We start from the raw sequence: 99,538 nt of genomic DNA on the forward strand, positions 1-99,538 counted from the left end.
GGTGGGCGCAGGAGGATTCGAACCTCCGACCGCTCGGTTCGTAGCCGAGTACTCTATCCAGCTGAGCTATGCACCCATACTTTAAAACTTTACAAAACACGCCATTAAAAGAAATGGTGGAGAGGGAGGGATTCGAACCCTCGATAGAGCTACAAACTCTATACTCCCTTAGCAGGGGAGCTCCTTCGGCCACTCGGACACCTCTCCGTCTTGTGGGGCGTATAATAAAGATTTCAGAAAATATGTCAAACACTTTTCTACCAAAAACGACTATATGGTTACAGATTGCACATATGCTTGGTTTAAAAGTGTAATTAGTTTGAAATTTAAGCGGGTTACGTATTTTTATTTGAAGGATTAACACCTAGCACAGGAACTAAGTCATCCGTTAACTGAGCCAAATACTGTTCTTGGTAACCTAATTGTTGAAATTCGGCAATACAAGCACGGTAGTAAGCATCTCGTTCTTGCTCTGTTGTGCATTCTTCTGATAAATCATCTACTCGTTTATCTTTCATACTATTATTCTAAGTCCTTTAAGAATCTATATTAACTGCTAAATACTAAGCAGTTTAAATTTCGTGCGTATTTTAGCTAAAACCTTTACATTAATACAACATATGTTTAAAAAACAATCATACTAAAAAGTTATAGCACTGTTAGTTTTAATATTGAAACTGCCAATAACAATAAATTAGCGAAGCTGAATTGCACATTAACCAGCACTAATAACTACATTTAATTTTTAGTGTAGTACTTATTAACTAAAATAACAAAAGCCGATTTAAAAAACAAAAAAACGCCGCTATTAAGCGGCGTTTATTAACTTACTTTGTTCTACCAAAAGCTTAGTCAGCTTGCGGACGCATATGCGGGAACAAAATAACGTCTTTAATTGTTGATGAGTCAGTAAACAACATTACTAAACGGTCAATACCAATACCTTCACCTGCAGTTGGCGGTAAGCCGTACTCAAGTGCGCGTATGTAGTCTTCATCGTAATGCATTGCTTCATCATCGCCTGCGTCTTTCTCTTCAACTTGGCGAGTAAAGCGCTCAGCTTGATCTTGTGCATCGTTAAGCTCAGAGAAACCATTTGCAAGCTCACGACCGCCAACAAAAAATTCAAAACGGTCTGTAACAAATGCATTGTCGTCGTTACGGCGTGCAAGTGGCGATACTTCCCACGGGTAGCCAGTAATAAACGTAGGTTGAATAAGCATGTGCTCTGCTGTTTCTTCAAATATTTCACACAAGAACTTACCAGGCCCCCAAACGCAGTTTTCTGGAATTTTAACGTGCACTTGTTTAGCGTACGCTTTTAATTCGTCAAAGTGGTTTTCTGGGTCATTAAATACCGCAGCATCAAACTCAGGGTTATATTTTAAGATAGCATCTGCCATGCTTAAACGTGTAAACGGTTGGCCAAAGTCGTACTCTACTGAGTCAATCACTTCGCCGTTTTCGTCTTTAGTTGTATTAACTACAACTGCACTACCAAGTACGTTTTCTGCAACTGTACGTAGCATGTCTTCGGTGATGTTCATCAGGTCGATGTAATCAGCGTATGCTTGGTAAAATTCAATCATTGTGAATTCTGGATTGTGACGCGTAGATAACCCTTCGTTACGGAAGTTACGGTTAATTTCGAATACACGGTCAAAACCACCTACCACTAAGCGCTTTAAGTAAAGCTCAGGCGCTATACGTAAGTACATGTCGATATCAAGCGCGTTATGGTGAGTTACAAACGGACGCGCAGATGCACCGCCAGGTATAACCTGTAGCATAGGTGTTTCTACTTCCATAAAGTCACGGTCTGCTAAAAAGCGACGAATGCCTTCAACTACTTGCGAGCGAATACGGAATGTTTCGCGCGTTGCTTCGTTGGTAATTAAATCAACGTAACGTTGGCGGTACTTTGTTTCTTGATCTGATAAGCCATGGAATTTTTCAGGCAACGGACGAAGTGACTTAGTTAATAATTGATACTCAGTCATTTCTACGTATAAATCGCCTTTACCCGATTTATTTAGCGCACCTTTAACACCAATAATATCGCCAGTGTCTAGTTGACCATATTTTTCTTTAAGATCTTTTTGAACATCTTTAGATGCATACGCTTGTACGCGACCTTTCATGTCTTGAATTACAAAAAACGGTCCACGCTTTGCTAAAATACGGCCAGCGATAGACACAACTTCTTGCATCTCTACTAATTCTTCTTTGCTCTTATCACCAAACTGGGCTTGCAAATCAGCCGTGTAATGCTCACGACGGAATTGGTTTGGATGACCGTTGGCTGGGCAATTTTCGCGTATAGCGTCTAACTTGCCGCGACGCTCAGCGATTAACTTGTTTTCGTCTTGGATTTTATCAGTCATTTTTTAGCTCTTTATTAGCTTGGTGGTTATAAGCCAGATTTAAGGCTGGCTTCAATAAATTTATCTAAGTTACCGTCAAGTACCGATTGGGTATTACGGTTTTCAACGCCTGTGCGTAAATCTTTAATGCGTGCGTCATCAAGTACGTATGAACGAATTTGACTACCCCAACCAATATCAGATTTAGCATCTTCTTGCGTTTGTTTTTCAGCATTTTGCTGTTGTAGCTCAAGCTCAAATAATTTAGCTTTTAGCTGCTTCATCGCTTGGGCTTTATTTTTATGCTGTGAACGCTCGTTTTGACACTGCACTACGGTATTTGTTGGTACGTGAGTAATACGAACCGCCGATTCGGTGGTGTTAACGTGCTGACCACCCGCGCCCGAGGCACGGTAAACGTCTATACGTAGGTCTGACGGATTCATATCAATTTCAATATTATCGTCAACTTCTGGGTATACAAACGCAGAAGCAAATGAAGTATGACGACGACCACTAGAGTCAAATGGACTTTTACGTACTAAGCGATGTACGCCTGTTTCTGTACGTAACCAACCGTAAGCGTATTCGCCAACAAAACGAACTGTTGCGCCTTTAATACCGGCTACATCACCGTCGGTCGCTTCAACTAGCTCAACTTTAAAGCCTTTAGCTTCGCCCCAACGTAAATACATACGAAGTAAAATATTACACCAGTCTTGGGCTTCAGTACCGCCAGAACCCGATTGTAAATCAAGGTAAGCATCGTTTGAGTCATGAGGACCTGAAAACATACGACGAAACTCTAAACCTTCTAATTGCTCGTTTAGATCAGTTAATTCGCTTTGCGCTTCGTCAAAGGTATCTTGGTCTTCGGCTTCTACTGCTAGCTCAAGTAAACCTTCAACATCATCAGTACCGGCTACAAGGTTGTCGATTGTTTCAACAACAGCTTCTAATGCAGATTTTTCACGGCCAAGCGCTTGTGCGCGTTCAGGCTCATTCCATACGGCTGAATCTTCAAGTTCGGCGTTAACTTCTTCTAGGCGTTCTTGTTTAAGAGCGTAGTCAAAGGTACCCCCGAAGCAATTCAGTACGTTCGCGAATTTCCTTGATTTGGTTAATCACAGGATTCACTTCAAACATGTACATCACTCCAAAATGGCTAGGTAATTGCGCCCCTTTAAATGGGATTTTCGCAATAAATTATCGTCAAATGATAAAAACGCCCGATTTTAACAAAAAACCGCGCGCTTTATTAGCATTTTATGCATGATATTACATATTTTTTAGTGCACTTTTTCAAGCTCTCTAACTATTAGCTGTAGCGTAAATTTACCTCTAAACTCATTTATATCTAGCTGATACGCTACTTTTACAAACTTAGCCTCAGTATCTGGCCATTCTTTTACATCAATACCAAAAGCAATGGCATCAACTAATCGACCTGATTGATGCTTTAACACGAGCTTTAAATGCTTTTCGCCTACTATGCGCTGCTGTATTAGTTCAAATGTATGCTCAAACACCGGCTCAGGAAATTGCTGCCCCCACGGGCCCGATTGCTTTAATAGCTGGGCAAATTCCATCGTAAAGCAGTCGTTTGGCAGCTCACCGTCGGTAAATACAATACAGCGTTTACTTTCTTCACTCAGTTGCGCGCTAACTGCGGCATCAAACGCTTTTTTAAAGTCGTTAAAGTGTTGCTCGTTAATACTTAAGCCGGCTGCCATGGCATGGCCACCAAATTTATTAATCAAGTGTGGGTCGGCTGTATTAAGCCCTTCGAGTAAATCGCGCATGTGTAGCCCTTCAATAGAGCGGCACGAGCCTTTAATTTCACCGTTTTCGCCACCAGCGAATATAACGGTTGGGCGGTGGTATTTTTCTTTTAAGCGACCAGCCAAAATACCAATAACACCTTGATGCCAATCGTCTTGAAACAAACAAATAGCATCAGGAATGTTATCGTCGCTAAATGCGAGCCTATCAAGCACGGCTTGCGCCTCGGCTTGCATGCCTTGTTCTATTTCGCGCCTTGCAAAGTTTAAGCTATCGAGCTCGCCGGCTATACTACGCGCTTGGTTTATATCGGTGCTAAGCAAGCACGCTATACCCAAACTCATGTCATCCAATCGCCCAGCTGCATTTAAACGCGGCGCAAGTGAAAAGCCAAAGTCGCTTGCGCTTAAGCGGGCAGCATTGCGGTTAGCCACTTCAATAAGCGCGGTAATGCCTGGGCGTGTTTTACCACTGCGAATACGTGCTAAACCTTGGTGTACTAAGGTACGGTTATTTGCATCAAGTGCCACTACATCGGCAACCGTTCCAAGCGCTACAATGTCGAGCAAGTTAGCTAAATTAGGCGGCGGTTGCTGCTCAAAATAACCTAAATCTCGCATTACGCTTCTCAGCGCTATTAATAAGTAAAAAGCAACGCCAACGCCTGCAATAGATTTAGACGGAAAATCACATTCATGTCTATTTGGATTTACTATTGCATCGGCATTTGGCAGCTGTTCACCTTGTAAGTGGTGATCTGTTACCAGCACTTTTATGCCAACCGCTTTTAAAATATCAATACCGGCAATACACGATATGCCGTTATCTACTGTGATCACTAAATCAGGTTTTATTTGTACTATTTGCTCAGCAAGCGCGGGGCTTAAGCCATATCCTAAGCTAAACCTGTCAGGAATTAAGTAATCTAAATGCTTAAAGCCAAACATCTCAAGGCCTTGCATTAATGTTGCAGTGCTTGTTGCGCCATCGGCATCAAAGTCGCCAACTATTAATATTTGGCTTTGCGCTTTTAATGCTTCAATTAATAAGTCGCTGGCTTTGTCGATGTCTTTAAACAATTTGAAGTCGTGAAGCGTAGCTACGCTGTTATTTAGCTCTTCGGCATTGAATACATTGCGGTTAGCATAAATTTGTTTAATTACAGGGTGTAAATTACTCGGCAGATGCGAGTCGTCAACGTTTTCACGCGCAATGATTAGTTTTTTCATGCAGGGTTTTAACTTATTGAGTCGTATTAAAAAGACAAAAAAAGGCCATTAAGGCCTTTTTAATAATAACTAAGCGTTTAATTACGACGCTTTGTTAGCTTCTAATGCTGCTTTTAGTGCTGCTGCTGGCTGGTAACCAGGGATCATAGTACCATCTTCTAAAATAATAGCGGGTGTGCCGCTAATACCAAAGCTTTGACCTAATTGGTAATGCTCTGCAACCGGTGCGCTACAGCCTGCAACTACTTTAGTGCTTGTGCCCGATTTAGCTTCTGTTAGTGCTTCTTGCTGATCGCGTGCACACCATACGTTCATTAAATCTGCGTAACCTGAACCTTGTAAGCCACCACGTGGAAACGCAAGGTACTTAACGGTAATACCCGCATCAAGTAAATCGTCTAACTCGCGGTGTAATTTACGACAGTAACCACAGCTAATGTCGGTAAATACAGTAATGCTGTGTTTTTCGTTTGGCGCTTTGTACACAATCATCGATTCTTCGTATTCTTTAAGACCTTCAACACGCACGCCATTTAATGCTTGCTCTGTTAGGTTATTACGATTATTTAAATCAATTAACGTACCTTGCATTAAATATTGACCGTCTGGACTTGCGTAAAGCACGCCCTTATTAGTGATTAATTCTTTTAAACCCGTTACTGGACTTGGATTAATTTGCTTTACAGTTACACCAAGCTCGGCAAATTTAGTAATAATAGGATCATTAGCATCTGGTGTTACAGCAACGCCATTTGCAAATGCACTAATACTTGTGCACAACATGGCACCTGCTAACATTAATTTTTTCATAACTTCTCTCTATCCTAAAAATACTTAATATATTGACCGGCTTAATGATATTTACTTTCAAACTTACGCACGCGGATGATGCTCTGCGTGTACCGACTTTAACCGTTCATTGGCAACATGGGTATAAATTTGCGTAGTTGATAAATCGCTATGGCCCAACATCATTTGTACCACACGTAAATCTGCCCCATGATTTAATAAGTGCGTAGCAAAAGCATGACGCATAGTATGGGGCGATAATGGAGACTCAACTGCTGCCAAAATAGCATAGTGTTTAATTCTATGCCAAAAGGTTTGTCGCGTCATGCCTACACCGCGTTTAGAGGGGAACACAAAATCGGTGGCATGTTTTATCATTTGCGCACGCCCACCCTTTAAAAATTGCTCAAGCCAATACATGGCTTCTTCACCCAGTGGAACTAGGCGCTCTTTATTACCTTTACCTTTTACAAACACCACTGCTTGCCGCAAATTAATTTGCTCCATGCGTAGTCCAACAAGCTCACTTACACGCAAACCCGTTGCATAAAGTAGCTCTAGCATGGCTTTATCGCGCAGTCCCATCGCTTCTTCGGTATTAGGCGCATTTAATAATGCCTCAACTTCGGCCTCTGAGAGTGTTTTAGGTAACGACTGCCCTGCTTTTGGCTGAGAAATATTTAGCATGGGAGTGTCGCTAATTAGTTTTTCGCGCACAAAGTACTGATAAAAACGCTTAAGCGCACTAATACTACGTGCAGTACTGCGTGGTTTTAAACCTAAATCAACTCGGTGAGCTAAGTAACTTTCTACATCAAGCCCGGTTACCGTCATTAAATTTTCGCCTTTTAAAAATAGGCAAAACTTATCTAAATCACTGCGATAAGCACTTAATGTGTTTTCGCTTACGCCTTGTTCTAAGTACAGGCTATCTAAAAAGGTTTCTAGGTAGTCGCTATTACTGCTCATACTGCTGTTATTTTCAAAAGAATCGTCAGATAGCGTTGTCACATTATGCTCTCATGCTTTGCTAAGGTATCAATTAAAAATACCTTACGGTAAACTTGAGCCTATCATATCAGGCAATTACACAGTGATAAATACGATGCAAATTGGTTTATTTTTTGGTTCGACTACGTGCTACACCGAAATGGCAGCAGAAAAGATTCGCGACATTATTGGTGCCGATATAGTTACCCTGCACAATATTAAAGACGAGCCACTAAAAAATGCAGAGCAGTATGACTTTATCATCTTTGGTATTTCAACATGGGATTTTGGTGAAATACAAGAAGACTGGGAGTCAAAGTGGGACGACATAGCCGACGTAAACCTAAATGGTAAAACCATTGCTTTATTTGGCATGGGCGATCAGCAAGGTTACGGGCAGTGGTTCCAAGATGCGCTAGGCATGCTTCACGACGAAATAAATACACAAACATTCACCCAACTTGGTTTTTGGCCAAACGACAGTAGCTATGAGTTTGAAGCTTCAAAAGCACTTTATAACGATGGTAAACAGTTTGTAGGACTCGCACTCGACGAAGACAGTCAATACGAGCTAAGCGACGACCGCATTGCAACATGGGTTGAACAGGTAATGACTGAATACGGCGAAATGCTTTAATTCACTTATCAATACTGACAAATAAAAAGTAAAAAGCCCGCAACTAGTTTAGTTGCGGGCTTTTTAATTAGGGCGTGTTGATCTTTGGTGGGTGAATTTGCAGCAGTATGTTTGGTTTTTAGGCAAGGCAGAGCCTATGTAGTGTGGTTATTCCCCATAAATAGGCGATAACGCAGCATAAATGCCAAACATGCACTGCCCTCTGGGTTCTTTTTAGGGGCGATCAACTCTTTGTTGCTCGGTTTTTACTTAGCCCACTAGGTTACAAACCTCGCGCCGCGATTTAATAGCCCCTAGATTGAACAAATTTCAATCCACAAAGATCAACACGCCCTAGCAATATGAGTAATTTATTGAAACGTCATAACATTGGTTGTTTGTGGGTAGTACCCATCGGCCATAACAATGTACGGTAGTAAATTACTTAACCATTTTTGCTGTACGCTTTCGCTATAGTTTAAGTAAAGCTTACCTTCGTGAATATAAAATGCTTCTGGGTCTATACCTACAGCGTTACCTTCATCAGCCATTGCATAAGCACACCAACCACCGTATTGCGGTGCATAACGCTTTGGATTTTCTGCAAATGTCGTTTTGTTTTCTTCACTCGAAAAGTGCCAGTTGGCACCTAAATAACTAAACGTGTATTTGTCGCTGCCTTTAACGGCTTTATTTTGCGTAAAATAAGCAACGCTGTCGTACCCTTTAATAGCCGTGTTATTAAACCAACCCGTATTTACAGCATCATCCTTTGCATTTGCCCCACCGCTTATTAACAGTGCGCTAAGCATTATTAAAGCAACTATGTACTTAATCATCTTTTTTCCTTTATTATTTACTCAAAATTGAATGCCAATTAAATATAGCTGGCTTAGTGAGTAAGAAAGGCAAAGCGCAAAAATGATTTCAGTTAATACTTAATTATTTAACGCCCAGTGATTAAATAAGTAGTAAAACTTACTCTACTTTTAGCCAATATTGGTTTCGGTAAAAAAAGCCAATGTAGCCGCGTACTTCAAGCTTTTTACCTTCCTCTTGCGGGGTTAGTTGTAAAGTATAAGTTTTGCCATTTGTTGGGTCGAGTATTTCACCGTCTCCCCAGATGCCATCATCCTGTGCTTTTACATCTTTAATAATAGTCATGCCTAAAATAGGCTGGTCTTTTAATTCATCATCGCATTTACTGCATATATCGTTTTGTTTTGCAGGATCAATGATTTTGTCAACGGTACCGCTTAATACACCGTTGGTTTGAGTAATACGTACATACGACTTAGCTTGGTTTGTATCTTCATCAATGGTTTTCCAAAGGCCTACTGGCGTAATAGCAGCAAACACACCTTGGCTTGCAAAAATGGTGGCTGTTAACGTGCTAAGTAATACTGATTTATTTAACTTTTTCATTGTGTTGCCTTTTAAATTAAGTGGCCAATGGCTAAATCATATCAGGTGATTTATAAACACACTATTAAAGCGCTGTACCTAAAACAATAACAAACCTAAACTAATAATCATTAGTTTAGGTTTAAGGATCTGTAGCATAAAAAACAAAGCAACGTATTACCTTACTTTAAAAACAACATCCCCTATTTTTAGATTTGAATATTCAGGCTCAACTAAAGATAATTCGTTATTATCAATCATATTTTTAAGATATCTAATCTCTTCAGGATTTTCGACATTCATATATCTTGAGCGCCACTTACCCATGTCGAATAACCAAAAATATGCGGTCGTATTTCCATTATTTTCGTCTATCACTATAAAATCTAGCTCATCATCATTGTTTAAATCCATGCCAATGAAATAGTAAGTATGTTCTTTTAAAGAGTTACGATCGTAAAAATGTTGATCAGAAAATACAGCCTCTATTAAATCTTGAGGTATTAGCGCTCGTGAAGGCCAAAATACACTGCGCTCAATAAAATCATCGACTGTGTGTTCAAGCGTTAAAGCAAACTCATTATTTACATACATCCTATCGATAATAGCGTATTGCTCTGGGTGACTCGTTTCAATTTTCTGTTTTAATAACTGCATAGCTAAATAACCTTGGCGACCTAAGCTGTGCTCAAAATAGTAATAGTCAAACTTTTCTATTGTTACTTTATCTGCATCTAAACGCGCTATTTGGCTGTTTGTAGATAAGCTTTGAAAATTTAATAAAGGGGAGTTAACAGCAAGCATACTAACGAGCACCACCCACCCCATCACAATATTTATTTTGCTAAGCGGCTCTAGCCAATTGTCTCGCTTTGTTATAATTCCAACAAGATAACTAAACGAAAAACACGCCAATAAAAACCAAATTAAAATACCCCAACAACGATCTACTGTTAGCCCATGCTGCTCTACCCGTAAGTAAATTCCATAGGCAGAAATAACACTATAAACTGGAAGTAACGCAACGCTTATAAAAACGAGTCGGTGCAAGAGCATGTGATAAGGGCGAACTGATGAGTCATCTTTATAAACAGTGTTAACAAAAAACAACGTGAGCACCTGCAGCCACATTACTAATAAACTGCCACTTCCGGTCTCCCATAATTTATTGAGTCCGGTAAAAGGAAGTGTTGCTAAAAAACCGAGAGAAATAACTGATAAAACAGGCAATAAAAACTTAATTAAAGTTTGTAGTAAAAAAGCGATATTATCTTCAATGTTCAAAAGCTTTCTAAATATGACACTCGCAAAGGCAAATGCGAGCGTTAAGGTTGGGATCCAAAACCATTCATTTCTTAGTAGCTCAGAGAAAAATTTTATATCTAAAATATCAAATAAAGCCGCACCTAAATTTAGAATTCCCCAAAAAATAAGTACAAACAGCCAGCATTCTCCAAATATTATAAAATTACGCCAAGAGAGCTTAAACAAACGACTGTAACTAACATTTTCTGAGCTACCAAATTGTTGTATGTACATAAGGCCTTTAAAGCCAGCTATTAAACTAGTAAAAATAAAAACTGACATTAAAGTGTTATTACTTACGTACTCTTGAGGCTCTTGCTGAAAGCCAGCATACGCCCCCAATAAAGATAACAACAAGGAAAAAGGAAGGATTAAAAGCAACGACGTTTTTATATTATTTTTATTAACGGTCATTAGCATTAATAAAGGAAAGCTCATAGAAAATGTAATAAGTGAGACTAACCATGTAGGGCTTGTTGCTGGCCACACATTATTTTCTATACTGCTATACAAAAGGGTAAGAGCAATAGCCTGTAGTACGGCAAGTATAATTATAAAAGATTTTGGTAACTGACTATCCATATCTGTTCTCAACAATAGGTTTTAGTCAGTTTGCGTTATTCGTTCCTATTTTACAATTGCTTCACATTTTCAAATAAAATGCTTTGCATAGGGCTATATAATCAGCAGTGTAGGTATTATCTAAGTTTCTAATACACAGGATTGATGATTCTATATCGCTTTTTACGTAGCTAAATGTCATTAAACTGCGGCTAATATCTTTATTGGGCGTGGCTTTTACTTGGCAATGAGTATTTAAATAAAGCCCATTTTGAGTAGCAAGCTCAATAAATAATGCGCCTTCAACGCTTGGGAGTATTAAGCTAAAGCGGGAACCACTATGGCTTAAATGTTTAAACGCATTAATTAACTCTTCAAAACTTAGGCCGTCGGTATGGCGTGCGGTATTACGCGCAACATTATCGCCTTTTAAACTGTGATTAAAATACGGTGGATTAGAGATAACCACGTCAAATTTAACTTCACTACTAAAGCGTTGAATAGTTTGGTGCGTAATACTTATAGTTGGCCACGGGCTATTAGCTACATTTTGTAATGCTTGGGTATAGGCGCTTTCGTCAATTTCTACCGCAGTTATATCAAGCTCATTACTGCGCTGCTTACACATTAGTGCTAGTAAGCCGGTGCCGGTGCCTATATCAAGTAACGACTTTGCACCGCTTAAATTAGCCCATGCGCCAAGCAAAATGCCATCGGTAGAAACTTTCATTGCACAGTGGTCGTGTTCAACTTTAAATTGTTTAAATACAAAACCAGACATTTTTTCACCTTTTCATTCACCAAGCGCAGCATAGCGCGTATAATCAGGGTAATTGTCCCTTATTTTAGACACTCTATGCAATTTTCTGAATTTGATCTTGATAACAAGCTACTCGATGCCATTAATAAAATGGGCTACGAGACGCCAACCAGCATTCAACAACAAGCTATTCCTGAAGCACTACAGGGGCGCGATATTTTAGCATCTGCGCCTACTGGTACAGGTAAAACAGCGGCATTTTTAATTCCGGCTATTCAGTACTTACTGGATTTCCCACGTCGTGACCCTGGTTTTGCGCGCGTACTCGTTATGACCCCGACTCGTGAGTTAGCTTATCAAATTCATGAACAATGTGAACTGCTAGCTAAACGCACACACCTAAAAATTGGTGTAGTAACAGGCGGTATTAACTACGGCACACATAAAGAAATTTTTGAAAAAAATAACGATATTTTAATCGCCACACCAGGTCGATTAATGGAATATCTTGAAACCGAAAATTTTCATGCTGAACACGTAGAAATGCTTATTATTGATGAAGCAGATCGCATGTTAGACATGGGTTTCAAAAAAGAAATGAGCCGTATTTGTGACGAAGCTAAAAATCGTCGCCAATGTTTTTTATTCTCAGCAACACTTGAAGGTGACAGCGTAGAAAGGTTTGCTGAAAAAACATTAAACGACCCAGCTCTATTAGAAGCCGAATCGTCACGTAAAGAAAAAGCTAAAATTCACCAATGGGTACATTTAGCCGACGATTATCATCACAAACTTGAATTATTAGTTAATACGCTAAAAAACCCTGACGTAACTAAAGCGATTGTGTTTGTTAAAACTCGCGAACGCTTAGAAACATTGATTGGCGAACTTACCACTAATGATGTAAAAGCTGCCTGGTTACGCGGCGAAATGCCACAAGACAAACGTATGAAAGCCATGGAAAACTTCCACAGTGGCAAAACAAGCATATTAGTTGCTACCGACGTAGCTGCACGTGGTATTGATGTATCTGACATCAGCCACGTTATTAACTTTGATATGCCGCGTACTGCCGACGTATATGTACACCGTATTGGTCGTACTGGCCGTGCTGGTAAAAAAGGGATAGCAATATCGCTAGTTGAAGCACACGATATTGGTATTTTATATAAAGTAGAGCGCTACGTTGAACAAAAATTAAAACGCCGTGTAATTAGAGGTGTTGAGCCACAGCATAAAGAAGCTAAGCCACCTGCTAAAAAACGTAAAGATCCAGTAAAAATGAAAGCCAAGAAAAAGGCTAAGGTTAAAAAGAAAAAGTAACCTAAAACATTTTTATACTAAGCCGACTTTTGTCGGCTTTTTAATGCAAGCCTTGCAGGCTCTGCTGTTTGTATCTGTTACATATGTAACCCAAGCATGTAACTCATACTCATTTAAATGTAATTTTTGCCCACCTGAATTCCCAATTAATAAAATTCCCTTATATTTCATAGCGTTAATATTGGCACCGAAATTGTAACTACAAAGATAACCTAGCCGATGGAATTTCCATATTGTGGCTGCACTATTCACCGTAATGTAAGGATTAAGTTATGAACCGCTTCAAGTTAACTATCGCTTTAGTATCATTTTGTTGTTTATTTTTATTAGCTTGCGCTACAAAAGTAAGTGCAGCAACCAACATGGCCGTAGTAAGCAGTGTAGCCACTCAACCTAACTTACAACAAGCTATCACCAACACCCTACGAACTAATCCTAACCTAGCGTTAAGTGATATTCGCGTGCAGGTAAAAAATGGTGAAGTAGATTTATACGGTGAAGCACAAACTGGTTTTCAGCGCGCACTGGCTCAAAAGTTTTTAGAAAATATGGATGGGGTTAAAATCATTCGTAACAAAATTAGCGTTATTTAATACGCACCACATAAACTTATTTGTATAACTAATTCATAAGCGCGGCTTGTTACTCCAACACAAGCTGCGCTTTTTTATGTTTATTTTTTGTAGTTATTTCAATTTATCTAGTTGTTGAATAACATCACTTAATTTAAAACTACTTTTTTGTGAATTAAAACTTTCAACAAAAACTTCTTTAAAACTGCTTACCGTAGAATCTTCATTTAGCTCAAAAGGAAAACCCTTAAGTTCCTTTGTTTTTGGGTTAAACTTATAAACAAAATTGTCACCACTTAAACCCGCTGAAAAAACGTAATGATGATTATCAACCCATCCTGCCGCGCCATGAAATAGAGCAATATTTATTTTATCGTTTTGAGTATGTACGCCGACTTTAACTACATTATTTTTATTGAATGCGGCTTTTGTTATCTCTTTACTGGGGATAAACCAAAACCCTTTTGTATTACCCACAAACACAGCTAAATATTCATTATCAGGTGACCAAGTGATAACGTTACTTTCATAACTTTTTCTAGGGCATAAAACATCATCTGAGCTACAAAACTCTCGTAACTTCTCTTTTTCAATATATGCCGCTTTATTTGGTAAGATTAATGTAGAGGTAAGGTTTTTGTTTTTATCGAGAAAAAGTATTTCAGCGGTATTGTTATCTATATTTAATTTATAACTCACATCATATTTAGCATTATATTCGTTACCTACTGAAATAAAGCTAATAACTAGGCTTGAAAATAAAATTATTTTTGTAAACCATTTAATCCTTAACTTCATTTGTTTGTAACCCTAATATCTAAAAAAAATACACCTTGTATAACCAATAATTGCATAATAAATAGATAAAAGGGAAACTTACCTTATAAAAAATACGTTACAAAATCTGCTGGAGAAAATAATTAATGAATAAAGAAAAGTGACTTGAACTAATTAAAAAGCGCATTTTTTACTCTGTAAAAATGCGCTGTTGGTAAGTAACTATTTCCCAATGCTTTTGCCTAATGAGCTTTAACTAAATTACTCACTTTGGTTAGAGTCAGTACCGTCGCTACTGTCTTTATTTGATGACTGCTGGCTTATTTTGTCGCTTATCATGGCATCGAGTTTTTCGCCGCCTTTAATACCAAAATCTAAAGTACGAATTGGGAATGGAATACTAATGTCAGCCTCATCGAGTGCCTGCTTAACGGCAACAACACCTTTATGGCGTACCGTCATAAAGTCAGGCTCGCCTGGGTATTTAATCCAAAACCACACCAGTAAGTTAATGCTGCTGTCGCCAAAACCTTCGGCGTATACAGCGGTTTCGTCTTTACGTATTACGAAGTCAAATTCATTTATTTTTTCGACGATGACGTCCTTTGCTTTTTCTATGTCGTCGCCGTACGAAATACCTACGGGTACTTCTATGCGCCTAACACCTAGCGTGGTGTAATTTTTTAGTACGTTTCTAAATAATACTTTGTTTGGTACCAGTATTAACTGCCCATAAAAGCTCTCTATTAGCGTGTTACGTAGGTTTATAGAATGTATCGAACCAAACACATCATCGGTTTCTATTACATCACCTGTTTTAAATGGCTTACGTACACCCATTGCTATACCTGCAATTAGGTTTTCGGTCATGTCTTGAAACGCAAAACCAATGGCTAAACCCACAATACCCGCACCAGCAAGTAGCGAAGTAACGGTGCCTTTTAAGCCAACAAAATCGAGCGCTATAAATAAACCTATGCACAACACAATAACTTTAAAAATTGACGCCATTAAGTCGGCAATTTGTTTTGAGTCGAGTGAGCGGCGTAATACGTTTTTCATCAGCTTGCCAGCAAAGCGTGCCAATATTGAAAACACAATTGCGATCAGTATCGCAACTATAAAATTAGGGATATGACTTATTACAACATCAAACCACCCTCCGAGCTTTTCTTCTATTAGTTTTTCGGCTTCGTCAATTGACGGAATGCTGATCATTTTATTTGCACCTATTTAATTAGTGTTCTCATTAATATTAGATGAGATTGCAAATATAACGCCAACATCAAAAAAGCCATGCAATGCATGGCTTTTAAATTTTTTATTTAAGCTTATGACCTAATTTTGTTCGTCGCGCATAAATACCGGCTCAAGCTCTTTAACTGTTGCCTCTGGGCTAAAGTAATAACCTGCTACCGTAAACTCTTTAAGTTGGCTTAACTGCGTTACTTTATTTTCGATAATGTAGCGCGCCATCATGCCGCGTGCTTTTTTAGCGTAAAAGCTAATTACTTTGTATTGGCCGTTTTTACAATCTTTAAAGTGTGGGGTAATAATTTGTGCATTAAGCGCTTTTTTATCTACCGCTTTAAAGTATTCGTTTGAAGCAAGGTTAACTAAATATTGTGCGTCTTGCGCTTTTAATACGTCGTTTAGTTTATTCGCTATTACGCTGCCCCAAAACTCGTATAAGTTTTTGCCACGTGAATTTTCGAGCTTGGTGCCCATTTCAAGACGGTAAGCTTGCATTAAATCAAGTGGTTTTAATAAGCCGTATAAACCTGAAAGTATACGTAAATGGTTTTGTGCGTAATCAAGCTCACTAGTTTTAAGTGTACTTGCATCTAAACCACCGTATACATCACCATTAAAGGCAAGTGCGGCTTGTTTAGCATTACTTTGTGTAAACGGCTGCGCCCACTCACTAAAGCGTGCTGCGTTAAGCCCAGATAGCTTGTCGCTAATTTTCATTAAACTGCCAATTTGCGCTGGTGTTAGTTCACGGCATACTTTCATGAGCTCTTCGCTGTGCTCTAGTAATTCAGGCTGAGTGAACTTGTCTGTTGCGGGTGGCGTTTCGTAATCAAGATTTTTTGCAGGTGAAATAACAGTGATCATAGTTAGCTATTGACTTGTAATTTATTTAGTGTCAATTTCAACATTAAATGAAACGAAAAGCACGTTTTGTTTAAATAAATCCTCTCTTAATAACCCATGCATTGCCGTTTTTCTATTGATAAGGACATAAGACCTATCAAGCATTGTCACACTGTTGCAGTATGGATTATATATATTAAGAGTGATTAGATTTTTCTTTTAACTTGCTTGGAATGAGGAAAGCAAATGACTTCAGCTCTACAAAGGCTAAAACAACATTCATCTATTGTGGCCGACACTGGTGATATTGAAGCTATTAAAAAGCATCAACCAGAAGATGCAACTACAAACCCGTCGCTTTTATTAAAAGCGAGCGAGATTGAAGCATATAAGCCTTACTTAGATAAAGCTTGGAGCTACGCAAAAGAAACCGAGCAAGAGCCTGCTAAACAACTTGAACTAGCATGTGATTACTTTGCCGTATTACTAGGTAAAGAAATTAGCGCTATTGTACCTGGTTATATTTCGACTGAAGTAGATGCACGCCTTTCGTTTAATACGCAAGCTACGATTGATAAAGCACATACCCTACTTAGCCTTTACGAAAAAGAAGGTGTAAGCAAAGACAAAATTTTAATTAAAGTAGCGTCTACATGGGAAGGTATTAAAGCCGCTGAGCAACTAGAAAAAGAAGGGACTAAATGTAACCTTACTTTATTATTTAGCGATGCCCAAGCTCGCGCGTGTGCCGATGCAAACGTATTTCTAATTTCGCCATTTGTTGGCCGTATTTTAGATTGGCACGTTGCTAACGGTATGGAAAAACCAACCGATCCGCTACAAGATCCAGGTGTTCAGTCTGTACGCAGCATTTTTGAATTTTACAAACGTCATGACTACAAAACAGTTGTGATGGGTGCAAGTTTCCGTAATACAGGCGAAATTATTGCACTTACAGGTTGTGACAAGCTAACTATTAGCCCTAATCTTTTAGAAGATTTAGGTAACCTTGAAGGCGCACAAGAATATTTGCTTGAAAGCGATGTTCCACAAGAGCCAAAACCAGAGCCATTAACAGAAGCACAGTTCCGTTGGTTACATAACCAAGATGCTATGGCTACTGAAAAACTAGCTGAAGGTATTCGCTCTTTTGCTGATGCACAAGAACAACTAGAGGCGCGCTTTAAAGCAATGTAATTTGCTATAATCGTGTTTTAAAAACGTCGCAATAGCGGCGTTTTTTTATGCCTAAAATACGCTATCCCTCTATATAATCTTCATATCGACTTCATATAATCTTCGTATAAACCTTCATCAATTAATCACACTTATGTAACATAACTGTCACTTTTTTATTCTATTTTAACTAGGCCTGTGGTATAGGTATTCTTGAGGTCAATAAAATCAATAGGAGAAGTTCATGGATAGCCTAAACGATATATTAGAGATATTAGAAGGACCAGATACAACAAGGAAAACCTCTCAGAAAAATAAAAAAAGAAAATGGCGTGAAATAGAAGCAATAAAAGACAAACAGCGCCTACGTAAAGAACTACAAGAACTAGACTACTTTACAGACAGTATTGCAATTGAAGAGCTCGATTTTTAATTCAATACGCCCCAACTAAACAAAAAGGCTTCCGATATATGGAGGCCTTTTTTAATGCACTGAAAATAGCTGCATGAGATAAATTTATTATTCAGAGCTCAGGTTATTTACACCTGCCAGTTAATCGGTTTTTCACCTTGGGCTTGTAATAGCTCATTCGTTTTTGAAAAATGCTGACAGCCAAAAAAGCCTCTATGCGCCGAAAGCGGTGATGGGTGCGGCCCTTTTAAAACATGATGGCGAGCGCTATCTATGCCTTTACCTTTTTTTTGTGCGTGTGCACCCCATAAAATAAATACCACACCTTCGCAGTGTTTATTAATATGCGCTATTACATTATCGGTAAATTGCTCCCATCCTAAATGCTTGTGAGAATGCGCTTGCCCTTGCTCAACGGTCAATACTGTATTGAGTAAAAACACGCCCTGATCAGCCCAGCTTTGCAGGTACCCGTGTTCAGGAACAGCAAAACCGCTGATATCGGTAGCTAACTCTTTGTACATATTTTTAAGCGACGGCGGCAGCTTTTTTACATCAGGCAATACCGAAAAACACAAGCCATGCGCTTGCCCTTCTCCGTGGTATGGGTCTTGTCCTAAAATTACAACGCGGATGTCATTTAGTGCTGTGGCATCAAAAGCACTAAATACTTGAGCTTCAGGCGGATAAACAGCAACACCTTCATTGCGGCGATTAGCCACATACTCTAACGTTTCCTGCATGTAAGGTTGCTGTAATTCACTTTCTAAAAATGTAGCCCAATCGCTCATTGTGTACTCTTAATCTGTTTACGTGATGCGTCTATTTTATCACACATATCCGCGAGTCCATCTAGCATGCGCGGAGTAAAACGATGTAATAAATCGGCATTTACGCTAATAAATTGATCATTTTTAACGGCGGGCACTTCTGGCCACTTTTGCCAATTAACAACCGGCTGTGGCGTTTTTGATTTTTCATCAGGGATAATAATAACTTGTGGCTTAGTAACAATGACATTTTCGATACTAATTTGCGGGTAATCTGTAACGCTCTGTGCAAATACATTACTTACATGGCATGTTTCAATCAGTTGGCTTATCCATGTATTTTTACTTACTGTCATCATGGGCTCAGCCCATAACTGATAAAACCCGGTAATATTTTTTTTATCTTGCTGGCTTTTAACAATACCATTTAGCTTATGTTTAAATGCATTTGCCGCTTGCTGGCTTTGCTTAATGTTCCCTGTAAATTCACCAAAAGTAAGTAATTCATCAGCTACACCAGCGATTGTGGTGGGGTTACTTAAATATACTTTTATGCCCAGGCGCTCTATTTGGGCTAAATCTTCGCTTTGATTTCCACTTTTCCACGCAATGACTAAATCAGGTTTAAGCGCCAACACTTTTTCAAGTGAGATACCGTAATAACCGCCTATGCGCTCAATACTTTGGGCTTCAGCAGGGTAGTCGGCGTAATCAACTGTGCCCACAATATTATCGCCCGCCCCTATGGCAAATAGGTTTTCGACTATATGTGGTGCAAGCGCGATTATTCGCAGTTTTTTAGAATCATTAGCCTGCTCTGCAAGTGCACTGCCCGATACACTAAAAAGCAGCAGCCCAATAAAAAACGCTTTAAACATTAGTAATCAAACCCTTCAAGCGCTTTTATGCCTGAATCGAATGCGTGTTTTACATTACGCACTTCGCTTACCGTGTCGGCAAGGTCGGTTAAAGTACGATGCGCTGCACGCCCTGTAATAATAACTGACTGCATTGGCGGGCGGTTATTAAGCGCTGTTACTACTTCATCTAAATCTACGTAGCCGTAAGTCACCATATACGTAAGCTCATCAAGTAATACTAAATCAATACTGCTATCAGCAAGCATACGTTTTGACTCTTGCCATGTTGCCTGCGCGGCTGCAGTATCGGCTTCTTTATTTTGCGTATCCCAAGTAAAACCGGTGTTCATTACAACAAACTCAACACCTGCACCTTGTAATAAATTACGCTCGCCACACTCCCACGTACCTTTAATATATTGGCAAACAGCTGCTTTTTTACCATGCCCTACGCAACGTGCTACAACGCCAAAACCCGAGGTTGATTTACCTTTACCATTACCGGTAATTACCTGAAAAATACCTTTTACATCTTGTGCGGCGGCAACACGTGCGTCCACTTGTTCTTTTACTTTTTGTTGGCGCTGCTTGTGCTTATCATTGTTTTGTTCAGTCATTATTGTGCCCTTCATAAATCGAGATAATTTGCTGTATGTTTAAATGCGTTTCGCACATGGTTGCTAATCGTTCTAACTGCTGCTCGCGGTGAGCGGCAATACTAATTGGGTTAATTGAGGCGCTTGGTTTTACCCATTTTAAAATTTGCGATGTAGCATCGGCTTCATCAAATAAGCCATGTAAATAAGTGCCCGCAATGGCGTTATCATCGCTAATAAAGCCATCGAACATAAAACCATGTGGGTGGTTTTCATCAAAGGTTAAAAATGGCTTATTAAGCGCTGCACCTTGGCTAATCCCTGCATGTATTTCGTAACCACTACAGGGTGTTGATTGGTTATTTAAAAGCAGTGTAGCGGTTATTTTAGTTAATACTTTTTGTGCTGTCAGCGTGGTTTCAAAGTCGCATAGAGCAAGCCCATTCACTTGTTTTAATGACGATTCAATACCATCGGGATCGTTGATTGTATTGCCCAGCATTTGCATGCCGCCACAAATACCAAGTACTTTGCCACCATAGCGTAAGTGGCGCTTAATTTGAGTGTCCCAGCCTTCATTTTTCAAAAAATTTAAATCGCCCAGCACATTTTTACTGCCTGGGAGAATTATCAGATCAACGTCTGGGATCGTTTGCGTATGGCGCACGTAATTTATATTAATGTTTGGGTGCAAACGCAGTGCATCAAAATCGGTGTGGTTACTAATGTGGGGAACAAGTAGCACTGCAATATTAATTGTGGCGTTGGTTACGTTATTATCAATTGCGACGGCGTCTTCGGCATCAAGCGCAAGATCGTGCAAATAAGGTAATACGCCAAGTACGGGTTTGTTTGTATATTCTTCAAGCCAATCAAGCCCGCCTTGCAGCAAACCTATATCGCCTCTAAAGCGGTTTATAACAAAGCCTTTTACGCGCGCCTGTTCTGACTCGCTTAACAACGCAAGCGTACCTACCAAATGTGCAAACACACCGCCTTTATCTATATCGGCAATAATAATGACAGGGCAATCTACCTCTTCGGCGTAACCCATATTGGCAATATCGTTTTCACGCAGGTTTATTTCAGCAGGACTACCCGCCCCTTCAACAAGGAGTAAATCAAAGCGTTTAGCTAAGCGGTTATGTGAGGTAATTACTGCATCCATCGCCACTTTTTTATAGTCGTGATATTTGCTCGCTTCCATATTAGTAATGGCTTTTCCGTGAATAATTACTTGTGCGCCCGTGTCGCTATTAGGTTTAAGCAATACGGGATTAAAATCTATTTCGGGCTCTACTTTAGCCGCTATTGCTTGCAAAGCTTGCGCACGACCAATTTCGCCACCATCTTTTGTTACTGCGCTATTAAGTGCCATATTTTGTGGTTTAAAAGGCGCAACTCTTACCCCACGCTTAGCAAACACTCTGCAAAGGGCTGCAACTAGGGTACTTTTACCTGCGTCGGAAGTAGTGCCTTGCACCATTAAGGTTTTCATAGAATTACACCCTTCGCTTTCTAAAAAACAATAAACTTAAAAAGAACACACTACCAATAGCAGCGGTTATAACACCTACAGGTAACTCTTGGTTTTTTAGCAAGGAGCGCGAAAGTACATCAACCCACACCATAAATGTACCGCCCACTAAGCTGGTTACTAGCAATCCCGCGATGGTGCCTTGGGAGATAAAAAAGCGCACAATGTGCGGTACCATTAATCCTACAAACCCAATACCACCACACATAGCCACCAGCACAGCGGTAATTAATGAGCTCAAAACTAGCATAAGTATTCTAAAGCGCTGGACCCTAACACCTAATGTAATTGCGCTTTCATCGCCTAGTAACATGGCATTGAGTTGCCTTCTAAAGCTTAGCATTACAAACGTACACAATGTAATTACCAACAAAGGCAACCAAAGCGTAGCCCACTGCGCACGCGCAAAGCTGCCCAGTGTCCAAAATAAAATAGCGGCTACCGCCTGTGGGTCGCTCCAATAAAGCAACAAACTGGTAAACGCACTAAATAAAAATGACAGAGCAACACCAGCTAATAACATTGATTCTACCTGTGCACTTTGCTGCCTACCTGCAATAAGTATTAATAAACTCATAGCGAGTAAGCTGCCCAGCAGTGCTGCTGCAGATAGCATAAAGCCTGCGCTAATACCTGCTAGCGCCATAAGTAACACCACACCAAATGAGGCACCCGACGATATACCAAATAAGTAAGGATCGGCTAAAGGGTTGCGCGTTACCGTTTGTAAAATAAGCCCCGCAATTGCTAAGCCAGAGCCTGCTAAAAAGGCGAGTAATGTGCGTGGCATTCTTAGTTCAAAAATAATACGCGTATTAAAAGACGCATCATTTGAGAGTAAAAAGCTATTAAATACATCTTGAAGTGAGGTATCTGCTGCGCCAAAACTAAGTGCTGCAAATAAGCTAAATAAAGCAGCTGAAGCACTTATAAATAGCGCAAATGAGTGGCGAGTATTAACTGCGCTCATATTATTTGTAACCATAAAAGTAAGTGATATGAGGGATGCTATTTCCCGACTTCGATATTTGCGGGTGGTTATTTACTTGAGCGCAGACACCAAAAACGTCGCCTAGCATGCTTTCGGTTAATACTATCCTTGGCGCGCCTGTATGTGTAATTTCACCGTTTTTAATAACCACTAGTTCATCGCACATTGCAGAGGCTAAGTTTAAATCATGAAACGATGCAAACACCGTTACACCCAACGATTTAGCAAGCTCCATTACCTGTATTTGGTATTTAACATCTAAATGGCTGGTTGGCTCGTCCATTATTAACAGTTGAGGTTGCTGAACTATGGCGCGGGCTATCAAGGCACGTTGCTTTTCACCGCCTGAGAGCGATTCAAAGCTTTGATCACTATGCTCTGCTAATCCTACGGTATTGATAGCTTGAATAATTTTTTGTTTATCGATGTTAGTTATTGAGCTGAATAGCGATTTATGAGGCGTTAGCCCAAGCGCAATAACATCAAATACGCTTAAGTTAAATTGCGACGGGGTTTCTTGTAAAACAACCGCTACTTTTTTTGCGTACTCATCGCTTTTTAGCTGCCAAATGTCGGTGTTGTTAAACTCTACAACGCCATCACTTGGTTTATTAAAACGATATAAACAACGCAATAAGCTCGATTTACCTGCGCCATTAGGTCCAATTAAACCAACAAATTTACCTGTGGTTATTTTAAGGTTTATTTTTTTGAGAATCGTTTTATTGCCAATACCCCATGATACGTTTTTAACGTTTAGTAATGGTTTATTTAATGGCGTTTGAGTGTGCAATAGTCAGTCCTAGGCTAGGGTCTGTTGATCTTTCAAGGTTAAATTTGCAACAGTCTGTTTGGTATTTAGGCAAGGCAGAGCCTATGTAGTGTGGTTATTCCCCATAAATGGGCGATAACGTCGCATTAATGCCAAACAGGCGCTGCCCAAAGGGTTCTTCCTAGGGGCTATTTACTCTTTGTTGCTCGGTTTTTACTTAGCCCACTAGGTTACAAACCTCGCGCCGCGATTAAATAGCCCCTAGTTTGAACAAATTTTAATCCGCAAAGATCAACAGACCCTAGGTTAAACTCACTAAAAATGCGATAAAAATACTAATGCACTACAAGAAAAAATGAGTAAACCCGCTCGTTAAAAGAATTCATACCAATTGCATTAAATTAGTGATTTATTATAGCGACAAATAAATAGCTTAATAACAAGGCGGAAATTATGACATATAGTTGTTCTATATAAATAATTTTTAACGAAGTTAGTAAGTTATTTAATTCGCTAGAAAGATCATGTTTTTAATAAAATTGGTATTATACCATTTGTATCTGACTTAAAGCTTTGCGCTAATTACAGTTGCGGGAACAGTCGAGGACTCGCACCTCATTCCAAATGAAGCTCTATTATGGGCGGCTAAGTAAATAATTTAAAGCAAAAAAACCGCACTCAAAAGAGCGCGGTTAAAAAGGGAGTGTTTTAACTAATCGTTAAAACTTGTATTCCATACCTAAGCCTACGTAGTCTTGGTCAACGTTGTTGTCCATATCGAAGCTTGAGTAAAAACCAAATACTTTAATATTTTTATTTAATTTGTGATCAAGACCAACTGAAATTGCTGACTTATCGTCGCTATCGTCAAAGTCCATATCTTGGTATTGCACTTTAAATGTGTTGTTACCCATACTGTAAGCAGCATTTAGCAAGTAACCATCCGCTTCTGCGCTGCCATCTACTGCTTCTTGTGTTTGGTACATTGCGCCCAATTTAAAGTTTTCGATTTTACCTTGGATTGATGCACGTACTACATCGTAGCCATTTACTTCACTATCGGCTGCAATCGAGGCATATACAGCGCTCTTTTTAAGTGCCACGTCGCCGTATGTCACCGCCATTGAGTAACCGTTATCAGCGTCTACATCATCTTCAGCTACAAAAGTAGCTAGTACTTTAAAACCTTCGTATGAGTTTGATGAATAACTAACTGTATTTCCTAAGCGGTTTTCACCTTTAAATACATTTTTAATGTCGCCTTCAAGATCGTTAAATAAATCTAACTTACCTTGAGATTGCTTAAGCGCAGTATCGTTACGACCAATTACAACCTGACCAAACGCACCTTTTAAACCAACATATTGGTTACGCGCAGAAATATTGTCGTCGTTATCGCCTTTTGAATCAGCATCAGACACATCAACTTGAAACTCAAACTTATATACCGCTTCTAAACTATCATTTATTTTTTCAGAACCTTTAACACCAAGACGAGATGCATTACTTTTTATCTCGGTAAAAGACCCTTCGCCATCATCAGATGATTGCACTGTTACATTCGCTTTACCGTAAATGTCTGCGTCGGCAAGTGCATTAAAAGATAAACCACTTAATAGTGCTAAGCATAAGCTCGATTTTACAAATTTCATGTTATTTCCTTGGATAATCACAAAAGACTAATTTTCAAAACTGCTGCATTTTGTCATTCCTAAATGACAGTAATATTACAACGGAAATATTAATGTCTTTTTTTGTTAATAAAAATGCATTAAATGTGAAATCAAAATAACATGAAAGCCTAGTAGATGGTCGTACTTACTTATCTTGCTTTAATGACAAGCTTGGCGTCATTTGCGAAAGTAAATTAACTAAGGTTTCTATTAGCTCTTTTTGCTCGTTGTCTCTGTGATACGCAATAAATACGTCTCTTGAGGTGTTTTCTACCCCTTTAACATGAAACAACTCACCTTTTTCTAAATGCCCTTCAACCAATACTTGAGGTATAAATGCACTACCACCACATTGCAGTATTAAATCAAGTGCAATACGCCCCGTGCTGGTTCTAAAGTAAGGGGGTGTTTTTCCTGTAAACTGACGCGCATGCCAAAGAGAAAAAGTAGTTCCCCAATCAACATACACATATTGATTATCAAAAAAGTTTTCGTTCGTTGCGGTGTCGTATCCGCTTACTGGAATGATTGGCAACTCACAAATTCGCTCTACCACTAATTCATCTACTTTTGGTGGATCAAATAATATTGCCAAATCGAGAGTACGCTCTAATAAAAGTCGAGTGCTCTCTTGTTGTGCTTTAACTTCTGCAACCAACGACACGCCCGGCATCGCCGATACAATATTTGTTATACCAAACTGTAAAAAAGCATCCCAAATATTAGGCGTTCCTGCTAAGCTAATTTGCTTATGCATATTGTCGGCAAGTGCAACATCTACTTTGGCCCGCTGCATGCCCGTAATAATCATTTGTGCGTGCGGTAATAAGCGCTCGCCAGGTGCTGTAAGTTGAATATTATTACGCTGGCGAATAAACAAATTAACACCAAGCCCTTGCTCTAATTGGCGAATTCTAAAGCTCACTGCAGACTGCGTAATATAAAGGTTTTCGGCCGCTTTACCAAAGTGACGCGTACGCACTACCTCAACGAATGTTTTTAATAAATCGATATCCAATTTTTTATCCTCACGATAAAAATAATTTGTTTAATAAATTGCCAAACTTGCATCATACTCCAGCTAATTAATAGGGTATGAGGATAAAGCTATGAGCAATAACATTTCATTACTACGCCAAGCATTTGTTAGCCAACGTCAATTTTATGATGATCAGAATTTTCCACGTGGTTTTAGCCGCAGCGGAAACTTCACCTTATTAGAAGCCAGTATATTAGAACAACACGGTGTTGTTTTAAGAGGCTTATACAGTAAAACAATTGAGCCGCAAAACGAACATCAAGAACAGTTTGTAGCAGTAGTAACTGGCTCACAAGAACCTACTAACCCAATCGAACGTGCTTGGGTAAAATACTTAAAGCTAACGACCTGTAAAACTAAGTTTCATACTTTATTTGGCCGCTCAAAAATGTCAGGGCCGGCACCGATTAGCCAAGAGTATTATTCAGAAGCGGATAATCTGTAAGTACTTAAGTTATTTGCTTTTTTGCGTTTTAACAGTTACAACTTGTATAAGCAAATATTTTTGCAAAATATAAACAGGGTTGTTCCGTGACGCGAAAAATACTAATAGTTGAAGATACACCTGCAATGGCGCGAGTGCAAAAGCACATCGCGCTTAAAGCAGGCTATGAAGTTGATATAGCAGAGTCATTAGCACAAACAAAAGAGCTTATAAGTAAAAATAGCTACTTTTGCGCTGTAGTTGACTTTATATTACCTGATGCCCCATCAGGTGAAGCAGTACCCTGCACTGTTAATGCTGATATCCCAACTATTGTAATGACGGGTAATATTGATAAAAAAACCCGCGACACCGTCGAAAAATACCCAATCATCGATTACATCATTAAAGAAAACAAACAAGCTTACCAATACCTAGAAAAACAATTACACCGCTTACCTCGCAATGAAAATGTAAAAGTACTCGTTGTTGATGATTCTAAATCGACTCGCCGATACATTTGCAGCTTGTTAGTTCGTCACAAATATCAAATTATTGAAGCACAAGACGGTGAAGAAGCATTAAAAATGCTCGAAAATTCACCCGACATTTCAGTCATCATTACTGATAACGAAATGCCAAACATGAATGGTGATGAGTTATGTAGCGAAATTCGCCGCTTATATAGCAACGACGAAAAAGCCATTATTGGTATTTCGGGCTCTGACTCTTTAGGGCTTTCTAGTTTATTTTTAAAAAATGGCGCAAACGATTATTTACATAAACCTTTTAATAGTGAAGAGTTTTACTGCAGGCTTAGCCAAAACGTCGATATGCTAGAGCAAATAGCCACAATTAAACGCCAAGCCAACACCGATTACCTAACTAATCTACCTAATCGTCGTTACTTTTTTGAAGAAACAAGCAAATCACTTAAAAATATTAAAAATAAGCAAGGTTCAGGAGCGCTAGCCATGCTTGATATTGACCATTTTAAAGTAATTAATGACACTCACGGACATGATGTAGGCGACGAAGTATTAAAAGGGCTCTCCATTTGCTTTAGTAAATATTTTAAAAAGTATTTAGTGGCCCGCTTAGGTGGTGAAGAGTTTGCCGTTTACTTTGCAAATGCGGATAAACAGGAAGCACTAAAAAGACTTGAAGGTTTTAGGTACTTTATAGAGGCGAACAGCCAAGAGTTTAGTAAAGAAAAAATCAAATTTACTATATCTATTGGTTTTGCAGATGGGCCTGTTTATCAAATTGATGAATTATTAAAACAGGCCGATTTAAAGCTTTACGACGCTAAAGAATCTGGTCGTAATAAAGTAGTTAGCTAACAGCTCTATTAGGTTAATTATACTTCTGCGGCTGTAATAGCCGCTTTTTTACGTTTGCGTGATTGATTGTAAGAGTCCCAACTAAAAATAGCTAGCGCACTCCAAATACATGCAAACGTTACTAATCTCTCAGCGTCAAACACTTCACCGTAAAACACCACTGCCAATATAAACATTAGGCTTGGCCCAATATACTGAAAAAATCCCAGTGTAGTGTACTGCAAGCGTTTGGCGGCGCCGGTAAAACACAGCAATGGTAATGTAGTTACAATACCTGCACTAATCAGTAATGCATTAGTATGCCAACCGTTAGCTGGCAGGCTTGATGTTGTTGTAGGCACCATTAACCACCAATAAATGAGTGCAACAGGCAGTAATATAAGTGCTTCGAGTAAAATGCCAGGCAAGGCTTCAACGGGTAGTTTTTTACGTAACAACCCATAAAGTGCAAATGATATAGCAAGTGAAAAGGCAACTACCGGAAACGAGCCAAAACTAATTAGCTGCAGCACAACACCGGTAAAGGCAAGTGCCACTGCTACACCTTGAAACTTACGCAGGCGTTCACCTAAAAAGAGCATACCCAGTAATACATTTAAAAGAGGGTTTATGTAATAGCCCAAACTCGCATCAAGCATATGGTTATTATTTATAGCCCATATAAATAAACCCCAGTTAAACCCTAGTAATGTTGAGGTAATAACAAGCATAAGCAAAAGCTTAGGCTGAACAATAATGCGTTTAATTTTACCCCAATACTTTAAAACACTTACTACTAATACTAAAAATACAACCGACCAAACAACCCGATGCATTAAAATTTCAAAGGCAGAAACATGCTGAATTAACTTAAAATATATTGGCGCAAGGCCCCACATAAAAAAAGCAAGACAAGCAAAAATAGCACCTTTACGCTGCTCAGTATCAATCGACATAATAAACACTTAGTGATTTAAAAGGCCGCTAGTTTACTTCCCATACACGTTTTATCCAACTAAATACGTGCCTGTCCCAAAAGCAATTTGAACTGATTGCTCATTATGTAATTCCATTCGACAAACACACACTTTATTACCTGAGCGAATAAGTGTGGCACTCGCTGTAAAGCTCTCTCCTTTACCAGGGCGCAAATAATCAGTGCGCAAGTCGATAGTCCCAAGCGTGGCTAATTTTGTTTGCACACTTCCTATATCTAAATCGGTTAGCTTATCAATCACGCTTGCTGCCGCGAGCATACCGCCTACATTATCAAGTACGGCTGAAATAACACCACCGTGCAGTATTTTTTGCGCAGGGTTACCAATGAGTACATCCTGCCACGGAAACGTAATTTTGGCCTGTTCAGGGCTCAACGACTCAACCGATATTTGTAAAAACTGGTTAAACGGCATGCCATTTACAAATAATGCGCCCACTTGTTCAATTAACATTTCTTTATTCATTATTATTCTCTATGTTTAAACTGGTACGATGAGTAAAGCATAACTTAAGCAAAACTACGAGGCTCTAGTTAAATCATTTACTTAGCAACCTAACTTTAAGAAAGCAGATCTATCTTAATAAGCGGTTTCAACACTACCAGAGTTTAATTTACTTACAATAGAGTTGAGGTTAATACCAATTAGCTTAATTAAGTGATCTATCTGGAGGTAAAAAAATAGTGTCTATAACAAGGCAAAAAACTCGTTATTTAGTTGTTCTATATCAGAAATTTTTAACGCAGCTAGCGTCAGATTTAATCCCTCAAATTGATTAAGTAGTATTGCGGATTGGTATAAGTAACTCAGCTAAAGACATCTCACTAAAAAACCACTAAAATACCCGCCAATGAATACATCAACACCACCTTCTAGCACCCTTGTGCGTAAACCCGAAACTGTCCTCAAACAAGTGTTTGGCTACAGTGAATTTCGCGACGGCCAAAAAACAGTTATTGATGCTGCTATTAACGGCCAAGACTCGCTTGTATTGCTCCCTACTGGCGGCGGAAAATCGGTTTGCTATCAAATACCCGCTTTAGTGCTTGAAGGCGTCACTATTGTTATATCTCCGCTCATATCGCTAATGCAAGATCAGGTAAGTCAACTACAAGCACTTGGGGTAAAAGCCGCTTACGTAAATAACAGCTTAGCGCGAGAAGAGCAGCAATTGGTGTATCAACAGCTTCATCAGGGGCAAATTAAGCTTTTATATGTGGCACCTGAAAAAGTATTACAACGCGAATTTTTAGAGCGTTTATCGCATTTAAATGTAAGCTTATTTGCCATTGACGAAGCGCATTGTGTGTCGCATTGGGGCCACGATTTTAGGCCTCATTACTTTCGCTTAAACGAATTAAAGCAACGTTTTGCACATGTACCCATGATGGCGCTCACTGCAACTGCCGATAAAGCCACCCGTTTTGATATAGTTGAGCAACTAAAACTACAACAGCCTTATATTCATACTGGCAGCTTTGATCGCCCCAATATTCGCTACACCATAGAAGAAAAATTTAAACCTATGGTGCAACTGCTTCGCTACTTAAAAGAGCAAAAAAGCCAAAGCGGTATTATTTATTGCACCAGCCGTAAACGCGTAGACGACATTGCTGAAAAAATTGCAGATGCAGGGCTAAACGCTGCAGCTTACCATGCAGGTATGAGTAACGAGCAACGACAATTTGTACAAACTGGTTTTGCACGTGACGATATACAAATAGTGGTCGCAACCGTTGCCTTTGGTATGGGTATAAACAAGCCTAACGTGCGTTTTGTACTGCATTACGATATTCCAAAAAGTATAGAGTCGTACTATCAAGAAACGGGGCGTGCTGGGCGAGATGGACTTGCCGCAGAAGCCATAATGTATTTTGACCCAGCTGATATTGGCCGTGTAAGACGCTTTTTTGAAGACATAGACGACGAGCAACGCCGCCGTGTAGAAGAACAACGCTTTAACGCAATGGCAAGCTTTGCAGAAGCACAAACGTGTCGCCGCCAAATATTGCTTAACTATTTTAGTGAGTATCAGCGCGAACCTTGTGGTAACTGCGATATTTGTCTAAATCCACCTAAAAGCTTTGACGGTACATTGGTTGCCCAACAAGCGCTTTCTTGTGTGTATAGAGCTGACCAGCGCTTTGGTCTTGGGTACATTGTTGAATTACTACGTGGTGCAAATACTAGCCGCATACGCGATAACAATCATCATGAGCTAAGCACTTACGGCATAGGTAAAGATAAAAGCAGTGAATTTTGGCTTAGTATTTTACGCCAACTTATTCACCAAGGCTTACTTAGCCAAGATATAACACAAGGTGCGTCACTTAGGTTAACCGAAGCCGCGCGTGCAATTTTAAAAGGTGAGTACGCACTGCAATTAGCCGAGCCACGCCTGCAAGCCAAACACGTTTATCAAGATAAGTTAGCACAATTTAATTACGACAAAAAACTGTTTGCTCGCCTGCGCGCACTACGTAAAGAACTTGCTGATGCCGATGATGTACCACCTTATGTGGTATTTAATGATAAAACATTAGCCGAAATGGCGCAGCTTATGCCAACAAACGACAGTGAATTTTTAAAAGTGTCGGGTGTGGGTTTTACTAAGTTAAATAAGTACGGCGGCGAATTTTTAACTGCAATTCGCAATTACCTAGCTACAAATTAAGAATGTTATGACCCAAATAGAATATGACCACGCCCATAAATACATTTTAATTACACCAGTCGAGCCTCCACACGATGAAGACTTTGAACTGTGGAGCACACTCTTTTTACACTCAGACGATGTAACACTCAATGAGTATTCTGCAGGCGCCGATCGCCATCAAGTTCGCTTTACCTATAATCAGCAGACCTTTAATTTAAACTATGAGCATTACAGCCAAAGTATTTGGATTAATGCCGAAGGCCATGAAGCTGAGCACTTATTAGCCGCTTTAGCATTTTATTTAAGTTAGCTTTTAATATCCCGCCCACAGGCGGTTCTAAACCAGGTTGGTTATTAACATAAGTGAATATGAGTAACAATTAATTAGTTTCAAAATCCATACCTTTTACTTACATTATAATAACAATGATGTAAGCTGATATTACGATAGTCATTTGCTACGTAGCAGTAAAGAGGTTTAATGGTGAACAAGAAATGGATAGCACAATGTTGTATTAGCTTAACGGTTTTAAGCTTTTATGTGCCTAATGCATTCGCACAACAATCTTCAACGAAAACTGATAACTGCCTTGTAGAACAGACAGATTTAAGCACAAATAAAAACTTACGCCGAGAAGTTCAAGACAAAACAACCCTCACGCACAGTAATAGTAACGCTAAAATAGCCTCAATAAAGCTCAAGCAACTTAATGTATTTAATACTGAGCTTGAAGAGGAAAATAATGCCCTATTCCGATTTGCTAACCGCGCTCATATTCAAACAGAGCCCGATGTCATTAATAACCTTTTATTATTCTCCCCTGGTGACAAGTACGATGCTAAAAAGCTTGCAGAGTCTGAGCGCCTACTTCGTAAAGAAAGCTACTTATATGATGCACAAATTAGTGCAATCGAAAACTGCGACGGTGACGTTAATGTAGAAGTGGTTACCCGTGATTTATGGACACTTTTACCTGAAGTAAACTTTAGCCGTAGCGGCGGAGAAAATAAATCGAGTATAGGTTTTAGAGAATCAAACCTGCTTGGTTGGGGGAAGCGCCTTTCTTTGTCACGCACGACCGACAGCGATCGTAGCGGTTATTTATTTGTTTACGACGATCCTAATATTTTATCTACTCGCTACCGCGGCCGTTTAGAGTACGCTGATAACAGCGATGGCAAGCGCCATTTACTTGAGCTAACCTATCCATTTTACGCGATAGACACCCCTTTTAGTTACGGTATTTTAAGCTATTCTGAGCAGCGCGAAGAGTCACTATATAAACGCGGCGAAGAGTTTAGCGAATTTGATCAAACTACCGATTTAAACCGTGCATTTATAGGACACTCTAAAGCGCTTAATAATAATTGGACCCAACGCTTAACCTTAGGTTATACCGACGAGCAGCATACCTTTGAAGCTATAGACACTACATTTGCACCACTTGCCGATGACAGAAGTTTAAGTTATCCCTTTATAAGCGGCCATTGGTTTGAAGATAACTACATAAAAGTACGCAATTTTGACAGTATATCTCGCACTGAGGATTTAAACTTAGGTTGGAATATTAAAAGCTTAATTGGCTATTCAGACGAATCATTAAGTAATGACGACAGCCGCGCGGTGTATTCTTTTAACTTTAAAAAAGCCCACTTTACTAACGATAATACCTTATGGCGTTTTAGTGCTGATATTGATGGCTATTGGAATAAAGAACAGAAAAAACTCGAAAACTTTATGGCCACTAGCCAAGTACAATATTATTTAAATACCAGTGAAGACCAATCTTGGTATGTTAAAGCCCGCGTGCAATACGCAAAAAACCTTACTGCTGATCAACAGCTTACTTTAGGCGGCGAAACAGGCCTGCGTGGTTACCCTATGGATTATCAACATGGCGACCGCAGCTTTTTAGTTAATCTAGAAAAGCGCTATTACTGGGAGTACGATTTACTACAACTATTTAAAGTGGGTGGCGCAGCTTTTGTAGATGTGGGCAGAGCATGGTTTAACGATAAAGATAATGGTGAAAACGCACATGTATTAAAAAATATAGGCGTGGGTCTTCGTTTAGCACCAAGTCGTGCAAACTCAGGAACCATGATCCACATTGATATTGCAGCCCCAGTCGATAGCTACGATGACGTAGACTCAGTACAGTGGTTAGTGAGCGTTAAAAATACTTTTTAAATAATACAAACACGTTAAACTAATACCAATTGTATTAAATTAAATTGGTATAAAAGTTCAGGGTCTAATGTGGAAATAATAGAAGTTTTAGAATTGTTTGCATCACAATATAAGTTGATTGTAACTATAATCGCTATTTTGGTTTTCCCTCTGCTATTAAAAATAACCAAAAAATTACTCGAAAAAGCAATTAAGGGGAAAGTTGATTTACACCGAAAATATCGTGCAGAGCTCTTACTAAAAATTATACTCGCCTTTGTCGTGCTGTGTTTAGTTTTAGTATTTTGGGGTATAGAGCTGCGTGGCTTATTGGTTTTAGGCTCCTCTTTATTCGCTATGTTGGGCGTAGCACTATTCGCTGCCTGGTCATTATTAAGTAATCTCACCGCATTTTTACTAATGTTTATTCAAAACGATTGCCGTGTTGGCTATTGGGTACGAATTATTGATGGTGCAAATCATGTTGAAGGGCGCATTGTTGAAATGGGCTTAATGAATGTAGTACTTGAGCATATTGATGGGCACCGCGTAATTTACCCTAACAATTTATTTGTGACCCGTCCTGTCATGGTCTTAAATAAAGAACCAAAGCCAACAAAAGCCCCCGTTATAAAGCGTATTATTGGACCTAAAAAATCCTAAATTAAAATAAACACACAAAAAAGCCGCAGTAGGTAATTACCTACTGCGGCTTTTTAATGCTTTAACTAAATAGAGTTCAGGCTGGCTACTAGTTATTTAATTCTGCTGTTTTAAGCTCGTCATCTAAATCGTTTATCTCATCAATAAAGTTCTCTAGTTGCTGCTCTACTAAACTATTGTCATTTGCAAAGTAAGCAAGGTGGAATACCGCATCACCTTCATTTACCAATGGCATAGTTTGCTGACCAATAACAATACCGCCTTTAGGCGCTAAAAGCTCAAGCTCAGAGTCGCCCAAGGGGCTACTTATATATGCTAGTACTTGCCCTTTAGTTACATGCTCACCTAGTGATACTTGTGCACGCACAATGCCATCAACTTCGGCACGTATCCAACTAGTTGAACCTGCAATAATAGGATCTGGTAACTTTTTAGGACGCTTGCCACGGATCATTTTTAAATGACGCATAACATAATCAACACCCTGCACACCTGCCGCAATTGCGATTGGATCAAAACGCAGTGCTTCACCAGCTTCATAGGTTATAACCGGTATACCTAGGTTTGCAGCTTCACTTCGTAATGAGCCATTACGCAATGATGCATCTATAACTGCTGGCGTGCCAAATGCTTTAGCCATTTCCGCGGTTGCTTCATCAGCTAAGTTAGCGCGAATTTGCGGTAAGTTAGTTCGATGAATAGCGCCAGTATGTAAATCAATAATGTGGGTACAATGTATTGCCACTTGATTAAAAAACATATAAGCCATACGCCCAGCAAGTGAGCCACGCTCAGAACCTGGAAAGCTACGATTCATATCGCGTCGGTCTGGTAAGTAACGCGATTTATGAATAAAGCCAAACACATTCACAATAGGCACAGCGATTATTGTGCCGCGCAGTTGGCTTGGGTCTATTTTAGCAATTAACTGACGCACAACTTCTACGCCATTTAGCTCATCACCATGAATAGCCGCACACACCATAAGCACAGGACCTTCCATTACACCGTTAACCACTTCAATAGGAATATTAAGTGGTGAATGGGTATAAAGTTTAGCTGCCTCTAAGGCAAGTGTTTTACGCTCGCCTACGCCTACACTCTCTCCTAATAAGGAAAAAGGACGGTTAATTTTAACCTTTGCCACGTGTTGCTGTTCCTTTACTTGAAGCATTTTTTTCGATGAAATCAATCACCATGCCTGCAATGTCTTTACCTGTTGCTATTTCAATGCCCTCTAAACCTGGTGATGAGTTTACTTCCATCACAAGTGGTCCACGAGATGAGCGAAGTAAATCAACTCCCGCTACGTTCAAGCCCATTGATTTAGCCGCGGCTACTGCCGTTTTACGTTCTTCTGGAGTAATACGAACTAATGTAGCACTACCGCCACGGTGAAGGTTAGAGCGGAACTCGCCTTCTTGTGCTTGGCGCTTCATTGCTGCTATTACTTTATCGCCTAATACGAAACAACGTATATCGGCACCACCCGCTTCTTTAATGTATTCCTGAACCATAATATTAGCTTTTAAGCCCATAAATGCTTCAATAACGCTTTCTGCCGCTTTGCGTGTTTCAGCAAGTACAACACCAATGCCTTGTGTGCCTTCAAGTAATTTAATTACAACAGGTGCACCGCCTACCATTTCTAGTAAGTCTTTTACATCATCTGGTTTGCTAGCAAAACCTGTTACTGGCATACCAACGCCTTTGCGCGAAAGTAACTGAAGTGAGCGTAATTTATCGCGCGAACGAGAAATAGCGACTGATTCGTTTACAGGGTAAACACCCATCATTTCAAACTGACGAAGTACCGAACAGCCATAAAATGTAACCGATGCACCAATACGCGGGACGATTGCGTCAAATTCTTTTAAGTTTTCACCGCGATAGTGAATTTCTGGTTGCTCAGAGTTTATATTCATATAACAGCGCAATGCATCAATCACTTTAACTTCGTGACCGCGTGCCTCTGCCGCCTCAATTAAGCGACGTGTTGAATATAATTTTCTGTTGCGAGATAAAATACCGATTTTCATAGTTAAACCTTACGACCTAATAGTTGAGATAAAGCCGGGTCAACGACTATACGATTTTCCATGGCTGTACGCCCTAATAACATTCTAAACTTCATTGTTGCACGGCTTGTTAAAGTAAGCTCGATAGGCCAGCTGTGCTCGCCTGCATGCAATGTAGTTTCTATAAAGTAACGTAGTTCTTTTTGCCCACTTGAGCTGGTTACGTACTTCATTTTTTTAACTTTTGCATTGCAAGTGACTTGCGTTTGCTCATCATCTTGCAGTGGCTGGGCCGTAAATTTAACCCATTTTTCTGAGTCAACTTCGTATTCTTCAATGTTAATTGCATGAATACATGAAGTGCGAGCGCCAGTATCAATTTTTGCTTTTATCTCGTTAATACCAAGCCCAGGTAAACTTAACCACTCACGCCAACCAACTGTGATCTTTGCTGTCATAAATGTGCCCTTAATAAAAAAGTGACTTATACGCTACAGGTAAAAAAACACCAACGAAATAAATTTATCTAGTCGATTAGTAAATTAAATTGATCTTTTTAAACAACTGGTCACACAATGCACGCCTTGCTGAATAGTACTTTATGCCACTTTACTCAGCCCAAAGGCTCTGCATATATTTTGCTATTTAAGCTTAACTTATTAAAAATAAAGGTAAGTTTAAAATACTTAAGTAGATACACTATAGTTAACGGTATTAAAAATACACTATTATGAGAAATAATTATGATTAATGGTTTACTACATGCACTTGTACTTGATGGACAAGGCGGCGCTCGCCCTATTGAAAGCACTAATGAGCTAAATAGCTGGCAACCAAGCCACGGAAAACTTTGGGTGCACATGGACTATAGCCAAAGCGAGGCTGTTGAATGGCTCAAGGCACAACCTCATTTAAACGACTACGAATTAGAGTCCTTAATTGCTGATGAAACACGCCCGCGTATTACATCAACGACTAACGGACATATGTTATTTTTACGTGGTGTAAATTTAAATCCAGCACAAAGCCCTGAAGACATGGTTTCAATTCGTTTATTTATTAGCGAAGACATTCTTATTACTACCCGCAAACGTCGTTTATTATCGGTGCAAGATACGATCGCTTGTTTAAATGAAAATAAAGGCCCATGCAATATTTCTGAGCTAGTATGCTCTATTACACAAAAACTAACTTCTCGCATGCAAAGCGTTATTGACTCACTAGATGAAACACTCGACGAGTTTGAAGAAGAAATAGATGAACCAAGTAAAAAGTTTGATAACCAAGGTTTATCACAGTTGCGCCGTCAAACAATTGCCTTAAAGCGTTATTTAAAACCGCAAAAAGAAGCCCTTAGCTCAATGGTAAATAATCACTACCCGTGGCTGTTAGATGACGATAAAGCAAAATTAAACGAAACAACAAACTTACTTATTCGTTATTTAGAGGAGCTTGATAGCTCTATTGAACGTGCGCAAATCATTCAGCAAACAATCACTAACCAAGTGTCTGAGCAATTAAATCAGCGTATGTATGTAATGTCGGTTGTAGCTGCATTGTTTTTACCTTTAGGCTTTTTAACCGGCCTGTTAGGCGTAAACGTAGGAGGTATTCCGGGTACCGAGAGCCCCTATGCGTTTAGTGCGTTTGTTATATTTTTGATTGTACTTACTGGCGGTATTGGTGTGTATTTTAAAAATAAAAAATGGTTATAAATTAAGTTTATACATTTAAAAAGCATTAAAAAAGCATTAAAAAAGCATTAAAAAAGCCACTCAGCTTTAAACTGAGTGGCTTTCTAAACTACTAAATAATTAGTTAGTTTTACGCGTATAACTAACGTCAGTCATTGTTACTTTAGCTTTTGTAATTCCTAAATCTTTAAAGCACTCTTTAAATGAATCTGAGTTTCCTGACTCGCCACACTCATCTAGTGTATATGGGTCTTGTGATTGTAAATAATTACCAAACTTAAAGTAAGATTCTGAATCATCTTCTACCGGAATACCAAAGGTAGTACCTAATGCAGTCACATCTACATCACCGTAATTATTAACTACTTTTAGATTGAATGAACCACCACTTCTGATAGTACCTAGTGCATGCTTTTCTTCTTTACCACTGGTGTTACGCAGGCGAACATAAACGTCAAAAATCCCGTTATCTGCTACGCTATCATCAAAACCTGATTCATCAGTATCTGAAACATATACTTTTGAAATCGTACCCGTATCGCTAGCATGGTGCTGAGAAATAATCGTTTTACCACCATCTGACATTTCAACTTTTACAGTTGCCTCAAAAACCTCATAGGTTTCGGTCATTGCAACACGTGCACTTTCTTTTACTTTATATTCATGACGCCAGCCATTCCCGTTTGGAGTGATATGACGCGCTTCTAGAGGAACAAACTCTAAAGTGTCGCTATTTACTAATGGATGAGGATCGTTACCTTCAAGGTCAAAAATACTACCGTTGGTGATATTGCTTGCTATGCCGGAACCACTACCAGTGTCGCCACCGCCAGTATCACCCGTGTCTCCGCCGCCAGAAGAACTTCCCTTAGTTAATGAAAAGCTGTCAAAGCGAACATCGTTTGAGCTATTGTCATGCTTAGCAAATACTTGCAATGAATTAGTGCTAGCTGTTGTGAAAGTTTTAGATACTTTTGTCCACGAAGAAACGTTAAATTTCTCACTTTTAAACAAACCATTAAGATCGTTAATGCCGATTTGTCCCTTGCCAAGTACGTACGCACTTAACGTGTACTGAGTATTTCTATCTACATCTACATTCTGGTAAACACGCCCTGGACTACCTTGAATTTTTAATGATTTAGAGCCCTTGTAAGCACTACCTGAAATAGCCGCTGGTTCTGTTTCATTCCAGTTATTCCAACCATCTTCAAATCCAGCATTATTAACAGTTGCCGCTTGTACAAAACTTGAGCTAGCAGTCATTGCTGCAAGCATAAATAGGGATTTTTGGTTAATCATTATCTTTATTTCTCCAAACCTGTACATGAAAAAATCTTACTACATGGCTATAAATGAGTATTTCACTTGAGCCTAGATCACCGCCTGCAAATAGGTTTTAACTTGTGTTTTTATGTGTAATTGGTAATAAGTTAAATGTAAAAAAAACGCTCCTGGTTTACAAATAAATATTACCAATGATTATTGCCAGCTGGGCTGAGACACAAGTTATATTGCTTGTAATAAATTTGCAACAATTTATTTAATAGGTAATAAGTATTGATTTCATTTAGATTCATTAAATCAACATATAATAAAAACAAATAAAAACAGAGGCTTAAAATAAATCACCGTCAAAAAACAACAAAACCCAGATAAGGGAAAAATATAAAATAATGAAAAAGCATTAAATAAAACTTTAATTGGTAATTTATTAAAAATTCAAAAATCGCATTTCCTGTAATAACAAAATTGGTTTTCATTTTATTTTATGCAGTAAAGCTTACGTTCAGTTTAATTAACTAGAATGCCACTGGTTAACCAATTAATTTAGACTGTTTATATAAAATAAAATTTAATAATGGCAGAACGAAATGCATTTGAAATAAGAATTTAAAGATGAAAGTATTATTATATTAGTGAAGGGTAGCTTAGAAAATTTAAGAGGTGTTTGAGCTCAGTGAAGGTGGATATTTTATTTTCTATAGATAATTTATTAATAATATTTATACAAAACATACCAATAAGTTTTAAATAAATTATTGAAAACACCTAGAAGGTTGATTCAATTTAGTTCGAATTAAAAGCTTTAGCAGAACTCGGCATGTTGCCCTTTGCGGATTGAAATTAGTTTAATCTAGGGGCGGTTAAATCGCGGCGCGGGGTTTGTAACCAAGCGGGCTCGGTAACTACTCCTGCGTTACGCTACTGGCTTACTTCCATGTGAAAATAAGTAAAAACCGAGCAAAGCTTCCGCGTCCTGTTCACGCCCCTTACCACATCCATTTAGGCAACAAAGAGTAATCGTCCCTAGAAAAAACCTGAGGGGAAGCGCATGTTTGGTAGCACGCTTTTACAGGCATTAAAAAAGACGAGCACTTTGCAATGATCGCCTTTTTTATAACAGTCAGCTAATTACTCTTGAAAGTAAGTACCCCAACCATCGTACTCAACTTCGCACTCAACGGCTAGTTGCGCTAGCTTATCAACGTCTTCCATAATAACGTCTACGTCTAGCTCAGCTTCAACTACAATGTCAAAGCTCCAAATTTTGTTACCGTCTTCAAGCTCAAGCTCTGCTGGTTCTTCAACATCGTAACCCAATTTAAAAGCAGCAAGTGCAGCTTGCTCTAACTTAGGAAAGTCTTCACACACAAAGTGGTGCTCTACTTCATAAAGTATTTCAGGGTCTGACCCATCTTCAAGTAGTGAACTTACGATGTCTTCACTTATTTCACGCCAGTTTTCCATTATTTTTCTCTCACTTGAGCATCTAATTCAGTTATTTTAGCAGCCATAATGCTATGCACGCTTTTAGCATGCTCACGCGCGCTAATTTCTTTATCAAGCGGTATAGGCGCTAACATTTCGATGTGAATTGTACCATTATCCCAACGATTTAGCTTAATGGTTTTATGTGTTGTATTCATACATACCGGAATTATGGGTACATCTGCGCTCATTGCGGTGTGAAATGCACCCGTTTTGAATGGTAGTAACCCTCTTCCATAGCTTCGTGTGCCTTCTGGAAACATCCATACAGATAAGCCATTATTTTTAATTTTTTCGGCTGCTTTTGAGATAGTTCCTGCCGCTTTAGAGCGATTCGATCTGTCTATTAATATATTACCCGACAACCAATAAAGCTGACCAAAAAATGGGATCCACTTTAAGCTCTTTTTACCCAAACTTACGCAGTTTTTTGGCACCATTGCTGGCACTGTAAATAAGTCGTAGCTATTTTGATGATTAGCAACATAAACTGCAGGACCTGGATCAACGGCATCTTTATGACGTGTTAGAACTAGCTTAACGCCAACCATTTTAGCCATTGAGCCAAACCAACCCGCTATAATATGTACATTATTAGGGTGAAATGGTCTTACAATCGAAAGTAATAAACCAAAAATACAACTGAATAATATAAACAGCAGCATAATAAAAACGCGTATAACAGCTAGCAAATGGGCTTCTCCAAAAATGAATTATAATTATTATAGCGTTATTTTGTGACACAAACGAGTCAATAGCGCACAAGTGTACGCTGAAATATTTAAGCTCTTTATTTTAAAACAAAAACGGCCTGCAAATGCAGACCGCTTTTATTTATACAAAAAAGTAATTGGCTACTCTTCGCTAATAACGTCCATTGGTTCATCATCTTGAGGAGTTAGCTCAACAACGGCTTCGTCAACACGCTGTAAGCCACGCGGTAGTTTATTACCCCTACGCCCTCGTTCACCATGATAATGCTCTAAATCGCTTGGTTTGAGTGTTAGTTTACGTTTGCCTGCATGAAGCGTAACACTGCTTCCTAGTGGTACAACAGCAAGCACTTTTACAAACTCTTCACGGGCTTGTACTTTAGCACCCGGTATAGAAATGATTTTATTACCCTTACCCTTACCTAATTTTGGTAAGTCTCGCAGCGGGAATAAAAGCATTCGACCTTCGTTAGAAATAGCCATACAGTAATCGCTAGCAACATCGTTCACTCTAATAGGAGAAAGTAATATTCCACCTTTAGGGACACTTACCAGCGCTTTACCGTTTTTATTTTTACTAACTAAGTCTTTAAAGTCGGTAATAAAGCCGTAACCTGCATCTGACGCCATAAGCAATACTTGCTCGTCTTCACTCATTACCACGTGCTCAAAATTAGCGCCTGGTGTTAAGTTAAAACGACCTGTCATTGGCTCCCCCTGGCTTCGCGCCGAAGGTAGACTGTGCGCATCGGTTGCAAACGCCCGCCCCGCTGAATCTAAAAATACCGCAGGTTGATTACTCTTACCACGAGCAGAGGCTCTAAAGCCGTCACCTGAGCGATAATTTAAGCCTTGTACATCTAAGTCATGACCTTTACCAACGCGTGCCCAGCCTTTGTCTGATAGCACAACAGTAACTGACTCTGATGGAATTAAATCTTTTTCGTTAAGTGCTTTCGCTTCTGAGCGCTCAATCACTGGCGAGCGACGATCGTCACCGTACATTTCAGCGGCTTCTTGAATTTCTTTTTTAAGCAGTGTCGACATACGACGTTCTGAGCCCAAAATTTGCGCTAATTTATCACGTTCTTTGGCTAGTTCGTCTTGCTCACCACGAATTTTAAACTCTTCAAGTTTTGCTAAATGACGAAGTTTTAATTCTAAAATTGCTTCTGCTTGCGTATCAGTTAAATCAAAGCGCTCCATTAATACAGGCTTTGGTTTATCTTCGCTGCGGATGATTTCAATTACTTCATCAATATTTAAAAAGGCGGCTAGCAAACCCTCTAAAATATGTAGACGTGCTAATACTTTATCTAAACGATACTGCAAACGACGACGCACTGTTTCGCGTCTAAATATTAGCCACTCACTTAAAATACAGCGTAAGTCTTTAACTTGCGGGCGGCCATCTAGGCCTAGCATGTTTAAGTTTACGCGGTAATTTTTTTCAAGATCGGTGGTTGCAAATAAATGCGCCATTAATGGCTCAGCTTTAATGCGGTTTGAGCGCGGAATAATTACAATGCGTGTTGGATTTTCGTGATCTGACTCGTCACGTAAATCGGCAATCATTGGTAATTTTTTAGCGTTCATTTGCGCTGCAATTTGCTCAAGTACTTTACCACCAGAACATTGATGCGGCAGCGATGTAATAACAATATCGCCATGCTCTTCGGTATAAACCGCACGCATTTTGATAGACCCACGACCGGTTTTATATATTTTATGAATATCGGCTTTTGGAGTAATTATTTCAGCATCTGTTGGGTAATCTGGTGCATGTACAAGCTCAAGTAATTCTTCAAGCTCTGTTTTTGGTTTATCAAGTAATAAACAACATGCACTAGCCACTTCACGTACGTTATGTGGCGGAATATCGGTTGCCATACCTACGGCAATACCCGTTATACCGTTTAGTAAAATATGCGGTAAACGAGAAGGCAGTACAACAGGCTCATCCATTGTACCATCAAAGTTTGGTGTCCAATCTACGGTGCCTTGGCCAAGCTCTTTTAATAGTACTTCTGAAAACTTAGATAAACGCGCTTCGGTATAACGCATTGCTGCAAACGATTTAGGGTCATCTGCCGCACCCCAGTTTCCTTGTCCATCTACCAAAGGGTAGCGGTAAGAAAACGGCTGCGCCATTAATACCATCGCTTCGTAACATGCACTGTCGCCGTGTGGATGGTACTTACCAAGCACGTCACCCACTGTACGGGCTGATTTTTTGTACTTAGCGTTAGCCGACAAACCCAGCTCGCTCATCGCATAAATAATACGACGCTGTACTGGTTTTAAACCATCACCTACATGCGGTAAGGCGCGGTCCATGATCACGTACATGGAATAATTTAAATAGGCGTCTTCGGTAAAACGCCCCATTGTTTGTTGCTCAATTCCTTGCATTAGCAAGGTATCTGTATCACTCATTAAAGCTTACCTAGTTTTTCTTATAGCTTACACGGTAGATTACATTGGCGTAATCATCGCTTACTAACAGACTGCCGTCACCTAATTCTGCAAATGCAACAGGGCGTCCAAATGTTGTTTCGTCTTTCATAAAGCCAGTAATAAATGGCGTATATTTAGTTACGCGACCTACTTCAATTGTTGCTAGCCCTATTTTATAACCTGACTTTTTAGAACGGTTCCATGAGCCATGTTCAGCAACAAATAATTGTTGCTTATAGCTTGCTGGAAATTGCTTACCGTTATAAAAATGAATACCCAGTGGCGCTACATGCGCAGCAAGTGCAAGAGCTGGCGACGTGTAATCGGCAATATTTTTACCTTCACCAAACTCAGGGTCAATAATTGCACCGGCATGAACATACGGAAAACCAAAATGCTCACCTTCTTGCGTTGCACGGTTTAACTCATCAGGCGGAATATCATCGCCCATCATGTCGCGACCGTTATCACTAAACCATAAAGCTTGAGTAGCTGGATGAAAATCAAAACCGACGGTGTTTCTAACGCCCTTGGCTATTGTTTTTATTTGTTTTGTTTCTACATTAAGCGCAAAAATACGACCAAAACGTTCATCCTCAGCACAAATATTACACGGTACACCCACCGGAATGATTAGCTCGCCCGTTGGTGCAAAACGTAAAAATTTCCAACCATGATGACGCTCGCTCGGTAATGCGTCATAAACCACATCAAATTTTGGATCTTTTAATTGGGTATCAATATTTTTAAAGCGAATAATACGATGCACTTCACCTACGTATAAATCGCCATCTTTAATTGCTATGCCAGAGGGCATGTTTAGGCCTTTAGCCACAACAATTTTTTTATCTGCTACGCCATCGCTATTATGATCAATAAGCGCATATACGTTGCCCGCTTTACGAGAGCCAACATACACAATACCTTTTTTTGAAACGGCTATTTGACGTGCATTTTCTACATCATTTGCAAATAAGCTTATTTCAAATCCCGGTGCTACGGTGAGCTTATCGAGTATATTTTTCGCCATTACAGGAGCGGTAGTCAGCCCAAGTAACAGCAAACTTCCTAGTAGTTTTTTCATTCGCCTCTCCTAGTGTTAAGCACAGGTAATTAAACGAGTGCCTTGTTACCATGATCTTCTAACCATTGACGACGATCAGGCGATCGTTTCTTAGCAAGCAGCATATCCATCATTTCCATGGTTTCTACTTCTTCATCAAGCGTAAGCTGCACTAAACGTCGTGTATTTGGATCCATCGTGGTTTCACGCAGTTGTAACGGGTTCATTTCACCCAGACCTTTGAATCGTTGTACGTTTACTTTTCCGCGTTTTTTCTCGGCTTCTATGCGCGCCAAAATAGCGGTTTTTTCTTGCTCATCAAGTGCGTAATAAACTTCTTTACCAATATCGATTCTAAATAATGGCGGCATTGCTACATACACATGCCCTGTTTTTACTAACTCTGGAAAATGGCGAACAAACAATGCACATAATAGTGTTGCGATGTGTAGTCCATCCGAGTCAGCATCGGCCAATATACAAATTTTATTGTAGCGTAATGCCGACATATCGGTTGATTCTGGATCAATACCCAGCGCCACTGAAATATCGTGTACTTCTTGTGATGCTAGTATTTGGCCTGACTCAACTTCCCAGGTATTCAAAATTTTACCACGTAGCGGCATGATAGCCTGAAACTCACGGTCTCTTGCTTGTTTAGCAGAGCCACCAGCAGAATCACCTTCCACTAAAAACAATTCGGTACGGTCGTTATCGGCCGCGCTACAATCGGTAAGTTTACCCGGTAAGGCAGGACCTGCAGTAACACGCTTACGCACTACTTTTTTAGCTGCACGCAAGCGAGTTTGCGCATTTGAAATACATAACTCAGCTAATAACTCTGCGGTATCTGTATGTTCATTTAACCATAAACTAAACGAGTCTTTTACAACCCCCGATACAAACGCAGAACACGAGCGTGATGATAGTTTTTCTTTTGTTTGACCGGCAAATTGAGGGTCTTGCATTTTAACCGATAACACGTAACTACAACGATCCCAAATGTCATCAGGAGTTAATTTCACACCACGAGGGAGTAAGTTTCTAAACTCACAAAATTCACGCATTGCTTCAAGCAAACCTTGGCGTAAACCATTTACATGCGTACCACCTTGCGCGGTAGGAATAAGGTTTACGTAGCTTTCAGCTATTGATTCACCACCTTCTGGTAGCCATACAACAGCCCAGTCAGCGCCTTCAATTGAACTTTTAAATTCGCCAACAAACGGGTCTTGCGGTAATGTTTCAAAACCTTTAATTGCTTCAACTAAATAGTCTTTTAAGCCTGTTTCATAAAACCATTCTTGGGTTTCTTTTGTTTGCTTATTAACAAACTTAATTCGCAGCCCTGGGCACAAAACTGCTTTGGCTTTTAATAAATGATTAAGTTTAGTAATTGAGTAGTTTGGTGAATCAAAGTAGCTAACATCAGCCCAAAAACGAACCGTAGTGCCGGTGTTACGTTTACCGACTGTACCAATTACGTTTAAGTCTTCTACTTTATCGCCGCTTTCAAATGCCATTCTGTATTGTTGAGCGTCGCGTCTTACTGTTACTTCTACACGCGTAGATAACGCATTTACTACCGAAATACCTACACCGTGTAAACCACCCGAAAATTGATAGTTTTTATTAGAAAACTTACCACCGGCGTGTAATTTAGTGAAGATCAATTCAACCCCAGGGATACCTTCTTCTGGGTGAATATCAATAGGCATACCACGCCCGTCATCACTTACTTCAAGCGAATTGTCTTCGTGGAGTATTACGTCGATACGAGTAGCATGACCCGCCATAGCTTCATCGACACTGTTATCGATAACCTCTTGGCCTAAATGATTGGGACGTGTTGTATCTGTGTACATCCCTGGGCGTCGTTTTACCGGATCTAATCCATTAAGTACTTCAATGGCTTCGGCGTTATAATTTTGATCACTCATAGTTTTTGTCTTTATATCCGCTAAGGCTCTAATACGTTTTACTAGTTTTATTGTTATATGCGCTAAAGCGTTAATATAGTAACTAACCTCAGTTCAGGCTAACTAGTTTTACGTGATTTTAAGAAAATCTACAATACTTGCAAAGGTGCGTTCAAATTCAACGTAGCTATGATCGCCACCAAATTCTATCAATTGCTTGCATTGCGAATAATATTTTACTGCGTGTTGAAAGTTCAACACTTCATCGCCTGTTTGCTGTAATAAGTACAGTAACTCAGGGTATGCTAATTTATCTACAGCGAGTAATTTAAGTGCCTCAATATGACTGTTATTTAAATCGTAATGATAATCTTGATACGGATTATAATTAGGTCCAAGTAACGACTGTAATAAATTATAGGGTGCGACCGCGGGATTAATAACCACTGCAGGAATTTGATAACGCTGCGATAAATACGTGGCAAAAAAACCACCTAACGAGCTACCTAATAAAACGGTATTTGGCGTTAGTAATTGTTCAAGCTCAATTATAGCTTGTAGGGGCTCGTGGTTTAAGTTCGGTACACAATAATCAACGTCATAGTTTGCCATAAGCTCACCAAAGCGCACAGCTTTATATGATTTTTGTGAACTATTAAAGCCATGAATATAAATTACGCGTTTAGCCATACTACTTCCGTTTTTACTTCTACTTTATCTTTTTTACTCTTTATATTTAGCGTTCTGTAAGCTGGTCCCGCATTTTTTTGCTCCCACTGTGAAGTGTGCTTTACAAACTGTATTGAGCTGGCTGGGGTCGCATATATGGGCAGCCCTCTAAAACTTTGTTCGTAATCATTGTGCACATGCCCATGAAAAAGCGCAGATACATTATTACTATTAACTAAGATATTTAAAAGCTGTGGGCCATTTTCTAATAAGTGTTTATCAAGGTAGCCGTTTATTGGCAGCGGATTATGATGACAAAATATAACTTTACTATTATTCGAGTTGACTAAAGCGTCCGTTACTTCATCTAAATGCGTGCCAGTAACCCATCCTGCGGGCGTGGGCCCTTTAGAATTAATAAGAAGTAGCTCAATCCCATTAGCAATAATATGTTTAGCCGAATTTATTTGCCCACCACTTATGCGATTAAGCATTGCTAGTTCATCATGATTACCTGGCACCCAAAATACAGGACAAGTAATGTCACTGGCATTTATAAGTTCACTAAATAATAAGTACGATTCAAAACTATGATCTTGTGTTAAATCGCCACCAAAAATAATGCAGTCTATTGATTGCTTAGCTATGTGTGCCAAGGCTTGTTCAAAATGATCTGCAGTATTTACATTAAAGTACTCACTGCTTTTGTCTGCAAATAAATGGCTGTCAGTAATATGAGCAATTTTTAAAGATGATTTATCAAATGTATATGTATCATCAAACCAAGCCATTATTTACATCCCAATTTAACGTCGCTTGTCCGTGCTCTACACAGGCCACTAACCAGTCGTATAAAAAAGCATTAAGTTGATACTTTTCATCTTTTTGATGCATTTTAGGGTTAGGGTATCCGTACGATGGTTTTATGCGTTGATGGTAATCGTGATGAACAATTTCAGCCACTTTTGCATCGTGATACAAACGCACCGTTAAATACAGCGGCGTAATCCCTTTAACCATTCCTGTTAGCTGCTTAATTGAAATATCCATAGTGTATTTTGCGCTGCCATCAATTTTTGTAGCAAATTCACTATTGCCAAGTTTTACTTCTCGAATGCTTCCTAAATTGCGCTCGTTCGGTAACAACTTTAATAGTCGCACATAGTTATGCTCACAAAGTGTTAAATACTTTGGGAGGCTTTGAATATATCGTTTTGTTGCTAATCGTGCTGTCAAAGTACCGCCATAGTTTTAGTAAGAATTTTAGTAAAAGTTTATGCCCATTTGTTTGCCATTTTTTCGCGATTAAGCGCAAGCCACTGCATACAAATAACCGTTGCCGCATTATCCATTTCACCGTTATTGAGGCGCACTAACGCATCATCAACTGATAGAATGTGAGTTTTTATATCCTCCCCTTCAGTTTCAAGACCATATACACCTGATTTTACTTGGCTTAAGTCAGTACGCGCTAAATATAAATGTAAGCGCTCAGTTGTACCACCAGGGCTTGATAGGTACGAAAGCATAAATTCAAGCTCAGTTAATTCAAGCCCTGCTTCTTCATACGCTTCTTTTTTTACAACTGATTCGTAGTCGGTACTGCCGTCTGTCATTCCGGCTATACACTCTAGTAGCCAAGGCGAATGCTTGCTTTTAATAGCGCCAATACGTATTTGCTCAATTAAAAGAACAGTATCTGAAATTGGGTCGTAAGGGAGTACTGCAATGGCATCGCCACGTTCTAATATTTCTCGGCTAATTACTTTAGATTTTCCACCTGCGAAAAGAGCATGTTCAAACTGGTATAAATCAACCTGAAAAAAACCTTTATAAAGGTTTTTTATTGGCTTTAAATCTACATCTTTATGTGTAAATTGAACGAGTTTTTTATCAACCATGTACCTACTTCCTACTTATCTAAAGCTTTAAAATGCGTTAATATATTCTGTTACACTTGAACATACTGTTTTACTAATTATTTTTTTTGTTATGGAGTAAAACAGGTTAACATGCTTTTAGTACAAAAATTGTCTAAGGACCGAACCCCACATGAAAAAGAACATTCTTGCGGCGCTAGTTAGTTTATCATGCGCACTAGGTGCAACAGCAGTGAAAGCTGAAGATTTACTACAAGTTTTTGAAATAGCAACAGCTAACGATCCTACTGTTTTAAAAGCCAAAGCCCAAGCTGATGCGCAGTCTTACCAAAGCGATTTGGCGATGAGTGCACTACTACCTCAAATTGGTTTAACTATGGGTTATACAAAAAGCGATGCAACGTCGTACCAAAGCGTTGGCGATTTATCTAACCAAGTAAAAGTTGAAAGTGACACAGACCAATTCTCTCGTGGTGTAAGTTTAAGCCAAACATTATTTGATTTAGGTGCCTGGAATACGTTAGATATTGCCGACAAGCAAGCGCTTCAAGCAAGCGGTCTATACGATGCAGCTAAACAAAACTTAATTGTACGCGTTGCTGAGGGTTATTTTAACGTATTAAGCGCCAGTGATAACCTTGAATTTGTTGAAGCTGAAAAACGTGCAATTGAACGTCAACTTGAGCAAACAAAACAACGTTATGCGGTAGGCTTAACAGCAATTACAGACGTACACGAAGCGCAAGCTCAGTTTGATAACTCGGTAGCGCAAGAAATTATTGCAGGTAATGCTGTAGAAACCGCTCGCGAGCAACTTCGTGAGATTACAGGTAAATACCACGAAAAATTAGACTTTTTAAATACAGATACTTTCTCAACAACTAAACCAACTAAGCGCTCAAGCGACTTTGTTAAAGTAGCTGAAGATAAAAATATCAACCTGCAAGTGTCTAAAGTAACGGTTGATATTGCAAAAGATCAAATTGAATTAGCTAAAGCGGGTCATTATCCAAAGCTAACACTAAGTGCTAGTTACGGCGATTCTCTTACAGACAATCAAATAAATGGCGCTAACTTTGATGATCAGCCACGTTCAGACTCAAGCTCTGTAGGGCTTAACTTTAGCGTACCTTTATATTCAGGTGGTGCAACAGTTGCTGCAACAAATCAAGCCCGTGCATTTTACGTAGGTGCTAGCCAAGACTATGAAACAAATTACCGTGCAGTAACTCGCACAGTGATTACATCTTATAATCAAGTTGTTTCAGATATTGCTACTTACAAAGCGCTAGAGCAAGCCGTTGTTTCAGCTCAAAGTGCCCTTAAAGCAACTGAAGCTGGTTTTGAAGTAGGTACTCGTACCATTGTTGACGTACTAGTAAGTACGCAAAACTTATACGATGCAAAGCGTAACCTTGCTGATGTACGTTACCGTTATGTGTTATCTACCCTTCGCTTAAAACAAGCGGCGGGTACACTAACAAGTGAAGATTTAGTTGCTATAAATCAAGGTTTAAAAGCCGCTTAAATATCATTACTCATGTAGTATGAACACATTGAAAGCCAGCTAAATGCTGGCTTTTTGTATTTTACAGCGCTTAGCGTTAAACTATCGTTTTTATTCTCAGAGATATTTTTGTGGTCACCTCATCTCCTTTTAAAGCAACTTTTTTGGGCCCTCGATACTGGTTAACGTGGATTGGCGTTCTATTTTTATATTTAATTTCTTGGTTACCGCAAAAACTACAATTGGCAATGGGTAAACAACTTGGCCGCTTAGTTCATAAATTTATGAAGCGCCGTCGCCATATTGCAGAAGTAAATATTAAGCTGTGTTTTCCTGATATGAGCGAAGCAGATCAAAAAGACCTTGTGCTCAAAAATATGGAAAACACCGGTATTGCAATGGTTGAGACTGGCATGGCCTGGTGGTGGCCGCAGTGGCGAGCACAAAAAGCATTAGGGTCTTTTAAAGGGCTTGAGCACTTTGAACGCGTACAAGCGTCTGGTAAAGGTGTTTTATTGCTTGTACCTCATATTCTGCATCTTGAAATGGCTAGCCGTATTATGGGCTTAGAGTGTCAGGGTGTTGGCTTTTATCGCCCTCATAACAACCCACTAATGGAATACTTTACGACTAATGGGCGCCTTCGCTCTAACGAATATTTAATCGGTCGAAAAGATGTAAAAGGTTTACTAAAAGCATTAAAAAATAAAAAGGTATGTTATTACTTACCCGATCAAGATTACGGTCGTAACCGCTGTGAATTTGTCCCATTTTACGCAGTACCTGACGCTGCAACTACAACGGGTACTCTTATGTTTGCAGGCAGTAAAAACTGCGAAACAATGAGTTTAATAACTCGCCGTGATGAAAATGGTAAATATCACTTAGAAATACTGCCAGAGCTTGAAAACTTCCCCAGTGGTGATAATAAGGCTGATGTAACACGTGTAAATCAACGCATGGAACAATCTGTTAATGCCGCACCCGAACAATATATGTGGCTACACCGTCGTTTTAAAACTCGACCTGATAAAAATGCCCCTTCTTTTTATAAAAAGTAATGGTATAACAATAATAGGAACAAATAAGGTGGGTAATAATCATGTGGTTTTGGATTAGGCATTTATCATTTGCAGCTGTACTAATAGCACTCGCCGTATACTTTTTGTTGAGTGATGGTTCTTTATTTGATATTAAAAAATCTAAAAATGCAGCTGCCGAAGGATTATCACGTTTTTACTCCTCTATTCGTAACCAAGTAAAAAGTAATAAAGAACGAGATCAATTTGTTTTAAAACTTAAAACACCAGAACAAACCTTGGATAGAGTATTAGCGGAACGTGCGCGAACAGTTGATCCAATGCCGACCACTTGGACTGGAGAAGTTGAACCTAGGCGCTTTGAAAATGGCACAACACTTAAAGACGTACTCTATCAATATGCTAAAAATGAAGGTATTGAGCTTTACTGGTATTTAAGTAAAGACTACGTAGTTAAAGATCATTTTAGAGTAGACAGCAACTTTACTTCAGCACTTTATCAAATTGGTCGTGCTATAAATGACGACTTTGAGCATGAGGTTTACACTTACTTTTGCCACAAACAAAGAGCAGCGGTTATTACAGAGTTACCATCAGAATTTGTGCGAACAAACTGTTTAAAGCTAAAGGTTTAAGGGTTTACACGTACAAAAAACCCAAGCAAGCGCTTGGGTTTTACAATTCAATTCAATTCAATTCAATTCAAAAATACTATTCCAAATATTCGTTACGTTAGTAATATCTTGTAAAAAAGCTTCTCGCGAGATCAATTTGCCTTTTTGATCCAAGCTCAGCACGTGATAACACGAGCGATAATCAATATACGCTTTGATCAACTGCTGTTTTTGCTCTTTAGTAATACAGCCTATATTTGCTGCATCCGTTAATATTCTTACGTTATCTGAATAAACGGTAAGCTGCTCAAACTCATTCGCGTGTTTAAGTACTAAATATTGCGTAATAAACTCAATATCAGCCATACCGCCAATATCTTGTTTTAAATCAAATTGTTCAGTATTTCCTTTCGCTAGATGGTCGCGCATTTTTTCGCGCATTTTTATTACATCGGCTTTTAACACGGTATCATCGCGCTGTTGGCAAAGAATACTTTTACGAATTTGTGAAAAACGCTCTATAAGATCGTCTTGGCCCAAAATTAACCGAGCCCGCACAAGTGCTTGATGTTCCCACGTCCATGCTTGAGTTTGCTGATAGTGATTAAAGCTCTCTAAATTGATAGCAAGTAAACCTGATGCACCTTCAGGGCGTAATCGCGTATCAAGCTCATACAAAATACCCGATGCAGTACGAGTATTAAATAAATGCATTAAGCGCTGAGCGAGTTTTAAATAAAACTGCCGAGAATCTATCGGTTTTTCACCATTTGTTTGGCTTGAGCCATCATGATTGTGTACAAATACTAAGTCTAAATCTGAGTCGTACCCTACTTCTAAGCCACCTGTTTTACCATATGCAATAACAGCAAAGCCTTTGTTTTCGTCATCAGTGCCAGGGGGCATGCCAAAACGCTTAACAGTATTATGCCATGCAATATTAACAGCTTGGTCAACTATCGCCTCAGCCAGTACAGTTAAGTGATCGCTTACTTTCATTACATCAAGAACACCGGTTGCATCGGCAGCAGCAATTCGTAATTGATGCGTTTGCTTAAATTGCCTAAGCGACTCCATTTGCAGTTCTAAATCGTCATGCTCTATTCGTAAAAAATACTGTCTTATTTCATCTTTATAAGCGGTTAATGGTGTCGGTTTATAAAGAACAGCCGGGTCTATTAGCTCATCTAGCAATATAGGGTAGCGAGAAATGTGCTCGCCTATCCATTTGCTATGACAACACAGTAAAACGAGTTGCTTTAATGCACCTTGGTTTTCGTACAGTAATTCTAAATAAGCAGTACGTGAAATTATTTTATTAAAAATTTGGCAAACCATTGTAAAAGCAGCTGCGCTGGCATTAAAGTCATTTAACTGACTTAATAAAACAGGCATTAATTTATCAAGAATGTCACGCCCTCGGTTACCTATGTTTACCTTAGACAACCTTAATTTAAAATCGTTAAGGGGTGTTTGCCACTCATCTCTAGCTTCTTTTAAAAAGCTCACATCGCCATGATCCCAAGCACTAATAAATGCGCCTTCACAAGTATCAAGTGGCGCGGTTTCCTCGCCAATAACAAGCGCAAACTCACCGTTAACTTGCTTCATCACCTTTTCAATAGTGCTTAAAGTGGCATCAAAATCGGCTTGTTCTAATAATAAATTTAAACGCTGTTGATTTAATTCATCATCGGGAAGTGTTTGCGTTTGCTGATCATCAAATATTTGTAAGTACTGCTCAACTTTTCGTAAATAAAGATAATTGCGCTTAAGTTCGCTTGCTTCTTGCTCATCAATAACTTGGTTGAGTGCCAACTCATTTAATGCTTTAAGTAGTGATTGAGTTTGTAAATTAGCCTCTCGCCCACCTCGTACCATTTGCAGGGCTTGCACTATAAACTCAACTTCACGTATGCCACCTGCACCGAGCTTTATATTATTAGTTAAGCGCTTTCGACGCACTTCTTGTGCAATCATTAGCTTCATTTTACGCAGTGATTCAATCACCGAAAAATCAATATACCGGCGATAAACAAACGGCTTTAAAAGCTTAATAAATTCATCCCAATATTTATTAGGCGTGCCAATTAAGCGCCCTTTTAACATTGCGTAGCGCTCCCAATCGCGACCTTGCTCTTGGTAGTAATCTTCAATAGCGTTAAAACTCATAACCAAAGGACCACTTTCGCCAAACGGGCGCAAGCGCATATCAACTCTAAATACTTGTCCGTCACCGGTGGCTTGGTTAAGTGATGCAATGAGCTTTTGTGCAACTTTGGTATAAAATACTTGGGCCTCAAGGCTTCTGCGGCCACCTTGGGTTTTTGTACTGCGCGGATATGCAAAAATGAGATCAATATCAGAGGAGTAGTTTAGCTCTTGTCCACCGAGCTTCCCCATCCCTAAAACCATTAATGGCATTGCTTGGTTTTGCTCATCAAGCGGCTCACCATTTACTTTAGCCACCTGTGCATGCGCCCATTGGTTAGCACTATTAATTAGCATATCAGCCAGTTGGCTTATGTAATTAATGCTATCGGCAATGGGGTTATTACAGCATAAATCTAAAAAGGCGACTTTAAGCCAGTACTTTTCACGATATTGGCGAAGTACTTTATGGCACTGCACTTCATCAATGTCAGCTAAATTAAGGTTTTTAAAAGGAGAATCTATTACTCTATTTTGTATTTCGTCTTTGCATAATAGCCAAGTCTTTAAATCAGGTTGTGATTCCAAACAACGCCAAGCAAAGTCGCTCAAGGCGAGTAATCGTATAACTTCGCTTTCATTACTTTGCTGTGGATATAATTGTTCGAAGCGCTCTAAGCCAAGTTTTTGTAATTGAATAGGAAGTTGCTTTACGTTACTCATCAATCCTCTCTTTTATATCATCAATAACCGTACTAGAATGATTAAAACCTAGAAAGGTTAACTTAATTAGGATCACCATGTCATATTTGTCTTTATCTAACACTAGTTTTATTGCGATTGCCATTAGTTTTGCGGTTATTTGCATAACTATTTTTTGTTTACGAGTTGTCACTCAAATCAAAGCAAAACAAGCGCTTAAAGATGAGCTAGCACAACACGACAACTTTGCCATGGGTATTAGTTTTGCATCTGAAATATCAGTTGTTATAGCCACTATGGCTTTCTTATTTGACGAAATAAGCATAAGTACCGCACAGTCAAACCCGTTAAAAGTGTTAATTATTATTATTCTTTTATTCACTTTTATAAAAGTGGGCCATTTAATTCATAGAAAATGGATACTCCACAGGTTTAATGAAGAAGCCGCCATATTAAAGCAAAATGTATGTGCTGCACTGGTAGATTCCGGCATGTTAATCGCCAACTGTATTATTGCACTTGGTTTATACACGTGGACACATACCCAAGGGTTTAGTAACTTACTTATTGCTTGCGTTAGCTTTTTTACACTTCAGGGAATGTTTGCACTTGATAGTAAAATACGAGAGCACCGTTTTGCAAAAGCAAATCAAGGTGCTTCACTGCAAAGTAACTTCAATCTAGAAAATACGTCTATTGGAATAAGGTACGCAGGTAAATCAATTGGTTTGGCACTGGCTGTGTACGCTGGTTTATCTAGTGCTGCATTTCAAAATGGTAAAATGGTAGAAAACATATTTACACTCGTTATGCATTGCGGTGTAATGTGGATACTGCTTTACAGCTTAACGTATGTGATAAAAGTTATCTCTTTACCAAATATTGATACGGCTCTTGAAATAGACCATCAAGATAATATTGGGGTAGCATGTATAGAGTTTGCTGTTTTTTGTGCTATAGGTTATTTACTTATTAGCATGTTTTCTCTTTAGACCTTTTTACTAAAATACAGCCATTAAAAGTCTGCATTTAAGTAATAATGGTAATTACTTAAATGCAACAAGGTCCTAGCTCTATGCCACTTGAAATAACGAATTACTTGTTAATTGACATAGACAACGAATTTAGCCGCGCATTTGCCGAATACTATGTAAATAATAATGGTAAAACAAAAGCGAGTACGCTTATTGCAGCAGGCAGTAATACCCGCCAGTTAGTAAAAATGATGTTTGACGAACTTATTAAAGACTATAGTTATTGCGACCTTGAAAACGAAATAAGCGTTTCTGAATTAATTAACTATCTAAAAGAGCATCACGATTTACACGGAGTCCTTTTTAATAGTACCGATTACTTACTAGCAAGCGATAAACAACGCTTTATTTATAACTCGTTACATGAAAAGCGCTTTTTAATAAGCTTTGATGATACAGGCTATACACTAAGCCTAGTTACTGACGAGACGTTAACAGAACCTTCGCAAAATCACCACGATATAGCGCACACACCACAAGATTTAATAGACCTTGCAGAGCAACTTAATAAAAATAAATAATTGCGCACAGCTCCCAGCTTACTTACCATAGCAGTACATATTTTTACGCTAAGTAATAAGTGACGCCCTATGCGAGTTCCTCATATTTATCAAACATCGAGTATTGCCCTAAACACCCCTGTAACTTTAGATGACGATGCTGCAGGGCATATTGGCAGAGTGCTGCGCATGAAAGTAGGCGAGCATGTATCTATTTTTAATGGCGAAGGCGGCGAATACCTTAGTGAAATAATTGAGGTAACAAAAAAAACAGTCGTCGTAATGCCATTAGAGCTTAATCCTCATGATGTAGAATCCCCGCTTAAAATTCATTTAGGCCAGTGTGTATCCCGTGGTGATAAAATGGATTTTACAATTCAAAAGTCAGTTGAACTGGGCATTACCGAAATCACCCCTATTTTTAGTCAGCGCTGTGGCGTGAAACTAGTGGGCGATCGTCTTGAGAAAAAACACCAACAATGGCAAAAAATTGCAATAGCAGCGGCAGAGCAATCTGGGCGTAATTTTGTGCCAATTATTCATCCTCCTGTAGATTTAAAACAATGGCTTGCACAACAAACCAATGCAATTAAGCTCACTCTTCATCCTCGTGCTGAGCACAGCATTAAAACCATTACGGTACCTAAAGATGGCGTACGCTTTTTAGTCGGCCCAGAAGGTGGCTTTACCGACGATGAAATGGCACTAACTAAACAACTAGAATTTGTGGATATTCGCTTAGGCCCGCGCGTTTTACGAACGGAAACAGCCGCTTTAACGGTCTTAAGTGCATTACAACTTCAATTTGGCGATTTAGCTAATTGAAATAACTAAAAGCACCCTCATATAAACAGTAACATTTATAGTAAGGCACAGCGCATGGCAATTAAGTTAGGTATTATTTCAGATCCTATTAGTGGATTTAACATCAAAAAAGACACCGGTTTTGCAATGATGATGCAAGCGCAAGAACGCGGCTACGAAATTTATTATATGGAGATGGATGATTTATCTCTTCGTAAAGGTAAGTCGTACGCTACAGCGTCTAAAGCGCAAGTGTTTAATAATGCAGAAAAATGGTACGAGCTTGAAGAAAAAGCCACTATAGCCCTTGCCGACCTTGATGTTATTTTAATGCGAAAAGATCCTCCTTTTGATACCGAATACATTTACGCGACGTATATTTTAGAGCGTGCAGAACAAGAAGGTACGTTAATAATTAACAAGCCACAAAGCCTTCGCGATGCTAACGAAAAGCTATTTACAGCATGGTTTAGCGAACATACGCCAGACACACTTGTTACACGTAGCCAAAAACAAATTCGTGAGTTTTTAGCCGAGCATAAAGACATTATTTTAAAACCCCTTGATGGCATGGGTGGCGCATCTATTTTCCGCCTTAGAGAAGACGATGCCAACATTGGTGTAATTTGTGAAACGCTAACCGAGCACGGCAGCCGCTTTGCTATGGTGCAAAATTACATCCCAGAGATCAAACAAGGCGACAAGCGCGTATTGGTTATTGATGGTGAGGTTATTCCGTATTGTTTAGCGCGAATTCCACAAAATGGTGAAACACGCGGTAATTTAGCTGTTGGCGGTCGAGGCGAAGCGCGTCCACTTAGCGAGTCAGATTTAAAAATAGCGCAAGCGGTTGCACCAACGCTTAAAGAAAAAGGCTTAATATTTGTAGGTTTAGATATTATTGGCGATAAATTAACTGAAATTAACGTAACTGCACCAACGTGCGTACGCGAAATTGAAGCTGCTTATGATATTTCTATTACAGGTATTTTGTTTGATGCCATTGAAAGAAAGCTAGCTAGCTAGATAAATAAGTATCTACCTATCGTTATTAAAAGCACTTTTGTGTCATAAATTTTAATATAGTTATTAACTATTAATTTTTAAACTGTATGAAAGTGCTTTTTTAGTTTTAAAAACAAAGGTATGTGCCATACTCAAAGTTCATTAACTAAAAAGGGTGAAATCTATGCAGTCATTAGAAAATCATTTTTTAATCGCGATGCCGTCGATGCAAGACCCTTTTTTTAAACGTGCTGTTACCTATATTTGTGAGCACAATGAAGATGGGGCTATGGGCTTGGTAATAAACCAACCTATTGATGTTACTGTTGGCGAACTTTTAGATAAAATAGAAATTGATAACGACAAAACTCAAAACGCAGCAAAAGTAAGTGTGTTTGCAGGCGGACCCGTTAAAACTGACCGTGGTTTTGTTTTGCACTCTCCTCAATCAGGTTATTCAGCAAGCCAAAAACTCAGTAGCGATATTATGATCACTACCTCAAAAGATGTTTTAGCAAGCTTAACTACCGCACAAGCACCTGAACAATTTATTATTACATTGGGTTATTCAGGATGGGAGCAAGGACAACTCGAACAAGAGTTACTTGATAACAGTTGGTTGATCATAGAAGCCGATCCGAAGATCATTTTTGATACCCCCGTTGAAAAACGATGGGAAAAAGCAGTTTCAATGTTGGGCTTTGATATTAGCCAACTCAGCCCTGAAGCTGGTCACGCATAATAGTAATTTAACCCTTAGCAAACTTAAACAAGATACACATGACAAAAAAATCGCTTAAGCCGCAAGGCGAACGCACTGTAATGGGCTTTGACTTTGGCACCAAAAGTATTGGTATTGCTATTGGGCAAGAGCTAACAGGCAGCGCGTCTAGCCTTAAGGCTGTAAAAGCACAAGATGGCATTCCTAACTGGGACCATATTGCTGTACAAGTAACCGAATGGCAGCCTGACTTAATGGTTGTTGGCTTACCACTAAATATGGATGGAACGTCACAAGAGGTTACCTTTAAAGCAAAAAAGTTTGCCAACAGATTACATAATCATTATGGCATTCCGGTGCAAACACAAGACGAGCGTTTAACGACTGCGGATGCTAAAGCGCGACTTTTTGAAAGTGGTGGCTATAAAAACTTAGGCAAAGGTAATGTAGATAATATGTCTGCGGTTATTATTTTAGAAAGTTTTTTTGAGTCTAATTACGGTGAATAAACTGGCTATATAAACAACCCGTTATATAAATAAAAAGCGCCAATTGGCGCTTTTTTTATATTAAGTATTTATATTTATTACTTTTTAAATTATTGATCGTTATTTTTATCGTCAAGGCCATCAATAGTAACGCCTTGTAAAAAGCCCGCACCTTGCTGCTCGTTATTGCGCAGTTTAATCATTAAACGTAAATCATTTGGCGAATCAGCATGATGCAGTGCATCAGCGTAATTAATTCGCTGCTGTCTATACAGCTCAAATAATGCTTGGTCAAAGGTTTGCATGCCCATTTCTTTCGATTTAGCCATTGCCTCTTTAATACCACCAATATCACCGTTTTTAATCAGTTCAGCAACCATTGGTGAGTTAAGCAATATTTCAATAGCTGCAACACGGCTTTCACCATCAGCAGTCGGCACTAATTGCTGCGCCACGATAGCACGTAAATTAAGTGCTAAATCGTACTTAAGCTTATCGTGTTTTTCTTTTGGAACTAAATGCATAATACGGTCAATCGCTTGGTTAGCATTATTAGCATGCAGTGTTGCAACACATAAATGACCTGTTTCGGCAAAGCTTAGTGCGTATTCCATAGTTTCTTGAGAGCGAATTTCACCAATCAAAATTACATCGGGAGCTTGGCGTAATGAGCTTTTAAGTGCTGACTCAAAGCTTTCGGTATCAAGCCCTACTTCGCGTTGAGTAATAATACTTTTGCGATGCTCATGAACAAATTCAATCGGATCTTCAATAGTCAGTATATGACCACGTTGATGTCGGTTACGGTAACCAATAAGTGCGGCTAGCGAGGTTGATTTACCCGTGCCAGTACCACCGACGAACAAAACAAGGCCACGCTTAGACATAATTACATCGGTAAGAATAGAAGGAAGACCTAGCTCACTCACATCAGGTATTTGCGTAACAATGCGGCGAATAACCATACCTGCTTTATCGCGTTGCCAAAAAGCAGAAATACGAAAACGCCCTTCGTCGGTGGCAATCGCAAAGTTACATTCTTTCGTTGTATGAAACTCTGCTTTTTGCTTTTCGCTCATTGCAGATTCTACTAACTCAAGCGATTGCTCATCAGTAAGCCTATCGTCACTTAGGGCTGTTAGCTCACCGTTTATTTTTGCGCTTACAGGTAGCTGACTCGATACAAATAAGTCAGATCCTTTTTTCTCAATCATGATGAGTAAAAAGTCGTTTAAAGATAAAGCCATAATAGTTTCTTACCCACCAAATTGTGTTTTGTCTTGTGCTTTTTCTTTAGCCGCAGCATTTGTAACAATGCCGTGATTAACTAAATTAGTTAAACATTGATCCATTGTTTGCATGCCCACAGACGCACCGGTTTGAATCGACGAGTACATTTGTGCAATTTTATCTTCACGAATTAAGTTACGAATAGCAGGTACTGCAATCATAATTTCGTGTGCTGCAACTCGCCCGCCACCAATCTTTTTAAGCAGTGTTTGTGAAATAACAGCACGCAAAGATTCAGATAACATTGAACGTACCATTGATTTTTCTTCACCTGGGAATACATCAATAATACGGTCAATGGTTTTTGGTGCAGAAGTAGTATGCAGCGTACCAAATACTAAATGGCCAGTTTCGGCTGCCGTCATTGCAAGACGAATTGTTTCTAAATCTCGTAACTCACCTACAAGTATTACATCAGGGTCTTCACGCAGTGCACTACGTAGTGCGTTTGAAAAGCTGTGTGTATCGCGATGTACCTCACGTTGGTTAATAAGGCTTAATTTATTATCGTGAACAAACTCGATTGGATCTTCTATTGTTAGAATATGGTGATGTTTATTTTGATTTATATAATCGACCATAGCGGCAAGTGTTGTTGATTTACCAGAGCCCGTTGGGCCTGTCACTAATACGAGTCCACGAGGGGTGTCAGAAATTGTTTTAAAAATATCTGGCGCACCTAAATCATCAAGTGTTAACACTTCACTTGGTATGGTACGAAATACAGCAGCGGGCCCGCGATTAGAGTTGAACGCATTCACACGAAAACGTGCTAAATTAGGTACTTCAAACGAAAAATCCACTTCGAGGTTTTGTTCATAGTCCTTGCGTTGATTATCGTTCATAATATCGTAAACCAGACTGTTTACGTCTTTGTCTGCAAGGGCTGGTATATTAATGCGGCGAACATCACCGTCTACGCGTATCATAGGTGAAACACCCGATGATAAATGTAAATCGGATGCTTTGTGTTGCACACTAAACGCTAATAATTCGGTAATATCCATTTATGACTCCACAACTAACTGATAAATATATGGTTACAATAGCAGAACGACTCACATCCGCCTACGCTAGAATTGCAGACGCGGCAAAAAACGCACAGCGAAACACTAACGAAGTCACTCTACTCGCAGTGTCTAAAACTAAACCAAGCGAAGATGTTATAGCAGCTTATGAGCATGGCCAGCGCGAATTTGGTGAATCTTATGTTCAAGAGGCTATAGATAAAATAGCTCAACTACAGTCATATAGCGACATCATTTGGCATTTCATTGGCCCTATTCAATCAAATAAAAGTGCATTAGTGGCTGCCAACTTTGATTGGGTGCAAAGTGTTGATCGCATAAAAATAGCGAAACGATTAGATTCCCAGCGCCCAGACGATAAATCATCGCTTAATATACTTATTCAAGTAAATATAAGCGAAGAAGACGCTAAATCGGGTTGTAGTGTTGGGCAAATTTCTGAACTTGCTGAGTTTATTAACCAATGTGAGCACTTAACACTTCGCGGTTTAATGGCTATTCCCGCAAAAAGCGACGATCCGTTAGCTCAAACTCAATCTTTTGAGCAATTACAAACTTGCTTTGATAAACTAAAGACCCAATATCCTCAAGTAGATACTTTGTCGATGGGTATGAGCGGTGATGTTGAAGCTGCTATTAGTGCAGGTTCAACCATGGTAAGAGTCGGCACAGACATTTTTGGAACACGAACTTAAAAGGTGATAACAGATTTATGTCAGATAAAAAAATCGCATTTATAGGCACAGGTAATATGAGCTACGCCATTATTGGTGGCATGGTAAAAAACGGTTTTAACGCAAGTAATATTATTGCGACTAACCGCAACCAAGAAAAGCTTGCAAAGGTAGCAGCCGATTTCAAGGTGCAAACCACCAGTGACAATAACGAAGCCCTGCGCGATGCTGATGTAATTGTTTTGTCTGTTAAACCACAAATGATGGGCGATTTATGTAAATCGTTTCAAGAGTCAGGCGTAGATTTTAGCGACAAACTGTTTATTTCTGTTGCTGCTGGCCTAACTGTAAAACGTTTGCGTGAAATGCTAGGACAAGACGTTAAAATGGTGCGTTGCATGCCAAATACACCGTCTTTATTAGGTCGCGGAGTATCAGGTTTATATGGCGCTGGCGAAACACAAAGCGAGCACGAATTTGTACAGCAAGTTTTTGAATGTACTGGCATCGCTATATGGGTTGAAAAAGAATCGCAAATTAACGATATTATTGCCGTTACGGGCTCATCTCCTGCTTACTTTTTCTTATTTATGGAAGCCATAGAAGAAAAAGCTAAAGCACTGGGCTTTAACGATGAAGATGCTCGTCGCTTGGTACAACAAACAGCACTTGGCGCTGCCGAAATGGCACTTAGCCAGCCTAATATTAGTATTTCGCAACTGCGTTCAAACGTAACATCTAAAGGCGGTACTACTCACGCAGCTGTTGAGCACTTAAAAGATGAAGGCTTAACTAAAACCGTTGGCGATGCTATGGATGCGTGTATTGCACGTGCAGAGCAAATGGAAAAAGAACTTTAAAACCACTTTTTTATTGAAGGTTACACTATGAATGCCATGCAATTTTTAATCAGTACCCTGTTTGATTTATTTTTAATGGTGGTATTACTGCGCTTTTGGCTGCAGTGGGCAAAAGCCGACTTTTATAATCCAATGAGCCAGTTTGTGGTTAAAGCCACTTCGTTTGCCGTTAAACCGCTACGTAAAATCATTCCAGGGTTTGGTGGGCTTGATTTAGCGTCTCTGTTGCTGGCATTTATAGTTGCCGTAGCCAAAATTAGTACTTTAATGCTTGTTATTTATAACGCGTGGGCAATACAGCCAGTAATTATTCAAGCACTAATAACTGTACTAAAAGAAGGTCTTAATTTAGTATTTTGGGTACTTATTATTCGCGCTATTTTAAGTTGGGTTAGCCAAGGCTATAACCCTATTGAAGCGGTTTTCCACCAGCTGACTGAACCAATGCTAAAACCAATTCGTAAAATATTGCCATCAATGGGTGGCTTAGATTTATCAGTTTTAGTGCTTATTATTGGTATTCAGTTTTTGCAAATGCTGCTTATGGACTTTTTAGTCTAAGCACTTAATTTTTGAGTAAAAGAGGCCCAAAGGCCTCTTTTTTATATGTTTTGAGGAATACATAATGAACCGTTTAATTAAGTTTTGTTTTATTGCTTGTTTAGCATTTACATTTAACGCGCAAAGCGAAGAAATGCAAGGCGCACAGTATAAAGAGCTTGGTCCTTGGCAAGTGCATTACATTGCTTTTCCTTCTACTTTTATTCAGCCAAAAATAGCAACAGCGTATGGTCTTGAGCGAAGTGGATACAAAGGTATTGTGAATATTTCTATATTAAAAAATGATGCCGAAAACACAGCCCAAACAGCAAAACTTACAGGCACAGCAAAAAACCTACTTGGCAACAAACAAACGCTTACTTTTAAAGAAGTAAAAGAAGGTGATTCAATTTATTACCTTGCCCAAGTTGATTATACCAACGAAGAGATTTTACGCTTTGAGATTGAAATACAACAAAGTAATCAATTTCAAAAATTACAGTTTCAGCAAAAATTTTACGTAGATTAATAACATGACCAAAACTTTAGTACTTGCTACAGGTAACCCTGGCAAAGTAAATGAGCTAGCTAACATGCTAAGCCCTCTGAATATTAATGTAGTTCCACAGAGCGATTTTAACGTAGGTGAAGTTGCCGAAACCGGCACTACCTTTGTTGAAAATGCCATTATTAAAGCGCGTCATGCCGCTAAAATTACTGGCATGCCTGCTATTGCCGATGACTCAGGTTTAGAAGTTGATGGCCTAAATGGCGCACCCGGTGTTTACTCTGCCCGTTTTGCAGGCCCAGGTGCCAGCGATCAAGATAACATTGATAAGTTACTCGTAGACTTGGGTAATAACCCTATCCGTAGTGCTCGTTTTTGGTGTGTACTGGTATTAATGCGCCACGCAGATGACCCTACCCCCCTTATTTGCAGTGCAAGCTGGGAAGGCGAAATTACGCTCACTCAAAATGGCAACGGTGGCTTTGGTTACGACCCTGTATTTTTTGTACCAGAGAAAAATTGTACCAGTGCTGAGCTTACAAAAGAGCAAAAAAATGCAGTGAGTCATCGCGGCCAAGCACTACAAAAACTATTGCTAGAGCTACAGCAAAAAGGCGGCCTGTGAACCTTCCACCACTGAGCTTATATGTGCACGTACCTTGGTGCGTGCAAAAATGCCCGTACTGCGATTTTAATAGCCACGGGCAAAAAGGTGAAATACCTGAAGCTGAATATGTTCAGCATTTAATTGATGATTTAAAAGCAGATTTGCACTTAGTGCAAGGACGTAAAATTCACAGTATCTTTATTGGTGGCGGTACTCCGAGCTTATTAACTGGTGCGGCTTATACTCGTTTATTAAATGAAGTCGACAACCTAATTGGTCTTGAAGAACACTGCGAAATTACCCTTGAAGCCAACCCAGGCACAGTAGAAACAGGTCGCTTTAAAGATTACGTAAAAGCAGGCATTAACCGTATTTCTATCGGTGTGCAAAGCATGCAAAACGACAAGCTAAAAGCACTGGGGCGGATTCATGGCAGTGACGAGGCTAATTATGCTGCGCAGCAAGCTAAAGAAGCCGGTTTAAATAGCTTTAACCTTGATTTAATGCACGGCTTACCAGGGCAAACACTTGACGATGCACTGAGCGATTTAAAGCAAATAATAGCGCTCGATCCTCCTCATATATCGTGGTATCAACTAACTATTGAACCCAATACTCAATTTGCTTCAAAGCCACCTACCTTGCCACAAGATGAAACACTGTGGGACATACAAGAACAAGGGGTCGAGTTACTCGCGCAAGCAGGTTACATACAATACGAAATATCAGGCTATGCAAAACCGGGCTATCAGTGCCAACATAACTTGAATTATTGGCGTTTTGGCGATTATCTCGGTATTGGCTGCGGCGCGCATGGTAAGGTTACTGATGCAAATACAGGGCTTATTACGCGTACTGAAAAGGTTAAACACCCACGCGGCTATATGGATTTAATCAAACCGTATATGTACAAAAGCTGGCATGTAGAGCAAGACGATTTAGCGTTTGAATTTTTTATGAATCGCTTTCGCCTTGTTGAGCCTTGCCCAATTAATGATTTTAATAAACTAACAACACTGCCACTGCAAAGTCAGCAAAGCGCATTAAACCAAGCAATTAATAAAGGTTTATTGACTCAAACAGACAGCCATTGGCAGGTAAGCTTAAAAGGTCATCGCTTTTTAAATGACCTGCTAGAATTATTTGTGTAGCGCCCAGCGCTACACAAAAAATAAATATAAAACACCCTAATGGGTTTCTAACAACAAAAGGGAAAACAATGCGTAAACTTACTTTTATTGCGGCCGCAGTAAGCGTTGCACTACTTGCTGGTTGCCAGCAAACAACACAACAAGCGACTTCAGCTCCTATTGCACAAGCAGTTCAATCACAACAAAGTGAAATAGACAAAGCCAATGCATTTTTTGAAGATACATTTAACCGCGACGTAATGAGCAGTCCTGTATATCAAACATACATGGGTATTAAGCAAGATTACGATAAGTGGGATGATGGCAGCGAAGAAAGACAGCTTAAAGATTTAGCGCAAACAAAAGCTGACCTAGTTGCACTAAAAGCAATCAGCCGTGATTTATTAGATGATGCAACAAAAGTTAGCTACGACTTAAAAAAACAAGATCTTGAAAGCTCAATTGCTGACTTTAAATGGCGTTACCATAACTACCCTGTGAACCAAATGTTTGGTACGCATTCTATGATCCCTGCGTTTTTAATTAATCAGCACTCAATTAGCAATGTAAAAGAAGCTAAAGACTACATTTCTCGTTTAAATGGTGTAACTGGTGTTATTGATCAGCTTATCGTTGATTTAACTGTACGTGCAGAAAAAGGCATCATAGCCCCTAAATTTGTATTCCCGCATGTTATTGATTCAAGCAAAAACATTATTCACGGTGCACCGTTTGAAAAAGGCGATGATTCTACCTTGCTTGCTGACTTTAAACGTAAAGTAACAGCGCTTGAAATTAGCCAAGACGAGAAAGACTCGTTAATCAGCGATGCATCAGATGCATTAAAATCGGCTGTTAAACCATCTTACTCTAAACTAATTAATTACCTTGCACAGCTTGAAAAACGCGCAGATGATCGCGATGGCGCATGGAAATTACCTGATGGCGAAGCGTTTTATAACAACGCACTTAAGCGCACAACTACAACAGATTTAACTGCTAAAGAAATTCATGCAATTGGTCTATCTGAAGTGACACGTATTCATGATGAAATGCGTGAGATTAAAGACAAAGTTGGCTTTAAAGGCGACTTAAAAGCGTTTATGCAGTTTATGAAAACTGACAAGCAATTTTACTACCCTAATGATGCACAAGGTAAACAACGCTACCTTGATGAAGCCACTGGGCTTATTGATACAATGAAAACGCGTTTAGATGAGTTATTCATTGTTAAACCAAAAGCAGGTTTAAAAGTAAAAGCGGTTGAAGCATTCCGTGAAAAAGCAGCAGGTAAAGCCTTTTACCAACAGCCTGCTCCTGATGGTTCACGCCCAGGTGTTTACTACGCTAACCTTTACGATATGGAAGCAATGCCAACGTATCAAATGGAAGCGCTGGCATACCACGAAGGTATTCCGGGACACCACATGCAAATAGCTATTTCGCAAGAACTAGAAGGTATTCCTAAGTTCCGTAAGTTTGGTGGCTACACAGCGTATATTGAAGGCTGGGGTTTATACTCAGAGTTCATTCCTAAAGAAATGGGCATGTACTCAGACCCTTACTCAGATTTTGGTCGTCTTTCAATGGAATTATGGCGCGCATGTCGCTTAGTTGTTGATACGGGTATTCACGCAATGAAGTGGACTCGCCAAGAAGGTATTGATTACTACGTAAATAACACGCCTAATGCAACATCTGACGGTGTTAAAATGGTTGAGCGTCACATTGTAATGCCTTCACAAGCAACAGCTTATAAAGTGGGTATGCTTAAGATTTTAGAGCTTCGTGAAGAAGCTAAAAAGCAACTTGGTGATAAATTTGATATTCGCCAGTTCCACGACGTAGTGCTTAAAAATGGTCCTGTACCACTTAATGTACTAGAAAACTTTGTTAATGAATGGGTAGCAAGCAAAAAGGCTTAAAACCAATTTAAACAATTGCTTTAAATATGAAAAGGTCGCATTTGCGACCTTTTTTGTTTTATAGTAGTAAAAAAAATTTTGGAAATAATAATGGATTTAAGCATACAACTACTTAATGCGCGTATTTCAAAGCAGCAGTTAAATGAGCTCGATAACGACTTTAGGCAGTTAAGCCCTGCTCAGCAAACTTTGCAGCTTAACCATTTATATGACAGCGCCCAACGGTTGAGTGTTAAGTATGACTTTATGCAAAACATAGCAATCCGTATATTAAGTACTAATACAGCACCTTCTCTATTTATTAACCAACTCACTAATATTGACGCATTGAGCTTTTTTACTCCAGCGCTGAGAGTAAATAAAGGCTTTTTAGTACAAGATACTCAAGGAAATAATGTACTGCACAATGTGTTTAAGCATGCCGATGCTACAAAGCTGCCATTTAACTATGTACGCTCTTTAATGTTGTTTGAATCAAATGATGACTTAGTTAAAGCGTTGGCGCAGCCCAACTCTCACGGATTAACACCAGTTGCCTGCTACATTGCCTATGCAAATAAATCGAGCACACCGGTAAAGCATGAATTCTCAGCTTTGTTAGCATTAATGGAAATAGAGCAAAAACAAAATCCTAACGCAAAACAGCAGCTTGCCAACGTACTAAAAGGGCAAAAAGTTAACGAGACCACAATTTTACTGAGCGCCGCTTACTTGCAACGCTCAACGGCGCAAGTTGCTCACTTAATCAAGGCGCTTTAATTCACTCACAACTTCTGTACGCACACTGTCTACGGCATGTGTAATAGATTGCGCAGCACTTTGCTGATCAACCATATTTGGCCAATTTGTTTGCCAGACCTTTTGTAAGTCTTTTGTTTTTAAATGTACTTTATCAACGGCTAAGTAGCTTAAGTCATGAATTAAGTTAACTTTAACCCAGCCTTTTCTAGGGCTGCCATCTATTTTGTTATTATCGTAATGTGCCGCAAATACAATAAGCTCAAGCTCGGCTAGTTCTTGTAATATTTGAAAGCTAGCAATGCGTGTATTGTTGTTCTCTTCACTTGCCTCCATTCGCCATGCATTATAACTAAAGCCAATAAACGCAAACACCACGCTCGCTATAGCAGTAAAAAAATACGAACGGGGCGCCAGTACAAACTGACCATATTTAGACTCTGACATATTATTTCCTAGGGCCTGTTTATCTTTCGAGGTTAAATTTACAGCAGTATGTTTGGTATTTAGTCAAGGCAGAGCCTATGCAGTGTGGTTATTCCCCATTAATAGGCGATAACGTGGAATAAATGCCAAACATGCGCTGCCCGAAGGGTTCTGCCTAGGGGCAATTTACTCTTTGTTGCCTACAGGATGTAGGTAAGGGGCGTGAGCAGGACGCGGAAGCTTTGCTCGGTTTTTACTTAGCCCGCTAGGTTACAAACCTCACGCCGCGATTAAATCGGCCCCTAGATTGAACAAATTTTAATCCTGAAAGGTCAACAGGCCCTAGTCATTTAAATAATATTCAACACTGGTTACCACTCTTATATTTTTTATTTGCGGTGTGTTTGAATCTCGATTACTGATACTAAATTGCCCTTGGCGAGCTGTTTTTATTTTGCCTAATTTTGAATTAGAGTCTTTAGCAAATTTATTAGCGACTTCACGCGCTTTTTCAGTTGCTTCTTGCACCATCGCAGGTTTTACATCATTGAGGCCAGTAAAAATATATTCAACTTTTGTTTCGTAGCTGTCCTGCACTATTGCGATATCTTGTTTAGCAAGTTGGCTCACTTTGCTCAGCGCGTTTTGCACTTTATCTGGCGCATCAGAATAAACAATAATATTTGAACGCACTATGTACCTAAATTGCTGATTTTCATTACTGTATTCACGTGCTTGCTTATCAATAACTGACTGGCTGCCTATTGTTATTTCATCGTCGTCAAAACCATGCAGTTTTAAAAAAGCAGTTACAGCATCATTTTTTTTCTCAACTCGGCTGACTAATTTTTCAAGATTATTGTCGGCATCACTAAATTGCAGAGGCCAAATTACCGTATCGGCTATAACTTCTCGCTCGGCCAATCCCTTAACCTGCACAGTACGTTCCATCTCTTTTACACTGAGAGCTGTGCTCTTTAAAATAAACCCTAAGCTAATTAAGCCTATACTTAAACAAATAGCCGCTATAACAATGTAAAAACCGGGGGTTTTATTCACAATAATCTCCTTGATTGATATCAATAATAAGCATCTAGACGCTCGAAATAACACAGTAAACAGGGTACATTGAGACTATAAATAACGCAAAATTTAATCAGCCTAGGAAAAACCATGAGCCTTAAGCGCATTACCCAGTTTTTTAACCCAAGCTCAGTGGCCGTTATTGGTGCCTCTAATATATCAACTCGTGCTGGTTTTGTGGTTATGCGCAACTTACTTCAAGGCGGTTTTAAAGGGCCGATAATGCCCGTTACTCCAAGCCATAGCGCAGTACATGGCGTACTTGCTTACCCCTCTATTGCTGACTTACCAAAAGTACCCGACCTTGCTGTTATTTGTACTAACAAAAATACCTTAATTGATATTATTGAGCAGCTTGGAGAGCTTGGCTGTAAAACGGCTATTGTTATTGCAGATGGGCTTTCTGGGGAGCAAAAAAGCGCGCTTAAAGCATGCGCTCAAGCCAAACAGGTTACTTTGCTTGGACCCAATTGTTTGGGCTTGCTGATCCCTCATATTGGTTTAAATGCGAGCTTTTCACATACAGTAGCAAGCCCAGGTAAAATTGCATTTGTATCGCAATCAGCAGCAGTATGCTCAACCATTTTAGATTGGGCTAAAAACAAAGAAATTGGATTTTCATATTTTGTATCGGTAGGTGATTGCCTTGATATAAACTTTAATGAACTACTCGACTTTTTAGGTCGTGATGCTAAAACCAAAGCTATTTTACTTTACATTGACAACATTGAAGATATTCGTGGCTTTATATCAGCAGCAAGAGCTGCGGCCTTTAGTAAACCTGTAATTGCAATTAAAACAGGTAAAACAAGTGCAGGCGCACTTGCAGCCGAAATTCACACCGGCGGAAAGCAAAGCTCTGATGCTGTTTACGATGCGTTATTTCAACGAGCGGGTATGCTGCGCGTAAATGATTTACGAGAGCTATTTGCAGCGACACAAACACTCGCCATGCATCCAAAATTATTAAAAGTAGAGCAACTAACAATTTTAACTAATGGTGGCGGCCCGGGTGTTATGGCCGTTGATGAGCTAATTCAAAGCTCCGGTAAATTAGCAGAACTAAGCATTGAAACCCGAAATTCGCTAAATAAAGTAATTCCGCAATCAGAAACCACCTCAAACCCTGTGGATATTTTTGGCGATTCAGCACCAGCGCGTTATAAGCAAGCATTAGAAATTTTACTGCACGCAAAAGAAGTTAAAAACTTACTGATTATCCATACCCCCTCAGCGCTTGCGCCCAGCGAAGACTATGCCAACATTATTGTAGAAACCTTACAAACATTACCCAAAATGGCACGCCCTTACGTTATAACTAATTTTATGGGTGAAGACGCATCTTACGCCGCCAGAAAAGTGTGCTCAAACAACGCAATACCAACTTATAGAACACCAGAGGGTGCTGTTGGCGCGTTTATGCACTTGGTAACGTATCGCCGTAACCAAAAGCATTTAACGCAAACACCTGAGTCGAATACAGATGACGCAAAAATAAATAAAGTAGCAGCTAAAGCGCTTATTAATGAGTTTTTAGATGACGGACAAAGCTACTTACCTACCCATCAGGCAAGCCAAGTATTAAATCACTATGGTATTACATGCATTCAAACTGAGGTGGCTTACACCCCAACAGAAGCCAGAGAGCAAGCCATAGAACTTGGTTTTCCGGTCGCGTTAAAACTTATTAGCCCAAGTATTGCTTCAAAGTCTGAAGTAGGTGGTGTGGTGCTTAACTTAAACGACGCGAACGAGGTTGAACAAACTGCTTTTGCAATGCTTATCCGTATTAAAAACACTTATCCGGATGCTGTTATTGAAGGGTTTTCATTACAAAAAATGGCGCCGCGAGCAGGCGCAAATGAGCTGCGAATTGCGATTAAAACCGAGCCTAATTTTGGTCCTGTTATATTATTAGGTGAAGCAGGCACCGGCCTTGAATATGCGCAAGCCGCCGTTGCTCTGCCTCCACTAAATATGAACTTAGCAAAGTATTTAATTGCCGCAGCGCACGATAAAGGCGTATTAAAGGAGCGCATATTACCCGAAAAAGTTGATAAGTATCGTTTGTGTGCACTGCTAACGCGTATTTCTCAGTTAGTTATTGATCAACCTGACATAAGCTCAATGGAACTTAATCCTATACTTGCCAGTAATGGACAGTTTTTAGTGCTCGATGCCACCATGACACTTAGCCGTTATCAAGCTCAGAGCAATCGTAAGCGCTTATCTATTCGTCCCTACCCTATTGAACTTGTTGAAGTGGTAACACTTAAAAACAACACCCAAGCTACGCTCAGACCAATAAAGCCAGAAGATGAACAAGCTCATAAAGCATTTGACGAGTCACTTAATAAAGAAGACAGATATAAACGCTTTTTTGGCGAACTACCACAATTTAACCACGATCAACTCGCGAAAATGACGCAAATTGATTACGACCGTGAAATGGCGTTTATTGTTTGCCAACGCTTTGAAGGTAAAACTCGCACATTAGGTGTGTCTCGCGTCATTATGGACCCCGATAACCTGCATGCTGAGTTTGCCATTGTAGTACGCTCAGATTGCCAAGGTTTAGGGCTTGGTCGCATACTAATGAGTGCAGCAATTAACCACTGTAAACGCCAAGGTGTGGAATCGATTGAAGGCATAACCTTACCAGAGAATACAGGGATGATTGAGCTTGCCCGTAAGTTAGGTTTTAAAATTAGTCGCGACTTTGAAGAAGGCAGTATTAATATGGTACTTAAACTTAAATAATGAATGAACCACACACTTTAAGACAAAAAATGGCTTGCCTGTTTGAAGGCACAGGCCAGTACCATCGAGCAGGACATATTCTTGATATTGCACTCATTAGCTTAATAATGATTAACGTTGTAGCTATTGTTATTGAATCAATTCCAAGTGTGGCAGAGCAGTATTACAACGAATTCTTAGTTTTAGAAATTGTCTCGGTCGCTATTTTTGCTATTGAGTACTTAGCCAGACTTTGGGCTTGCGTAGATAAAACACAATATGCAGCAATGGAAGGGTCTCATACCAAACGTCGGCTTAGCTATTTTTTCTCCCCTTTGGCAATTGTTGATTTAATTGCGATTTTACCAAGCTTAATGATGTTTTTATTTCCTCTCGATTTACGTTTTTTACGCGTGCTCCGGCTATTAAGGGTATTTAAACTCACTCGCTACTCACGCGCCATGCAGCTACTTTTAAAAGCCTTTAACGATGAAGGTAGTTCATTAATGGCTGCTTTTTTTATTATGGCCGTCGTGCTTATTTTAGCTTCATGCGGAATTTACTTAATTGAGCACGACATACAACCCGATAAATTTGGCTCTATTCCTGCGGCTATGTGGTGGGCAATGGCAACACTAACAACCGTTGGTTATGGCGATGTAGTACCTATAACGCCATTGGGTAAGTTTTTCGGCGGGGTTATTACACTACTGAGCATGGGAATGGTTGCAATACCTACCGGTTTACTGGCGTCTAGTTTTTCAGAACAAATACGTAAACGCCGCCAATTTTTTGAAGATGCCGTACATGAACAAATTCAAGATAGCACCCTTAATAATACTCAACAAGAACACCTAGAAGAACTACGCTATAAATTAGGCTTGAGTAAACTAGAAGCTAATAAGGCCATTAAAACGCAGTTGAATGAGCATAATAGCCATTTGTTTTGCAGGCACTGCGGTAAAAGGCCTTAAATAAGTACTGCTATTATTAATTAAATATATCACTCCAATTGCGATTAATAAGCGGTAGTACTTCGGTATTAGGTACCGGTTTACTAAATAAGTACCCTTGAAAATGCATGCATCCTCGCGCCTTTAAAAAGGCGAGTTGGTGCGAGCTTTCTACGCCTTCAGCTACACATTCTTTACCTAAACTATCTGCAAGCGCGAGTATTGATTGAATAATAGCTTCATCGTCAGAATCTATGCCTATGTCTTGTACAAAGCTTCTATCTATTTTTAATACATCAATAGGAAAACGCTTTAAATAAGTAAGCGATGCGTAACCCGTACCAAAATCATCCATGTACAATCTACAGCCCAACTTTTTAAGTTGTTCCATGCTGTGTAGCGCTTCTTTTGAATCACGCATTAATATTGATTCGGTTATTTCAAAAACAATTGCCTCAGACGACACTCCTGAATTACTTAACGCTTTTTTAATTTCAGGAACAAGATCTTTAAACTCAAAATCAAGAGCCGATAAATTAATAGATAAATACAGGCTAGGTGAGGCTTTTCGCCACTCTTTTAGCTCTAATAAAGCGCGCGCAAAAGTCTGCAGCATAATTTTTGTAATTAGGCCTATACCTTCTGCTGCCACCGAAAACTCTTGAGTTTGCACAAGCTTATTTTCAGGCCAACGCAGCAGTACTTCAAAGCCTTCTGTTTTTTGACTTTCAGCGTTAATGATAGGCTGGTAGTAATTACAAAATTCTTCTTCTTGATACGCTTTAGTTAGCTGAGACTCAAGATGCAACGCTCTTTGAACATGCTGATTCATCTCTTGCTTATAAAACTGATAACGGCCCTCTAAAGAGTCTTTTGCATGATATAACGCTATGCTCGCAGCTTTTAAAAGCGCAGAGCCTTGCTGTGCATCATCTGGTGATATAGACACACCAATACTTAAATTAACGTTTACAACTTGGCCATTAATCGTAATATTTTGATTCACACAATCCATCAACTTAGTGCATATAATGAGTACTTGTTCGATTTGCTGAATATCTTCCACCAGCACTACAAATTCATCGCCACCAAATCGAGCAACACTATCAGACGGACGCAAGGAGCATTTTAAACGCTCAGCAACTTCTTTAATTAGCTCATCAGCAACTGCATGCCCCAAAGAGTCATTAAAGTATTTAAAACGCTTGATATTTATATGTAATAAAGCGACTTTACATTCGTGAAATTTTGCTTGCTCAAGGGCGTGTTCAACGCGGTCATTAAATAATGTACGATTTGGCAACCCTGTTAAGGCATCGTAGTTGGCCAATAAGTGCAGCTCGTTTTCGGCTGATTTTTGTGCATTTATATCGGTTAAAATAATGACATAGCTATTAAGGCGCTGTTCGTTATCCGCCACTGCACTTATTTTCACAAGTACATGACGCGACTCACCACTTGCTAAAACTACACTGTCTTCACACGAAAAATGCTCTCCAATAGATAGCTTTTGCATTATGCGTAAATAATCAAAACGATTGCTGCGCGATATACCTAAATTTAATGCTCGACTAGATAACGACTCAGCAGAGAAGTTAAAGGCGGTTTGCAGTGATTTATTAGAAGCCCGAATATTTAAATTTTTATCGAGGATAAACACCCAATCACGTGTTTGCTCAAATGCTGCCGTAAATAGTAAAGCGTGTTCTTCAAACACCATCTCACGGGTCATATTTGTGTAGGTACCCGCTACTTTTTGTGGCGTTTTATCATCCCATTCAACGACTTTTCCAAAATCCTTATACCAGCGCCAATAGCCTTTTGCATGGCGCAGGCGGTAGGTACAATTAAAGTAACCTTTATCGGTAGATAAAAACTCAAGCCACTCTAAGCGAAATAGCTGTTTGTCTTGCGGATGAATTTTAGATAAATATTCATCTAGGCTCACGGTTTCATTTTCGTAGCCTAACTCACTCGCTAAGCGAGGTTGGTAAATACTTGGATTGCTTGATTCCCAATCCCAAACACCCGATTCGCTACCTTCAAGCGCTAGCTTTAGACGGGCTTCGCTTTCTTTACTTTCTTTATTTGCTGCCAATAAAATACGCTGAATTTTATTACGGCGCATAACCCACATAGCAACAAAGCCAATAAACAGCATGCCGTAAAGCACCATAAAATAAGGTGCACGCCAAAGCGGATACTTTACTTTTATTTTTAAAATAGCAGGCGAGGTATATTCGCCAGTCAGGGGGTCTTTAGCCCAAACTTTTAATTGATAATTACCTGGATTCAATTTTGGAAACAATACACGGTTGTTATTTCGGGTATAACTTTTTTGTCCGTTATCGAGTTGATACTCATAAATGATGCGTTCTTGATTACTAAATGCCATGGCCGAAAATGCAACTTCAAGCCCTATATCATCATGGTTTAACACAACCTCGTTGAGCGGTTGTTTTAAATCAAGCGATAAATCTCGTGACATTAAATCTACTCGCGTAATATTTACGTGATCAATAAGCGATTGATAATTTTGGTTCTCCATTGGATGAAAGTAGGTAAAGCCTTTTAAGCTACCATACGCAATATGGCCATCTTTAAGCTGTGCCATTGCGTTACTATTAAACTCAGCAGAGAGTAGCCCTTCAGATGTAGAAAACTGCTGAAAATGAAGTGTTTCTGGGTTTAATCGCCAAATACCTTTATGGCTACTCATCCAGATCATGCCATCATCATCTAGCACCATATCGTATAGCAGAGTGCCTAATTTATTCCTCTCTAAATCAATTGTATGGACTAATTGATAAGTAGATGCGTCAAGGCCTATTAAGCCGAAATTAGAAAGTGATATCCACAATATATTGTTGTTATCAATTAAGTAAGAAAGCACACTAATGGCTACGTTTTCATGCTGTTTTGGCACTTTATAAATCATTTTAAGTGCTAAATCACTTGGGTTTACTTGGTATAAAATACCGGCATTAAAAAATAATGGTGAATCTGGTTTATTGCTCAGCGCAGGTAAAAAGCCATGGGCTAAAAAGGGTTCAAATTGATCAAACTGACCACCCAAACGCGTTATTACTTGAGAATCTATATTGTATATAAATACCCCATGATCTGAGTGCACAAAGTATAGATCGCCATTTGGCATTAATGTAACGCCATGTACCCTACCGGTAATTAGCTCCTGATTAGCAGGGTTATGTACTTTAGGTTCACTAACTTGATGCGTTACAGGGTCAAAAATAAACAAACCACGATTTGTATAAAGCCATAAATTATTTTTATAAGGCGTTATTTCATATACGGTAAACTCAGTGGTGAGTAAGTCGACTTTGTAATCTTTTAAATAAGCTTTACCAATATTTGTTTTTAAATCAACCTCGGTAATACCGTTATGCGTTGCAAGCCAAAGCTTGTCTTTATATTCGGTAATTCCCCAGATAGAGTGATGCGATAAACCATCCCCCCCGAGCAAAGTGCCATCGACATTATTAAAATGGTAGCTGTCATGAGATAAGTAAAACGCACCGTCGGTTTTAGTCGCAACCCACGTACCACCCGATTTATCTTTTGACATATCAATAATACTGGTATCGGCAAGTGTGTACTTACTTTGGGCTATTCGAGTGTTTTTAATCATCTCCCCGGTGTTTAAATCAAATTTAAACAAGCCTTTGTCGGTAGCTAAATCTATTGTTCCGTGTTCGTTTACTATGCTCCAAACATTTAAATCGCTTAGTAATACTTTACTTTTAAAAGGTAAATCTGGGCGTTCAAACATTTTTGATAAGTTACTAATATCAACTTCGTATAAGCCTTGTACCGCCCCTACTAACAACTGTTTATTTTCACCTAATGCGAAAGACTTAACATTATTTTGGTAAATATGTTCAGCTTCACCTTTTAAATGCTGCAGGGGTCTAACTTGCTCTGTGGCAATATCAAATACGTATGCGCCATGGCTTGTACCTATAAATATATAACCATTGTAAGCAAACAGCTTTCTCACAAGGGTATTTTTATATTTAGCAGGCAGCTCAAAAATAGTTGTGATTTTTCCGGTTGCGATATCAAGCTTTGCAAAATCGCGGCCTCGCCCAATCCAAAGTGTTTTTTTATCAACTGCCACCATACTAAAAACAGACTGATTGATAATTTCTTCTTCACTGGTAGGTTTTTCTAGAAATTGCTGATATGAATCTGTTACGGGGTCGTATCTAAATAGGCCTGCAAGTAAAGAGGCTATCCAAATGTGCCCTTGAGGGTCTTGGTAAATACGATCAATGATCGCTTCTTCTAATTCACCATTAGGGCCGTTTATTGGAATAACTTGATAGCCATCATAACGATTAAGCCCAGCCTCAGTAGAAAGCCAAAGGTAACCATTAGTGTCGATAAGCATTGTATTAACGTAGCTTTGCGATAAGCCTTCGCTTGGAGATAAACGTTTTACTTGTGCGCCTACTTGGCAACTTAGGATAGTTATTAAAACTACAAAGCAACTAATGATCCCATTAACGCATTTACTCATGCTTATTCCATATTATTATTTATTATTATGGGTACTCTAGAGCGACTATATTTCGATGTTTGTAAGTATCAAAAAGTACTTGTAAAGCAAGAGTATATGTTAACACCTGGTTAAAACCAATAGCACAATATAAATCAACTACGTTTTTATATGCGAAGGTATTAATCATCTTATCTTGCGACTTTAAGAGTGTTGATAATAGCTGTTTAGCAACACCTTTACCGCGATGTTCCAGCGCAACAAACACGGTAGATAAAAATAAAAACTCTGTTTTATCTTGCAGCCTACATGCTGCAACTATTTCATTATTATAGTAAGTAACCCATACCTTATCTTGTTTATTAGCCCGTCCTCTTACATTATGTTTTTTATAAAATTTATTAACGAGTGGAACTTTTAGCCCATCCAGCAATTCAACTATATACATTTTTATATCAACACTTAGCTAAGCATTAGCGCTAAATATTGCTCAAATTTTTGCTTCAAAACCATTTGTTCAGCCATTGGACGGCTATGGATTGTATTATAAACTTGCTCTCTCGTTTTTTTATTTCGCTTAATTTGATACGCCCAAAAAGACGCTTCATAATCTAACTGAATTTGGTATTTTTCTTCACGTGGCAATAGGCATAAATTAAAACTCACAATACTTCCTCATTCGCTTTTAAAATTATTTGATTAACCCCGAAACTGGGCAAGAGGTAATCTCCTTGTTATTATACGCGTCTTATTTTATTTATTTCTGTAGTAATTGGAACTGATAATGAATAGACATTTTAGTATCTTGTTATTATTGGTAAATTTATTTTTTAGTGCCTCTTGTTTTAGTCATCAATACAACCTCACTTTTAATCGTCCGCAAAGTACACCACAAGCTGATTATGCCTTAGAGTTATTAAAGTTAGCATACGCAGATATCGGTTTTAAAATACATATAATCGATTTTAGTCACCAAAATGCTTTGCTAGCTGCAAATAATGGCGTACTTGATGGGCAGTTAGGAAGAGATGCAAGCGTTGAAGAAAATTACGAAAACTTGATTAGGGTCGATTATGAGCTCTTTAAGTTTGACTTAGTATTATATAAAAACTGTTTACCTAGCAGTTTAGAACAGCTCGATAGCGTCGCAATTGTTGATGGCTACCCTGTCCAAGAACATTATTTAGCAAGCACACAGTTTGCAGGGAATATTATTAAAGTTAAAAGCATGAATACCCAACTTAATTTGCTTGCTCAGAAAAAAGTACAGGGAGCTTTAATGATTAATTTTATAATGCAAAACAATGAGCTACCTTCACCTCAAGGTTGCTTTGTAAAAGAAGTGCTGAATACTTATCCGCTTTATCATTATTTAAATAAGCGTAATGAAAACTTGGTAGAAAAGCTTAAAATGTCATTAATTAACTTAACTAACAATGGCACTGTGTACGCACTAAGAGCCAAGTATGGATTAAGCTTTTAAAAGTCGAACCCTTGCTGCTGCGCCTGTGTGCTTGGCACTGCATTTTGCTGCTTTTTTTGAAGATAACGTTTGTAGCGCTGCTGGCACAAACTAAGCACCTTCTTTTTTTGGTCGTTCGTTAAGGTATTCCACGAAAAGCGTTCATCCCGACTACGATAACACCCTTTGCAATACCCTCTGTTATTAACTAAGCAAATACTCTTGCAAGGACTTGGAATATCAAATATTTCAATTTGTTGCATGCATAAGTACCGCCCAGTTGAAGAGGAGGTATTAGTATAGCGTTATTTTTGAGCAAAAAAAAAGCAGCAATTTAATTGCTGCTTAGTTTCATTGAGCTGTGAGTATTAATGTTCACAGCTATTAGTATTTATCTCTGTTTTACGGTGAAATGGCTTAGCGTACATAGCTAGCACTAATGGTTTTAACTCTTCAGGTACACAGGCTAAACGTTGTTCAAATGTCACTGTATCAGGAGAGTCTATTACCGCATCTTTACAACCACCAGCGATGTAATTGCCTGGGTGTAAATAAAACGAATCAACAATTTGCCTATCAATTGTTTTAGCAAGCTCTTCAGCACTATCACATTTAGATTCAATTGGTTGCCCAAATGCTAAATGCACGTGCCCTTTAGCAGTACTAAAACCTTCAACAATACTCGCAATGTCTTCACCAGCCGATTTAATATATTCACCGTGATGTTGTTTATGGTAAAGCTCTTTAGCTTTAGCAATTGCACACGGCTCATATTGATAAGAAATAGAAACAGGCACTATTTTTAATTCTTTAATATAATCGCCAAACTCTTTCTTTTGTTTACGTCCGTTCAACTGCAGCATTTTTAAAAGCGCAGGATCAGTTTGATCAAAACCGTCTTTTGCACGCCCTTCTTTTTGTGCAATCCAAATAGAATTTCCACCGATTACAGAATCGTAAATGTATGACGATAATTGAGTCAGTGCTTTTAACATCTCTTTTGGTGCTTTAGCAGAGCGCTTAACTATAAAGCTTTTATTTAGACGCATAAGCTCAGTAATGTAAGGTATTTGCAATAAATTATCGCCAATAGCAATACGCACTGTTTTCATTTTATGTTGGTATAAACCCCAGTTAACTAATGCAGGATCAAGCACTATGTCTCTGTGGTTTGAAATAAATAAATAGGCCTGGTTAGCATCTAACTGTTCTAACCCAGAAAAGGTAACTTTTGATGTGGTGCGTTTCACTAGTTTATCTAAGTATTGTGCCACTTCATTTTGCACATCTTCAACGGTGCTTACTTTGCCCCATTTTTTGCGTAACTGACTTCTTACCATTGGACGCGCAATAAAAGGCACTGCCGATAAAAAGCGCGGTAAATTATACTTTGCTATTACATCAATAAACGCATCATCGTTAATTAAACGTGTAAGCGACGCCGCAACTTCGTCGTCGTTGTATGGGCGTATATCTGCGTATTTATCTTCTAATTCACTCATTACTACATCTACAGTGTTAAAAAACGGTACGCCAAAGCGCACCGTTTATGTCTATATCCGATTATAACTCAGCCAATCTAAAATGCGAAATAACCAAAAAAAACGATTTTTATTTTTAGCAACTTGCTTTAAAGCCGAGTTTAATTACCTTCTATGACCATGAGCTTGCTTAAAAGTGCAAAAATCTGATCAGTCTAGCAAAATACCATGTTCTCAATCTGCTAGTGGGCAGACCACTAATACAAAGCCCTCTAATCATTTGGTAGTAATACCATTAACAAAGCCTTTCTTTCGTAGTACCTTAAGCTCGTATTTTAGATTTTTGATGGATCGTAGGCATCTTTTTACGATTTTAACTCTTTCAGATCCACTTATTTTAGGGCTCATAATGAACATTACTATTCTTGATAACGCAACGTTAGCTAAAACGTCTCTTACTGGTATTGAACAACTTGGTAAATTAACGACTTATGAACTTACTAGCCCAGAGCAAGTTATTGAACATTGCCAAGGTGCTGATGTATTAATCACTAATAAAGCCGTTTTAAACCGCGACACTATTAGCAAACTTACACAGCTTAAATTAATTTGTGTAAGTGCAACTGGTACTAATAATGTTGATCTAGAAGCCGCTAAAGAATTTGGTATTGCCGTAACTAATGTAGCTGGCTATTCAACACCTTCTGTTGTTCAACATACGTTTTCTTTAATTACTAACTTACTGGGTAACACACACCGCTATCAGGCGGATTGCCAGCAAGGCGCGTGGCAAAAAAGTGAAATGTTTTGCATACTCGATTACAGCTTTAACGACTTACAAGGTAAAACATTTGCCATTATAGGCGGTGGTACGCTAGGTAAAGGCGTTGCTAAAGTGGCTGAGGCATTTGGCGCAAATGTTATTGTTGCAGAGCGCAAAGGTGTTAAATGTCGCGACGGTCGTACGCCTTTTGAAGACGTCATTAAAACAGCCGATATAATCAGCGTACACTGTCCGCTAACAGATGAAACACGTGATTTAATTGCACTTAATGAGCTTAAAATGATGAAGCCAAGCGCTATAATTATTAATACAGCACGTGGTGGAATTATTAACGAATCCGACTTAGCGACAGCGCTTGAGCAAAACCTAATTGCTGGAGCCGGTGTTGATGTACTAACTAAAGAACCAGCTGAGCTTTCAAACCCACTTGCTAATTACAAAGGTAATAACCTTTTACTTACTCCACATATAGCATGGGCAAGCACCGAATCTATTGTGCGTTTAATTAATGAAGTAAGTTTAAATATTGCTGCATTTAATAAAGGCGAATCACGCAACCGCTTGGTGTAGTGATTTTATTGTAGTAATCAAATAAGCTAAAAAATGGCTGTTTTTACTAATACATTTAATATTTTATTAGATAAAAACAGCTTAACCCACTTAACAAACTGATTAATAACAACTTATAAATATGGTCTACTCTTTGCTTTAATACAGCTAATAACCAATTAAAAATCTTATTAAGGTAAATAAAAATGAAAAAATCACTTTTAGCAGCCGCTTTAATCGCTCCATTTTTAACAGGCTGTGTTATTGCCGTATCAGATGGTGAAGCTGAGACTCATTGGGCTGGTAAGAATTCATCTAGCTGGCAAGCACAACATAAAAATAATCGTGAAGTTATATCAGAGCTAAAAATGGATAGCAGTTACCAATCTGTTTTGACGCAATTAAAAACGCCTAATTTCACAGAGCTATTAAAAAAAGATGACGATGTATACCAAGTACTTTTTTATGTAACTCATAGCAAACATTCAGATTCTAAAACAACGAAAGATGAATGTACGCCACTTGTATTTAAAAATGATAAGTTAGTGGGCATTGGTGAAACCGCTTTAGGTATGATCACGCAGTAACCAATAAAAAATGTTTGATACAAAAACGCCAATATATGAATATTGGCGTTTTTGTATATTAAGTTTTTAGAGTGCAACTATTCTATCTCGCCCTGCATCTTTAGCGGCATATAGGCCTAAATCGGCCTCTTCTAATAACGCTTGCTCAGCATACACTTTACCACTTTGAGTGGTGGCGATACCTATACTAATAGTGATGTGGTCTGCATTTAATGAGCCTTTATGTTCTATATTCAAAGCATTTACAGCATTGCGTAATTTGTTAGCAAACTCCATAGCCTCATGCCTATTCATTCCAGGTAATACAGCTGCAAATTCTTCACCACCATAACGAGCTATAAAGTCACTACCACGTTCACATTGAGCTGCGAGTGCTTGTGCAACATCCTTTAAACATTCATCGCCAGCACGATGTCCGTAGCAATCGTTGTAACGCTTAAAGTGGTCTATATCCATAAGTAACACCGATAGCGGGGTTCCACTGCGTTTACTTCGGCGCCATTCACGAGCTAAGTTTTCGTCTAGGTAGCGTCTATTTGGGATTTCAGTTAAGCCGTCGATTGAGGCTAACATTTCTAGCAGATCATTTTTTTGCTTTATAAGTAACTGGTTACGAACCCTAACACGCACAATAGAAGGGCTAAATGGCTTGGTGATATAATCCATAGCACCGAGCTCTAGGCCCTTAGCTTCGTCGTCATGGCTACGATTAGCTGATATAAATATAACGGGGATCGATTGAGTTATCGGATTTTCTTTAAGTTGCACAAGCACTTCATAGCCGTCAATTCCTGGCATAATCACATCAAGGATAATTAAATCAACTTGCGCAGTTTTTACAAAGGTCAGTGCTTTTTCACCACTTTCAACTAAGAATACGTCGTGTTCTACTTTAAGTGTTTTTTCAAGTACTAATCTGTTGATTGGATCATCATCTACAATAAGTACTTTAGCTCTTTTCGACATCCCTAGCCCCTACCCCTTTTATAAAAACAATTACCTGTTCTAACTGCATAATAAGCTCTTTCAGTGTTATTTCAACAGGCTTGTTAGTTGTTTTAAGTGTTCTTTCACACAATAAAGCGCAGTGAGACAATCGTCTAAAGCCTAAATTACCTGCTACACCTTTTATACTATGCACTAAGCGTACCAAATCATCCTTATTGGTTGTTTCTTCTATTTGCAATAGCTGGGTTTCGCATAAATTAGCAAATTTACCAATCATTGTATTGAGGAGCTTTTCATCCATACTAAACTGCGTTAATGCGAATGATTTTTCAAAAAAGCTTGGTTTAACTAAGTTTAAATCGGCAATTGCATCAATAAGTACCTTAGCAACAACTGGTTTAGTTAAATGCTTATTCATACCGCACTTTAAAGAACGTTCAATATCAGCGGGTTCACAATGAGCCGTTAAAGCAAAAATAGGCAGTTGCTTTGCGTCAAACTGTTGACGAATTAAAGCCGTAGCTTGGCAGCCATCTATTTGCGGCATTTGCACATCCATCAATATTAAGTCAGGCTTTAAAACTTGCAATAATTCCATGCCGATAGATGCGCTTAAAGCAGTAACAACACTTACGTTTGCTTGGCGTAATACACTGCTAATTATTTCTAAATTAAGTTGATTATCATCAATGGCTAATACAAGTAGACCCGATATATCAACTTTAGTTTCAGCAATATTATATATTACGGCATTGGTACTAGCTTTAGGCTGTTGCTGAGAGTTCAAGCTAAATAGCCTTTGTCCCAATGCCGATGCTTTAACGTGATGCGCAGCTAAATGCTCACTTGTTGGTAAATTAAGTGTGTGCTGATGATTAATAATAATTACCGATGTTTCTTTAGCTGATAACGAATCATTAATTGCTTCAACATTTAAAAGTGCAGGTAAATCGGCCGCATCGATTATTATTTGCTGAGTATTGGAGAGCTTAATTGGGTATTTGAGTACTTCATCTAAATTAATATTAGCAAGCTTTGCATAAGCATTTGTTACTTGCTTAAGCTCTTTACTTTGATCCGATAAAATAGCCAATGTATTAGTCGGTAACATCGTATTTTTAGTGGTATCAACCAAAAAGCTAACGCTGAAGTAAAACTCACAGCCATGGCCTTTTTTACTCTTTAAAGCAATCTCCCCTCCCATTAATGACACCGCATGTTTAACAATCGCTAAACCGAGTCCAACACCTTGATGTATGCGTGTTGAAGATTCATCACCTTGCGTAAAGGCGTCAAATAAACGCCTCTGATCGGCTTCATCTATACCCATACCGGTATCAATTACTTTAAAGCAAATATGCTGTTGCTCTAGGCTATCGCTTTTAATGAGTTCCATTTTTAAAGTAATGGAACCTGTTTTTGTAAACTTAACAGCATTAGTTAATAAGTTACCTAATATTTGCTGTAAACGAATACTGTCGCATATCAAATCAGGCGCTATTAAAGGGTCGATATCAATAACAAATTCAATACCTTTTCCTTCGCACAATGGAGCCGTTAGACTTTCGCAGATATCCACCAGCTCAACCATACTAAAAGATGCTTGTTTTAAATCAGTTTGCGAACTTTCTATACGTGCAAAATCAAGCATTCTATTGAGCATTAGTAATAAGCTTTGTGCAGCATGCTTAGCTTGGTCAGTTTGCTGTAATTGCTTTTGCGTTAACCCTTGCTCAATTAACATATCAAGCAACCCTAAAACAGCGTTAAGCGGGGTGCGTATTTCATGGCTTAAATTGGCTATAAAGCGGCTTTTAGCTAGAGTTGCCCGCTCAGCATCTAGTTTTGATTTAGTTAGCGCACTCACATCCTGAATGTGAATAACATAATAGGCTGGATCGCGGTTTTCATCCCATACAAGCGATACACTCAGTTGCAACCAGCTTGCTAGCCGCCCTTGCGATAAAGTTAAGTGGTACACGCGTTTTTTATCATCTAGCAATTGCGCTAAAGTACTTTTTATTTGCTGCCATTGAGAATCATCAAATAGTGCTTTTAACTGATCCCCAACCAGTACTGGATGTTCAGAAAACTGCTTTCTTGCTGCTTTATTTACTTGTAATATGGTGTGCTCTAGCGAAAGTAAAACCACACAATTAGCTGCAAATTCAATCGCACTTCTAAATTTAGATTCTGACGCTTTTAAAGCCAGTAATGTTTGCTGTTGCTCGGTAATATCGCGGCCAATCCCCATAGTCCCCAATAGGTGCTGGTGCTCATTATAAAAAGGGGCAATAGTAAGTTGATACGATTTCGTATCGGTTTCTATTCGCTGTTCAACACTATTTCTATTTTGTAATACTTGTTTTTCAAGCGTATTTATTTGCTGATCGTTGTCGCCTAAATCATCCACATATTTACCGACTAACGCAGTTTGATCTTTGCCAATGTATGCCTCAAATGCTTTATTGCATCCTAAAAATGATCCATCAATATTTTTAAAATAAATAAGATCAGGCACACTGTTTAGCATCGTGTTGAGCAAAGCCAAGTGGCGCTCTTTGGCTTCGTAACTACGGCTTAGTTTTTCTGATTGCAACTGAACTTGGTCATCCAGCGCCTTATTCGCACTTTGTAACGAATCAACCAATTCTTTGTTTTTATTAAATACGCGTTTAACTTTAGAAAACCAAGGCTGCCAGCTCAACGGTACTTTGTAGTTTAACTGCTCTTGAGGTTGTGTACCGTTACTCTCAAGATAGGACATCAAGTGAGTCATTGGCTTTATAAAAATACGCTGACTTAACCAAAAAAACACGCCAAACATAATACTTAAAAATAACGTTAAAAAAGTAAACTCTAATAATATTTCATACTTAATTGAGCTTATTAATTGAGGTTTGTGCTCGTAAAATGCTGCATGAATGGGTAACTCACCCATAGGCTGCATAAAGTAATTACTATCACTAGTTAATACTGTTTTTTGAATCTGATGCTCGGCCAAGTCAGGCCAATAACTTTTTAGCGCTGTCGCTTGCTCTATTAACTGTTTAGAGCTGGCGATAATTTGATGTGATTGGTTCATAAAAACGTATTCACCACTACTCGGTGAAATCTTTTTTAACCATGCCGAAATTGCTTGAACATCGTAAATTAAAATAATGTAATCGGCTGAGCCAATGCTTCGTTGTCGACCAATAGCAAAATATGATTTGTCATTAACTTTAACAATAGGACTTGAAGTAAGTTTGTTTGGTGCAAATTTTGGCTTAAATTTTCCATTTAGAATTTCAGTAAGCATTAAACTTTGGCTTTTATTGCGCCTGCTGACATAAGCAAAACCATTATCATCAACATATGCTACACCAGACAGCGACTGCATTAACGCAAGCGTTGTATTAAACGAAGGCCCTAACGCAATCGCCTGTTGCCACTGTACAAGTGCCTTAGTAGATAACGCAAACTCCCCCTTACCTACAATTTCAGTACCTTGCTCACTAAAGTGACGATAATAGTAACCATCGTATTGATTTATACCTTCGAGCAAGCGTTGGTTTATTTTGGGATAAGTTGTTTGCTCGTACAAGCTAAACATTGTGGTAAGTAAATTACTCACCGATTCCATCCCGTGAGTAACCTGCGCTGAAACATTCGTAAAATCCGCTTCGCGTTTTTCAACTGCACGTTCAAGCTTTATATTATATAAGTGTAAACACAGTAAAAAAGCGGCAATCAATGGCACTAAAAGCGCAATAAATAAAGAACGATAATAATGCTTGAGAGGTAAAAAATTCAATATACTGCCTGCCATTTGGCTCGAAAATCAATCGATAGACTATCGAGCCAATTTATTAAGCGCAAGTTATAAATTTTCTTCTGCGAATGACGCTAAGCGACTACGCACTACACCGTTAAGATTTATAGTTGCGCTACCTTCAAAGTTTTTAAAGCGCTCTACTATGTACGTTAAGCCCGAGGTTACTGGCGTTAAATAGTTACTATCTATTTGCGCCAAGTTACCCGTACAAATTAATTTAGTACCTTCGCCGCAGCGGGTAATAATAGTTTTAAGTTGAGAAGCCGTTAAATTTTGGCTCTCGTCTAAAATGACCACGGCATTTTGAATACTACGCCCACGCATAAAGTTAACCGACTTGAACTGCACATTCGCTTTTTCCATAATGTAGTTTCGACTCGATATTGGGTTTTCGTCGCCTTTGTGTAATACCTCAAGTGTATCGGTAATAGCAGCAAGCCACGGTGCCATTTTTTCCTCTTCTGTACCAGGTAAAAAGCCAATAGATTCAGCAATTTCTGGCGTATTACGAGTAACAATTACTTTATCGTAAATACCTTTCTCTATTACCATTTCAAGGGCACTGGCAAGTGCCAATAAAGTTTTACCGCAACCCGCAGGACCCGTTAAAATAACCAGTTCAATACTTGTATCAAGTAAAGCATCAAGCGCCATACCTTGATAAATATTTTTTGGCTTAACGCCCCATGCTTGTTGATGCATTAAACGCTCAACACCAATATCTTTTAGCGTTATGTGTTCGTCATCGTAGCATTTAACACGAGCCGCAAACTGATCCCCTCCATCAAGTAAATATTCATTACAAAATACATCAGGTATTAAGTTTTTAGGCACATGATGAAACGTATCACGTCCATGTTGCTCAGTATTGCACTCCCCTACATGGTCCCAAAAATCACCTTCTATTTTTTTATAACCACTAGTGAGCAAGCTTATGTCGTCAATAAGTTGGTCGGTACGGTAATCCTCAACATACTTAAGCCCTGCACCTTTGGCTTTTAAACGCATGTTTATGTCTTTTGTTACAAGTATTACTTTTGAATCGCTGTGCTGCTTTTGTAAATACACGGCGCAATTTATAATACGATGGTCGTTTTCGTTACCCGGGAGGCCAGAAATAGAGTCTGCAAACAAATGGTCGTTTACAATAATGAGTGTACCTGCAGAGCTCGCTTTGGCTTTTTTATTACTAGGAAGAGCTACGCCTTGTAGCATTTGTTCGGGCGTTGCATTTTTAAGTACTTCATCTAATCCACGAATGGCGACCCGCGCGTCACGACTTACATCATGTTTTCTGTCTTTTATGTGGTCGAGCTCTTCAAGCACCGTCATCGGAATTACAACGTCATGCTCTTGAAAAGACAAATAAGCGAGGGGTTCGTGAAGTAGTACGTTGGTATCTAGCACATACATTTTACTTTCAAGGTTCGAAGCTTTTTCCATAGCACTTTCCTTACGTTTTATGATTTTTATGCTATACCAAAATAACTAAGTAAAACGGGCAAAACTTAAACCTGCAATACTTAATTGCCAAGGCATAATGTAAGTTTAGTCTATTTGTCATAAAAGTCCGTTTTATTACAAACTGTAATTAGTTTTTATTTACTTAAAAAAGAGCCACATATAAGTTGTTTTAATAGTAATAATTAACACTTACAAAATTAATTAAAAGTCAGCCAAATAGCGCCTTGCAGTGGTGTTATGTAACAGGTAACATAGCCGCCTTTTTCTTCATAGACGAGACATACATGAATTTTTCCTTAGGTCAGCGTTGGATCAGTGATACAGAGTCAGATTTAGGATTAGGCACCGTTGTTGCCATTGAAGGCCGTCAGGTCAGCATATTATTTCCTGCCAGTGGTGAAAACCGCGTTTATTCTTCGGCAGAAGCCCCTGTTACCCGTGTGGCATTTAATCCTGGCGATGTGATCAAAAGCGTTGAAGAATGGGAATTAGAAGTAGAGTCTATTGAAGTACAAGGCGAGTTACTTTGTTATCACGGCACCCGTGTTGATAACGGCGAAACTGCCAAGCTTAAAGAAACCTTTTTAGATCATTTTATTAAGTTCAACAAACCACAAGATCGTTTATTTGCGGGCCAAGTCGATCGTTTTGATCGCTATACACTTCGCTACCAAACGTGGTTACATAAATTTGAACGTGAGCAATCGCCTATTAAAGGCTTAATTGGTCAGCGTGCTAACCTTATTCCGCACCAGCTTTATATTGCCCAAGAAGTGGGTAAACGTTTTGCACCACGCGTACTTTTATCAGATGAAGTAGGCCTTGGTAAAACAATTGAAGCGGGCATGATTTTACACCAACAAATTATTAGTGGGCGTGCGAGTCGCGTATTAATAGTTGTACCAGAAAACCTACAGCACCAATGGTTAGTAGAAATGCTACGCCGCTTTAACCTACACTTTTCTATTTTTGATGAAGAACGCTGCGACGAAGCGTTTGCAGACTCACCAAACGTATTTGATACAGAGCAATTAGTACTTACCAGTCTTGAGTTTTTAACCAAGAAAAAGCGCTGGTTTGAACAAGCAACGCTTGCCGATTGGGATTTACTAGTTATAGATGAAGCCCATCACCTAAGTATAAATAACGGCAAGCCAAGCTCAGAGTATCAACGTATGGCAGAGCTTAGCCAAGATATTCCGGGTCTTATTTTACTTACCGCAACGCCTGATCAACTTGGTCATAGCAGTCACTTTGCACGTTTGCAGTTACTCGATCCAGACCGTTTTTACGACTACGACGTGTTTAAAGAAGAAGAAGCAAATTATAAAGACGTAGCCGAAGCCGCAAATCAATTACTGCAAGAGCAAGGGCTAGACGATGCAGCCAAAGCCACGCTTATTGAGCTATTAAAAGAAACCGACATTACCGATATTCTTGCAAAAGCGCAGCAAGGTGATTTACCAGCACGTAAAGAAATACTTAACATGTTGCTCGATCGCCACGGTACTGGTCGCATATTATTCAGAAATAGCCGCAGCGGCATTGATGGCTACCCAAGTCGTAAATTACACGCCTATCCAATGGCACTGCCAAAGCAGTATAAAACAGCGATGTCGGTACTCGGTAACATGGGCGGTATTCAAAACCCTGAGCTAAGTGCACATCGTGCTCTTTTTCCTGAAAAAATATTTCAAGAGTTTGAAGGCGAAAGCGCAAGCTGGGGCCTGTTCGATCCACGTGTAGATTGGTTAATCGACACGCTTAAAACGCTTAAGCGTGAAAAAGTACTACTTATATGTGCTAAAGCTGAAACGGCTATTAGTCTTGAGCAAATACTACGTGAACGTGAAGCAATTAAAGCCTCGGTATTCCACGAAGGTATGTCGATTATTGAGCGTGACCGCGCCGCTGCATTTTTTGCAGACGAGTATGACAACGCACAAATACTATTGTGTTCAGAAATTGGGTCAGAAGGTCGTAACTTCCAGTTCTCGCATCACTTAGTGTTGTTTGATTTACCTCTAAACCCAGACTTACTAGAGCAACGTATTGGCCGATTAGATCGTATAGGTCAAACGCAAGATGTGAACATTCATGTGCCATATTTTGAAAACACCGCTCAAGAAGTACTACTACGTTGGTACAACGAAGGTCTAGACGCATTCGAATCTACCTCGTCAACAGGCCAAATGCTTTATAAAGAGTTCCGTGATGATCTACTTGAATATATTTCTGCGCATAACTGCGATGAAGACGAACTCGATCCATTACTTGAGCAAGTAGCACAGCAAAATGCAGTACTGCGTAAAAAAATGGAAAGCGGACGAGATCGTTTACTAGAGCTACATTCATCGGGTCAAGGTGCTGCAGATTCACTTGTAGCTGAAATCGAAAAACTCGACAATCAGTTTGAATTACCAAGCTACATGATCAACGTGTTCGACACATTTGGCGTAAGCCAAGAAGATAAAGGCGAAAATACCATTATCTTAAAGCCGACTGAACATATGTTAAACCCATCATTCCCATCGCTTAAAGAAGACGGTATGACCGTTACCTTTGATCGCGACACGGCGCTTTCACAAGAAGACGTGCACTTTGTTAGTTGGGATCACCCAATGGTGCAAGGCACCATGGATATGATTTGTGACGACGACTTTGGTAGCGCATCGGTTGCATTGCTTAAAAACAAAAAGTTACCGCCTGGTACCTTTTTTGTTGAGCTTATTTTTGTTGCAGAAGCAATGGCACCAAAAGTATTACAAGTTGGTCGCTTTTTACCGCCTACACCAATTCGTATATTGCTAGATAAAGCAGGTAATAATTTAGGTGAGAATGTGGCATTTGAAGGCTTTAATCAGCAGTTATCAGCCGTTGGCCGCCAAACAGCAAGTAAACTTGCAGGTGCATTGCAAAGTGCTGTTCACCCTATGATTACTACCGCTAAAGATATGGCACAAGAAAAACTTGAAGTTATTCGTGCAGCGTCGCTTGTTAAAATGCAAACGTCACTCAGTGAAGAGCAAGAACGACTTGTTGCCCTTAAGCAAATTAACCCGAATATTCGCCAAGAAGAAATTACCTTCTACGATAAGCAACGCAACGACCTAACTACGTATATTGAAAAAACGCAGTTACAACTTGATGCAATTCGATTAATAGTAGTTTCACACTAGAGATTTTGGCTTTTAACCGCTAGCCTTTTAAGCTGACTCCAAAGTAAATTTGGAGTCAGCTATTAAAAGCTTAATTAACTAAATAGCTGTATCTATTTAAACTTCATTTTTAAAACCACGTGTTCTTATTTAGATGTGAGCTAACACTACCTATTTAGCTTTATACTAAGTCCTTTGTTGTACTGTTGATTTTACTCAACATAGCCGTATCTAAAAACTCAAGCTGCGCTCTATACAGCTATTGTGTGAGATAGTTGATAGGTTTATTTTCCCTTGCATAAAGTTGTTTTTTTGTTAACCTACTCGCCTTCCATTTTAGTCTTTTTGAGGTGTTTATGGCGTTTCTATCTCGTTCGATATTGGCGTTGTCCATAGCGCTCTCAAGCAGCAGTGTCTTTGCTCAAGCCCAATGCGATGTTGAATTACGTCATGGTTTAATTATTACTGACGATGCGATTCGCATATTAGATAAAGGCCAGACTCGTGTACAAATTAATAACAATAACCAACTATTTATTCGCGGTTATTGGGTTGATTTAAGCGATGACGAAAGCAAAGTACTCGAACAGTTTAGTAATGGTATTCGCCACACAGTCCCCGAATTAGTAAACCTGGCTACCGATGGTGTTAACTTAGGTTTAAGCGCTATTGAACACGTAGTTGAAGGTATGTCAGATAAAGAGCCTGAAGTACTAAAAACACAACTAAAGTATGTAGAGCGCGCGCTAATGGATAAGTTTAAGCGCGGCGATGACTTCTTTTTTATAGCCCCTCAATCACTTTCGCAAATAGATGATTTTTTTACTAAAGAGATCAGCCAGCAAATTCACTCTGCAGTGCATGGATCGTTAGGTGCTATTTTGGTATCACTCGGGGATGCGTTTAAATCGCGCGAAGGTAATATAGAAGATCGTATTAACGACATGGGGCAACGCATGGATATTATCTCAAGAGAAATTGATAAGTCGCTACAAAAAAAGGCGCATCAATTAGAGCTTAAAGCTTCTGAGTATTGCGAATGTTTAAATGCACTCGATGTAACCGAGTCTCGCTTACAAGCAATAGTACCTGGTATGGCCGATTACGATTTAGTGCAAATAAAGTCTTAGTGTACGTATTCGTTTTTAGAATAAAATAACACCGAGTATAAATATACTCGGTGTTTTGCTTTATGATTGATTAAATGATTGATTAAAAATAAGCGCTTCTACTTTTTATTCTAAATTGGTGAGCCCGGCGGGATTGGTAGCACTTTAAAGTTGTTTGGCCATTGCCCTTTAATTAAAAACTGATTTACTTGCTCAGCTAAATATTGCTTAAACGCACTCTCGCCAGTACTTGTATGGCTCAGCATTGAGTTTTGGTTAAAGTCTTCACTCAACTTAACTAAGTAGTAACGTAACTGCGCTTGCACTTCAGGGCTTGCACTATCGCTTGCTACTATATCAGCCATAGCTTTCGCTGTTAAAAATTGCACGCGCTGAGTGATTTTACCTGTCATTGTATTAGGTGATGACACGTTAAACACTTGGCTATATAGCTCCTCAAGTAACTCATCTAAACTATAAAAGTCATTACTACGCGCTTGTTGTTGCGCTAAGCGATTTAAACGCTGTGCATTTAATAAAAGCGACAAGCTGTGCTGCACTGCAACCTCGGGTAATGCCATTGCATCGAGCGTTAACCCTGTGCGCCCAACTATGCTTTCGCGCGATTTAGACTCGCCATATGCTTTTGGCGGAATTAGCGATAACACAGATTCAGGAAGTAATAAGTTACTTGGCTTAAGTGTTGCAAAAATAGCGTTTACCGCTTCTTGCTGTGTTTTTTTATTAACGACTTGTGCGCCTTTTACGGGTGAGTCACCGCGTGTTTCGTATTCATAATCAACACCAGCTATAAGTTTCACTGCAGCCTCAACCTGAAAACGGTGAAACAGATAAAGCGGAACTAGTTTTTCCTCTAATTGCGATAATGAATCACCCGTTTTAATATTATTAATACCAAACTGCGAAAGCGCTTTTTTACGTACGTCGAGTACTCTTAAAAGTTCCTGCGAAGGATTAGTGCCGTTATCCCATAAATGAGCTGTTGGATGCGCGCCACCTTTAGCACGAGCATCACTATCTGATATAAACTCAAGGCCTTTGGCTTTGTTCTCTTTTAAAATAGCAGCAAGTTCTGCGCTTTCATCTTGGTTAGTAAAATCGCTATAGCCATATTTAATTACTTGGGTATCCCACACGCCCATGCCTGTTGCATAGCCGCGCGTTACATCAAGCTTACCTTGTTCATTAAAACTAAGTAGCGGATGTGGGTAATCCATTACTGAGGCTCTATCCCCTACCGATGCTGCAAAGTTATGAGAAATACCTAACGTGTGGCCAATTTCATGTGCGCTTAATTGGCGAATACGATCAAGCGCCATTGCTTGCAAGCTTTTAGCAACTTCATTGCCTTTTAAATAAGGTGCAGCGAGTGCTTCGGCTATTAAAATATCTTGGCGAACACGCAATGAGCCGAGTGTTACGTGCCCTTTAAGTATTTCACCTGTACGTGGGTCGATTACCGAACTACCGTATGACCAACCACGCGTTGCACGGTGTACCCATTGAATGACGTTGTAACGAATATCCATAGGGTCGGCGCTACTTGGCAGCACTTTTACTATAAATGCATTTTTATATCCTGCCGCCGTAAATGCGTCGTTCCACCACTTTCCACCTTCAAGCAAAGCGCTTTTAACGGGCTCTGGAACGCCAGGATCAAGGTAATAAACAATTGGTTTAACAGGTTCACTAATAGGTAAGCTTGAATCCTTTTTAGTTAAACGATGGCGCGGTATATAACGCACATACATTGACTCGCCAAGTGGCGCTGCGTAATCTTTATGTTCTATACTCCAAAAACCTGATTGTGGATTAAACTTGCGCGGCGTGTAGTTATCGTCTGGTAATTGAATAAGTGAATGGTGCATGTGTACGGTAAGTGAGTATGGGTCGGCACTTACTTGGCGAACAAATTCACCTGGTTTTGTGCCTTCAAATGTAAGTACAGCTTCAAGCTCGGTGTTTTTTACAAATGCTTTTGAGCGATTCATATAAACGGCGCTACGTGACTCATCAAGGCTAAAGTTACCTTGCTTACGCGCCGCAAGCGTTCGGCTTACGCCGTGTACATCACTTAATAAATAAGGTGTGTAATCAATAAGTGCTGTGGCTTTATCTTCTGCGACCACTTTAAAACCAGCAAGTATACTTGATGCAAACGCCTCTTTAATACTTTGCTGTTCGGCCTTGTTACTTGTGTTGGCACGATAGTAAGTATTTACAGCCCGCAGCATTACTTTGTCGCCAAAACGCTCAAACTGCACAAGGTGAGTATTACCAAGCTGACCTCTATCAAGGCCTATGTCGTTAGAGCCAATACCGTAAGGCAAGCTTTGCTGCAGTAAAAATTGTTGTTCAAACTTATCAACTTTTAAATATACTTTTCCGTTTTGGGTATCGTAAAAAAACGAATAATAGCCCGGAAAATGATTCATTTGCGTAGTAAATTCATCAATTGACTTAATTGCTGCGTGCGCTTGAGTTATGATAGAGCACAGCACAGTAAAGAATATGTAACTTAGTAGTGGTATTTTTTTCATAATCTTATCTTTGTTATTTGTGTTTTAAGTACGATTAGGTGGTCCCATTATAGGGTGCTATTTAAACAATACAGTTATTTAAGACGAATTTCAGCGCTCTAAGCTAATCTCTCTCACATTATGATTGGTTTTAACACGTTATCAGGAAAATAGAATGCGTAGACTCCCTCCAGTATTACTTGAAGATGGTTGTTCAAGAGAACTTTTATCATTAATTCGAACAATTTTAGCGGCATGTAAAGAAATTTCGTTTCGCGTTGGTCAAGGCGCGCTTTCTGGCGTATTGGGCTCAACCCTTGATGAAAACATTCAAGGTGAAACTCAAAAAAAGCTCGATGTATTATCTAATCAGCTGTTAAAAGATATTTTACTGGAATCAGGTACGGTTAAAGCAATCGCCTCTGAAGAAGAAGACTACACAGTAGCAGGTAACCCAGACGCTAAATTTATAGTGGCATTTGATCCATTGGATGGCTCGTCAAATACCGATATTAACTCGCTTGTCGGTACTATATTTTCTATTATGGAAGCGCCTGAAGGTTCTGATGCCGCTGACGAAAGCATTTTTATGCAGCCAGGTCATAAGCAAGTTGCAGCAGGTTACGTACTTTACGGCCCGTCAACAATGCTTGCGCTGACTACAGGTAAAGGCACGCGTATGTTTACCCTTGATAAAACACAAGGCAGCTTTTTACTTACACAAGATTTTGCTGATATTCCTGCTGATACAAACGAATTTGCCATTAATACGTCTAACCAACGCCATTGGCAACCAGCTATGCAAAACTACATCGATGATTTGCTAGCAGGTGATACAGGCCCGCGCGCTAAAAACTTTAATATGCGCTGGATTGCAGCAATGGTGGGCGATGTGCATCGTGTACTTAGCCGTGGTGGTTTATTTACTTACCCTAGTGACACTAAAGATCCTAAAAAGCCAAATAAATTACGCCTACTTTACGAAGCAAATCCAATGGCTATGTTAGTAGAGCAAGCTGGCGGTATCGCATCAACCGGTACCGAGCGTATTATGGATATTCAGCCTGATGCAATCCACCAGCGTGTAGCCGTTATTTTAGGTTCTAAAAACGAAGTCGAAACGTGCTTGGGATATCATAAATAATCGCTTAAAACGATTGTCTTCAATTTAAAAAACCGCATTCAATTGAAATGCGGTTTTTTTGTAGGTGAGGTTTTACACCTCGCTTTTTAACCACCAAAGCCACGCTACATGAGCGCGAAATAAATTCGCACCTACAGGGTTGCATATATTGTAGGTGAGGTTTTACACCTCGCTTTTTAAACAAATCAAATTTTTACTAACGCAACTATTTGCTCAATCTTTTGATGGTTAAGCTCCCCCATTTGCTCACTATTACTGAGTGCATAAATAAAACCTTCGTGCTCTGCACAATCAATGTCATCTCGCGATTCAATTACGTTTGCCCAAAGCTCTAAATCATCTAAGTCTATTTCGTCACTTAAACAGCGCTTAAGTACATCAATTAAAACCTCGGTTGAGAGAGTATAATGAGTTTTATTGCTATCAGCAGGGCTTGAAACGATAACCGATATAGCTTCGTCCCTTTGCTCACCAAATGTAATAAATTCAGCTAATGCTTTTTGTGTATTCATAATATTTGTTATTCTTGGCTCACTGTTACTAAAAAGAATTATAATGACTGAACTTAACTGCACTCAATGCCACAGTACTCTAACGTGTAATGTAGACGATATATCAGCGTGTTGGTGCAATGAGCTGCCGGCTATTTTACCGCTTGATATCACAGCAACAAGTTGTTTATGCCGCAAGTGCACGCTTAATAAAATAAATACTTTTTTAGAGGGTGTTTATACACAACCTATTAAAACCCAAATAGACTTTGCAAAACAATTTAGAGGTAACGAAAATTTAATTGAAGGCCTCGACTACACCATGCAAAGTGGTTACATGATATTTAGTAAGTGGTTTTTTTTAAAGCGTGGTTCGTGCTGCAAAAATGGTTGTAAAAACTGCCCTTATGGTTTTAGAAAGTAAAAACCATTTAATACAAATACGAGCAAACATTGGTTTTTACCTTCTCATTTTCTTCTCTTTCACTTTTTCTTGTGAGTAATATTTTTAAATACTGTTATTCACAAACGGAGTTTTTCAAGTTAGTTGTCGCATCAAATTAAATTTTATGCCGCCCGCATTGCTTCTTTTTTCTCTGGATTTAA

At 39.2% G+C, this 99,538-nt stretch carries 89 protein-coding genes, 2 tRNA genes and 1 riboswitch; of the genes, 38 read left to right on the forward strand and 53 right to left on the reverse strand.

Features of this window, described 5'->3' with window-relative positions:
• Positions 1 to 2: 2 nt before the first annotated feature.
• The 8 genes from I6F54_RS14070 to xerD all read right to left on the reverse strand — a co-directional run bounded on the left by I6F54_RS14070 (position 3) and on the right by xerD (position 7,174).
• Positions 3 to 76: transfer RNA gene (locus tag I6F54_RS14070), tRNA-Arg, on the reverse strand.
• Positions 77 to 114: 38 nt separating this feature from the next.
• A tRNA-Ser gene (locus I6F54_RS14075) sits at positions 115 to 207 on the reverse strand.
• Between the two features lie 128 nt (positions 208 to 335).
• On the reverse strand, positions 336 to 518 hold the full coding sequence (locus tag I6F54_RS14080) for a hypothetical protein (protein ID WP_165727226.1): 183 nt from the start codon (positions 516 to 518) through the stop codon (positions 336 to 338).
• A 330-nt stretch (positions 519 to 848) separates the two neighbouring features.
• The gene (gene lysS, locus I6F54_RS14085) at positions 849 to 2,384 is read right to left on the reverse strand and encodes a lysine--tRNA ligase (RefSeq protein WP_165727225.1); all 1,536 of its coding nucleotides are present in this window, start codon (positions 2,382 to 2,384) and stop codon (positions 849 to 851) included.
• Between the two features lie 26 nt (positions 2,385 to 2,410).
• Positions 2,411 to 3,509 (reverse strand): peptide chain release factor 2 gene (gene prfB, locus I6F54_RS14090; protein WP_096058065.1). Its coding sequence is split into 2 segments (ribosomal slippage): positions 2,411 to 3,433 and positions 3,435 to 3,509, totalling 1,098 coding nucleotides; the frame shifts between segments, so codons are not numbered across the junction.
• 143 nt (positions 3,510 to 3,652) lie between these two features.
• Positions 3,653 to 5,374 (reverse strand): single-stranded-DNA-specific exonuclease RecJ, encoded by a 1,722-nt coding sequence (gene recJ, locus I6F54_RS14095; protein ID WP_024590719.1) that lies wholly within the window; start codon positions 5,372 to 5,374, stop codon positions 3,653 to 3,655.
• Between the two features lie 81 nt (positions 5,375 to 5,455).
• A complete protein-coding gene (gene dsbC, locus I6F54_RS14100) occupies positions 5,456 to 6,184 on the reverse strand; it encodes a bifunctional protein-disulfide isomerase/oxidoreductase DsbC (RefSeq protein WP_007583768.1) in 729 nt (242 codons plus the stop codon).
• Between the two features lie 63 nt (positions 6,185 to 6,247).
• Entirely contained in the window at positions 6,248 to 7,174 is a 927-nt protein-coding gene (xerD, locus tag I6F54_RS14105; RefSeq protein ID WP_024590718.1) for a site-specific tyrosine recombinase XerD, read from the reverse strand.
• A 94-nt stretch (positions 7,175 to 7,268) separates the two neighbouring features.
• Here xerD and fldB point away from each other — a divergent pair, with 94 nt between their 5' ends.
• Positions 7,269 to 7,790, forward strand: a complete 522-nt coding sequence (gene fldB, locus I6F54_RS14110; RefSeq protein ID WP_197142019.1) for a flavodoxin FldB — start codon at positions 7,269 to 7,271, stop codon at positions 7,788 to 7,790.
• Between the two features lie 350 nt (positions 7,791 to 8,140).
• On the opposite strand, the gene I6F54_RS14115 is transcribed toward fldB, so the two are convergent.
• The 4 genes from I6F54_RS14115 to I6F54_RS14130 all read right to left on the reverse strand — a co-directional run bounded on the left by I6F54_RS14115 (position 8,141) and on the right by I6F54_RS14130 (position 11,820).
• Positions 8,141 to 8,608, reverse strand: coding sequence for a YHS domain-containing (seleno)protein (locus tag I6F54_RS14115; RefSeq protein WP_007583762.1), 468 nt, complete (start codon positions 8,606 to 8,608; stop codon positions 8,141 to 8,143).
• A gap of 139 nt (positions 8,609 to 8,747) precedes the next feature.
• The gene (locus tag I6F54_RS14120; protein ID WP_197141951.1) at positions 8,748 to 9,194 is read right to left on the reverse strand and encodes a DUF2147 domain-containing protein; all 447 of its coding nucleotides are present in this window, start codon (positions 9,192 to 9,194) and stop codon (positions 8,748 to 8,750) included.
• A 156-nt stretch (positions 9,195 to 9,350) separates the two neighbouring features.
• The gene (locus I6F54_RS14125; RefSeq protein WP_197141953.1) at positions 9,351 to 11,060 is read right to left on the reverse strand and encodes a DUF4153 domain-containing protein; all 1,710 of its coding nucleotides are present in this window, start codon (positions 11,058 to 11,060) and stop codon (positions 9,351 to 9,353) included.
• 61 nt (positions 11,061 to 11,121) lie between these two features.
• Positions 11,122 to 11,820 (reverse strand): tRNA1(Val) (adenine(37)-N6)-methyltransferase, encoded by a 699-nt coding sequence (locus tag I6F54_RS14130; RefSeq protein WP_197141955.1) that lies wholly within the window; start codon positions 11,818 to 11,820, stop codon positions 11,122 to 11,124.
• A gap of 75 nt (positions 11,821 to 11,895) precedes the next feature.
• Here I6F54_RS14130 and srmB point away from each other — a divergent pair, with 75 nt between their 5' ends.
• Positions 11,896 to 13,122 (forward strand): ATP-dependent RNA helicase SrmB, encoded by a 1,227-nt coding sequence (gene srmB, locus I6F54_RS14135; RefSeq protein ID WP_007376476.1) that lies wholly within the window; start codon positions 11,896 to 11,898, stop codon positions 13,120 to 13,122.
• A gap of 272 nt (positions 13,123 to 13,394) precedes the next feature.
• Positions 13,395 to 13,715: a BON domain-containing protein gene (locus I6F54_RS14140; protein ID WP_010553266.1), complete on the forward strand. Its 321-nt coding sequence runs from the start codon at positions 13,395 to 13,397 to the stop codon at positions 13,713 to 13,715.
• A 93-nt stretch (positions 13,716 to 13,808) separates the two neighbouring features.
• Here I6F54_RS14140 and I6F54_RS14145 read toward each other — a convergent pair whose 3' ends face one another.
• The 3 genes from I6F54_RS14145 to yaaA form a co-directional block, all read right to left on the reverse strand.
• Positions 13,809 to 14,492 carry a hypothetical protein gene (locus I6F54_RS14145; protein ID WP_166376490.1) on the reverse strand — a complete coding sequence of 228 codons (684 nt, stop codon included), beginning with the start codon at positions 14,490 to 14,492 and terminating at the stop codon, positions 13,809 to 13,811.
• 240 nt (positions 14,493 to 14,732) lie between these two features.
• Positions 14,733 to 15,689 carry a mechanosensitive ion channel family protein gene (locus I6F54_RS14150; RefSeq protein WP_165725197.1) on the reverse strand — a complete coding sequence of 319 codons (957 nt, stop codon included), beginning with the start codon at positions 15,687 to 15,689 and terminating at the stop codon, positions 14,733 to 14,735.
• A 120-nt stretch (positions 15,690 to 15,809) separates the two neighbouring features.
• Positions 15,810 to 16,589 carry a peroxide stress protein YaaA gene (yaaA, locus tag I6F54_RS14155; RefSeq protein WP_101216518.1) on the reverse strand — a complete coding sequence of 260 codons (780 nt, stop codon included), beginning with the start codon at positions 16,587 to 16,589 and terminating at the stop codon, positions 15,810 to 15,812.
• Between the two features lie 225 nt (positions 16,590 to 16,814).
• Here yaaA and tal point away from each other — a divergent pair, with 225 nt between their 5' ends.
• Both tal and I6F54_RS14165 read left to right on the forward strand, forming a co-directional pair.
• Positions 16,815 to 17,765 (forward strand): transaldolase, encoded by a 951-nt coding sequence (gene tal / locus I6F54_RS14160; protein WP_007376481.1) that lies wholly within the window; start codon positions 16,815 to 16,817, stop codon positions 17,763 to 17,765.
• A 223-nt stretch (positions 17,766 to 17,988) separates the two neighbouring features.
• Positions 17,989 to 18,177 (forward strand): DUF3545 family protein, encoded by a 189-nt coding sequence (locus I6F54_RS14165; RefSeq protein ID WP_007583746.1) that lies wholly within the window; start codon positions 17,989 to 17,991, stop codon positions 18,175 to 18,177.
• A gap of 107 nt (positions 18,178 to 18,284) precedes the next feature.
• Here the strand turns inward: I6F54_RS14165 and ung are convergent, their stop codons facing one another.
• From ung to I6F54_RS14205, 8 genes are all read right to left on the reverse strand, one after another.
• Positions 18,285 to 18,947 carry a uracil-DNA glycosylase gene (gene ung / locus I6F54_RS14170; RefSeq protein WP_197141957.1) on the reverse strand — a complete coding sequence of 221 codons (663 nt, stop codon included), beginning with the start codon at positions 18,945 to 18,947 and terminating at the stop codon, positions 18,285 to 18,287.
• Positions 18,944 to 19,804, reverse strand: coding sequence for a cobalamin-binding protein (locus tag I6F54_RS14175; RefSeq protein WP_197141959.1), 861 nt, complete (start codon positions 19,802 to 19,804; stop codon positions 18,944 to 18,946). Before I6F54_RS14175 ends, ung begins: the two co-directional genes overlap by 4 nt.
• Positions 19,804 to 20,403, reverse strand: coding sequence for a cob(I)yrinic acid a,c-diamide adenosyltransferase (cobO, locus tag I6F54_RS14180; RefSeq protein ID WP_007376484.1), 600 nt, complete (start codon positions 20,401 to 20,403; stop codon positions 19,804 to 19,806). The genes I6F54_RS14175 and cobO overlap by 1 nt, the downstream gene beginning before the upstream one ends.
• A complete protein-coding gene (locus tag I6F54_RS14185; protein ID WP_197141961.1) occupies positions 20,396 to 21,880 on the reverse strand; it encodes a cobyric acid synthase in 1,485 nt (494 codons plus the stop codon). Before I6F54_RS14185 ends, cobO begins: the two co-directional genes overlap by 8 nt.
• A gap of 4 nt (positions 21,881 to 21,884) precedes the next feature.
• Positions 21,885 to 22,889, reverse strand: a complete 1,005-nt coding sequence (locus I6F54_RS14190; protein WP_197141963.1) for a FecCD family ABC transporter permease — start codon at positions 22,887 to 22,889, stop codon at positions 21,885 to 21,887.
• Position 22,890: 1 nt separating this feature from the next.
• On the reverse strand, positions 22,891 to 23,703 hold the full coding sequence (locus I6F54_RS14195) for an ABC transporter ATP-binding protein (RefSeq protein WP_197141965.1): 813 nt from the start codon (positions 23,701 to 23,703) through the stop codon (positions 22,891 to 22,893).
• Positions 23,704 to 24,216: 513 nt separating this feature from the next.
• A riboswitch (cobalamin riboswitch) is annotated at positions 24,217 to 24,356 on the reverse strand.
• Between the two features lie 45 nt (positions 24,357 to 24,401).
• Positions 24,402 to 25,334, reverse strand: coding sequence for a porin (locus tag I6F54_RS14200; RefSeq protein ID WP_197141967.1), 933 nt, complete (start codon positions 25,332 to 25,334; stop codon positions 24,402 to 24,404).
• Positions 25,335 to 25,500: 166 nt separating this feature from the next.
• Entirely contained in the window at positions 25,501 to 26,373 is an 873-nt protein-coding gene (locus I6F54_RS14205) for a LysR family transcriptional regulator (protein WP_007583736.1), read from the reverse strand.
• A gap of 91 nt (positions 26,374 to 26,464) precedes the next feature.
• Here I6F54_RS14205 and I6F54_RS14210 point away from each other — a divergent pair, with 91 nt between their 5' ends.
• Both I6F54_RS14210 and I6F54_RS14215 read left to right on the forward strand, forming a co-directional pair.
• Positions 26,465 to 26,839, forward strand: coding sequence for a DUF413 domain-containing protein (locus I6F54_RS14210; RefSeq protein WP_007583734.1), 375 nt, complete (start codon positions 26,465 to 26,467; stop codon positions 26,837 to 26,839).
• A gap of 86 nt (positions 26,840 to 26,925) precedes the next feature.
• Positions 26,926 to 28,161, forward strand: a complete 1,236-nt coding sequence (locus I6F54_RS14215; RefSeq protein WP_197141975.1) for a GGDEF domain-containing response regulator — start codon at positions 26,926 to 26,928, stop codon at positions 28,159 to 28,161.
• Between the two features lie 17 nt (positions 28,162 to 28,178).
• Here the strand turns inward: I6F54_RS14215 and rarD are convergent, their stop codons facing one another.
• Positions 28,179 to 29,096, reverse strand: coding sequence for an EamA family transporter RarD (gene rarD, locus I6F54_RS14220; RefSeq protein ID WP_197141978.1), 918 nt, complete (start codon positions 29,094 to 29,096; stop codon positions 28,179 to 28,181).
• 51 nt (positions 29,097 to 29,147) lie between these two features.
• Positions 29,148 to 29,603 (reverse strand): thioesterase family protein, encoded by a 456-nt coding sequence (locus I6F54_RS14225; RefSeq protein ID WP_007583728.1) that lies wholly within the window; start codon positions 29,601 to 29,603, stop codon positions 29,148 to 29,150.
• Between the two features lie 385 nt (positions 29,604 to 29,988).
• Here I6F54_RS14225 and recQ point away from each other — a divergent pair, with 385 nt between their 5' ends.
• The 4 genes from recQ (at position 29,989) to I6F54_RS14245 (ending at position 34,627) form a co-directional block, all read left to right on the forward strand.
• Positions 29,989 to 31,812 (forward strand): DNA helicase RecQ, encoded by a 1,824-nt coding sequence (gene recQ, locus I6F54_RS14230; RefSeq protein WP_010553279.1) that lies wholly within the window; start codon positions 29,989 to 29,991, stop codon positions 31,810 to 31,812.
• A 7-nt stretch (positions 31,813 to 31,819) separates the two neighbouring features.
• Positions 31,820 to 32,104: a DUF3630 family protein gene (locus I6F54_RS14235; RefSeq protein WP_007583724.1), complete on the forward strand. Its 285-nt coding sequence runs from the start codon at positions 31,820 to 31,822 to the stop codon at positions 32,102 to 32,104.
• A 171-nt stretch (positions 32,105 to 32,275) separates the two neighbouring features.
• On the forward strand, positions 32,276 to 33,985 hold the full coding sequence (locus tag I6F54_RS14240; RefSeq protein WP_024609055.1) for a ShlB/FhaC/HecB family hemolysin secretion/activation protein: 1,710 nt from the start codon (positions 32,276 to 32,278) through the stop codon (positions 33,983 to 33,985).
• A 69-nt stretch (positions 33,986 to 34,054) separates the two neighbouring features.
• Positions 34,055 to 34,627 (forward strand): mechanosensitive ion channel domain-containing protein, encoded by a 573-nt coding sequence (locus I6F54_RS14245; protein ID WP_169044298.1) that lies wholly within the window; start codon positions 34,055 to 34,057, stop codon positions 34,625 to 34,627.
• A gap of 88 nt (positions 34,628 to 34,715) precedes the next feature.
• Here I6F54_RS14245 and I6F54_RS14250 read toward each other — a convergent pair whose 3' ends face one another.
• Genes I6F54_RS14250 through I6F54_RS14260 form a run of 3 tightly spaced genes read right to left on the reverse strand, consistent with a single transcriptional unit; the run spans position 34,716 to position 37,103 of the window.
• Positions 34,716 to 35,774, reverse strand: coding sequence for a succinylglutamate desuccinylase/aspartoacylase family protein (locus I6F54_RS14250; RefSeq protein ID WP_007585786.1), 1,059 nt, complete (start codon positions 35,772 to 35,774; stop codon positions 34,716 to 34,718).
• Positions 35,761 to 36,666, reverse strand: coding sequence for a 30S ribosomal protein S6--L-glutamate ligase (gene rimK, locus I6F54_RS14255; protein WP_002961977.1), 906 nt, complete (start codon positions 36,664 to 36,666; stop codon positions 35,761 to 35,763). The genes I6F54_RS14250 and rimK overlap by 14 nt, the downstream gene beginning before the upstream one ends.
• Before the next feature lie 2 nt (positions 36,667 to 36,668).
• Positions 36,669 to 37,103: an ATP-dependent zinc protease family protein gene (locus tag I6F54_RS14260; protein WP_007585784.1), complete on the reverse strand. Its 435-nt coding sequence runs from the start codon at positions 37,101 to 37,103 to the stop codon at positions 36,669 to 36,671.
• Positions 37,104 to 37,388: 285 nt separating this feature from the next.
• On the opposite strand from I6F54_RS14260, the gene I6F54_RS14265 reads away from it, so the two are divergent.
• A complete protein-coding gene (locus I6F54_RS14265; RefSeq protein ID WP_165740541.1) occupies positions 37,389 to 38,360 on the forward strand; it encodes a zinc transporter ZntB in 972 nt (323 codons plus the stop codon).
• Positions 38,361 to 38,459: 99 nt separating this feature from the next.
• Here the strand turns inward: I6F54_RS14265 and I6F54_RS14270 are convergent, their stop codons facing one another.
• The 10 genes from I6F54_RS14270 to I6F54_RS14315 all read right to left on the reverse strand — a co-directional run bounded on the left by I6F54_RS14270 (position 38,460) and on the right by I6F54_RS14315 (position 49,833).
• Positions 38,460 to 39,641, reverse strand: a complete 1,182-nt coding sequence (locus I6F54_RS14270; RefSeq protein ID WP_197141980.1) for a polysaccharide lyase family 7 protein — start codon at positions 39,639 to 39,641, stop codon at positions 38,460 to 38,462.
• A gap of 1,113 nt (positions 39,642 to 40,754) precedes the next feature.
• Entirely contained in the window at positions 40,755 to 41,090 is a 336-nt protein-coding gene (gene rraB, locus I6F54_RS14275) for a ribonuclease E inhibitor RraB (RefSeq protein WP_007585369.1), read from the reverse strand.
• Positions 41,090 to 41,803, reverse strand: coding sequence for a 1-acylglycerol-3-phosphate O-acyltransferase (locus I6F54_RS14280; RefSeq protein ID WP_024590693.1), 714 nt, complete (start codon positions 41,801 to 41,803; stop codon positions 41,090 to 41,092). The genes rraB and I6F54_RS14280 overlap by 1 nt, the downstream gene beginning before the upstream one ends.
• A 162-nt stretch (positions 41,804 to 41,965) precedes the next feature.
• Positions 41,966 to 44,260, reverse strand: coding sequence for a DNA topoisomerase IV subunit A (gene parC / locus I6F54_RS14285; RefSeq protein WP_165727200.1), 2,295 nt, complete (start codon positions 44,258 to 44,260; stop codon positions 41,966 to 41,968).
• A gap of 10 nt (positions 44,261 to 44,270) precedes the next feature.
• Positions 44,271 to 45,365, reverse strand: coding sequence for a PQQ-dependent sugar dehydrogenase (locus I6F54_RS14290; protein ID WP_165727199.1), 1,095 nt, complete (start codon positions 45,363 to 45,365; stop codon positions 44,271 to 44,273).
• Positions 45,366 to 45,394: 29 nt separating this feature from the next.
• A complete protein-coding gene (gene parE / locus I6F54_RS14295) occupies positions 45,395 to 47,284 on the reverse strand; it encodes a DNA topoisomerase IV subunit B (protein WP_024590690.1) in 1,890 nt (629 codons plus the stop codon).
• A 108-nt stretch (positions 47,285 to 47,392) separates the two neighbouring features.
• Positions 47,393 to 47,953: a YqiA/YcfP family alpha/beta fold hydrolase gene (locus I6F54_RS14300; protein ID WP_007585377.1), complete on the reverse strand. Its 561-nt coding sequence runs from the start codon at positions 47,951 to 47,953 to the stop codon at positions 47,393 to 47,395.
• Positions 47,938 to 48,723, reverse strand: a complete 786-nt coding sequence (locus tag I6F54_RS14305) for a metallophosphoesterase (protein WP_197141982.1) — start codon at positions 48,721 to 48,723, stop codon at positions 47,938 to 47,940. The genes I6F54_RS14300 and I6F54_RS14305 overlap by 16 nt, the downstream gene beginning before the upstream one ends.
• Positions 48,710 to 49,168, reverse strand: a complete 459-nt coding sequence (locus I6F54_RS14310) for a DUF1249 domain-containing protein (protein ID WP_197141984.1) — start codon at positions 49,166 to 49,168, stop codon at positions 48,710 to 48,712. Before I6F54_RS14310 ends, I6F54_RS14305 begins: the two co-directional genes overlap by 14 nt.
• A 38-nt stretch (positions 49,169 to 49,206) precedes the next feature.
• On the reverse strand, positions 49,207 to 49,833 hold the full coding sequence (locus I6F54_RS14315) for an NUDIX domain-containing protein (RefSeq protein WP_197141986.1): 627 nt from the start codon (positions 49,831 to 49,833) through the stop codon (positions 49,207 to 49,209).
• A gap of 151 nt (positions 49,834 to 49,984) precedes the next feature.
• On the opposite strand from I6F54_RS14315, the gene tolC reads away from it, so the two are divergent.
• From tolC to I6F54_RS14330, 3 genes are all read left to right on the forward strand, one after another.
• Complete coding sequence (gene tolC, locus I6F54_RS14320; RefSeq protein ID WP_165735501.1) at positions 49,985 to 51,340, forward strand: outer membrane channel protein TolC; 1,356 nt, start codon at positions 49,985 to 49,987, stop codon at positions 51,338 to 51,340.
• A gap of 110 nt (positions 51,341 to 51,450) precedes the next feature.
• On the forward strand, positions 51,451 to 52,380 hold the full coding sequence (gene lpxL, locus I6F54_RS14325; protein WP_165727196.1) for an LpxL/LpxP family Kdo(2)-lipid IV(A) lauroyl/palmitoleoyl acyltransferase: 930 nt from the start codon (positions 51,451 to 51,453) through the stop codon (positions 52,378 to 52,380).
• A 41-nt stretch (positions 52,381 to 52,421) separates the two neighbouring features.
• A complete protein-coding gene (locus I6F54_RS14330; RefSeq protein WP_101163672.1) occupies positions 52,422 to 52,994 on the forward strand; it encodes a toxin co-regulated pilus biosynthesis Q family protein in 573 nt (190 codons plus the stop codon).
• Positions 52,995 to 53,051: 57 nt separating this feature from the next.
• Here the strand turns inward: I6F54_RS14330 and glnE are convergent, their stop codons facing one another.
• Entirely contained in the window at positions 53,052 to 55,847 is a 2,796-nt protein-coding gene (gene glnE / locus I6F54_RS14335; protein ID WP_197141988.1) for a bifunctional [glutamate--ammonia ligase]-adenylyl-L-tyrosine phosphorylase/[glutamate--ammonia-ligase] adenylyltransferase, read from the reverse strand.
• Between the two features lie 77 nt (positions 55,848 to 55,924).
• Between glnE and I6F54_RS14340 the strand changes: the two genes are divergently transcribed.
• The 6 genes from I6F54_RS14340 to ruvX all read left to right on the forward strand — a co-directional run bounded on the left by I6F54_RS14340 (position 55,925) and on the right by ruvX (position 60,399).
• A complete protein-coding gene (locus I6F54_RS14340; RefSeq protein WP_007585393.1) occupies positions 55,925 to 56,818 on the forward strand; it encodes a DUF350 domain-containing protein in 894 nt (297 codons plus the stop codon).
• A gap of 62 nt (positions 56,819 to 56,880) precedes the next feature.
• Complete coding sequence (locus I6F54_RS14345) at positions 56,881 to 57,381, forward strand: hypothetical protein (RefSeq protein ID WP_165739977.1); 501 nt, start codon at positions 56,881 to 56,883, stop codon at positions 57,379 to 57,381.
• Positions 57,382 to 57,450: 69 nt separating this feature from the next.
• Positions 57,451 to 58,185, forward strand: coding sequence for a 16S rRNA (uracil(1498)-N(3))-methyltransferase (gene rsmE, locus I6F54_RS14350; protein ID WP_197141990.1), 735 nt, complete (start codon positions 57,451 to 57,453; stop codon positions 58,183 to 58,185).
• A 54-nt stretch (positions 58,186 to 58,239) separates the two neighbouring features.
• The gene (gene gshB, locus I6F54_RS14355) at positions 58,240 to 59,190 is read left to right on the forward strand and encodes a glutathione synthase (RefSeq protein ID WP_197141992.1); all 951 of its coding nucleotides are present in this window, start codon (positions 58,240 to 58,242) and stop codon (positions 59,188 to 59,190) included.
• Between the two features lie 163 nt (positions 59,191 to 59,353).
• Positions 59,354 to 59,911 (forward strand): YqgE/AlgH family protein, encoded by a 558-nt coding sequence (locus I6F54_RS14360; RefSeq protein ID WP_007585401.1) that lies wholly within the window; start codon positions 59,354 to 59,356, stop codon positions 59,909 to 59,911.
• A gap of 38 nt (positions 59,912 to 59,949) precedes the next feature.
• Positions 59,950 to 60,399 (forward strand): Holliday junction resolvase RuvX, encoded by a 450-nt coding sequence (gene ruvX, locus I6F54_RS14365; RefSeq protein WP_007585404.1) that lies wholly within the window; start codon positions 59,950 to 59,952, stop codon positions 60,397 to 60,399.
• 89 nt (positions 60,400 to 60,488) lie between these two features.
• Here ruvX and I6F54_RS14370 read toward each other — a convergent pair whose 3' ends face one another.
• Both I6F54_RS14370 and I6F54_RS14375 read right to left on the reverse strand, forming a co-directional pair.
• Entirely contained in the window at positions 60,489 to 61,625 is a 1,137-nt protein-coding gene (locus I6F54_RS14370; protein ID WP_197141994.1) for a PilT/PilU family type 4a pilus ATPase, read from the reverse strand.
• A gap of 9 nt (positions 61,626 to 61,634) precedes the next feature.
• On the reverse strand, positions 61,635 to 62,675 hold the full coding sequence (locus I6F54_RS14375) for a type IV pilus twitching motility protein PilT (RefSeq protein WP_007585408.1): 1,041 nt from the start codon (positions 62,673 to 62,675) through the stop codon (positions 61,635 to 61,637).
• A gap of 2 nt (positions 62,676 to 62,677) precedes the next feature.
• Between I6F54_RS14375 and I6F54_RS14380 the strand changes: the two genes are divergently transcribed.
• From I6F54_RS14380 to I6F54_RS14415, 8 genes are all read left to right on the forward strand, one after another.
• Positions 62,678 to 63,391, forward strand: coding sequence for a YggS family pyridoxal phosphate-dependent enzyme (locus I6F54_RS14380; RefSeq protein ID WP_197141996.1), 714 nt, complete (start codon positions 62,678 to 62,680; stop codon positions 63,389 to 63,391).
• Positions 63,392 to 63,408: 17 nt separating this feature from the next.
• The gene (gene proC / locus I6F54_RS14385) at positions 63,409 to 64,230 is read left to right on the forward strand and encodes a pyrroline-5-carboxylate reductase (protein ID WP_197141999.1); all 822 of its coding nucleotides are present in this window, start codon (positions 63,409 to 63,411) and stop codon (positions 64,228 to 64,230) included.
• Positions 64,231 to 64,257: 27 nt separating this feature from the next.
• Positions 64,258 to 64,791, forward strand: coding sequence for a YggT family protein (locus tag I6F54_RS14390; protein WP_007585413.1), 534 nt, complete (start codon positions 64,258 to 64,260; stop codon positions 64,789 to 64,791).
• Positions 64,792 to 64,855: 64 nt separating this feature from the next.
• Positions 64,856 to 65,299, forward strand: a complete 444-nt coding sequence (locus tag I6F54_RS14395; RefSeq protein WP_197142001.1) for a DUF4426 domain-containing protein — start codon at positions 64,856 to 64,858, stop codon at positions 65,297 to 65,299.
• A gap of 4 nt (positions 65,300 to 65,303) precedes the next feature.
• A complete protein-coding gene (locus I6F54_RS14400; protein WP_007585416.1) occupies positions 65,304 to 65,903 on the forward strand; it encodes an XTP/dITP diphosphatase in 600 nt (199 codons plus the stop codon).
• Positions 65,900 to 67,036, forward strand: coding sequence for a radical SAM family heme chaperone HemW (gene hemW / locus I6F54_RS14405; RefSeq protein WP_024590676.1), 1,137 nt, complete (start codon positions 65,900 to 65,902; stop codon positions 67,034 to 67,036). Before I6F54_RS14400 ends, hemW begins: the two co-directional genes overlap by 4 nt.
• Positions 67,037 to 67,104: 68 nt before the next feature.
• On the forward strand, positions 67,105 to 68,940 hold the full coding sequence (locus tag I6F54_RS14410) for a DUF885 domain-containing protein (RefSeq protein ID WP_165722132.1): 1,836 nt from the start codon (positions 67,105 to 67,107) through the stop codon (positions 68,938 to 68,940).
• 90 nt (positions 68,941 to 69,030) lie between these two features.
• Positions 69,031 to 69,699 (forward strand): hypothetical protein, encoded by a 669-nt coding sequence (locus I6F54_RS14415; RefSeq protein WP_165725178.1) that lies wholly within the window; start codon positions 69,031 to 69,033, stop codon positions 69,697 to 69,699.
• On the opposite strand, the gene I6F54_RS14420 is transcribed toward I6F54_RS14415, so the two are convergent.
• Positions 69,682 to 70,125 (reverse strand): hypothetical protein, encoded by a 444-nt coding sequence (locus tag I6F54_RS14420; RefSeq protein WP_197142003.1) that lies wholly within the window; start codon positions 70,123 to 70,125, stop codon positions 69,682 to 69,684. The two genes, I6F54_RS14415 and I6F54_RS14420, sit on opposite strands and share 18 nt — an antisense overlap.
• Positions 70,126 to 70,446: 321 nt before the next feature.
• Positions 70,447 to 71,163 carry an SIMPL domain-containing protein gene (locus I6F54_RS14425; RefSeq protein WP_024590673.1) on the reverse strand — a complete coding sequence of 239 codons (717 nt, stop codon included), beginning with the start codon at positions 71,161 to 71,163 and terminating at the stop codon, positions 70,447 to 70,449.
• Between the two features lie 114 nt (positions 71,164 to 71,277).
• Between I6F54_RS14425 and I6F54_RS14430 the strand changes: the two genes are divergently transcribed.
• Both I6F54_RS14430 and I6F54_RS14435 read left to right on the forward strand, forming a co-directional pair.
• On the forward strand, positions 71,278 to 73,947 hold the full coding sequence (locus I6F54_RS14430) for a bifunctional acetate--CoA ligase family protein/GNAT family N-acetyltransferase (RefSeq protein WP_197142005.1): 2,670 nt from the start codon (positions 71,278 to 71,280) through the stop codon (positions 73,945 to 73,947).
• A complete protein-coding gene (locus I6F54_RS14435; RefSeq protein WP_197142007.1) occupies positions 73,947 to 74,900 on the forward strand; it encodes an ion transporter in 954 nt (317 codons plus the stop codon). The genes I6F54_RS14430 and I6F54_RS14435 overlap by 1 nt, the downstream gene beginning before the upstream one ends.
• 16 nt (positions 74,901 to 74,916) lie before the next feature.
• Here I6F54_RS14435 and I6F54_RS14440 read toward each other — a convergent pair whose 3' ends face one another.
• Genes I6F54_RS14440 through I6F54_RS14450 form a run of 3 tightly spaced genes read right to left on the reverse strand, consistent with a single transcriptional unit; the run spans position 74,917 to position 80,064 of the window.
• On the reverse strand, positions 74,917 to 79,419 hold the full coding sequence (locus I6F54_RS14440; protein WP_197142009.1) for an EAL domain-containing protein: 4,503 nt from the start codon (positions 79,417 to 79,419) through the stop codon (positions 74,917 to 74,919).
• Positions 79,420 to 79,444: 25 nt separating this feature from the next.
• A complete protein-coding gene (locus I6F54_RS14445; RefSeq protein ID WP_010553303.1) occupies positions 79,445 to 79,846 on the reverse strand; it encodes a GNAT family N-acetyltransferase in 402 nt (133 codons plus the stop codon).
• Between the two features lie 14 nt (positions 79,847 to 79,860).
• The gene (locus tag I6F54_RS14450; RefSeq protein WP_002962585.1) at positions 79,861 to 80,064 is read right to left on the reverse strand and encodes a DUF3283 family protein; all 204 of its coding nucleotides are present in this window, start codon (positions 80,062 to 80,064) and stop codon (positions 79,861 to 79,863) included.
• Positions 80,065 to 80,182: 118 nt separating this feature from the next.
• Between I6F54_RS14450 and I6F54_RS14455 the strand changes: the two genes are divergently transcribed.
• Complete coding sequence (locus I6F54_RS14455) at positions 80,183 to 80,881, forward strand: substrate-binding periplasmic protein (RefSeq protein WP_007586939.1); 699 nt, start codon at positions 80,183 to 80,185, stop codon at positions 80,879 to 80,881.
• Here the strand turns inward: I6F54_RS14455 and I6F54_RS14460 are convergent.
• Complete coding sequence (locus tag I6F54_RS14460; protein WP_007586940.1) at positions 80,878 to 81,123, reverse strand: DUF1289 domain-containing protein; 246 nt, start codon at positions 81,121 to 81,123, stop codon at positions 80,878 to 80,880. The two genes, I6F54_RS14455 and I6F54_RS14460, sit on opposite strands and share 4 nt — an antisense overlap.
• 105 nt (positions 81,124 to 81,228) lie before the next feature.
• Complete coding sequence (locus tag I6F54_RS14465; RefSeq protein ID WP_197142011.1) at positions 81,229 to 82,362, reverse strand: 1-acyl-sn-glycerol-3-phosphate acyltransferase; 1,134 nt, start codon at positions 82,360 to 82,362, stop codon at positions 81,229 to 81,231.
• 388 nt (positions 82,363 to 82,750) lie between these two features.
• On the opposite strand from I6F54_RS14465, the gene I6F54_RS14470 reads away from it, so the two are divergent.
• Positions 82,751 to 83,695 carry a D-2-hydroxyacid dehydrogenase gene (locus I6F54_RS14470; protein ID WP_007586942.1) on the forward strand — a complete coding sequence of 315 codons (945 nt, stop codon included), beginning with the start codon at positions 82,751 to 82,753 and terminating at the stop codon, positions 83,693 to 83,695.
• Between the two features lie 185 nt (positions 83,696 to 83,880).
• Complete coding sequence (locus I6F54_RS14475; protein WP_007586943.1) at positions 83,881 to 84,261, forward strand: DUF3192 domain-containing protein; 381 nt, start codon at positions 83,881 to 83,883, stop codon at positions 84,259 to 84,261.
• Positions 84,262 to 84,327: 66 nt separating this feature from the next.
• Here the strand turns inward: I6F54_RS14475 and I6F54_RS14480 are convergent, their stop codons facing one another.
• The 3 genes from I6F54_RS14480 to I6F54_RS14490 are packed head-to-tail and all read right to left on the reverse strand — an operon-like array spanning position 84,328 to position 90,469.
• Complete coding sequence (locus tag I6F54_RS14480; protein ID WP_007581985.1) at positions 84,328 to 85,227, reverse strand: diguanylate cyclase; 900 nt, start codon at positions 85,225 to 85,227, stop codon at positions 84,328 to 84,330.
• Entirely contained in the window at positions 85,211 to 89,020 is a 3,810-nt protein-coding gene (locus tag I6F54_RS14485; protein ID WP_197142013.1) for a PAS domain-containing hybrid sensor histidine kinase/response regulator, read from the reverse strand. Before I6F54_RS14485 ends, I6F54_RS14480 begins: the two co-directional genes overlap by 17 nt.
• A gap of 51 nt (positions 89,021 to 89,071) precedes the next feature.
• Positions 89,072 to 90,469 carry a PhoH family protein gene (locus I6F54_RS14490; RefSeq protein ID WP_166419690.1) on the reverse strand — a complete coding sequence of 466 codons (1,398 nt, stop codon included), beginning with the start codon at positions 90,467 to 90,469 and terminating at the stop codon, positions 89,072 to 89,074.
• Positions 90,470 to 90,774: 305 nt separating this feature from the next.
• Here I6F54_RS14490 and rapA point away from each other — a divergent pair, with 305 nt between their 5' ends.
• Positions 90,775 to 93,669 (forward strand): RNA polymerase-associated protein RapA, encoded by a 2,895-nt coding sequence (rapA, locus tag I6F54_RS14495; RefSeq protein ID WP_197142015.1) that lies wholly within the window; start codon positions 90,775 to 90,777, stop codon positions 93,667 to 93,669.
• A 335-nt stretch (positions 93,670 to 94,004) separates the two neighbouring features.
• Positions 94,005 to 94,778 carry a YggN family protein gene (locus I6F54_RS14500; protein ID WP_007581974.1) on the forward strand — a complete coding sequence of 258 codons (774 nt, stop codon included), beginning with the start codon at positions 94,005 to 94,007 and terminating at the stop codon, positions 94,776 to 94,778.
• Between the two features lie 110 nt (positions 94,779 to 94,888).
• Here I6F54_RS14500 and I6F54_RS14505 read toward each other — a convergent pair whose 3' ends face one another.
• Positions 94,889 to 97,318: a zinc-dependent metalloprotease gene (locus I6F54_RS14505; protein WP_197142017.1), complete on the reverse strand. Its 2,430-nt coding sequence runs from the start codon at positions 97,316 to 97,318 to the stop codon at positions 94,889 to 94,891.
• Positions 97,319 to 97,472: 154 nt separating this feature from the next.
• On the opposite strand from I6F54_RS14505, the gene I6F54_RS14510 reads away from it, so the two are divergent.
• Complete coding sequence (locus I6F54_RS14510) at positions 97,473 to 98,441, forward strand: class 1 fructose-bisphosphatase (protein WP_024592826.1); 969 nt, start codon at positions 97,473 to 97,475, stop codon at positions 98,439 to 98,441.
• A gap of 185 nt (positions 98,442 to 98,626) precedes the next feature.
• On the opposite strand, the gene I6F54_RS14515 is transcribed toward I6F54_RS14510, so the two are convergent.
• Entirely contained in the window at positions 98,627 to 98,953 is a 327-nt protein-coding gene (locus I6F54_RS14515) for a hypothetical protein (RefSeq protein WP_165727182.1), read from the reverse strand.
• Between the two features lie 43 nt (positions 98,954 to 98,996).
• Here I6F54_RS14515 and I6F54_RS14520 point away from each other — a divergent pair, with 43 nt between their 5' ends.
• Complete coding sequence (locus I6F54_RS14520) at positions 98,997 to 99,356, forward strand: DUF5522 domain-containing protein (protein WP_165735484.1); 360 nt, start codon at positions 98,997 to 98,999, stop codon at positions 99,354 to 99,356.
• Positions 99,357 to 99,538 lie beyond the last annotated feature (182 nt).

The sequence above is a fragment of the Pseudoalteromonas sp. SWXJZ10B genome, from assembly GCF_015864475.1.
Classification (GTDB): domain Bacteria; phylum Pseudomonadota; class Gammaproteobacteria; order Enterobacterales; family Alteromonadaceae; genus Pseudoalteromonas; species Pseudoalteromonas arctica.

Coding starts and splice junctions, on each gene's coding strand:
- I6F54_RS14150 (WP_165725197.1), bottom strand. CDS start 15,689: ATGATCAGCATTCCGTCAATTGACGAAGCCGAAAAACTAATAGAAGAA.
- I6F54_RS14420 (WP_197142003.1), bottom strand. CDS start 70,125: ATGTCAGAGTCTAAATATGGTCAGTTTGTACTGGCGCCCCGTTCGTAT.
- I6F54_RS14430 (WP_197142005.1), top strand. CDS start 71,278: ATGAGCCTTAAGCGCATTACCCAGTTTTTTAACCCAAGCTCAGTGGCC.
- I6F54_RS14435 (WP_197142007.1), top strand. CDS start 73,947: ATGAATGAACCACACACTTTAAGACAAAAAATGGCTTGCCTGTTTGAA.
- rsmE (WP_197141990.1), top strand. CDS start 57,451: ATGCGAGTTCCTCATATTTATCAAACATCGAGTATTGCCCTAAACACC.
- tolC (WP_165735501.1), top strand. CDS start 49,985: ATGAAAAAGAACATTCTTGCGGCGCTAGTTAGTTTATCATGCGCACTA.
- rarD (WP_197141978.1), bottom strand. CDS start 29,096: ATGTCGATTGATACTGAGCAGCGTAAAGGTGCTATTTTTGCTTGTCTT.
- srmB (WP_007376476.1), top strand. CDS start 11,896: ATGCAATTTTCTGAATTTGATCTTGATAACAAGCTACTCGATGCCATT.
- I6F54_RS14390 (WP_007585413.1), top strand. CDS start 64,258: ATGAATGCCATGCAATTTTTAATCAGTACCCTGTTTGATTTATTTTTA.
- recQ (WP_010553279.1), top strand. CDS start 29,989: ATGAATACATCAACACCACCTTCTAGCACCCTTGTGCGTAAACCCGAA.
- I6F54_RS14345 (WP_165739977.1), top strand. CDS start 56,881: ATGCAACAAGGTCCTAGCTCTATGCCACTTGAAATAACGAATTACTTG.
- I6F54_RS14500 (WP_007581974.1), top strand. CDS start 94,005: ATGGCGTTTCTATCTCGTTCGATATTGGCGTTGTCCATAGCGCTCTCA.
- I6F54_RS14465 (WP_197142011.1), bottom strand. CDS start 82,362: ATGAGTGAATTAGAAGATAAATACGCAGATATACGCCCATACAACGAC.
- I6F54_RS14190 (WP_197141963.1), bottom strand. CDS start 22,889: ATGAGCGCAGTTAATACTCGCCACTCATTTGCGCTATTTATAAGTGCT.
- I6F54_RS14080 (WP_165727226.1), bottom strand. CDS start 518: ATGAAAGATAAACGAGTAGATGATTTATCAGAAGAATGCACAACAGAG.
- I6F54_RS14290 (WP_165727199.1), bottom strand. CDS start 45,365: ATGAAAAAACTACTAGGAAGTTTGCTGTTACTTGGGCTGACTACCGCT.
- rraB (WP_007585369.1), bottom strand. CDS start 41,090: ATGGAAAACTGGCGTGAAATAAGTGAAGACATCGTAAGTTCACTACTT.
- parE (WP_024590690.1), bottom strand. CDS start 47,284: ATGAGTGATCAAAATTATAACGCCGAAGCCATTGAAGTACTTAATGGA.
- I6F54_RS14145 (WP_166376490.1), bottom strand. CDS start 14,492: ATGAAGTTAAGGATTAAATGGTTTACAAAAATAATTTTATTTTCAAGC.
- I6F54_RS14265 (WP_165740541.1), top strand. CDS start 37,389: ATGATTAATGGTTTACTACATGCACTTGTACTTGATGGACAAGGCGGC.
- I6F54_RS14475 (WP_007586943.1), top strand. CDS start 83,881: ATGAAAAAATCACTTTTAGCAGCCGCTTTAATCGCTCCATTTTTAACA.
- rimK (WP_002961977.1), bottom strand. CDS start 36,666: ATGAAAATCGGTATTTTATCTCGCAACAGAAAATTATATTCAACACGT.
- I6F54_RS14210 (WP_007583734.1), top strand. CDS start 26,465: ATGAGCAATAACATTTCATTACTACGCCAAGCATTTGTTAGCCAACGT.
- I6F54_RS14300 (WP_007585377.1), bottom strand. CDS start 47,953: ATGGCTAAACGCGTAATTTATATTCATGGCTTTAATAGTTCACAAAAA.
- I6F54_RS14370 (WP_197141994.1), bottom strand. CDS start 61,625: ATGGCTTTATCTTTAAACGACTTTTTACTCATCATGATTGAGAAAAAA.
- fldB (WP_197142019.1), top strand. CDS start 7,269: ATGCAAATTGGTTTATTTTTTGGTTCGACTACGTGCTACACCGAAATG.
- proC (WP_197141999.1), top strand. CDS start 63,409: ATGTCAGATAAAAAAATCGCATTTATAGGCACAGGTAATATGAGCTAC.
- I6F54_RS14270 (WP_197141980.1), bottom strand. CDS start 39,641: ATGATTAACCAAAAATCCCTATTTATGCTTGCAGCAATGACTGCTAGC.
- I6F54_RS14375 (WP_007585408.1), bottom strand. CDS start 62,675: ATGGATATTACCGAATTATTAGCGTTTAGTGTGCAACACAAAGCATCC.
- I6F54_RS14225 (WP_007583728.1), bottom strand. CDS start 29,603: ATGAATAAAGAAATGTTAATTGAACAAGTGGGCGCATTATTTGTAAAT.
- I6F54_RS14140 (WP_010553266.1), top strand. CDS start 13,395: ATGAACCGCTTCAAGTTAACTATCGCTTTAGTATCATTTTGTTGTTTA.
- I6F54_RS14330 (WP_101163672.1), top strand. CDS start 52,422: ATGTGGTTTTGGATTAGGCATTTATCATTTGCAGCTGTACTAATAGCA.
- I6F54_RS14240 (WP_024609055.1), top strand. CDS start 32,276: ATGGTGAACAAGAAATGGATAGCACAATGTTGTATTAGCTTAACGGTT.
- I6F54_RS14315 (WP_197141986.1), bottom strand. CDS start 49,833: ATGGTTGATAAAAAACTCGTTCAATTTACACATAAAGATGTAGATTTA.
- yaaA (WP_101216518.1), bottom strand. CDS start 16,589: ATGATCACTGTTATTTCACCTGCAAAAAATCTTGATTACGAAACGCCA.
- I6F54_RS14380 (WP_197141996.1), top strand. CDS start 62,678: ATGACTCCACAACTAACTGATAAATATATGGTTACAATAGCAGAACGA.
- I6F54_RS14470 (WP_007586942.1), top strand. CDS start 82,751: ATGAACATTACTATTCTTGATAACGCAACGTTAGCTAAAACGTCTCTT.
- I6F54_RS14120 (WP_197141951.1), bottom strand. CDS start 9,194: ATGAAAAAGTTAAATAAATCAGTATTACTTAGCACGTTAACAGCCACC.
- I6F54_RS14340 (WP_007585393.1), top strand. CDS start 55,925: ATGTCATATTTGTCTTTATCTAACACTAGTTTTATTGCGATTGCCATT.
- gshB (WP_197141992.1), top strand. CDS start 58,240: ATGGCAATTAAGTTAGGTATTATTTCAGATCCTATTAGTGGATTTAAC.
- I6F54_RS14460 (WP_007586940.1), bottom strand. CDS start 81,123: ATGCAACAAATTGAAATATTTGATATTCCAAGTCCTTGCAAGAGTATT.
- I6F54_RS14440 (WP_197142009.1), bottom strand. CDS start 79,419: ATGAGTAAATGCGTTAATGGGATCATTAGTTGCTTTGTAGTTTTAATA.
- I6F54_RS14505 (WP_197142017.1), bottom strand. CDS start 97,318: ATGAAAAAAATACCACTACTAAGTTACATATTCTTTACTGTGCTGTGC.
- lysS (WP_165727225.1), bottom strand. CDS start 2,384: ATGACTGATAAAATCCAAGACGAAAACAAGTTAATCGCTGAGCGTCGC.
- I6F54_RS14395 (WP_197142001.1), top strand. CDS start 64,856: ATGAACCGTTTAATTAAGTTTTGTTTTATTGCTTGTTTAGCATTTACA.
- I6F54_RS14200 (WP_197141967.1), bottom strand. CDS start 25,334: ATGAAATTTGTAAAATCGAGCTTATGCTTAGCACTATTAAGTGGTTTA.
- dsbC (WP_007583768.1), bottom strand. CDS start 6,184: ATGAAAAAATTAATGTTAGCAGGTGCCATGTTGTGCACAAGTATTAGT.
- parC (WP_165727200.1), bottom strand. CDS start 44,260: ATGAGTGATACAGATACCTTGCTAATGCAAGGAATTGAGCAACAAACA.
- I6F54_RS14445 (WP_010553303.1), bottom strand. CDS start 79,846: ATGTATATAGTTGAATTGCTGGATGGGCTAAAAGTTCCACTCGTTAAT.
- cobO (WP_007376484.1), bottom strand. CDS start 20,403: ATGACTGAACAAAACAATGATAAGCACAAGCAGCGCCAACAAAAAGTA.
- rapA (WP_197142015.1), top strand. CDS start 90,775: ATGAATTTTTCCTTAGGTCAGCGTTGGATCAGTGATACAGAGTCAGAT.
- I6F54_RS14400 (WP_007585416.1), top strand. CDS start 65,304: ATGACCAAAACTTTAGTACTTGCTACAGGTAACCCTGGCAAAGTAAAT.
- I6F54_RS14175 (WP_197141959.1), bottom strand. CDS start 19,804: ATGTTTAAAGCGTTTTTTATTGGGCTGCTGCTTTTTAGTGTATCGGGC.
- I6F54_RS14165 (WP_007583746.1), top strand. CDS start 17,989: ATGGATAGCCTAAACGATATATTAGAGATATTAGAAGGACCAGATACA.
- tal (WP_007376481.1), top strand. CDS start 16,815: ATGACTTCAGCTCTACAAAGGCTAAAACAACATTCATCTATTGTGGCC.
- I6F54_RS14115 (WP_007583762.1), bottom strand. CDS start 8,608: ATGATTAAGTACATAGTTGCTTTAATAATGCTTAGCGCACTGTTAATA.
- I6F54_RS14410 (WP_165722132.1), top strand. CDS start 67,105: ATGCGTAAACTTACTTTTATTGCGGCCGCAGTAAGCGTTGCACTACTT.
- I6F54_RS14415 (WP_165725178.1), top strand. CDS start 69,031: ATGGATTTAAGCATACAACTACTTAATGCGCGTATTTCAAAGCAGCAG.
- I6F54_RS14185 (WP_197141961.1), bottom strand. CDS start 21,880: ATGAAAACCTTAATGGTGCAAGGCACTACTTCCGACGCAGGTAAAAGT.
- I6F54_RS14455 (WP_007586939.1), top strand. CDS start 80,183: ATGAATAGACATTTTAGTATCTTGTTATTATTGGTAAATTTATTTTTT.
- I6F54_RS14485 (WP_197142013.1), bottom strand. CDS start 89,020: ATGGCAGGCAGTATATTGAATTTTTTACCTCTCAAGCATTATTATCGT.
- I6F54_RS14480 (WP_007581985.1), bottom strand. CDS start 85,227: ATGTCGAAAAGAGCTAAAGTACTTATTGTAGATGATGATCCAATCAAC.
- I6F54_RS14360 (WP_007585401.1), top strand. CDS start 59,354: ATGCAGTCATTAGAAAATCATTTTTTAATCGCGATGCCGTCGATGCAA.
- I6F54_RS14125 (WP_197141953.1), bottom strand. CDS start 11,060: ATGGATAGTCAGTTACCAAAATCTTTTATAATTATACTTGCCGTACTA.
- I6F54_RS14515 (WP_165727182.1), bottom strand. CDS start 98,953: ATGAATACACAAAAAGCATTAGCTGAATTTATTACATTTGGTGAGCAA.
- I6F54_RS14490 (WP_166419690.1), bottom strand. CDS start 90,469: ATGGAAAAAGCTTCGAACCTTGAAAGTAAAATGTATGTGCTAGATACC.
- glnE (WP_197141988.1), bottom strand. CDS start 55,847: ATGAGTAACGTAAAGCAACTTCCTATTCAATTACAAAAACTTGGCTTA.
- ung (WP_197141957.1), bottom strand. CDS start 18,947: ATGAGCGATTGGGCTACATTTTTAGAAAGTGAATTACAGCAACCTTAC.
- ruvX (WP_007585404.1), top strand. CDS start 59,950: ATGACAAAAAAATCGCTTAAGCCGCAAGGCGAACGCACTGTAATGGGC.
- I6F54_RS14510 (WP_024592826.1), top strand. CDS start 97,473: ATGCGTAGACTCCCTCCAGTATTACTTGAAGATGGTTGTTCAAGAGAA.
- I6F54_RS14235 (WP_007583724.1), top strand. CDS start 31,820: ATGACCCAAATAGAATATGACCACGCCCATAAATACATTTTAATTACA.
- I6F54_RS14260 (WP_007585784.1), bottom strand. CDS start 37,103: ATGACAGCAAAGATCACAGTTGGTTGGCGTGAGTGGTTAAGTTTACCT.
- recJ (WP_024590719.1), bottom strand. CDS start 5,374: ATGAAAAAACTAATCATTGCGCGTGAAAACGTTGACGACTCGCATCTG.
- I6F54_RS14130 (WP_197141955.1), bottom strand. CDS start 11,820: ATGTCTGGTTTTGTATTTAAACAATTTAAAGTTGAACACGACCACTGT.
- I6F54_RS14520 (WP_165735484.1), top strand. CDS start 98,997: ATGACTGAACTTAACTGCACTCAATGCCACAGTACTCTAACGTGTAAT.
- I6F54_RS14305 (WP_197141982.1), bottom strand. CDS start 48,723: ATGGCTTGGTTTGATGATACATATACATTTGATAAATCATCTTTAAAA.